102 protein-coding genes and 1 riboswitch (2 of these 103 only partly in view) are annotated in these 113,518 nt (G+C 70.0%); of the genes, 37 read left to right on the top strand and 65 right to left on the bottom strand.

What is annotated here, in order from left to right; translation table 11 throughout:
- Positions 1–1,127: the 5' portion of a M20/M25/M40 family metallo-hydrolase gene (locus AC1DWR_RS02930; RefSeq protein ID WP_477623625.1), read on the bottom strand. The gene continues 238 nt to the left of window position 1, outside the view; only the first 1,127 of its 1,365 coding nucleotides appear in the window; its start codon is at positions 1,125–1,127; the stop codon falls past the left edge of the window.
- Positions 1,128–1,224: 97 nt separating this feature from the next.
- Here AC1DWR_RS02930 and AC1DWR_RS02925 point away from each other — a divergent pair, with 97 nt between their 5' ends.
- A complete protein-coding gene (locus AC1DWR_RS02925) occupies positions 1,225–1,806 on the top strand; it encodes a DUF3043 domain-containing protein (RefSeq protein ID WP_477613250.1) in 582 nt (193 codons plus the stop codon).
- Between the two features lie 37 nt (positions 1,807–1,843).
- Here the strand turns inward: AC1DWR_RS02925 and AC1DWR_RS02920 are convergent, their stop codons facing one another.
- Positions 1,844–2,059, bottom strand: a complete 216-nt coding sequence (locus AC1DWR_RS02920; protein ID WP_477613251.1) for a hypothetical protein — start codon at positions 2,057–2,059, stop codon at positions 1,844–1,846.
- Positions 2,060–2,082: 23 nt separating this feature from the next.
- Between AC1DWR_RS02920 and AC1DWR_RS02915 the strand changes: the two genes are divergently transcribed.
- Complete coding sequence (locus AC1DWR_RS02915) at positions 2,083–3,681, top strand: ABC transporter ATP-binding protein (RefSeq protein WP_477623624.1); 1,599 nt, start codon at positions 2,083–2,085, stop codon at positions 3,679–3,681.
- On the opposite strand, the gene AC1DWR_RS02910 is transcribed toward AC1DWR_RS02915, so the two are convergent.
- From AC1DWR_RS02910 to gcvT, 3 genes are read right to left on the bottom strand one after another with little or no spacing between them, the layout of a single operon-like run.
- Positions 3,678–4,556 (bottom strand): LLM class flavin-dependent oxidoreductase, encoded by an 879-nt coding sequence (locus AC1DWR_RS02910; protein ID WP_477623623.1) that lies wholly within the window; start codon positions 4,554–4,556, stop codon positions 3,678–3,680. The two genes, AC1DWR_RS02915 and AC1DWR_RS02910, sit on opposite strands and share 4 nt — an antisense overlap.
- A 9-nt stretch (positions 4,557–4,565) precedes the next feature.
- Complete coding sequence (locus tag AC1DWR_RS02905) at positions 4,566–5,081, bottom strand: OsmC family protein (RefSeq protein ID WP_477623622.1); 516 nt, start codon at positions 5,079–5,081, stop codon at positions 4,566–4,568.
- A gap of 35 nt (positions 5,082–5,116) precedes the next feature.
- Positions 5,117–6,223: a glycine cleavage system aminomethyltransferase GcvT gene (gene gcvT / locus AC1DWR_RS02900; RefSeq protein ID WP_477623621.1), complete on the bottom strand. Its 1,107-nt coding sequence runs from the start codon at positions 6,221–6,223 to the stop codon at positions 5,117–5,119.
- A 95-nt stretch (positions 6,224–6,318) separates the two neighbouring features.
- Between gcvT and AC1DWR_RS02895 the strand changes: the two genes are divergently transcribed.
- Complete coding sequence (locus tag AC1DWR_RS02895; RefSeq protein ID WP_477623620.1) at positions 6,319–7,821, top strand: leucyl aminopeptidase; 1,503 nt, start codon at positions 6,319–6,321, stop codon at positions 7,819–7,821.
- A 91-nt stretch (positions 7,822–7,912) separates the two neighbouring features.
- Here the strand turns inward: AC1DWR_RS02895 and AC1DWR_RS02890 are convergent, their stop codons facing one another.
- Together AC1DWR_RS02890 and AC1DWR_RS02885 are read right to left on the bottom strand one after the other, a co-directional pair.
- Positions 7,913–8,134 carry a DUF5302 domain-containing protein gene (locus AC1DWR_RS02890; RefSeq protein ID WP_477613257.1) on the bottom strand — a complete coding sequence of 74 codons (222 nt, stop codon included), beginning with the start codon at positions 8,132–8,134 and terminating at the stop codon, positions 7,913–7,915.
- 83 nt (positions 8,135–8,217) lie between these two features.
- Positions 8,218–8,553, bottom strand: a complete 336-nt coding sequence (locus AC1DWR_RS02885; RefSeq protein WP_477613258.1) for a hypothetical protein — start codon at positions 8,551–8,553, stop codon at positions 8,218–8,220.
- A 215-nt stretch (positions 8,554–8,768) separates the two neighbouring features.
- On the opposite strand from AC1DWR_RS02885, the gene lpdA reads away from it, so the two are divergent.
- The 3 genes from lpdA to AC1DWR_RS02870 are packed head-to-tail and all read left to right on the top strand — an operon-like array spanning position 8,769 to position 13,033.
- The gene (gene lpdA, locus AC1DWR_RS02880) at positions 8,769–10,160 is read left to right on the top strand and encodes a dihydrolipoyl dehydrogenase (protein WP_477623619.1); all 1,392 of its coding nucleotides are present in this window, start codon (positions 8,769–8,771) and stop codon (positions 10,158–10,160) included.
- Between the two features lie 15 nt (positions 10,161–10,175).
- The gene (gene sucB / locus AC1DWR_RS02875) at positions 10,176–12,095 is read left to right on the top strand and encodes a 2-oxoglutarate dehydrogenase, E2 component, dihydrolipoamide succinyltransferase (RefSeq protein ID WP_477623618.1); all 1,920 of its coding nucleotides are present in this window, start codon (positions 10,176–10,178) and stop codon (positions 12,093–12,095) included.
- A gap of 26 nt (positions 12,096–12,121) precedes the next feature.
- Entirely contained in the window at positions 12,122–13,033 is a 912-nt protein-coding gene (locus AC1DWR_RS02870; RefSeq protein ID WP_477623617.1) for a TIGR01777 family oxidoreductase, read from the top strand.
- Here the strand turns inward: AC1DWR_RS02870 and AC1DWR_RS02865 are convergent.
- A complete protein-coding gene (locus AC1DWR_RS02865; protein WP_477623616.1) occupies positions 13,030–14,559 on the bottom strand; it encodes a protein kinase domain-containing protein in 1,530 nt (509 codons plus the stop codon). The two genes, AC1DWR_RS02870 and AC1DWR_RS02865, sit on opposite strands and share 4 nt — an antisense overlap.
- Positions 14,560–14,628: 69 nt before the next feature.
- Between AC1DWR_RS02865 and AC1DWR_RS02860 the strand changes: the two genes are divergently transcribed.
- The 5 genes from AC1DWR_RS02860 (at position 14,629) to AC1DWR_RS02840 (ending at position 18,639) form a co-directional block, all read left to right on the top strand.
- Positions 14,629–15,369, top strand: coding sequence for a Type 1 glutamine amidotransferase-like domain-containing protein (locus AC1DWR_RS02860; protein ID WP_477623615.1), 741 nt, complete (start codon positions 14,629–14,631; stop codon positions 15,367–15,369).
- A 10-nt stretch (positions 15,370–15,379) separates the two neighbouring features.
- Positions 15,380–16,027 carry a lipoyl(octanoyl) transferase LipB gene (lipB, locus tag AC1DWR_RS02855; RefSeq protein ID WP_477623614.1) on the top strand — a complete coding sequence of 216 codons (648 nt, stop codon included), beginning with the start codon at positions 15,380–15,382 and terminating at the stop codon, positions 16,025–16,027.
- On the top strand, positions 16,024–16,677 hold the full coding sequence (locus tag AC1DWR_RS02850; protein WP_477613264.1) for a DUF6198 family protein: 654 nt from the start codon (positions 16,024–16,026) through the stop codon (positions 16,675–16,677). Before lipB ends, AC1DWR_RS02850 begins: the two co-directional genes overlap by 4 nt.
- Positions 16,678–16,847: 170 nt before the next feature.
- Positions 16,848–17,885 carry a lipoyl synthase gene (gene lipA / locus AC1DWR_RS02845; RefSeq protein ID WP_477623613.1) on the top strand — a complete coding sequence of 346 codons (1,038 nt, stop codon included), beginning with the start codon at positions 16,848–16,850 and terminating at the stop codon, positions 17,883–17,885.
- Between the two features lie 19 nt (positions 17,886–17,904).
- Positions 17,905–18,639: a DUF4191 domain-containing protein gene (locus AC1DWR_RS02840; RefSeq protein WP_477613266.1), complete on the top strand. Its 735-nt coding sequence runs from the start codon at positions 17,905–17,907 to the stop codon at positions 18,637–18,639.
- A gap of 10 nt (positions 18,640–18,649) precedes the next feature.
- Here AC1DWR_RS02840 and AC1DWR_RS02835 read toward each other — a convergent pair whose 3' ends face one another.
- Entirely contained in the window at positions 18,650–19,504 is an 855-nt protein-coding gene (locus AC1DWR_RS02835) for an ATP-grasp domain-containing protein (RefSeq protein ID WP_477623612.1), read from the bottom strand.
- Between the two features lie 138 nt (positions 19,505–19,642).
- On the opposite strand from AC1DWR_RS02835, the gene AC1DWR_RS02830 reads away from it, so the two are divergent.
- Together AC1DWR_RS02830 and AC1DWR_RS02825 are read left to right on the top strand one after the other, a co-directional pair.
- A complete protein-coding gene (locus tag AC1DWR_RS02830; protein WP_477623611.1) occupies positions 19,643–20,482 on the top strand; it encodes a DUF4097 family beta strand repeat-containing protein in 840 nt (279 codons plus the stop codon).
- Positions 20,479–21,084 (top strand): PadR family transcriptional regulator, encoded by a 606-nt coding sequence (locus tag AC1DWR_RS02825; protein WP_477623610.1) that lies wholly within the window; start codon positions 20,479–20,481, stop codon positions 21,082–21,084. Before AC1DWR_RS02830 ends, AC1DWR_RS02825 begins: the two co-directional genes overlap by 4 nt.
- A gap of 29 nt (positions 21,085–21,113) precedes the next feature.
- On the opposite strand, the gene AC1DWR_RS02820 is transcribed toward AC1DWR_RS02825, so the two are convergent.
- Positions 21,114–21,590 carry an RDD family protein gene (locus AC1DWR_RS02820; protein ID WP_477613275.1) on the bottom strand — a complete coding sequence of 159 codons (477 nt, stop codon included), beginning with the start codon at positions 21,588–21,590 and terminating at the stop codon, positions 21,114–21,116.
- Between the two features lie 132 nt (positions 21,591–21,722).
- On the opposite strand from AC1DWR_RS02820, the gene glnA reads away from it, so the two are divergent.
- On the top strand, positions 21,723–23,147 hold the full coding sequence (gene glnA, locus AC1DWR_RS02815) for a type I glutamate--ammonia ligase (protein ID WP_477613276.1): 1,425 nt from the start codon (positions 21,723–21,725) through the stop codon (positions 23,145–23,147).
- A gap of 102 nt (positions 23,148–23,249) precedes the next feature.
- On the opposite strand, the gene AC1DWR_RS02810 is transcribed toward glnA, so the two are convergent.
- Genes AC1DWR_RS02810 through AC1DWR_RS02800 form a run of 3 tightly spaced genes read right to left on the bottom strand, consistent with a single transcriptional unit; the run spans position 23,250 to position 27,338 of the window.
- A complete protein-coding gene (locus AC1DWR_RS02810; protein WP_477613277.1) occupies positions 23,250–23,924 on the bottom strand; it encodes a response regulator in 675 nt (224 codons plus the stop codon).
- Complete coding sequence (locus AC1DWR_RS02805; RefSeq protein ID WP_477623609.1) at positions 23,921–25,366, bottom strand: sensor histidine kinase; 1,446 nt, start codon at positions 25,364–25,366, stop codon at positions 23,921–23,923. Before AC1DWR_RS02805 ends, AC1DWR_RS02810 begins: the two co-directional genes overlap by 4 nt.
- Before the next feature lie 4 nt (positions 25,367–25,370).
- Positions 25,371–27,338 (bottom strand): APC family permease, encoded by a 1,968-nt coding sequence (locus tag AC1DWR_RS02800; protein WP_477623608.1) that lies wholly within the window; start codon positions 27,336–27,338, stop codon positions 25,371–25,373.
- 177 nt (positions 27,339–27,515) lie between these two features.
- On the opposite strand from AC1DWR_RS02800, the gene AC1DWR_RS02795 reads away from it, so the two are divergent.
- Positions 27,516–28,772, top strand: coding sequence for a YibE/F family protein (locus tag AC1DWR_RS02795; protein WP_477623607.1), 1,257 nt, complete (start codon positions 27,516–27,518; stop codon positions 28,770–28,772).
- A gap of 35 nt (positions 28,773–28,807) precedes the next feature.
- A complete protein-coding gene (locus tag AC1DWR_RS02790) occupies positions 28,808–29,722 on the top strand; it encodes a L,D-transpeptidase family protein (protein ID WP_477623606.1) in 915 nt (304 codons plus the stop codon).
- 48 nt (positions 29,723–29,770) lie between these two features.
- Here the strand turns inward: AC1DWR_RS02790 and AC1DWR_RS02785 are convergent, their stop codons facing one another.
- From AC1DWR_RS02785 to AC1DWR_RS02765, 5 genes are all read right to left on the bottom strand, one after another.
- Positions 29,771–32,755, bottom strand: coding sequence for a glycosyl hydrolase (locus tag AC1DWR_RS02785; protein ID WP_477623605.1), 2,985 nt, complete (start codon positions 32,753–32,755; stop codon positions 29,771–29,773).
- A gap of 62 nt (positions 32,756–32,817) precedes the next feature.
- Positions 32,818–35,070, bottom strand: a complete 2,253-nt coding sequence (locus tag AC1DWR_RS02780) for an alpha-L-rhamnosidase (RefSeq protein WP_477623604.1) — start codon at positions 35,068–35,070, stop codon at positions 32,818–32,820.
- 90 nt (positions 35,071–35,160) lie between these two features.
- The gene (locus tag AC1DWR_RS02775; protein ID WP_477623603.1) at positions 35,161–35,994 is read right to left on the bottom strand and encodes a carbohydrate ABC transporter permease; all 834 of its coding nucleotides are present in this window, start codon (positions 35,992–35,994) and stop codon (positions 35,161–35,163) included.
- Complete coding sequence (locus AC1DWR_RS02770) at positions 35,991–36,956, bottom strand: carbohydrate ABC transporter permease (protein ID WP_477623602.1); 966 nt, start codon at positions 36,954–36,956, stop codon at positions 35,991–35,993. The genes AC1DWR_RS02775 and AC1DWR_RS02770 overlap by 4 nt, the downstream gene beginning before the upstream one ends.
- Positions 36,950–38,242 carry an ABC transporter substrate-binding protein gene (locus AC1DWR_RS02765; RefSeq protein WP_477623601.1) on the bottom strand — a complete coding sequence of 431 codons (1,293 nt, stop codon included), beginning with the start codon at positions 38,240–38,242 and terminating at the stop codon, positions 36,950–36,952. Before AC1DWR_RS02765 ends, AC1DWR_RS02770 begins: the two co-directional genes overlap by 7 nt.
- A gap of 283 nt (positions 38,243–38,525) precedes the next feature.
- Between AC1DWR_RS02765 and rhaI the strand changes: the two genes are divergently transcribed.
- From rhaI to AC1DWR_RS02730, 7 genes are all read left to right on the top strand, one after another.
- On the top strand, positions 38,526–39,692 hold the full coding sequence (gene rhaI / locus AC1DWR_RS02760; RefSeq protein ID WP_477623815.1) for an L-rhamnose isomerase: 1,167 nt from the start codon (positions 38,526–38,528) through the stop codon (positions 39,690–39,692).
- 74 nt (positions 39,693–39,766) lie between these two features.
- Entirely contained in the window at positions 39,767–41,803 is a 2,037-nt protein-coding gene (locus tag AC1DWR_RS02755; protein ID WP_477623600.1) for a bifunctional aldolase/short-chain dehydrogenase, read from the top strand.
- Positions 41,804–41,806: 3 nt separating this feature from the next.
- Positions 41,807–43,231: a rhamnulokinase gene (locus AC1DWR_RS02750; protein WP_477623599.1), complete on the top strand. Its 1,425-nt coding sequence runs from the start codon at positions 41,807–41,809 to the stop codon at positions 43,229–43,231.
- Positions 43,232–43,303: 72 nt separating this feature from the next.
- Positions 43,304–44,335, top strand: a complete 1,032-nt coding sequence (locus tag AC1DWR_RS02745; protein ID WP_477623598.1) for a LacI family DNA-binding transcriptional regulator — start codon at positions 43,304–43,306, stop codon at positions 44,333–44,335.
- A complete protein-coding gene (locus AC1DWR_RS02740) occupies positions 44,335–45,078 on the top strand; it encodes a (Fe-S)-binding protein (RefSeq protein ID WP_477623597.1) in 744 nt (247 codons plus the stop codon). Before AC1DWR_RS02745 ends, AC1DWR_RS02740 begins: the two co-directional genes overlap by 1 nt.
- The gene (locus tag AC1DWR_RS02735) at positions 45,075–46,580 is read left to right on the top strand and encodes a lactate utilization protein B (RefSeq protein WP_477623596.1); all 1,506 of its coding nucleotides are present in this window, start codon (positions 45,075–45,077) and stop codon (positions 46,578–46,580) included. Before AC1DWR_RS02740 ends, AC1DWR_RS02735 begins: the two co-directional genes overlap by 4 nt.
- The gene (locus tag AC1DWR_RS02730) at positions 46,577–47,209 is read left to right on the top strand and encodes a LutC/YkgG family protein (RefSeq protein ID WP_477623595.1); all 633 of its coding nucleotides are present in this window, start codon (positions 46,577–46,579) and stop codon (positions 47,207–47,209) included. Before AC1DWR_RS02735 ends, AC1DWR_RS02730 begins: the two co-directional genes overlap by 4 nt.
- Positions 47,210–47,703: 494 nt before the next feature.
- Here AC1DWR_RS02730 and AC1DWR_RS02725 read toward each other — a convergent pair whose 3' ends face one another.
- The 23 genes from AC1DWR_RS02725 to AC1DWR_RS02615 form a co-directional block, all read right to left on the bottom strand.
- The gene (locus AC1DWR_RS02725) at positions 47,704–48,474 is read right to left on the bottom strand and encodes an alpha/beta hydrolase family protein (RefSeq protein ID WP_477623594.1); all 771 of its coding nucleotides are present in this window, start codon (positions 48,472–48,474) and stop codon (positions 47,704–47,706) included.
- Positions 48,475–48,608: 134 nt separating this feature from the next.
- The gene (locus tag AC1DWR_RS02720; RefSeq protein ID WP_477623593.1) at positions 48,609–48,833 is read right to left on the bottom strand and encodes a hypothetical protein; all 225 of its coding nucleotides are present in this window, start codon (positions 48,831–48,833) and stop codon (positions 48,609–48,611) included.
- 216 nt (positions 48,834–49,049) lie between these two features.
- Positions 49,050–51,248: an ATP-binding SpoIIE family protein phosphatase gene (locus AC1DWR_RS02715; protein ID WP_477613296.1), complete on the bottom strand. Its 2,199-nt coding sequence runs from the start codon at positions 51,246–51,248 to the stop codon at positions 49,050–49,052.
- Between the two features lie 71 nt (positions 51,249–51,319).
- The gene (locus tag AC1DWR_RS02710) at positions 51,320–53,485 is read right to left on the bottom strand and encodes a S9 family peptidase (protein WP_477623814.1); all 2,166 of its coding nucleotides are present in this window, start codon (positions 53,483–53,485) and stop codon (positions 51,320–51,322) included.
- A gap of 61 nt (positions 53,486–53,546) precedes the next feature.
- Positions 53,547–57,158 carry a DNA polymerase III subunit alpha gene (dnaE, locus tag AC1DWR_RS02705; protein WP_477623592.1) on the bottom strand — a complete coding sequence of 1,204 codons (3,612 nt, stop codon included), beginning with the start codon at positions 57,156–57,158 and terminating at the stop codon, positions 53,547–53,549.
- A 144-nt stretch (positions 57,159–57,302) separates the two neighbouring features.
- Positions 57,303–58,226 carry an RluA family pseudouridine synthase gene (locus AC1DWR_RS02700; RefSeq protein WP_477623591.1) on the bottom strand — a complete coding sequence of 308 codons (924 nt, stop codon included), beginning with the start codon at positions 58,224–58,226 and terminating at the stop codon, positions 57,303–57,305.
- The gene (gene lspA, locus AC1DWR_RS02695) at positions 58,219–58,800 is read right to left on the bottom strand and encodes a signal peptidase II (protein WP_477623590.1); all 582 of its coding nucleotides are present in this window, start codon (positions 58,798–58,800) and stop codon (positions 58,219–58,221) included. Before lspA ends, AC1DWR_RS02700 begins: the two co-directional genes overlap by 8 nt.
- The gene (locus tag AC1DWR_RS02690; protein WP_477623589.1) at positions 58,773–59,678 is read right to left on the bottom strand and encodes a TraR/DksA family transcriptional regulator; all 906 of its coding nucleotides are present in this window, start codon (positions 59,676–59,678) and stop codon (positions 58,773–58,775) included. The genes lspA and AC1DWR_RS02690 overlap by 28 nt, the downstream gene beginning before the upstream one ends.
- 211 nt (positions 59,679–59,889) lie before the next feature.
- Positions 59,890–61,182, bottom strand: a complete 1,293-nt coding sequence (locus AC1DWR_RS02685; protein ID WP_477623588.1) for a DivIVA domain-containing protein — start codon at positions 61,180–61,182, stop codon at positions 59,890–59,892.
- A 118-nt stretch (positions 61,183–61,300) separates the two neighbouring features.
- Positions 61,301–61,588, bottom strand: a complete 288-nt coding sequence (locus AC1DWR_RS02680; RefSeq protein WP_477613302.1) for a YggT family protein — start codon at positions 61,586–61,588, stop codon at positions 61,301–61,303.
- 42 nt (positions 61,589–61,630) lie between these two features.
- A complete protein-coding gene (locus AC1DWR_RS02675) occupies positions 61,631–62,110 on the bottom strand; it encodes a cell division protein SepF (RefSeq protein WP_477623587.1) in 480 nt (159 codons plus the stop codon).
- Between the two features lie 83 nt (positions 62,111–62,193).
- Positions 62,194–62,901: a YggS family pyridoxal phosphate-dependent enzyme gene (locus tag AC1DWR_RS02670; RefSeq protein ID WP_477623586.1), complete on the bottom strand. Its 708-nt coding sequence runs from the start codon at positions 62,899–62,901 to the stop codon at positions 62,194–62,196.
- Entirely contained in the window at positions 62,898–63,623 is a 726-nt protein-coding gene (gene pgeF, locus AC1DWR_RS02665; protein ID WP_477623585.1) for a peptidoglycan editing factor PgeF, read from the bottom strand. Before pgeF ends, AC1DWR_RS02670 begins: the two co-directional genes overlap by 4 nt.
- 67 nt (positions 63,624–63,690) lie before the next feature.
- Complete coding sequence (ftsZ, locus tag AC1DWR_RS02660; RefSeq protein WP_477623584.1) at positions 63,691–64,923, bottom strand: cell division protein FtsZ; 1,233 nt, start codon at positions 64,921–64,923, stop codon at positions 63,691–63,693.
- 315 nt (positions 64,924–65,238) lie between these two features.
- Entirely contained in the window at positions 65,239–66,000 is a 762-nt protein-coding gene (locus AC1DWR_RS02655; protein WP_477623583.1) for a cell division protein FtsQ/DivIB, read from the bottom strand.
- Positions 65,997–67,433 (bottom strand): UDP-N-acetylmuramate--L-alanine ligase, encoded by a 1,437-nt coding sequence (gene murC / locus AC1DWR_RS02650; RefSeq protein ID WP_477623582.1) that lies wholly within the window; start codon positions 67,431–67,433, stop codon positions 65,997–65,999. Before murC ends, AC1DWR_RS02655 begins: the two co-directional genes overlap by 4 nt.
- A complete protein-coding gene (murG, locus tag AC1DWR_RS02645) occupies positions 67,430–68,545 on the bottom strand; it encodes an undecaprenyldiphospho-muramoylpentapeptide beta-N-acetylglucosaminyltransferase (RefSeq protein WP_477623581.1) in 1,116 nt (371 codons plus the stop codon). The genes murC and murG overlap by 4 nt, the downstream gene beginning before the upstream one ends.
- Positions 68,545–69,840, bottom strand: coding sequence for a putative lipid II flippase FtsW (ftsW, locus tag AC1DWR_RS02640; protein WP_477613310.1), 1,296 nt, complete (start codon positions 69,838–69,840; stop codon positions 68,545–68,547). Before ftsW ends, murG begins: the two co-directional genes overlap by 1 nt.
- A 2-nt stretch (positions 69,841–69,842) precedes the next feature.
- The gene (gene murD, locus AC1DWR_RS02635) at positions 69,843–71,360 is read right to left on the bottom strand and encodes a UDP-N-acetylmuramoyl-L-alanine--D-glutamate ligase (RefSeq protein ID WP_477623813.1); all 1,518 of its coding nucleotides are present in this window, start codon (positions 71,358–71,360) and stop codon (positions 69,843–69,845) included.
- An 11-nt stretch (positions 71,361–71,371) separates the two neighbouring features.
- Complete coding sequence (mraY, locus tag AC1DWR_RS02630) at positions 71,372–72,454, bottom strand: phospho-N-acetylmuramoyl-pentapeptide-transferase (RefSeq protein WP_477613311.1); 1,083 nt, start codon at positions 72,452–72,454, stop codon at positions 71,372–71,374.
- The gene (locus tag AC1DWR_RS02625; protein ID WP_477623580.1) at positions 72,451–73,899 is read right to left on the bottom strand and encodes a UDP-N-acetylmuramoyl-tripeptide--D-alanyl-D-alanine ligase; all 1,449 of its coding nucleotides are present in this window, start codon (positions 73,897–73,899) and stop codon (positions 72,451–72,453) included. Before AC1DWR_RS02625 ends, mraY begins: the two co-directional genes overlap by 4 nt.
- Positions 73,896–75,464 (bottom strand): UDP-N-acetylmuramoyl-L-alanyl-D-glutamate--2,6-diaminopimelate ligase, encoded by a 1,569-nt coding sequence (locus tag AC1DWR_RS02620; protein WP_477623579.1) that lies wholly within the window; start codon positions 75,462–75,464, stop codon positions 73,896–73,898. Before AC1DWR_RS02620 ends, AC1DWR_RS02625 begins: the two co-directional genes overlap by 4 nt.
- 17 nt (positions 75,465–75,481) lie before the next feature.
- Positions 75,482–77,266, bottom strand: coding sequence for a peptidoglycan D,D-transpeptidase FtsI family protein (locus AC1DWR_RS02615; RefSeq protein ID WP_477623578.1), 1,785 nt, complete (start codon positions 77,264–77,266; stop codon positions 75,482–75,484).
- On the opposite strand from AC1DWR_RS02615, the gene AC1DWR_RS02610 reads away from it, so the two are divergent.
- Positions 77,244–77,432, top strand: a complete 189-nt coding sequence (locus AC1DWR_RS02610) for a hypothetical protein (RefSeq protein ID WP_477623577.1) — start codon at positions 77,244–77,246, stop codon at positions 77,430–77,432. The two genes, AC1DWR_RS02615 and AC1DWR_RS02610, sit on opposite strands and share 23 nt — an antisense overlap.
- Before the next feature lie 198 nt (positions 77,433–77,630).
- Here the strand turns inward: AC1DWR_RS02610 and ftsL are convergent, their stop codons facing one another.
- The 3 genes from ftsL to mraZ form a co-directional block, all read right to left on the bottom strand.
- Positions 77,631–78,206 (bottom strand): cell division protein FtsL, encoded by a 576-nt coding sequence (ftsL, locus tag AC1DWR_RS02605; RefSeq protein WP_477623576.1) that lies wholly within the window; start codon positions 78,204–78,206, stop codon positions 77,631–77,633.
- Between the two features lie 74 nt (positions 78,207–78,280).
- Positions 78,281–79,273 carry a 16S rRNA (cytosine(1402)-N(4))-methyltransferase RsmH gene (gene rsmH / locus AC1DWR_RS02600; protein ID WP_477623575.1) on the bottom strand — a complete coding sequence of 331 codons (993 nt, stop codon included), beginning with the start codon at positions 79,271–79,273 and terminating at the stop codon, positions 78,281–78,283.
- A gap of 241 nt (positions 79,274–79,514) precedes the next feature.
- Positions 79,515–79,946, bottom strand: a complete 432-nt coding sequence (gene mraZ, locus AC1DWR_RS02595) for a division/cell wall cluster transcriptional repressor MraZ (RefSeq protein WP_477613318.1) — start codon at positions 79,944–79,946, stop codon at positions 79,515–79,517.
- A gap of 386 nt (positions 79,947–80,332) precedes the next feature.
- Between mraZ and AC1DWR_RS02590 the strand changes: the two genes are divergently transcribed.
- The 3 genes from AC1DWR_RS02590 to AC1DWR_RS02580 are packed head-to-tail and all read left to right on the top strand — an operon-like array spanning position 80,333 to position 85,043.
- Positions 80,333–81,397: an AAA family ATPase gene (locus AC1DWR_RS02590; RefSeq protein WP_477613319.1), complete on the top strand. Its 1,065-nt coding sequence runs from the start codon at positions 80,333–80,335 to the stop codon at positions 81,395–81,397.
- Between the two features lie 8 nt (positions 81,398–81,405).
- A complete protein-coding gene (locus AC1DWR_RS02585) occupies positions 81,406–82,668 on the top strand; it encodes a DUF58 domain-containing protein (RefSeq protein WP_477623574.1) in 1,263 nt (420 codons plus the stop codon).
- Positions 82,665–85,043 (top strand): transglutaminase TgpA family protein, encoded by a 2,379-nt coding sequence (locus AC1DWR_RS02580; RefSeq protein WP_477623573.1) that lies wholly within the window; start codon positions 82,665–82,667, stop codon positions 85,041–85,043. Before AC1DWR_RS02585 ends, AC1DWR_RS02580 begins: the two co-directional genes overlap by 4 nt.
- Positions 85,044–85,107: 64 nt before the next feature.
- Here AC1DWR_RS02580 and AC1DWR_RS02575 read toward each other — a convergent pair whose 3' ends face one another.
- Genes AC1DWR_RS02575 through AC1DWR_RS02560 form a run of 4 tightly spaced genes read right to left on the bottom strand, consistent with a single transcriptional unit; the run spans position 85,108 to position 87,376 of the window.
- Positions 85,108–85,872, bottom strand: a complete 765-nt coding sequence (locus AC1DWR_RS02575) for an ABC transporter permease (RefSeq protein ID WP_477623572.1) — start codon at positions 85,870–85,872, stop codon at positions 85,108–85,110.
- Positions 85,873–85,881: 9 nt separating this feature from the next.
- Positions 85,882–86,640 (bottom strand): ABC transporter ATP-binding protein, encoded by a 759-nt coding sequence (locus tag AC1DWR_RS02570; protein ID WP_477623571.1) that lies wholly within the window; start codon positions 86,638–86,640, stop codon positions 85,882–85,884.
- A complete protein-coding gene (locus AC1DWR_RS02565) occupies positions 86,637–87,020 on the bottom strand; it encodes a DUF1048 domain-containing protein (RefSeq protein WP_477623570.1) in 384 nt (127 codons plus the stop codon). Before AC1DWR_RS02565 ends, AC1DWR_RS02570 begins: the two co-directional genes overlap by 4 nt.
- 2 nt (positions 87,021–87,022) lie before the next feature.
- On the bottom strand, positions 87,023–87,376 hold the full coding sequence (locus AC1DWR_RS02560) for a PadR family transcriptional regulator (protein ID WP_477613325.1): 354 nt from the start codon (positions 87,374–87,376) through the stop codon (positions 87,023–87,025).
- A 257-nt stretch (positions 87,377–87,633) separates the two neighbouring features.
- Here AC1DWR_RS02560 and AC1DWR_RS02555 point away from each other — a divergent pair, with 257 nt between their 5' ends.
- The 3 genes from AC1DWR_RS02555 (at position 87,634) to AC1DWR_RS02545 (ending at position 88,750) form a co-directional block, all read left to right on the top strand.
- Positions 87,634–88,041, top strand: coding sequence for a hypothetical protein (locus AC1DWR_RS02555; protein WP_477623569.1), 408 nt, complete (start codon positions 87,634–87,636; stop codon positions 88,039–88,041).
- Positions 88,042–88,166: 125 nt separating this feature from the next.
- Positions 88,167–88,505, top strand: a complete 339-nt coding sequence (locus AC1DWR_RS02550; protein ID WP_477623568.1) for a hypothetical protein — start codon at positions 88,167–88,169, stop codon at positions 88,503–88,505.
- Positions 88,502–88,750, top strand: coding sequence for a hypothetical protein (locus AC1DWR_RS02545; protein WP_477623567.1), 249 nt, complete (start codon positions 88,502–88,504; stop codon positions 88,748–88,750). The genes AC1DWR_RS02550 and AC1DWR_RS02545 overlap by 4 nt, the downstream gene beginning before the upstream one ends.
- 405 nt (positions 88,751–89,155) lie before the next feature.
- Here the strand turns inward: AC1DWR_RS02545 and AC1DWR_RS02540 are convergent, their stop codons facing one another.
- The 8 genes from AC1DWR_RS02540 to AC1DWR_RS02505 all read right to left on the bottom strand — a co-directional run bounded on the left by AC1DWR_RS02540 (position 89,156) and on the right by AC1DWR_RS02505 (position 94,105).
- On the bottom strand, positions 89,156–89,308 hold the full coding sequence (locus AC1DWR_RS02540) for a hypothetical protein (protein WP_477623566.1): 153 nt from the start codon (positions 89,306–89,308) through the stop codon (positions 89,156–89,158).
- 230 nt (positions 89,309–89,538) lie between these two features.
- The gene (locus AC1DWR_RS02535) at positions 89,539–90,843 is read right to left on the bottom strand and encodes a phage major capsid protein (protein ID WP_477623565.1); all 1,305 of its coding nucleotides are present in this window, start codon (positions 90,841–90,843) and stop codon (positions 89,539–89,541) included.
- Between the two features lie 138 nt (positions 90,844–90,981).
- A complete protein-coding gene (locus AC1DWR_RS02530) occupies positions 90,982–91,260 on the bottom strand; it encodes a hypothetical protein (RefSeq protein WP_477623564.1) in 279 nt (92 codons plus the stop codon).
- Between the two features lie 253 nt (positions 91,261–91,513).
- The gene (locus AC1DWR_RS02525) at positions 91,514–91,654 is read right to left on the bottom strand and encodes a hypothetical protein (RefSeq protein ID WP_477623563.1); all 141 of its coding nucleotides are present in this window, start codon (positions 91,652–91,654) and stop codon (positions 91,514–91,516) included.
- Positions 91,655–91,671: 17 nt separating this feature from the next.
- Positions 91,672–92,322 carry a hypothetical protein gene (locus AC1DWR_RS02520; RefSeq protein WP_477623562.1) on the bottom strand — a complete coding sequence of 217 codons (651 nt, stop codon included), beginning with the start codon at positions 92,320–92,322 and terminating at the stop codon, positions 91,672–91,674.
- Entirely contained in the window at positions 92,323–92,526 is a 204-nt protein-coding gene (locus tag AC1DWR_RS02515) for a hypothetical protein (protein ID WP_477623561.1), read from the bottom strand.
- Positions 92,523–93,863: a DUF3631 domain-containing protein gene (locus AC1DWR_RS02510; RefSeq protein ID WP_477623560.1), complete on the bottom strand. Its 1,341-nt coding sequence runs from the start codon at positions 93,861–93,863 to the stop codon at positions 92,523–92,525. The genes AC1DWR_RS02515 and AC1DWR_RS02510 overlap by 4 nt, the downstream gene beginning before the upstream one ends.
- The gene (locus AC1DWR_RS02505) at positions 93,860–94,105 is read right to left on the bottom strand and encodes a hypothetical protein (protein WP_477623559.1); all 246 of its coding nucleotides are present in this window, start codon (positions 94,103–94,105) and stop codon (positions 93,860–93,862) included. Before AC1DWR_RS02505 ends, AC1DWR_RS02510 begins: the two co-directional genes overlap by 4 nt.
- Positions 94,106–94,573: 468 nt before the next feature.
- Here AC1DWR_RS02505 and AC1DWR_RS02500 point away from each other — a divergent pair, with 468 nt between their 5' ends.
- Positions 94,574–94,825: a hypothetical protein gene (locus tag AC1DWR_RS02500; protein ID WP_477623558.1), complete on the top strand. Its 252-nt coding sequence runs from the start codon at positions 94,574–94,576 to the stop codon at positions 94,823–94,825.
- Here the strand turns inward: AC1DWR_RS02500 and AC1DWR_RS02495 are convergent.
- The 7 genes from AC1DWR_RS02495 to AC1DWR_RS02465 form a co-directional block, all read right to left on the bottom strand.
- Positions 94,822–95,745: a tyrosine-type recombinase/integrase gene (locus tag AC1DWR_RS02495; RefSeq protein ID WP_477623557.1), complete on the bottom strand. Its 924-nt coding sequence runs from the start codon at positions 95,743–95,745 to the stop codon at positions 94,822–94,824. The two genes, AC1DWR_RS02500 and AC1DWR_RS02495, sit on opposite strands and share 4 nt — an antisense overlap.
- A gap of 116 nt (positions 95,746–95,861) precedes the next feature.
- Entirely contained in the window at positions 95,862–97,526 is a 1,665-nt protein-coding gene (locus tag AC1DWR_RS02490) for an RNA polymerase sigma factor (RefSeq protein ID WP_477623556.1), read from the bottom strand.
- A gap of 248 nt (positions 97,527–97,774) precedes the next feature.
- Positions 97,775–98,176: a universal stress protein gene (locus AC1DWR_RS02485; protein ID WP_477613327.1), complete on the bottom strand. Its 402-nt coding sequence runs from the start codon at positions 98,174–98,176 to the stop codon at positions 97,775–97,777.
- A 109-nt stretch (positions 98,177–98,285) separates the two neighbouring features.
- Positions 98,286–99,422 carry a homoserine O-acetyltransferase MetX gene (gene metX / locus AC1DWR_RS02480; RefSeq protein WP_477623555.1) on the bottom strand — a complete coding sequence of 379 codons (1,137 nt, stop codon included), beginning with the start codon at positions 99,420–99,422 and terminating at the stop codon, positions 98,286–98,288.
- A gap of 17 nt (positions 99,423–99,439) precedes the next feature.
- Positions 99,440–99,550, bottom strand: a riboswitch (SAM riboswitch).
- Positions 99,551–99,643: 93 nt separating this feature from the next.
- Positions 99,644–100,726 (bottom strand): DUF4192 domain-containing protein, encoded by a 1,083-nt coding sequence (locus tag AC1DWR_RS02475; protein WP_477623554.1) that lies wholly within the window; start codon positions 100,724–100,726, stop codon positions 99,644–99,646.
- 177 nt (positions 100,727–100,903) lie between these two features.
- The gene (locus tag AC1DWR_RS02470) at positions 100,904–101,275 is read right to left on the bottom strand and encodes a YkvA family protein (RefSeq protein ID WP_477613330.1); all 372 of its coding nucleotides are present in this window, start codon (positions 101,273–101,275) and stop codon (positions 100,904–100,906) included.
- Positions 101,276–101,407: 132 nt separating this feature from the next.
- Positions 101,408–102,124 (bottom strand): EcsC family protein, encoded by a 717-nt coding sequence (locus AC1DWR_RS02465; RefSeq protein WP_477613331.1) that lies wholly within the window; start codon positions 102,122–102,124, stop codon positions 101,408–101,410.
- A gap of 84 nt (positions 102,125–102,208) precedes the next feature.
- Here AC1DWR_RS02465 and AC1DWR_RS02460 point away from each other — a divergent pair, with 84 nt between their 5' ends.
- From AC1DWR_RS02460 to AC1DWR_RS02445, 4 genes are all read left to right on the top strand, one after another.
- Positions 102,209–103,123 carry a sulfurtransferase gene (locus tag AC1DWR_RS02460; RefSeq protein WP_477613332.1) on the top strand — a complete coding sequence of 305 codons (915 nt, stop codon included), beginning with the start codon at positions 102,209–102,211 and terminating at the stop codon, positions 103,121–103,123.
- A 53-nt stretch (positions 103,124–103,176) separates the two neighbouring features.
- Positions 103,177–103,611: a SufE family protein gene (locus tag AC1DWR_RS02455; RefSeq protein ID WP_477613439.1), complete on the top strand. Its 435-nt coding sequence runs from the start codon at positions 103,177–103,179 to the stop codon at positions 103,609–103,611.
- Between the two features lie 172 nt (positions 103,612–103,783).
- Positions 103,784–105,511, top strand: coding sequence for a DNA polymerase (locus tag AC1DWR_RS02450; protein ID WP_477623553.1), 1,728 nt, complete (start codon positions 103,784–103,786; stop codon positions 105,509–105,511).
- A 58-nt stretch (positions 105,512–105,569) separates the two neighbouring features.
- Positions 105,570–106,373 carry a DUF1206 domain-containing protein gene (locus AC1DWR_RS02445; protein ID WP_477623552.1) on the top strand — a complete coding sequence of 268 codons (804 nt, stop codon included), beginning with the start codon at positions 105,570–105,572 and terminating at the stop codon, positions 106,371–106,373.
- Between the two features lie 28 nt (positions 106,374–106,401).
- On the opposite strand, the gene AC1DWR_RS02440 is transcribed toward AC1DWR_RS02445, so the two are convergent.
- The gene (locus AC1DWR_RS02440; RefSeq protein WP_477623551.1) at positions 106,402–107,337 is read right to left on the bottom strand and encodes a PAC2 family protein; all 936 of its coding nucleotides are present in this window, start codon (positions 107,335–107,337) and stop codon (positions 106,402–106,404) included.
- Positions 107,338–107,603: 266 nt separating this feature from the next.
- Here AC1DWR_RS02440 and AC1DWR_RS02435 point away from each other — a divergent pair, with 266 nt between their 5' ends.
- Positions 107,604–108,251 carry a TetR-like C-terminal domain-containing protein gene (locus AC1DWR_RS02435; RefSeq protein WP_477623550.1) on the top strand — a complete coding sequence of 216 codons (648 nt, stop codon included), beginning with the start codon at positions 107,604–107,606 and terminating at the stop codon, positions 108,249–108,251.
- 57 nt (positions 108,252–108,308) lie between these two features.
- Entirely contained in the window at positions 108,309–109,862 is a 1,554-nt protein-coding gene (locus tag AC1DWR_RS02430) for a DHA2 family efflux MFS transporter permease subunit (RefSeq protein WP_477613337.1), read from the top strand.
- Positions 109,863–109,940: 78 nt separating this feature from the next.
- On the opposite strand, the gene hrpA is transcribed toward AC1DWR_RS02430, so the two are convergent.
- Positions 109,941–113,518, bottom strand: partial view of an ATP-dependent RNA helicase HrpA gene (hrpA, locus tag AC1DWR_RS02425; protein ID WP_477623549.1) — the 3' portion only. The gene runs 349 nt beyond the window's last position; only the last 3,578 of its 3,927 coding nucleotides appear in the window; its start codon lies beyond the right edge, outside the window — the gene reads right to left on this strand; the stop codon is at positions 109,941–109,943.

Below are 113,518 nucleotides of genomic sequence, written 5' to 3'. Positions count from 1 at the left end.
CGTGCCTGGTCATAGACGGGACCGTTGGCGTCGGCGTCGAAGCCGGCGCCCTGGTCGTCGAGGTGGACCTCGACCTTCGCGCCCCACGGGGTGTTCTCGGCGATGTGACGCTGCACCGCGGCATACGCCTCCATGGGCACCTCGTCGGGGGCCAGCCGGATCGACACCTTGGCGCTCGCAGTGGGCACCAGGGTGTTGGAGGACTTGGCGACCGAGGGTGCGTCGATGCCGATGACGGTGGCAGTGGGCTTCGTCCAGATGCGGTCGAGCAGGGTGCCGGTGCCGATGACCTCGACCCCGTCGAGCAGGCCGGACTCCTCACGCAGCCGTGTCTCGTCGAACTCCAGGTCGCTGGCCTTGCCGGACTTGAGCCCGGCGATCGCGACGTCGCCGGCATCGTCGTGCAACGTCGCCAGGATGCGGATGAGCGGGGTGATCGCGTCGGGGACGGCCCCACCGAACATGCCCGAGTGGATGCCGTGGTCCAGGGTCGTCACCGTGACGACCACGCGGATCAGGCCGCGCAGGGTGGTGGTGAGGGCCGGCTCGCCGATGGCCCAGTTGGTGGAGTCGGCGAGGACGATGGCGTCGGCGCGCAGCTTCTCGCCGTGCTTCTCCAGCAACGTCGGCAGCGAGTCGGAGCCGATCTCCTCCTCCCCCTCGACGAAGACGGTGACTCCGACGGGCAGGTTGCCGGCGTGGGCGCGCAGGGCGGCCAGGTGGGCCATGATGCCGGCCTTGTCGTCCGCTGCGCCGCGCCCGTAGAGACGGCCGTCACGCTCCGTGGGCTCGAACGGCGGGCTGTCCCAGTCCTTCTCGTCACCGGGCGGCTGCACGTCGTGGTGGGCGTAGAGCATGACCGTGGGCGCACCCTCGGGCCCGTCGATGTGCCCGATGACCGCTGGGCGACCTCCCTCGCGCACGATCTCGACGTCGAGCCCCTCGGCCCGCRGCAGCGCGGCGGTCGCCTGGGCACTGGCCTCGACGTAGGCCTGGTCGAACGCGTCGAGGCTCACGCTGGGGATGCGGGTGAGGTCCTCGAGGTCCTTGCGCAGGCTCGGCATGAGGCCCGCGACAGTGGTCTTGAGGGCGGAGATCTGGTCGGTCGTCGGCACGTCGTCGGTCACGACGGGGAGCCTAACGCGTGGCTGCGGGGCCACCTCGGGGGTCACCCCCGGGGCTCGCGATTCCGGGGAAGGTGACCACACGGCATACAGTGAACTCGTGTTTGGACGTAACAAGACCCTGAACGAGCAGCAGACCGCATCGGTCACTCATGCCCCCCGCGAGGGAGCCAAGAACCGGCCCACGCCCAAGCGCAAGGACCAGGAGGCAGCCAACCGGCGCCCACTGGTGGTCACCGACCGCAAGGCCGCACGCGACACCGACAAGGTCAAGCGCCGCGAGGCCCAGCTCAAGCAGCGGGCCGCGATGGCCACGGGCGACGAGGCCCACCTGCCCGCTCGCGACAAGGGACCGGTGCGTCGCTACATAAGGGACTACATCGACGCCCGCTGGAACCTCGGCGAGTTCATGCTCCCGGTCATGATCGTGGTGCTCGCGCTGTCGTTCATCCGCATCCCGGCCGTGTTCGCCGCCGTCTCGATCGGCGTCTACGGCCTCCTGCTGGCCGCCGCCATCGACGGCTTTCTCATGTGGCGAAGGCTCAAGAAGCTGCTCGTCGCCAAGTTCGGTGAGGACAAGGTCGGTCGCGGCCTGGCGATGTACGCCGTGATGCGCGGCTTCCAGCTCCGGCGCTCGCGCATGCCGAAGGCCCTGGTCAAGCGCGGCGACTTCCCCGTCTGAGCGGCTGTGGGGCTGCCCCTGGGCAGCTGGTCTGCACCTACTCCGCGGCGCGCAGGCTCATCGGCCCGTAGACGAGGGCGCCTTCGTGGAAGAGCTTGACCGCGTCGACACCGAGGTCGGTGAGCTCGTGCCACGACTCGCCGAACCAGTTCTCGGCGTCCGACTGCGACGGGAACGCGGTCGTCACCAGCTCGTCGCCGGTCATGGCGTTGCCCTCGCCGTCGAGGTAGGTCCAGGTCCACGCATCGCTCATGGTTCCACTCTAGGGTTCGGCCCGTGATCGTGTTCGAGGCAGTGACCATCGCGTATGCCGGGGAGCCGGCGCTGCGCGACGCCTCCTTCACGATTCCCGAGGGTGAGCTGGTCCTCGTGGTCGGCCCGACCGGATCAGGCAAGACCTCCCTGCTTCGGTGCCTGGGCGACGCGACGACTCCTGAGGGCTTCGACGCCCGCGGCGGCTCCGAAGCCATCCGGACCGGCCGGGTGCTCGTGGACGGGATGGACCCGCTCGGCGCGGGCGCCGACCAAGGCGGCGCCGTCGTGGGGCTGGTTCGACAGGACCCCGCCTCCGGGCTGGTCGAAGGCACGGTGGAAAGCGTCATCGCCGCAGGCGTGCGGCCGCGCGCGGACGACCCGCACGGCGGCCAGCGACAGGTCGAGGAGACGCTCGACCTGCTCGGCCTCGCGGACCTCCGAGGCCGTCGCGTGGTCGACCTGTCCGGTGGGCAACAACAGCGAGTGGCCATCGGGGTGGCTCTAGCTGCCGGGCCCCGGGTCCTGGTCCTCGACGAACCGACGTCCGCGCTCGATCCCGTGGCAGCCGAGGAGGTCCTCGCGATCCTGCACCGCCTGGTCCACGACGTCGGCATCACCGTGGTCGTCGCCGAGCACCGCCTCGAGCGGGTGGTGCACCACGCCGACTCCGTGCTGCTCGTCGAGGCGGGTCGTGTGACCGGCCCGCTCGATCCCGAGACGGCGATGGCCCGGTCGTCCATCCGCCCTCCCGTGGTCGAGCTCGGCCTCCGGCTGGGCTGGACTCCGGTCCCCCTCTCCGTGCGGTCAGCCCGCCGGCAGGCTCGTGGCCTGCGGGCTTCCCTCGAGGACGCTGCCGCGATGACCGAAGAGCAGGCCGGCGAGGTGCAGGTCGAGGGGCGCGTCGACGGGCGCGTCGAGGGGCGCGTCGAGGTGCGCCGGCTCAGCCTGGTCCGCGGGCAGGTCGTCGCCCTCCGCTCGGTGACCCTGCAGGTCGGTGCGGGTGAGGTGGTCGTCCTGATGGGCCGCAACGGTGCTGGCAAGTCGAGTCTGCTCGGCGCGCTCGACGGCACCCTGCAGCCGACGTCCGGACGGGCCACGCTCTCGGGTCACGCGGCCCTCGCGCCGCAGAACCCCGGCGCTCTCCTGACGGACTCCCCCGTCGACGACCAGCTCACCGCCAACGACGCGGTGTTCACCCTGCCACCGGGGTCGAGTGCCGCCGTCCTCGAGCGTCTCGTCCCGGGGCTGTGCCACGACCGCCACCCCGCCCAGCTCTCCGAGGGCCAGCAGATGTGCGTGGCGCTGAGCTTGGTGCTGGCTCGTCGCAGCCAGGTGGTGCTGCTCGACGAGCCCACCCGCGGACTGGACTACCAGGCGAAAGCTCGGCTGACCTCCCTGCTGACGCAGCTCGCCGCTGCCGGCCGCACCATCATCGTGGCCACCCACGACGTGGAGCTGGCTGCCGAGGTCGCCACCCGGGTGGTCATCCTCGCCGAAGGAGAGGTCGTCGCCGACGGTCCCGCGAGTCGCATCCTGAGCGACTCGCCGGCGTTCGCGCCGCAGGTCGCCAAGGTGATGCATCCGCTGCCCCTGCTGCGGGTCTCCGACGTCGTCGGCTAGTTCGTCGCCGGCTGGTTCGGCGGACCGGCCTCCACGCGGTGGCGGATCTCGGCCAGCCCGGCCGGACCGGGGGCGACGCTCCACCAGCTCTCGATCCACCACGTCGCCCCGATCGCGGCCCATTCGTGCGGGGTCCCCGCCGACCTGACGAACTCGCCCGTGCTGTCGCCCTCGATGACCACGTCGTAGCCCTCCCACGGCAGCCCTTGGGCCTCTCGCAGCCGGCGCACGACACCGAGCACCTCGGCCACCGACTCCAGGGTGAGGTGTGGGCTGCCCGGCTGGGCGCCGGGCACCGCGACGGTCGGGAGCACCCCCTGCCAGCGCGCGGCACGCTCCAGCGACGGCTGCCCGTGTCGGCCCGGCAGGTGGGCCCCCACCACCCACACCGGTGGATGCGGTCGCTGGACCGGTGGCGGCGGCAGCGGCGGAGCGCCCGGACGTACGGGCCGAACCGGATAGTGGACCCCGTCGTAGGTGAACGGCTCGCCCGACAGGAGCCCGCGGTAGACGGCGAGCGACTCGTCGAGCTTCTGCGCCCGCACCGCCCGGCCCTCGTCGGGCTCGAACCGGGTCCAGCCGGGGTGCAGCGCACCGAGGCCGACCGACATGACGACACGGCCACCGCTGAGGCGGTCGACGGAGCTGACCATCGACGCGAGATCCCACGGCCGGTGTCGACTGGCCGGCGTGAGCAAGGTGCCCAGCCGGATCGTCGACGTCTGCATCGCCGCGGCGGCCAGGGTCACCCAGGCGTGCTCGCCGTAGAGGCTCTCCCACGTGAAGACGGCGTCCCAGCCGTACTGCTCACCGAGCGCCGCCACCTCGGCGAACTCGCGGGCGTCGGCGAACGGGACGACGAACCCGTATCTCATCCTGCGAAGCTACGCCTGACCCCCGACAGTCCGAGGCGCGCGAGCAGTGCCTCCGGCCATGACGATCTCGGGCTCGACGACGACCTCGGTGGTCAGCGAGTTGGAGATGTAGCACTGGTCGTGCGCCTCGTGGGTCATCCGCAGCACCAGCGCCGGATCGGTCCCGGCCGCAACTGTCACGACCGGCCGCAGCACGATCCGCGTGATCCGCTGAGGCACCAGGTCGGGCGGCATCTCCCCCAACGCGTCGTCCGCGTAGCCGATGACGTCCACGCCGCCACGGGCAGCGACGGCGAGGAACGACAGCAGCTGGCACGACGAGGCTGCGAGGACGAGCAGCTGCTCGGGGTTCGGCAGGTCGGGGTCACCACGAAAGTGCGGGTCGGCACTCAGGTCGAACCCCTCGGTCGCCGGCGGCGTCCACGCCGTGTGGGCCCGTGGATAGGCGCGGTAGCCCCCTGCGGTGGACCCGCTCCACTCGACCCGCGCGGAGTACACGTGTCCGCGAAAGTCCTTGTCCGGCATACCCGATCCCCTGTGAGTCCCGTGCGTGCGCAGGCCTAGTCCTCGCGGACGTCGACCTGCACGAACGGCGGCTTCACGACCGTGGCCGTCACCTCGCGGCCACGGACGTCGATGACGACCTCGTCGCCTGCGGCGACGGTCGGCGCCAGCAGCGCCAGGGCGATGCCGTTCTTCAGCGTCGGGCTGAACGTCCCCGAGGTCACCTCGCCGACGACCTCACCGTTGACCTTCACCTCGCAGTGCGCCCGAGGTATGCCGCGGCCGGTCGCGAGCAGGCCCCAGGCCACCCGCGCGGGGCCGGCAGCCTTCTCGGCGACGAGTGCCTCACGACCCCAGAACGCCTCCTTCTTCCAGCCGACCGCCCAGCCGACGCGTGCCTGGACCGGCGTGATCGACGGGGACAGCTCGTTGCCGTGCAAGGCATACCCCATCTCGGTGCGCAAGGTGTCCCGCGCCCCCAGGCCGCAGGGCAGCCCATCGTACGGCGCCGCCGCCTCGATGAGGGCGTCCCACAGCTGGGCGGAGACCTCCCACGCCGGCACCAGCTCGTAGCCGCGCTCACCGGTGTAGCCGGTGCGGCAGACGATGACCGGATGGCCGTTCCAGTCGGTCTCGACGAAGGACATGTACTCGTGCCCCGTGGGGAGGCCGAGCGCCGCGAGCACCTCGTCGCTCTTGGTGCCCTGGACGGCGATGACGCCGTAGCCCTCGTGCAGGTTCTCCACCGTCAGACCCTCGGGGGCGGCCGCCGCCAGCAGCTCGACCACTGCGCCGGTGTTGGCCGCGTTCGGGATGAGGAAGACGTCGTCGTCACTGCGCAGGTAGGCGATCAGGTCGTCAACGACCCCGCCGGAGTCGTTGCAGCACAAGGTGTACTGCGCCTTGCCCTCGTGGATGCGGTCGAGGTCGTTGGCCAGGCAGGAGTTCACGAACTCCTTGGCCCCGGGCCCGGAGACGCGAGCCTTGCCGAGGTGGGAGACGTCGAAGATGCCGACCGAGGTGCGCACCGCCGAGTGCTCGCGGACGACCCCGCCACCGGGGTACTCGATGGGCATCTCCCAGCCGCCGAAGTCGGCCATCTTGGCCCCGAGGGCCACGTGCCGGTCGTGCAGGGGTGAGGTCTTCAGGGCTCCGTCGCTCATGCTCCGAACGCTACCGCCCTCCACCTGCACCTCACACGGCACGGCTATCCTGCGCAGCAGCAGGTGCCACCAGCCCCGATACGAAGGATGAGTACGTGACGACCGTCAACGTCTCCGACCGCCCCGCCCACGACCTCAAGGCCGACGCCCTCGTCCTTGCCACGGTCGACTCCGACGGCAAGGCCGCCCTGGCCGCAGGCCACGGTCTGCCGCGCGTCGCCGCCACCCATGTCGCGGCGCAGCTCGCGGCGTTGCACGCCACGGGTGCCGCCGACGAGGTGCTCACGATCGCCGCGGTGCCGGGCGTCGCCGCACCGCGCGTGGTCCTCACCGGCTTGGGCAAGGGCACCGCCCGCACGGCCTCGTTCGACCACGAGGTGCTGCGGCGCGCTGCCGGGGCCGCATCGAGGTCGCTCAAGAACGCGGCCAAGGTCGTCGTCGCGCTGCCGACCACCGGCGCGGAGTCCGTCGCCGCCGTGGCCGAGGGCGCTGCGCTCGGCGCCTACCGGTATGCCGGCGTGCGGGGCCCCGCTGCCAAGCCCACCAAGGGCATCACCACGGTCACCGTCGCCACGTCCGACGCGCGCGTCAAGGCGGTCAAGGCCGCTGCCACCCGAGCGGGCATCCTGGCCGATGCCAAGGCCTACGCCCGAGACCTGGTCAACACTCCCCCGAACCAGCTCTTCCCCCAGTCGTTCGCAGACTCCGTCAAGGCACGCAACGCCGCGGCGACCGCCAAGGTCACCATCAAGGTGCTCGACGAGAAGGCGCTCGAGAAGGGCGGCTTCGGCGGCATCGTCGGCGTCGGCCAGGGCTCGGTCAACCCGCCGAGGATGGTCACCCTGACGTGGAACCCCCCGAAGGCCACAGCCTCGGTGGCGCTCGTCGGCAAGGGCATCACGTTCGACTCCGGCGGCCTCAACCTCAAGCCCGCCACGGGGATGCTCACGATGAAGTCCGACATGGCCGGAGCCGCGGCCGTCGCGGCAACCGTCCTGGCCGCGGCCGAGCTCGGCCTGCCGGTCAAGGTCACCGGCTACCTCTGCCTCGCGGAGAACATGCCGAGCGGCACCGCTCAGCGCCCCAGCGACGTCGTGACGATGCGCAACGGCACCACTGTCGAGATCCTCGACACCGACGCCGAGGGACGGATGGTCCTGGGTGACGGCATCTGCCTGGCCGGCGAGGCCAAGCCGGACGCCATCGTCGACATCGCGACCCTCACCGGCGCCCAGATGGTCGCCCTCGGTGGCCGGGTCGCCGGAATCATGGCCAACGACGATTCCTTCCGCGACCGGGTCGGCGGGGCAGCTGCGGCCGCTGGCGAGGCGGCCTGGGCGATGCCCCTGCCCGCCGACCTGCGCAGCCAGCTCGACTCGGGCGTGGCGGACCTCGCCCACAAGGGCGAACGGTGGGGCGGGATGCTCACTGCCGGTCTCTTCCTCCAGGAGTTCGTCACCAAGGGCACGCCCTGGGCGCACGTCGACATCGCCGGACCGTCGTACAACGAGGGCTCGCCGTGGGGCTACACCCCGAAGGGCGCCACCGGCTACGGCGTCGGCACCCTCCTGCGGCTGGTCGAGGACTACGCCGGCTGACAGCAAATGCTGGAACGCCGGAGGGGCCCGTCCACATCGGACGGGCCCCTCCGGCGTTCACTGCGCTGCTGGCGTCGGGAGCCTGGCGCGGTCAACCGCCGCTCTTGCGGCGGAACATCTGCTGCGTAGCCGTCGTCGCCGCCGCCTGCGCGTGGTCGACCTTGCCGTGCTCGGTGTCGTCCGACACGTCGCGACCTGCGTGCGACTGCTTCTTGTCGAGGGCCTCGCGGAACTTGCGCTTCATCTCCTCGCTCGGTCCCTGCCCCCCGGGCTTCTGTTCCCCAGACTTCCTTGCGTCACCGGACTTGGCCATGGTGCCTCCTGCTTCTCGGTGCTGAACGGGCCGGTTCCCGGCCCGCAGGTCTGTGCCCACTCTGCCAGCCACGCGGCATACGGTCACTGCTTCTTGCGCTGGCGCGAGTTCCACTCGCGCATCCTGTTGGGGTAGCCGGTCTGCAGCACGTCGTAGACGGGCACCTCGAGGCTGCGGGCGAGGGCGAAAGCCGCGTCGCGGGACCCCGCTGCCCGACGGGTCCACTCGCCGTCGTAGGCGATCAGGATCACCGTGGTGGCAGTGACGTTGGTCGGCGGCTCGACATAGGCCTCGACACCCCGGCGGCTCGTGGCGAACTCGGTCAGGTGCTTGCGCACGGCCTGCTGGTCCACGGCCATGTTGGGCCCGTCGGAGGGTCCCCGGTCCGAGCGCTTGCCGCTCCGCTTCCACCACGCCATGGTGCCAACGATACGGGGAGCGGTCCTTCGATCCGACGCCATTCGGGGCACTGGACCGCCGCAGCCCCCTGACCTGCGGACCATCGGTCGACCTGCTTGCGCCTCGGTGTGCAATCAGTGACAAGATGCTCTGTGTCGATCCCGGACCGGCCACGACCTGACCGCGACCCGTGAGCGACGCGACAATCCGACGCACACGACGCAAGGGAGCGAACATGCCGGCTGACGCCGAGGCCATCGACGAGACCACGTACGACGTGGTGATCCTCGGAGGCGGAAGTGGCGGCTACGCCTGCGCGTTCCGGGCGGCCGAGCTCGGGCTGCGGGTCGCTCTCGTGGAGAAGGGCAAGCTGGGCGGCACCTGCCTGCACGTCGGCTGCATCCCGACCAAGGCGCTGCTGCACGCCGCCGAGGTCGCCGACACCGCCCGCGAGGGCGAGCACTTCGGGGTGAAGTCGACCTTCGAGTCGGTCGACATGTCGGGCGTCAACGCCTACAAGGACGGTGTCATCGCCCGTCTCTACAAGGGCCTGCAGGGCCTGGCCAAGGCACACAAGATCGAGCTGGTCGAGGGCGTCGGTCGCCTGGTCGACCGCTCCACCGTCGAGGTCGACGGCCGCCAGGTCCGCGGTCGCAACGTCGTGCTCGCCACCGGCTCCTACGCCAAGTCCCTGCCGGGGCTGGAGATCGGCGGCCGCATCATGACCAGCGAGCAGGCGCTGACCCTCGACTTCGTCCCCCCGCGGGTCGTGGTCCTCGGCGGCGGCGTCATCGGCGTCGAGTTCGCGTCCGTGTTCAAGTCGTTCGGCTCCGAGGTGACCATCGTCGAGGCCCTGCCCCGACTCGTCGCCGCTGAGGACGAAGCCATCTCCAAGACGCTCGAGCGGTCGTTCCGCAAGCGCAAGATCGCGTTCCGGACCGGAGTGAAGTTCGCCGGGGCGACCCAGTCCGGTGACACCGTGTCGGTGTCGCTCGAGGACGGCAGCGCCATCGAGGCCGACCTCCTGCTGGTGGCCGTCGGCCGCGGACCAGTCACCGAGGGGCTCGGTTACGCCGAGGCCGGCGTGACCCTGGACCGCGGCTTCGTGACCACCGACGAGCGGCTGCGCACCGGAGTCGAGGGTGTGTATGCCGTGGGTGACATCGTGCCCGGCCTCCAGCTGGCGCACCGCGGGTTCGCCCAGGGCATCTTCGTCGCCGAGGAGATCGCCGGGCTGTCACCGGCAGTGATCGACGAGCTCGGGATCCCGCGGGTCACCTACTGCGACCCCGAGATCGCCTCGGTCGGGCTCACCGAGGCACAGGCCGGCGAGAAGTACGCCGACATCGAGACCTACGAGTACAACCTCGGTGGCAACGGCAAGTCCCAGATCCTCCAGACCCAGGGCTTCGTCAAGCTGGTCCGTGAGAAGGACGGCCCGGTGGTCGGCGTGCACATGATCGGCGCCCGCATGGGTGAGCAGATCGGCGAGGCGCAGCTGATCTACAACTGGGAAGCCCTGCCCTCCGACGTCGCCTCCCTGATCCACGCCCACCCCACCCAGAACGAGGCGCTCGGCGAGGCCCACCTGGCTCTGGCCGGCAAGCCGCTCCACGCGCACAACTAATAGGAGAACGAGCAGATGTCTGAACGCGTGACCATGCCAGCCCTGGGTGAGTCCGTCACCGAAGGCACCGTGACGCGCTGGCTGAAGAATGTCGGCGACACGGTGGCGGTTGACGAGCCACTGCTCGAGGTKTCGACCGACAAGGTCGACACCGAGATCCCGTCGCCCGTGGCTGGCGTCCTGCAGGAGATCCTCGCCCAGGAGGACGACACCGTCCCGGTGGGTGCCGACCTCGCCGTCATCGGCGACGGCTCAGAGGGTTCCGGTGGCGGCGACCAGGACCAGCAGCAGGACCAGCAGCAGGACCAGCAGCAGGACCAGCAGCAGGACTCCGGGGAGCAGCAACAGGACGCTGGGGAACAGCCCTCGCAGGAGCAGGCCTCCGCCGGGTCGGACGAGCCGCCGGCCGAGGCTCCGTCGACCGAGCAGGCCCCGCAGGCCTCGACCTCGGAGCCCGAGCAGTCCGGTGAAGGCAGCCAGGGCGACAGCAGCCAGGGCGGGGCCTCCGGTGGCGAGACCGTGAAGATGCCGGCGCTCGGTGAGTCCGTCACCGAGGGAACTGTCACCAGGTGGCTCAAGGCCGAGGGCGACAGTGTCGACGTCGACGAGCCGCTGCTCGAGGTCTCGACCGACAAGGTCGACACGGAGATCCCCTCGCCGGTCGCAGGCACGCTGACCAAGATCCTCGTCCAGGAGGACGACACCGTCCCCGTGGGTGGCGACCTGGCCATCATCGGCGGCTCTGGTGGCAGCTCGGCTCCTGCCCAGGAAGCCCCCGCCCAGGAGGCGCCCGCCGCCCAGGAAGCCCCCGCCCAGGAGGCCCCGGAGCAGGAGGCCCCGGAGCAGGAAGCCCCCGCCCAGGAGGCCCCCGCCGCCCAGGAAGCCCCGGCTCCCGCCGCGGCCCCGGCCGCCCCCGCCCCCGCCGCCGCACCGGCGCCGGCGCCGGCACCTGCTGCCTCGGGATCCGACGACACTGATGCCTCGGCCTACGTCACTCCGTTGGTGCGCAAGCTCGCATCGGAGAACAACGTCGACCTCGGCTCTCTCAAGGGCACCGGCGTCGGCGGACGGATCCGCAAGCAGGACGTCCTCGACGCGGCCAAGGCCGCCGAAGAGGCCGCTGCCGCGCCCGCCCCTGCTGCAGCCTCCACCCCGGCGCCGGCCGCAGCAGCCACGTCCGCACCGGCTGCATCCAGTGGGGCCGCCTCGGTCTCGCCCAAGCGGGGCACGACCGAGAAGATGTCGCGGCTGCGGCAGACCATCGCCAAGCGGATGGTCGAGTCGCTGCAGGTGTCGGCCCAGCTGACCACCGTGGTCGAGGTCGACGTCACCAAGATCGCCCGACTCCGGACCAAGGCCAAGACCGAGTTCGAGCAGCGTGAGGGCACCAAGCTCAGCTTCCTGCCGTTCTTCGCGCTCGCGGCCGTCGAGGCCCTCAAGGCCCACCCGGCGGTCAACTCCAGCGTCGAGGGCACCGAGGTCACCTACCACGGCACCGAGAACCTGGGCGTCGCGGTCGACACCGAGCGCGGCCTGCTCGTGCCGGTCATCAAGGACGCCGGTGACCTCAACATCGCCGGGCTGGCCCGCAAGATCGCCGACCTCGCGGAGCGCACCCGCACCAACAAGATCGGCCCGGACGAGCTCGGCGGCGGCACCTTCACGCTGACCAACACCGGCAGTCGCGGAGCGCTCTTCGACACCCCGATCATCAACCAGCCCAACGTCGCCATCCTCGGCACGGGTGCGGTCGTCAAGCGCCCGGTCGTCGTGTCCGACGGTGACGGCGGCGAGACGATCTCGATCCGCTCGATGGTCTACCTCGCGCTGTCGTACGACCACCGCGTCGTCGATGGTGCCGATGCCGCCCGCTTCCTCACGACGATGAAGTCGCGTCTCGAGGACGGCAACTTCGAGTCCGACCTCGGTCTGTAGCGGAGTCGGTCGAGCAGGTTCAGCAGATGCCGCAGCGTGTTGCCATCACCGGTGCCTCCGGACTGATCGGCAGCGCGCTGTCGGCGTTCCTGCGGGGGCGCGGCGACGAGGTCGTCCACCTGGTGCGGCGGGCTCCCTCCGCGCCGGACGAGGTCCAGTGGGACCCGGCCAACCGTCGCCTCGACCCGTCTGCCCTGCGCGGCGTGACGGCCGTGGTCCACCTCGCGGGCGCGGGTGTCGGGGACAGGCGGTGGACCCCCGCCTACCAGCAGGAGATCCTGGCCTCCCGCGTGGATGGCACCACCACCATCGCCACCACCCTCGCGACCCTGGCCGCGCAGGGTCAGCGAGTCCGCCTGGTCAGCGGCGCGGCCGTGGGCTTCTACGGCGACCGCGGGGACGAGGTCCTGACCGAGGAGTCCGCTCCCGGCGAAGGCTTTCTCAGCGAGGTGGTCCGGGCGTGGGAGGCGGCAGCGGAGCCGGCCCGTGCGGCCGGTCTGTCGGTGGCCACGACCCGCACCGGCCTGGTGTTCGCGCCAGATGGCGGTGCACTCTCGCGCATGCTGCCGCTGGCCAGGCTCGGCATCAACGGCCCCCTGGGCAACGGGCGTCAGTGGTGGCCGTGGATCTCGTTGCGCGACACCGTGGGCGGCCTGGCCCACCTCGTCGACCGCTCCGAGATCGAGGGGCCGGTCAACCTCGTCGGACCACACCCTGACCACCAGCTCGACATCGCGAGGGAGCTGGGCCGCCAGATCCACCGGCCCGCCCTGCTGCCGGCCCCGGCCTTCGGGATCAAGCTGGTGCTCGGCGGCTTCTCCGACGAGGTGCTCACCAGCAAGCGCGCCGTTCCCGCGAGGCTCACCGAGTCCGGCTTCGTCCACCAGGACCCGACGGTCGAGTCCGCCTTACGTTGGGTGTTGTCCCAACGGCCCTAGAGGGTGTCGCCCGTGATGCTGTCCACCAGCCACCGTCCGGACGTCCACCTCAGCTGGTAGCGCAGCTCCTCGCCCGCGACCGCCGGGCGTGTCTGGGCCCGACCCGCGGTGTCGACGACCCGGTATGCCGCCGTCCCCACCACCGCGTCGACCGCAGCCGTGGTCGCGGTGTGCCTCACGGTGCGGGCCGACGTCACTGTCAGCGCCACGCCCTCCCAGGACTGGCCCGAGGTGTCGAGGTCCCGCAGCAGCGCGGTGTCCTGGGCCATGGCGGCGGAGCCGGGGACGTCCAGGCGGGCGAGTGCCGCGGCCGACCTCGACATCGTCACCTCGGCCCGCAACCCGGCCAGTGCGGACATCAGTCCGCGTGGATCGGTCTGCGGGGCGGTCGGGTCCGCCGCGAGGTCCCGCCGAGCGCGGGAGACGCCGCCCCCTCCCGCCTGCGTCGGCGCACCCGTCGGGCCAGGAGCGGAGACGGGCAGCAGCCCGTCGCGCGAGGCGCTCGAGGGGGCGGCCGCGTCCCGCGACCGGTGGACCCAGTCGGGCGTGGCGAGGCGGCCGCCGGCCATCAGTCCGCCGCAGCCGAGTCCGACAGCCAGCACCAGCAGGGTGCAGAGCGCAGGAGCCCGACTCGGCTCACGAGAGCGCCGCTCCGCGCCATCGACCGGAGTTGCCGCCCCGGACTGCCGCAGGCGCTGGGTCAGCAGTGACGTCTCGTCGCTGCCCACCACGAGTCGGAGCGGCTCGCACGGGGCCGAGTCGTAGTAGGTCAGGGCCAGCTCAGCAGCGGTGGGGCGGGCGTGTGGGTCGCTGTGCAGTGCACGCAACGTGATCTCGGACCACGCGGGCGGCAGACCGGGCGCAAGCTCCTCGAGGGGTCGACGCAGGGCCACCGGTGCCGGCGGCGAGCCGGTGACACACCACCAGGCGAGCGCACCCACGGCATACACGTCGGAGGCGGCGGTGACCACGCCGCGATCGAGGACCTCGGGCGCGACGAAGCCCTCGGTGCCCCAGAGCTCCCCGGGCAGCTCGCCCACCAACGAGGCGACCCCGAGGTCGGCCAGCAGCGGTCGCCCCGTGCGTTCGACCAGGACGTTGGCCGGGGTGACGTCGCCGTGGACGACGCCCAGCCCGTGCAGGCCCGCCAGGGCCCGGGCGACCGGAGCGAGCATCGTCACCGACTCCCCCACGCTCAGGTGGCCGCGCGCCCGGACGAGGCCCTCCAGGGAACCACCGCGCACCCGGTCGAGCACCAACGCGACCGCGGCAGGCTCACCCGGCAACCCGACCGCCTCGTGGAACGCGACCAGCCCTTCGACGTCGACCCTGGCCAGCACGGCCAGCTCGCGGGCCAGCGAGTCGGCCTGGTCGGACTGGCCGACCGGCACCACCTTGACGGCCACAGCCGCCCCGTCACTGTCCCGCGTCGCGGCCCACACGGTGCCGGATCCCCCGCGCCCCAAGAGCTCGCCCAGTAGGTAGCCGGGCACGTCTGGCCGCGTCGCAGCGCTCTCGGTACTCATCGCGCCACTATGCCCAGTCCAGCGACACCAGCCTGCGAGTTGTCCACAGGCCCCTCCTAGAGTCGGGGCATGCCTGCAGACCAGCCGACCATCCTCGCCACCTCGGGTGGCTACCGCATGGCCCAGCGCAGCCGTTTCGAGTTCGACGCCCTGGTGCACCACGCGGTCGCGCTCTCCGGCGCCGAGGGCACCCCCGAGGTCACCGTGCTCGGCACGGCTAGCGGGGACCAGCGGAGCTTCGCCGCCGAGGTCGACGAGGCGGGACGGGCGGCCGGGTTCGCCGTCACGAACCTGCACCTGTTCCCCATGCCGAACCTCGACGACGTGGAGGGCCACCTCCTGTCCCAGGACGTCGTCTGGGTCAACGGCGGGTCGGTCGCCAACCTCCTCGCGGTCTGGCGGGTGCACGAGCTGGACGCTGTCTTCCGACGGGTCTGGGAGGCGGGAGTGGTCCTCGCCGGCGTCTCCGCCGGCTCGATCTGCTGGTATGCCGGGGGCACGACCGACTCGTTCGGCCCCGAGCTCCGCGCGGTGACCGACGGCCTGGGCTTCCTGCCGTACGGCAACGGCGTGCACTACGACTCCGAGGAACGCCGGCGCCCCCTCGTGCACCGCCTCGTGGCTGACGGCACGCTGCCGACGACGCACTGCACGGACGACGGGGTCGGGCTGGTCTACCACCGCACCGAGCTCGTCGAGGCCGTCACCGAGCGGGACGGAAAGGCTGCGTTCATCGTCAGTCGCGACGCTGGTAGCGCCGCGGGTGCCGTCGAGGAGCGTCTGGAAACCCGCCGTCTCCCTCGGGCGTAGGCTGACCCGCATGCGTTTCGAGCACGTGGGCTTCGCCCCCGACTTCGTCGACTACGAGGCTGCCTGGGCCCACCAGCGTGAGGTGCACGCCGCGGTCGTCGAGGGTGCGGAGGACACGGTGCTACTGCTTGAGCACGCCGCGGTCTACACCGCGGGCAAGCGCACCGAGGCACACCAACGGCCCTTCGACGGCACCCCTGTCATCGACGTCGACCGGGGCGGGCTGATCACCTGGCACGGGCCCGGTCAGCTGGTCGGCTATCCGATCGTCCGGTTGCACGGTGTCCCGATCGACGTCGTGGCCCACGTGCGCCGCCTCGAGGAGGTCATGATCCGCACCTGCCGCGACTTCGGCGTGGACGTGACGCGGGTGGAGGGTCGCAGTGGCGTCTGGGCCCTGGCCGACGACGCCCCTGGTGGTCGTCCGGACCGCAAGCTCGGCGCGATCGGCGTGCGGGTGAGCCGACAGGTCACCATGCACGGCTTCGCCCTCAACTGCGACGCGGACCTTGCCTGGGCCGACAACATCGTCGCCTGCGGGATCGACGACGCCGGGGTGAGCTCGATCAGCCGCGAAGCCGGGCGCGTGGTCACCGTCCAGGACGTCCTCCCGTATGCCGAGAAGCACCTCTTCGACGTCCTCGCCTCGGGCGCGTGAGGGCCGCCGACCGGCACCCGACCACCGCGGACACGTCGGTCGCCCCCGAGGGCTCCACGCCCGCCGCCCTGTCACGACGCCTGGTGCAGCTGGTGCTCTCGTGCGTGGTCCTGGGCGCGGGAGTGGCCTGTCTCCTCGACGCGGCCCTCGGCTCGGACGGCTACTCGACCCTGATCTCGGGCCTCACGAAGGCCTCCGGGCTGCCATTCGTCGTCGTCAACGTCGGGGCGGGGATCCTGCTCATCGGGGTGGCCTGGAGCCGGGGCACCCGACCGGGAGTGGGCACGGTCGTGCAGATGGTCGTCGTCGGGGCCACCGTCAACGTGCTGCTCCCTGTCCTACCGACCCCGACGACGCTGGGACCCCGGTTCGTGGAGCTGGCGGCGGCGTTCGCCCTGCTGTCGCTGGGGGTGGCCGGCTACCTCGCGTCGCACACCGGTGCCGGCCCGGCGGAGGCGGCTGCGATCTCGTTCGACCCGCCACTGCCCTTCAAGTGGAGCTACACCGTGCTGCAGGCGGTCAGCGCGGTGGGCGGCTGGTCCCTGGGAGCGGCCGTCGGGCCGGGCACCCTGCTGGTCTCGATCCTGGTCGGGCCGACCGTGGACCTGCTCACCCGGGCGCTGTTCCACAGTCGCAAGGTCTCGGCCTGACCCGCCACCCCTCCCGGAGGTGAGGCGCGGGAATAGTCCTCCGAGGGCAGGCGTACCCTTGAGGGACGCCCGGTGACCTCCGGGCGCACCCGTGCCCCACGGCATACCGGACGACCCGACCGGGTCGCTGCACAGGGCACGTGCACCACCGAGAGGGCAAGGGAGTCTTCGTGACCATCGCACCCGAGGGCCGCCGACTGCTGCGCGTCGAGGCGCGCAACGCCGAGACGCCGATCGAGCGCAAGCCCGAGTGGATCCGCACGACCGCGAAGATGGGCCCGGAGTACACCAAGCTCCACTCGATGGTGAAGACCGAGGGTCTGCACACGGTCTGCCAGGAAGCCGGGTGCCCCAACATCTTCGAGTGCTGGGAGGACCGCGAGGCGACCTTCCTCATCGGCGGTGACGTCTGCACCCGCCGCTGCGACTTCTGCGACATCGCCACCGGCCGGCCCGAGTCACTCGACCGCGACGAGCCCCGGCGGGTCGCGGAGTCGGTGGCCCAGATGGGACTGCGCTACTCGACCGTGACCGGCGTCGCGCGCGACGACCAGCCCGACGGCGCCGCCTGGCTCTACGCCGAGACGATCCGCCAGATCCACGCCAAGAACCCCAACACCGGTGTGGAGATCCTGCCCCCCGACTTCGGCGCCAAGCCCGAGCTCGTGGGCCAGCTGTTCGACGCGCGTCCCGAGGTCTTCGCCCACAACCTCGAGACCGTGCCGCGCATCTTCAAGCAGATCCGGCCCGCCTTCACGTACGAGAAGTCGCTCAAGGTGCTGTCCATGGCCCGCGACGCCGAGCTCGTCACCAAGTCCAACCTCATCCTCGGCATGGGTGAGCAGGACCACGAGGTGGAGCAGGCGATCGCCGACCTGCACGACGCGGGCTGCGACATCCTCACCATCACGCAGTACCTGCGCCCCTCCAAGCTGCACCACCCGATCGACCGGTGGGTCAAGCCCGAGGAGTTCGTGCACTGGAGCGACGTCGCCCAGGAGATGGGCTTCAAGGGCGTCATGGCCGGCCCCCTGGTGCGCTCCTCCTACCGCGCCGGACGCCTCTGGGCGACGGCCATGAAGAAGTGGGGTCGCGAGATCCCCGAGCACCTCCAGCACCTCGCCGAGGCCGCCGGTGACCCCGCCCGCCAGGAGGCCTCTTCCCTCCTCGCCGCACGCCAGCCGGGCGTGTTGGGCGCCCCCGCCTGACACCCGTATCCTGACCCTCATGGCCCGCAAGGAAAAGCAGCAGTCGGACACGCCCAAGAAGCCGGGCCGGTTCGCCCAGGTCCGCCAGGTCTTCACGGCATCGCGCAAGGCCGACCCCACGATCCCGTGGTGGATGCTGCTCGCGTTCCTGGCCGTCCTCGCCGTCGGCGCGGGCATCGGCGTGCTCGTCGGCCACTGGAAGTACGCCCTCGTCCTCTCCTTCCCGCTGGCTCTGCTCGCGGCCACCCTCGTGTTGTCCCGGATGGCCGAGCGCGCGGCCTACCGCTCCCTCGAGGGCCAGCCCGGAGCCGCTGGGGCCGCTCTGGGCTCGCTGCGGCGCGGCTGGTACTTCGACCAGCAGCCGGTCGCCGTCGACGGTGCACGTGGCACTCGACCCGAGGACGTCGCGGGTGCGGCGTTCGTCTACCGGGCTCTGGGTCGCCCCGGCATCGTGCTCATCGGCGAGGGCCCCGATGCCCGTCGCACCAAGCTGCTCACGCAGGAGCGCAAGAAGGTCGAGCGCGTCGCACCCGGCGTTCCCGTGACCGCGATCGTCGTCGGTGACGGCGCCGACGAGGTGTCGATCCGCAAGCTCACCGGCAAGCTCACCCGGATGAAGCCCGTCCTCACCAAGGAGGAGGTGTCGGCCGTCAACAAGCGCCTCAAGTCCCTCGGTGGCCTGCGCCCGCCGATCCCCGCCGGCATGGACCCGATGCGCGCCCGCGTCGACCGCAAGGCCATGCGCGGCCGCTGAGTATCTGCTCTCAGTCGAGCTGGGCGGCCACCGCGGCGGCGAAGCGGGCGACCGAGCCGGGCGCGAGGCGCAGGAACAGGTCGGGTTCGATCAGCTCGAGCTCCATCAGCGTCGGCTGACCGTCCACGTCGATGAGGTCGACGCGCGCGTAGACCAGCTCGTCCGGGGCCAGGGCCATCGCCCGGGCCGCGACGTCGAGCTCCGCCGGGGTCGGCTCGTGCACCTCCTCGGAGCCACCGTGCAGCGCCTGCACGCGGTAGTCGCCCGCCTTGGGCACCTTGCGCACGGCATGGGAGAACTCGCCGCCGAAGAAGAACAGTGACGTCTCCCCCAGCTCGACGCTCGGGGCGAACGGCTGGACGATCGTGTCGCCGGCGGCGACCAGCGCCCCCAGGTGTGCGCCCGCCTCGGCCGAGCCGGCCGGCGCCTTGAGGGCGCCCCTTGCGCCGCCGTCGACCGCCGGCTTGATCACGACGTCGGCCCAGCCGGTGGCGAGCATCCGGTCGACCGGGTGGGCGGCCCCCTTCGCGAGGGGGAGGCTGGGCAGCACGGGTATGCCGGCCTCGCCCAGCTCCGAGAGGTAGCCCTTGTGCGAGTTCCAGCGAATGATGTTGGGGCTGTTGATGATTCGCGAGACCGAGTCAACCCGGTCGGCCCACTCGAGGAACGCGTCGAGGCGGTCGAAGTAGTCCCACGTCGAACGGATCACCACGAGGTCGAAGGATGCCCAGTCAGCCTCGTCGTGCCACACGACCACCTCGGCGGCAACACCCAGGGCGTGCAACGCCTCAGCGATCTGCGGTGGCTCCGGGTCGACGTAGGACGGGTCGGACCAGGTGCACAGGGCGATGCGGTGGCTCGTCACGGAAGGGATTGTCTCAGGCGTGATGAGGGCCCGAAGGATCACCCTGCACTGGGACTTGCCCTCGCGGCATACGCGATATAACGTGAGTCTCAACAACGCGATATAGCGCGAGATGACCCCTCAACGAAAGGACATCCCATGAGCGAGGAATGGTCGATCGACACCGCCAGGGTGCTCGACATCGGCGGCGACGGCGAGCGGGTCCGTCGGCTCAGCGTCGCGATCGTCGGCGGCAGGGTCGACGTCGTGACCCACGCCGACTCCCCCACGGCGCGGGTCGAGATCGCCAAGGTCGAGGGCATGCCGGTGAAGGTCACCTGGGACGGCACGAAGCTCAAGATCACCCACGGCGTGGACTCCACCCGGATCCTGGAGCGGGTGCGTCAGGCCTTCGACGGCCTCGAGCGCAACCGGGTCGCGATCAGCATCTCGATCCCCGAGGACGCCGAGACCTCCGTGAGCACGGTCAGCGCCAGCGGGCTGCTCGCCGGCATGCGGGCGGGCGCCAGGGCCAACACCGTCTCCGGCTCGATCACGATCGACGACATCGTCGGCCCCGTCGACGTCAACACCGTGAGCGGCGAGGTCGAGTGCGGCAACGTGCGCGGCCCGCTCAAGGTGCACTCCGTGTCCGGTGCAGTGACCGCCCAGCACAGCGACGTGCCCGAGGTCAGCATCAGCACGGTCAGCGGCGACGTGGCCCTCGACCTGGTCAACGGCGCTGCCACGATCAAGTCCAACTCGGTCTCCGGGGACGTGACCGTCCGTGCGCCGCACGGTGGCTACGACGTCACGGCCAACACCGCATCGGGCCAGGTCGTCATCGACGGCCACACCATCCACAAGCACTCACGCCAACCCGGCAACCGGCTCACCGACGGCGACGGCAGCCTGCGCCTCAGGGCCAACGCCGTCTCCGGCAACGTCGTGGTCCTCAAGGCGAGCCCGGCAGCGCCCTCGGACGAGGCGTCCGCATGAGCCCCGTCTTCGCGCACGGCCAGCTCCGCCTGTACCTGCTGGCCCTGCTCAACGAGGGTCCCCGGCACGGGTACGAGGTGATCCAGGACCTCGAGCACCGTTTCAACGGGCTGTACTCCCCCAGTGCCGGCACCGTCTACCCGCGGCTGGCCAAGCTCGAGGAGGAGGGCCTTGTGCAGCGGTCCGACGAGGGGCGCAAGGCGATCTACCGGATCACCGAGGCCGGCCGTGAGGAGGTCCGGGCACGCCAGGACGACCTGTCCAGCCTCGAGTCCGATCTCGACCTGTCGGTGCGCGAGCTCGCCGAGCAGGTGCGCTCGCGCGTCCGTGGCCAGACCAAGGACCTGCGCGCCGAGCTCAGGGCCGCGGCGCAGGAGGCCCGCCGCACGGCGACACCGGTCGGTGGCCCGGAGCCGTGGCAAGGCTGGAAGGGCAGCGACCCCAAGGCGATCCGCGATCTCGAGGAGGCCGTTGCCGAGCTGCGGTCCGAGGCGCGAGGCGCGTGGAAACGGCACGGGCTCACGAGCGACCAGAGCCGCGAGATCATCGACATCCTCGCCGAGGCGACGGGGCGGATCCGCGACGTCATCAGCCGGCGCTGACCGACCGCCCGGCTGAGCCTGCCAGTCGGTCAGCTGCGCACGAGGAGGGTGCCAGCCGCCTTGTCGTGCAGGCCGCGACCGTCCTTGTCCCAGAACATCGCGGGCAGGAACATGCACAGCAGCACAGTGCGCACCAGCACCTGGGTGGGCCTGGGCGTGCGACCGTCGAGGGACATCACGCGCAGGCCGACGATGCGGTGGCCGAGGGTGTAGCCGGTCGTGCTGAGCAGGAGGAGGTTCTCCAGGGCGAAGATCGCCAGCAGGATGAGGGTGTCGGTCCCCGAGGCCACTCCCCTGAACGGCAGCGGCACGTGGAACAGCGCCGCCGCGATCAGCTGGCAGGCGGTCCAGTCGATGACGACGCCCACCAGGCGGCGCCCGAACCGGCCCATCGAACCGGCGCCTTCGCGCGGCATACCCAGACGCTCACCGGGGTATGCCGCGGGCGCGCCTGAGCGCGAACCCGGCCCCTGGAGCCACGAACCGATGTCCTTGCGGTCGACCACGCGGAAAGCCTATGTCCGCGTAACACCGGCGAAACATTCGGGTCATGGGCGAGAAATCCCCACCCGTTAGGGTCGACGCCGACACCAGTTGAGCCATGGGCGGATTCGCCCGCCCCACCACAGGAGGTTGGTTTGTTCAGCAATGCTGACGAGGTCCTGAAGTTCATCAAGGACGAGGACGTCATTTTCGTCGACGTGCGGTTCTGTGACCTGCCCGGCGTGATGCAGCACTTCAACGTGCCCGCCAAGAGCCTCGACGCGGAGTTCTTCAAGGAAGGGCAGATGTTCGACGGATCCTCGATCCGCGGCTTCCAGGCCATCCACGAGTCCGACATGAAGCTCATCCCGGACCCCACGAGCGCGTACCTCGACCCGTTCCGCAAGGAAAAGACGCTCATCCTCAACTTCTCCATCGTCGACCCGTTCACCGGCGAGGAGTACTCCCGCGACCCGCGCAACATCGCGGCCAAGGCCGAGGCCTACCTCAAGTCGACAGGGATCGCCGACACCGCGTACTTCGGCGCCGAGGCCGAGTTCTACGTCTTCGACGACGTGCGCTTCGAGACCAAGCAGAACGCCAGCTACTACTACATCAACTCCGTCGAGGCCGCCTGGAACACCGGGCGCGAGGAGGAGGGCGGCAACAAGGGCTACAAGACCCGCTACAAGGGTGGCTACTTCCCCGTCCCGCCGACCGACCACTTCGCCGACATGCGCGACGAGATGACCCTGGCCCTCGAAGCCGCCGGCCTCTCGGTCGAGCGCGCCCACCACGAGGTCGGCACCGCCGGTCAGCAGGAGATCAACTACCGCTTCAACACGCTGAAGCAGGCCGCGGACGACGTGCTGAAGTTCAAGTACATCGTCAAGAACGTCGCGTGGGACGGCGGCAAGACGGTCACCTTCATGCCGAAGCCGATCTTCGGCGACAACGGCTCGGGCATGCACTCGCACCAGTCGCTCTGGAAGGACGGCGAGCCGCTCTTCTACGACGAGCGCGGCTACGGCGGCCTGTCCGACCTGGCCCGCTGGTACATCGGTGGACTCCTCAAGCACGCTCCGGCGCTGCTGGCGTTCACCAACCCGACGGTGAACTCCTACCACCGCCTGGTGCCCGGCTACGAGGCGCCCGTGAACCTGGTCTACTCGGCCCGTAACCGCTCAGCCTGCATCCGCATCCCGATCACCGGCGACAACCCGAAGGCCAAGCGCGTCGAGTTCCGCGTGCCGGACCCGTCGGCCAACCCCTACCTCGCGTTCTCCGCGATGTTGATGGCCGGCCTGGACGGCATCAAGAACCGCATCGAGCCCCCGGAGCCGGTGGACAAGGACCTCTACGAGCTGCCGCCCGAGGAGCACGACGCCATCGCGCAGGTGCCCGGTTCGCTCCCCGAGGTGCTCGCCGCCCTCGAGGCCGACCACGAGTTCCTGCTCGAGGGTGACGTCTTCACCAAGGACCTCATCGAGACCTGGATCGAGTGGAAGCGCAAGAACGAGGTCGACCCGATCCGCTTCCGCCCGCACCCGCACGAGTTCGAGATGTACTTCGATATCTGAGCGAGCGAGAAACGGCGGCTGATCTGCACCAGCAGATCAGCCGCCGTTCTGCTTCGTCCGAGGAGATCGTTGAGCCAGTCGTCTCACTGGCGCAGGGACCAGTTACGGCTCGAAGCGGTAGCCCAGTCCGGGTTCGGTGATCAGGTGGCGCGGCGCGGAAGGGTTCTCCTCGAGCTTGCGCCGCAGCGTTGCCATGTAGACGCGCAGGTAGTTGGTCTCGTCGCCGTAGGAGGGCCCCCACACCTCCTGCAACAGCTGACGGCCGGGGATGAGCTTGCCCGGGTCGCGCACCAGGGCTTCGAGCAGGTGCCACTCGGTCGGCGTGAGGCGCACGTCCTGTCCTGATCGCGTCACGCGTTTGGCCCGTCGGTCGATGACCAGGGCGCCAGCCAGAAGGGTGGGCGCGTCCTCGGCCGGAGCCGCTCGTCGCAGACTCGCGCGCAACCGGGCCAGGAGCTCGTCCATGCCGAACGGCTTGGTGACGTAGTCGTCCGCGCCCGCGTCCAGTGCGTCGACCTTGTCCCCTTGGCCGTCCCGCGCGGAGAGCACGATGATCGGCACGTCGGTCCAGCCACGCAGGCCGCTGACCACGTCGACCCCGTCGATGTCAGGCAGCCCGAGATCGAGGATGACGATGTCGGGCACCTCGGCTGCGGCGGCGTTCAGGGCCGAGGTTCCGTCGGCCACGGCGCGCACGTCGTAGTGGCGGGCGCGCAGGTTGATCGCCAACGCCCGGCGAAGCTGGGGGTCGTCCTCGACGATGAGCACGGTGGTCACGGCGTGGCCGCCGCCGGCAGCAGGAGGGTCATGGTGAGGCCGCCGCCGGGAGTCGCAGATGGCCTGACGGTTCCGCTCATCGCCTCGGTGAAGCCGCGGACAATCGCCAGACCGAGCCCGACCCCGCCAGGAGTGTTGTCGCCGAGGCGCTGGAAGGGAACGAACATCTCGTCCCAGCTCGTCGGGTCGGCGCCGGGTCCCTGGTCGCTCACGCGGATCTCGACGACTGCGGGGTCGGGGGCCGGCAGGGCGGCGACGGTCACCTGGCCCCCTTCGGGGGTGTACCGGAGGGCGTTGTCGACGAGGTTCGCCAGGACGCGCTCGAGCAGGCCACCGTCGGCCATGACGGGTGGCAGTCCCTCCGCGATGTCGAGGACGACGCAGTGGGTGTCGTGGCCGATCAGTGCTCGGGAGGCAACCTCCTCGACGTCCACGGGATGAGCGTGCACGGACAACGCGCCAGCCTGGAGGCGGCTCATCGCCAGCAGGTTGTCGACGAGGGCGGCGAGCCTGTCTGCGCCGTCCTCGATGGTGGCCAGCAGCTCGTCCTGCTCGCCCGGCTCCCAGGCCACATCGGGCTGCCGCAGCCCGGACGCAGCGGTCTTGATGCCCGCCAGCGGCGTGCGCAGGTCATGCCCCACGGCTGTCAGCAGCGCGGATCGGACCCGGTCGGTCTGCGCGAGCTGTTCGGCTCGACTGGCCTCCTCGGCCAGGCGCGCGGTCTCCCACGCGCGGCCGGCAGTCCCGGCCAGGGCTTGCAGCAGGACTCGGTCCTCGGCGAACACGGGGCGGCCGTACCCGAGCAGGCTCAACGAGTCGGACGCCGGGATCGACAGCACCGGCGACCCGTGGGGGGTGGGACCAACCGATGCCACCGGCCGCTGGACGTCGGTGTGCGGGGCGAGGACCACAGTGCTCATGCTGTACAGCTGGCGCACCTGGTCGAGCACCCGCTCCACGCTGACGCCCTGCATCTCGGCGGAGCTCAGGTTCGCGACCATGTGGGTCTGGAGCCGGTTTCGCTCCGCCTTCGCGCGGTTCCGTGCACCGACCTCGACGGTGACGCTGACGATCGCGGCGGCCAGGACGAACACCACGAGGTCGGCCAGGGCTGCGGGTTCGCCGACCGTGAACGTGTGGAATGGCGGGGTGAGGAACCAGTTCGCGAGGAGGAAGCCGCCGACCGCGGCGAGCAGTCCCGGCAGCATCCCGCCGACGACGGCGATCACCACGACCGCCAACAGGTAGATCAGCAGCACGCTCTCACCGGTCCCGGAGCCGCGCAGCCCCACCATGACCCATGTGAGCAGTGGCAGCCCGACGAGGCACAGGCCGAGGCCGATGAGCAGCCGCCGTCGTGACAGGCCGATGACCCTCGACGGTGGCACGGTTGCAGGAAGGAGGGGGACGATGAGCTCTGCGTCCCGCGCGGCCCGCTGCATGTCCTCAGCGTGACACACGTGCGTCGCGGGACAGGGACAGGTCCTCCACTTCGACCGGGGGGTCGGCGGAGAGCTGCCAGGGCACTGAGGTGACCATGACCCCGGGCTCGAACAGGAGGCGAGCCTTCAACCGCAGTGCGCTCTGGTTGTGCAGCAGCTGTTCCCACCACCGACCGACCACGTACTCCGGGATGAACACCGACACGACGTCGCGGGGATGGTCGCGCAAGAGCTCGCGGACGTGCTCGACCACGGGGCGGGTCATGTCGCGGAACGGCGAGTCCAGGACGGTCAGCTCGACCGGGATGTCGCGCTCGATCCACTGCGCAGTCAGTCGTTCCGTGTCGGCAGCGCTGGTGCGCACCGTGACTGCCCGCAGGCTCGCCGGCCTGGTCGCGCGGGCGAACGCCAGCGCGCGCAGCGTGGGTGCGTGCAGCCTCGACACGAGCACCAGGGTGTGGATGTGGGCAGGGAGGACCACCCCGCCGGCAGCCGGGCGAAGCGCTCGGGCCACCGTCCGGTAGTGCCTGCGGATGAGCGTCATGAGCGCGATGAGCAAGGGCATGGCGACCACGACCAGCCAGGCACCGTGGGTGAACTTGGTGACCAGGACGATGACCAGCACCAACCCGGTCACCGCAGCGCCCACAGCATTGATCGCCAGCTTGCGCCTGGTACGTGCCCGGTCCCGTGGCGCTGCTGGTCCGACCAACAGCTGCTGCCAGTGCCGAACCATCCCGGCCTGGCTGAGGGTGAAGGAGACGAACACCCCGATGATGTAAAGCTGGATCAGGCGAGTGGTGTTCGCATCGAAGGCCCACAACAGACCGACCGCCAAAAGCGCCAGGATGACGATTCCGTTGGAGAACACGAGCCGGTCCCCGCGACGAGCGAACTGTCGCGGCAGGTAGCCGTCCTCCCCCAACAGCGAGGCGAGGATCGGGAAACCGTTGAACGCGGTGTTGGCAGCCAGGACGAGGATGGCTGCCGTGAACGCCTGGACCGCGTAGAAGCCGATGCTGCCCCCACCGAAGACGGCACCAGCGATCTGGGCGATCACCGTCTTCTGGATGTACCCGTCAGGAGCACCGGTGAGCATGGTGGGGTCATGAGCGACGTGGACCTTCGCGATCAGCGCCATCGCGGTCAGGCCGACGAACATCACGATGGTCAGGACCCCCATGATCGCCAGGGTGTCGGCGGCGTTGCGGCTCTTGGGTCGTTTGAAGTTGGGCACCCCGTTGCTCACGGCCTCGACGCCGGTCAACGCGGTACAGCCCGAGGCAAAGGCTCGGAGCGCGAGGGCAAGCACGAGCAACCCTGAGACGTGGCTTTCGGCGTGTATGCCGAGTGGTGCGGACTCAGCGACCGGTGGCGCCCCGATCGCGGTCCGGTACATCCCGAGGGCGAGCATGACGAGGACGCAGGCGACGAACCCGTAGGTGGGGACGGCGAACGCGGCTCCGGACTCCTTGATCCCGCGCAGGTTGACCAGGGCGAGCAGGGCCACCAGCACCACGGACAGCGTGAGGGCGTGGGGCGCGAGCGCCGGGACCGCGGAGACGATGTTGGCCACTCCTGCCGCCACCGACACCGCGACGGTGAGCACGTAGTCGACGAGCAGGGCGCTGGCCGCCACGAGGGCCGCGCTTCGCCCCAGGTTGGCCCGGCTGACGGCATACGCCCCGCCACCGTTCGGGTAGGCGTGACACGTCTGCCGGTAGGAAAGGACGACCACGACGAGCAGCAGCACGACTCCGGCGGCCACGAGCGGGGTGAGGTGAAGCAGGGTCAGCCCACCCATGCTCAGAACCAGGAGGATCTCCTCGGTGGCGTACGCGTTGGACGACAGCGGGTCGCTGCAGAACACGGGCAGAGCCAGCTTCTTCGGCAGCAGGGTCTCCCCCATCTGGGAGCTCAGCAGTGGTCGGCCCACCAGGAGGCGCTTGGGCATGCGCAGCAGTTCGGTCACGACCCGACTGAAACACCGGTGCGACCGCGCGGCCCCGGCTCTTGACGCATCCTTAGCGCGCGCGACGGCAATCTTGACGGCCTCTTGGCCCAGCACCCCGTGCCCTCAGGGAGGGCACGCGGCGAGGGCCAGCCTCAGCGCATAAGGTGCGCAGTGCGATCCACGAGAGAGGTACCCATGGCAGGCTCCCACCGGCATACCAACACGAGCGCTCACCCGCCGACACCGGTGTGGATGCGGGTCGCGCTGGGCGCCGCCGTCCTGGTCATCGCCGTCGTGACGGCAGCCGGCATGTGGGTCCTGCGTCCCACTGGCGAGGGCCGTCCGGCCTTGCGCGACAGCGCCGTCGCCGGCGTCGAGTACCTCCACGGCACCGTCACCTCGATCGCCCCCCTGGACTGTGACCAGTTCGGGGCACCCGACACCGCGATCACCAAGGATCCAGCGACCGCGAAGTGTGGACGGGCCAAGGTCGAGATCCGCACCGGCCCGGAGAAGGGATCCGAGGTCACCGTCGACCTGCCCCCCGATGCGAGACGTGCGGGGACTGGCATCGGCCTCGTGGTGCTCAAGGTCCCCGGCGAAGGAGAGGGGTCTCCCTACACCTTCTATGACATCGAGCGCGGCGCTCCCCTGACGTGGCTGGCGGTCGCTTTCGGCCTCACCGTCATCGCCGTCGCCCGGTGGCGCGGCCTGCGGTCGTTGGTCGGCCTCGCCGTCGCCGGCGCGGTGGTCGTCAAGTACCTCATGCCTGCGCTGCTCGATGGGCGCAGCCCTGTGGCGGTCGGCCTCTTCTCCTCCGCAGCGATCATGATCGTGGTGCTGTACCTGGCTCACGGCGTCTCGGCCCGCACGACGACCGCACTCCTGGGGACCTTCGCCGGCCTGGGGATCACCGCTGGCGTCGGCACGCTGGCAGTGGCGCAGGCGCACCTGAACGGCGTGAGCAGTGAGGACAACGCCGCCCTGCAACAGGTGGCCCAGCAGATCGACCTGCGCAACCTGCTGACCTGCGGCATCATCCTCGCCGGTCTGGGCATCCTCAACGACGTGACGATCACGCAGAGCTCCGCCGTCTGGGAGCTGTACGACGCTGCCCCGACCATGCCGCCGCTGCGGCTGTACCAACAGGCCATGCGCATCGGGCGCGACCACATCGCCTCCACCGTGTACACGGTCGTGTTCGCCTACGCCGGCGCCGCTCTGCCGGTCCTGCTGCTCATCAGCCTGGTCAACCAGCCCGTCGCGCGGATCCTGACCAGCTCCGACATCAGCGAGGAGATCGTGCGCACGATGGCCGGCGGCATCGGCCTGGTCCTTGCTGTCCCGGTCACCACCGCACTCGCCACCCTCGTCGTGCGCTCCCTCCAAGCCGGCGCGACTGCGGCCACCACCCCGCACGCGGACGTGGTTCCGGGGCGATCCGCAGGCTGACGAAGTTCACGAGGAGGCGGCCGTAGACTCGCGGCATGTCGGGTGGCAGCCGCTCCAGCGCAGGCCGACAGGCCCGCGCTGCCAGCCATGCCGGCTCACACCGCACACCACGCAGGTACCCACCCCGTATCGAGCGGTTGGCCGCGACCGTGACGATGCTGGCGCTGGGGACGGCTCTCGGCCTTGCTGGCCTCGCGACCATGGGGATCGGCCCGTTCAGCGGGCCGGCAGGCCAGCATGAGCAACCGGCAGCCGCCAACGGGCCCCAGGACACCCCCTCGCCCGGAACGTCGGCGAGTGGAGCAGTCTCCGCGGTCCCTGACCCGGCCGCCTCCCCCACCCCCTCCACCACCACAGCCGCCCCGCGGACCCTCCCTGTCGGCGCACGGACGCGCAGCACCATTGCAGGACACACCAGACAGGTGGTGGTGGTTCGTGGAGCGACCGCGACGTCGAGTGCGGCCACTGTCGAGTTCTACGAGCGCACGGCAGCGGACTGGATGCTCGTGGCCGCTTGGCGGGGACACGTCGGCAAACGGGGCTGGGCCACCAGCCACGTCGAAGGCGACCTCAAGACTCCGGTCGGCACCTTCACCCTCAGCGCGGCAGGCGGGCGCAAGGCCAATCCCGGATCCCAGCTGCCCTACCACCGGTCGGCAGCGTTCGAGCCTCCTCCCAAGCAGCCGGGCTTCGGGGACTCGACGGCGGACGCGTTCGACTACGTCATCGCCGTCGACTACAACCGCGTTCCCGGCCGGTCGCCCCTCGACCAGTCACGACCTCTTGGCGACCGACGCGGCGGTGGCATCTGGCTACATGTGGACCACGACGGTCCCACGCACGGTTGCGTCTCCCTCCCCGCTGAGGGTGTGCGCTACCTCCTGCTGCACCTCGCTCCCGAGTCACATCCCGTCGTGGTCATGGGGCATGCGGCCCAGCTCAAGCTCTGAGGTTCAGGGGCGCCTCGTTGGTGCCTCGCGCGCCATATCGGGTCGGGGTCACTGCCCCGTCGCCTCCCGGATGAGACGGACGGGACCGAGGAGGCCGTGATCGTGCACGTCGGTTGTCTGCATCTGTGGTTCCCCACCTGAGATCTGCCAGATGATGTCGGGCACCTTCTCGTAGTAACCCCGGGCGAGCAGCCGGTTGTTCAGTGAACTCGACACCCGGACGGTCAGCGTGTTGGCACCCGCGCGCAGGTCGTCGGTGACGTCGACGACGGGACAGGACGTGTCGAAGCCTTTTGCCTCGGCATCGTTGATCCGCACGGAGCCGAGGGCGCCGGCGGTGGAGCCGAGGTGGAGGAGGTGGCGGCGCCCCTCCAGCGGCTCATGGTCGAGCTGCAGCGTGGTGGTGTACTCACCCACGCCGGACACCTCGGGTCCGACCTCGGGCAGGTCCTTCCAGGGCCGCAGTGCTCCTGTCCCGGCTTCGAGGCGCGAGACTGCCGTCAGAGGCCGGACCTCGCGGGTCTGGTAGCCGAGCCCGCGGTCCTCGGTGATGACCTTGAGCTCCCCCGCGTCCCAGCTCTCGACAGCGATCGTCCACTCGGCCGGCTCGACAACCGTCTCGAACGAGGTCGCATCGACGTCGACGTCGGTGGTGTCGGGGGCGGTGGTGTCAGGGGCGGTGGTGTCCCCGCGGTCCAGAGTGAGCAGCACGGTCTCACCCGGTGCGAGCGCCACCCGCAGGATGGTTCGATCGCCCTCCCCCACGCTCGGGTACGGCCGGATCGCCCCCGTCCACCCGTCGATCCGGTGCGCACGTCCCTGACCCGGAAGTGCTACCTCGACCTCGACGGGCGCTCCCGTCTCGTAGAGGAAGTGGTACAGGTACAAGTGCAGCAGCTCACCGTCCTCGCGCAGGTGGGACAGCACGCTGCGGTTCTCGTTGGTGAACTCGGCGCGTCCCGCGACGCCAAGGTCTCGCAGTGCCTCGACGGTCTCTGCGGGATCGTCGATCGCCACGACGGTGGGTTGGGCGAGGAGCTCGGCCATGGTGCGGGCCAGCTCATCGTCGCGTCCGTCGAGTCCGGGTGTCTGTGCGGCGGCACGCTCATGGGTCCTGTGAAGGTCCTTGATGAGCAGCTTCAGCTCGCGCGCGCCGTTCACGACGAGCACCTTCAGCCCCTGGCGAGCCCACTCGAGGAGCTTGGCGGCGACGTCCGGGTCGAACTCGCTCTGGTACACGATCAGCGCTTGGTAGCCGGGACCATTCGGCTGGACGAGCCCGTCGGCAAGGGTGACGTCATCGCGCAGCAGGAGGGAGCCGTCGAAGAACTCGTAGGTCCAGCCGGCGTCCTGCATGCCGAGGTCCTGCCACCAGTGGTTCTGTCGGTTGCGCATCCAGAGGCGGCCATAGGCCTCCTCGTCGTGGGTGCGGGTGCCGTCCGCGCCGAGGAACCCGATGCCGGACATGTTGTCGGTGAAGTGGTCGGTGCGCAGGATGCCGACATCGACGCGGGGGTTTCCCTGCCGCAGGACGCACTGGTAGCGGCCCAGCGCGTCATTCCACAGCGGGTAGAACTCCGACCCCGGCTGCCTGGTGTCGAACCGCTCGGAGAACATGGACCACATGCCCTCGTGTCCGGGCCACTCGGTCACACCTTCGGCGCCGGCGGTGCTGGCCCAGCCGTGCAGGACGGTCTTGGTGATGCCGGCGGCCAGCTGGGTGGCGATGATCTGGTCGTAGAACCGGTGGTCGAGGATGTGGTTGCGGGTGGTGGCGCCGGTCTCCGACGAGTACTGCTTGCCGAACAGGTGAGCCGGACCGGCCATCAGCCGGTAGGCATCGATCTGGGAAGCGAACTCCAGTGACTCCGTCTCGATGCCGTCGACCTCCGGGCCCGGTCGGGTGAGCTCGAACGGCAGGCCATAGCTGATCTCCGCGCGGAGCGTCATGCCGTTGTCGTGGAGGAACGCCGCGAACGGGCGGAGCATGTTCTCGATGTAGAGGTCGGTGAGGGTGCGGACGTAGTCGAAGCGGACCTTCTCGACCGTGACTTGGTGCTCCTCGGTGGCCTCGTTGTGGTAGGTCGTCGCCGCCGCCATCATGAACACCGTCCGGGTGAGGAAAGGCAGCCAGGGCTGGATGTCGTAGCCGCGGCGTGTCCGAAACTCGTCGGCCACCGTGCGGCCCCAGAACACGCCACCGGCTCCGGTCGTGAACAGCTCGAGGGAGTCCATGTACATCTGGGCGCGCGGGTTGCGGGCGATCTGCTCTCGGAGCTCGGGAGTGAGCACCACGGCGTCCCAGTAGCGGATCACCTCCTGCGCGCCATCAGGGTCGAGGTAGTTGACGGTGTAGTTGACCAAGGCCGCAGGAGACGCTGTCTGCCCGGTCCCGTGCGTCCAGTAGGTGAAGATCCGCCAGGAGCCGAGGTCCGGGGCAGTCCACGCCAGCGCCTCGTCCTGGACGAGACCCGTCAGGTCCACCACGGAGTCGACGTCCAGGACAGCGCCAATCTCCGTCTCCTCCACCACGCGGGCGGCCAGGACCGAGACGAAATGCTGCTTGCGGATCTCACCGCGGTGCCCGGGGAGCACCTGCTGTACCACTTCAGCATCGAGGTCGATGCGGGGCAGGGCGCCCCGTCGCGAAGCCCCGCCCTGGAGCTCCTCGATGACGACGTCCAGCTCCTTGGCCGCTGCGGGGTGGTCGGCGTCGATGGTCGGGAGGTTCGCGTTCGACCAGTTCGTCCCCGACGTGAAGCTGACCGACATACCCCGCTTGGTGGTCTCCTCGACGACGATCTGCGAGTCGTGCACCCACTCCTCGGCCCCCCACCCGTAGCGGGTGTGGTCGATGTCGCCCTCGTCCATGGCGAGGAACTCCATCCCGCCGAAACCCAGTCGATGGGCGGTGTCGATCTCGTGTCGCAGGGTCTCGTCGGTGTGCAGTCCCTCGGCGAGCCACCAGCGCAGCTCGGGCCGGTACTCGATCGCAGGGTCCTTGATGAGCCGGCTGAGGTCGTCCAGGGTCATGCTGCAGTCCTTTGCTCGCGGTGGAAGTCCCGGGATCGGTGGGCTCGGTGCAGGGGCCGGCTCTAGCCGGTGAACTCGTGGTCCCCAGCACTCACGGTCTGCTCCGTGCCGTCGGGCAGGCGCACCGTCGCCTCGACGCCCTCGGGGACCGTCACCCGGACGGACAGCCGTCGGTCGTCATCCAAGGCCCAGTCAGTGGCGATGGTGCCGTGCCTCGTGTCGAGAGCACCCCTGGCCCAGGTCAGCCCTCCGCCTGGCTGTGGGGCGATGAGGACGCGGTCGTACCCGGGCGAGAGGGGCGCGATGCCGGCGATGGTCCGGTGCATCCAGTCGGCCACGGCACCCAGGGCGTAGTGGTTGAAGCTCGTCATCTCGCCGGGGTTGATGGTGCCGTCCGGGAGCATGGAGTCCCACCGTTCCCAGACCGTCGTGGCACCCATGGTGACCGGGTACAGCCAGGACGGGCACTCTCGCTCGAGGAGCAGGTTGTAGGCGTCGTCGAGGTGCCCCGTGTTGGTCAGTGCGTCCGTTACGAAGGGCGTCCCGGCAAACCCGGTCGAGATGCGGAAACCATTCTGCCGCACCAGTTCTGCGAGTCTGTCGCCCGCACCCTGGCGGTCGGCCCCGTCGAGCAGACCGAACTCGATGGCCAGGGCATAGACCGTGGCACAGTCGCTCACGATGCGGCCGCCCTCGGTGACGTAGTGCTTCAGGAAGGCGCTGCGCACTCGGTCCGCAAGGTCCGAGAAGTATCCGGCGTCGTCGCTCTCACCCACGAGCTCGGCTGTCGCGGACACCTGGCGCAGGGTGCGGTAGTAGCAAGCGGTCGCGACGACGCCGTTGTCGGCCTTGGCCTTGAACGGCTCGTCCGGGGGTGCCTGCGGGTCCAGCCAGTCGCCGAACTGGAACCCGGTGTCCCACAGGCCGGTGTCAGACAGCATGCCCTCCACCCGGCGGGCGTGCGCCGTCATGGCCGGGTACTGGCGGCCGAGCGCCTCCCGGTCTCCGTACGCCTGGTAGAGCGCCCAAGGCACCCAGACGGCCGCGTCGCTCCAGACAGCGGTGCTGTTCGGAGTGGGGAACTCGGCCGGGATCTCCATGTACTTCAGGACATCTGGCACCACGAACGGCACCATGCCATCGGCGTGGCTCTGCTCGAGGTCGACGTCGACCAGCCAGCTGGAGAGGAAACCAGACACGTCATAGAGGTATGCCGCCGTGGGGGCGAAGGCGGCGATGTCACCGGTCCAGCCCAGGCGCTCGTCGCGTTGCGGGCAGTCGGTGGGGACGTCGAGGAAGTTGCCCTTCAGGCCCCAGACCACGTTGCGGTGCAGCTGGTTGAGCATCTCGTCGGAGCTCTCGAACGTCCCCGTTCGCGCGAGGTCGGAGTGGACCACGACGGCCTCGAGCGAGCCCTCAGTGAGCTCACCCGGCCAACCGGTCACCTCGGCATACCGGAAGCCGTGGAAGGTCTTGGTGGGCTCGAAGGTGTCCACTCCCCCGCTGAGGACGAACCGGTCCGTGGCCAACGCGCTGCGCAGCGGCCGGGTGCCCAGCTCGTCGTGCTCGAGGACCTCGGCATGACGGATGGTGACCTCGGTGCCGGCCTCGCCCTGCACGGAGAAGCGGAGCCAGCCGACCAGGTTCTGCCCGAAGTCGACCAACGTCGCGCCCGCCGGTGAGGTCCACACCTTCACCGGTGCCACGACTTCCTGACGACGGACGGGAGGCCCGAGGTAGGGCTCGAGTCGCGCGGTGTCATGGCTGACCGCGTGCACTCCGGACCAACCGTCGAGGGCCGCCTCGGGCAGCGTCCAGTCGGACGACTCCAGCCGGGCGTCGATGGTCTGGCCGTCGTAGAGGTCGTTGGCGAGCGTGGCGGAGGGACCTGCCTGCCAGGTGGCGTCCGTGCCCACGACCTGGTGGTGTCCGTCCTCGAAGTCGAGGTGCAGCTCCGCCAGGGCCGCCAGCTCCGAGCCGTACAACGCCCGGCGACCGTCCCACCCGAGACGGCCGCGGAACCAGCCGTTGCCGAGCGCGAGCCCCAACACCGAGGTGTCCGAGACCAGCGACGTGACCTCGTAGCTGCGGTAGCGCAGCCGCCACTCGTAGCTGGTCCATCCCGGCGTGAGCACCTCGTCGGACACTGGCGCGCCGTTGAGGGTCGGTTCAACGATCCCGTGCGCCGTGACGAAGAGTGTCGCGCGGACCACGGCGCCATGGCCCTGGTCGAGCGCAAACTCCTTGCGCAGCACGGGGGCGCCGGCGAAGTCCTCGTCGGGGGCGATCAGGGCTGCGGACCAGTCGTGGGTCATGTCTGCCTTTCAGGAGAACGGTGAGAGCGTCACGGGATCGGGGAAGGAAGGGTCGGGTTGGCGGGCCCTGCGCCCACCTGGCGAAGGGCGTCAGCCCTTGACGGCGCCGGACGTCATGCCGGCGACGATCTTGCGGTTGAAGAAGATGAAGAGGACCAGCGGCGGCAGCGTCACGAGCACGATGTCCATGAAGAGCAGGTTGTACTGCGTGCTGAACTGGCTGAGGAAGTTGTACAGCGTGAGCTGCACCGTGGCGTTCTCGTCACCAGGCAGGAAGTACAGCGGGTTGACGAAGTCGCTGTAGATGAAGACCGAGCTCGTGAGGATCACCGTGATCGTGACTGGCCGCAGGAGCGGGAAGATCACCCGGAAGAAGAGGGACAGCCCGGTGCACCCGTCGATCATGGCCGCCTCGTCCAGCTCTCGCGGGATGGCGGCGACGAACGCGCGGAAGAGCAGGACGCAGAACGCCATCTGGAAGGCGACCTCGACGAGGATCAGTCCGGGCAGAGTCTTGAAGAGGTGCAGCTGCTGGAGCACCCAGATCGTCGGCACGACGGCCGGGGGGATGATCAGCCCGGAGATCACCAGCACGTTGGCGAGGTTTGCCACCCGCCCGGGCCGGCGCTGGATGACATAGCCGACCATCGAGCAGAGCACCACCAGGATGGCCACCGAGACGACGGTGAGGATGGTGCTGTTCTTGAAGGCCGTGAGCAGCATCCCGTCCCTGGCGGCGAATGCCTCCTTGATGTTGTCGACGACAGCCCAGTCGGTGGGCAGCGAGAACTTCAGGTCGGCGGACTCGAACTCGTCCTTGGACGCGGTGAGGAACATGAAGACGAACGGGACGACGAAGACGACCAGGGCGACCACCACGGCCAGTACCTCGAGTGAGACACGCCTCAGGGCTCGTGTCCTCATGACTCCACCTCCTTCGAGTTGAAGTACCGGAACAGCGGAAAGATGATCAGGGACACCAGGACGAACAGGACGACGTTGCCCGCCGTCGCCAGGCCGTAGAAGCCGGCCTGGTACTGCTTGTAGATCACCGAGGCGATCACGTCACTGCTGAACCCGGGCCCGCCCCCGGTCATCGTCCAGATGAGGTCGAACGACCTGAGACCCCCGATGAGGGAGAGCAGGATCACGGTGAACGTGGCCGGGCGGGCGAGCGGGAGGGTGATGTTCCTGAACTTGGTCCAGGCACTGCCGCCGTCGACGTCGACGGCCTCGTAGTAGTCCTTGGGAATGGCGAGGATGCCCGCGATGTAGATCAGCGTCGCGAGTCCGACGCCCTTCCACACGTCGACGAGAGCCACCGAGATCAGGGCGAGGCTGGGGTCACCGAGCCAGTCGGGAGAGGTGATGCCGACCTTGCTCAGGACGGTGGCAACGAGGCCGAAGTCCGGCTGCAGCAGCACGCTGAAGGTGATGCCGACGGCCACCGTGCTCACGAGGACGGGGAAGAACACCACCGACCGAAGGAGGCCACGAGAGCGGATCGGCCCGGTCAGCAGGACTGCGAAGAGCATCCCGAGCACCACCTTGAGGCCACTGGTGAGGACCGCATAGATCAGCGTGTTCTTCATGCCGCTGACCAGCGACTGCTCTGAGAAGAACTGCTTGAAGTTGTCGAGACCGATGAACTCTGAGTCGAACAGGGTCCAGCGAGTGAGGGAGTAGTAGAAGGCGATCACGGTCGGCACCAGGAAGATCAGGCCGTAGATGACCGCTGCGGGCGCGTAGAACCAGTACGAGTAGGTCCGAGCGCGGAGGTTGCGGGCGCCACCGGACCGGGCCTGCTTCCGGGTGGGCCGACCGGCCCCCGCGTCACCGCGGGGACCGGTCGTCCGAGTCTGGCTCGGGGTGGCGCTGGTTACCATCCCGGCAGTCCCAGCTGCTTCGCCTGCTTGGTCACGTCGGCGTCGTACTGCGCGGCACCGTCCTTGCCCGAGGTCTGACCAGTCTCCACGGCGACGGTGATCTGCTCGAGCGACGGGCCCTTGACCGGCGACAGGAACTCGAGGGCCGGGGTCGTCGCCTTGGCGTCGATGTAGGCCTGGAGGTCCTGGGCGACCGGCGGGGCATCGGCGGGCACCTTCGAACCGGTCACCATGTAGGGGCCAGTCGGCGGGGCCGCGGAGGAGTACACCTCGGAGCCGGCGGGCGAGGCCACGAAGGCGATGAACTTCTTGGCCGCGTCGATGTTCTTGCTGTTCTTGGGGATGTACTGACCGTTACCGGGCCAGATGGTGGCGCCGTTCTTGCTGGCGTCGTCACCCGGGATCCCGAAGAAGCCGATCTTGGCGGCGTCCTCCTTCGACAGCGTGCCGACTGGGAACGTGAGCAGCGGGTACTGGCCGGCCTTGCCACTGGCCAGCAGCTTCATGCCCTGGTCGAAGGTGGTGGAGCCGGCACTCTTGTTGAGCCAGCCCCTGGCCTTCGCCTCTGCGGTCTTCTCGAAGCCCTTCACCGCCGTCGGATCCGTCGCGTACTTGACCTTGTTCGCGGTGTAGTCGGCAGCGAAGCTGGGGTTGGCCGAAGCGACGTTGTGGAAGTCGCCGAGAACGAACAGCTGGGACGTCCAGGTGTCCTTGAAGCTGCCCACCACCGCGGTGATCCCCGCTGCCTTGATCTTGTCGCTGTTCGACTCGAACTCCGACCACGTCTTGGGGACCGACAGCCCGAGCTTGGAGTAGACGTCCTTGTTGTAGAGGATGCCGCCGCCCATCACGGTGCCCACGGGAGCGCCGTAGACCTTGCCGTTCTGCGTGACCGTGGGCAGGAACGCGGGGTCGGTGTCCTTGAGCGCCGCGTCGCCGGTCAGGTCGACCAGGTTCTTCTCCGGGCTCAGCGCCTGCAGGAGCGACCCGGAGTTGTACCAGAACACGTCTGCCATGTCGCCGGTCGACAGCTTCGTCTTGACCAGGTTGTCGCCGTCGGCGCCACCCGGCCGGGACTCCAGCTTGACAGTGATGGTCGGGTTCGCCTTCTCGAAAGCCGCCGCGAGCGCCTTCGCAGGCTTCACCGTCGTCTCGGCGTTGTCGGTCAGCAGCGTGATCGTCGTCTTGCCGGACGAGCTGGCATCACCACCACCACAGGCAGCAAGCGACACGACGGCAGTTGCAGCAACGACGGTTGCCGCGAACTTTGAACGGGAAATCTTCATGGGTACCTCCACAGCATTGGGGCGCGTATCCGCGTTGGTCTCACGTCCTGTTTTGAATCGCTTCATTTCCTGACGTGGCTCCAAGGTAAGGGTGCCACTTGAACCTGTCAACCATTCATTCGCGATTTATTCCGGCCTCACAGGCCCTTGACATCAAGCCATGCGGCCCTAGGCGCCCTCTCCTGCGAGCAGTCCACAGTTCGGCGTTGACGTGCGCCGGTCCATGCTGTTTACTCCACTCAACTGAAGCGCTTCATTTACACTCATGAACGGACGGTCACGGATGAACACCTTCGCCGACATCGCAGACCGGCTCGCCGAGCAGGCGATCGAGCTGCCCTCCTGGGCGTTCGGCAACTCGGGCACGCGCTTCAAGGTCTTCACCACCCCGGGCACGCCGCGCACGGTCGAGGAGAAGCTCGCGGACGCGGCCCAGGTGCACCGGCTGACGGGGCTCGCGCCGTCGGTGGCCCTCCACATCCCGTGGGACAAGGTGGACGACTACGACAAGCTCGGCCGCTTCGCCGAGGACCTGGGTTTGCGCCTGGGCACGATCAACTCCAACTCGTTCCAGGACGACGACTACAAGTTCGGCAGCCTCACCAACGTGGACGAGCGCATCCGCGCCAAGGCCATCGCCCACCACGTCGAGTGCATCGACATCATGGACGTCACCGGGAGCCGGGACCTGAAGATCTGGCTCGCCGACGGCACCAACTACCCCGGTCAGGGCGACCTGCGCGACCGTCAGGACCGCCTGGCCGACAGCCTCCAGCAGGTCTACGCCCGCCTCGGCGAGCACCAGCGGCTGGTCCTCGAGTACAAGTTCTTCGAGCCCGCCTTCTACGCCACCGACGTCCCCGACTGGGGCACCTCGCTGGTCCACTGCCTGGCCCTGGGCGACAAGGCGAGCGTGTGCCTCGACACCGGCCACCACGCCCCCGGCACCAACATCGAGTTCATCGTCGCCCAGCTGCTGCGGCTGGGTCGGCTGGGCTCCTTCGACTTCAACTCGCGCTTCTACGCCGACGACGACCTCATCGTCGGGGCGGCCGACCCGTTCCAGCTGTTCCGCATCCTCTACGAGGTGATCCGCGGCGGCGGCTACGGCGACGACAGCGACGTGGCCTTCATGCTCGACCAGTGCCACAACGTCGAGGACAAGATCCCCGGCCAGATCCGGTCGGTGCTCAACGTCCAGGAGATGACGGCCCGGGCCCTGCTCGTCGACCGTGAGGCGCTGCGCGCAGCCGAGCGCGCCGGTGACGTGCTGGGCGCCAACGGGGTCCTCATGGACGCCTTCTACACCGACGTGCGCGCCGACCTCGCGGACTGGCGCGCCAGCCGCGGGCTGCCCGCCGACCCCCTGAAGGCGTACGCCGCCAGCGGCTACCAGGACCGTATCGCCGCCGACCGTGTCGGCGGCACGCAGGCCGGCTGGGGCGCCTGAGCCTCCATCGCCTGACCGTCACCGATCCCCCCGAGCTCATCCCGACCGACCCCCGAACGAGAAAGAACTCCCCGATGACCAACCCCGCCGTCTCCGACCTGATCGCCCGCTCCAACCGCCTGGGCGCCGACCCGAGGAACACCAACTACGCGGGCGGCAACACCTCCGCCAAGGGCGCCGAGACCGACCCGGTGACCGGCGAGCAGGTCGAGCTCCTCTGGGTCAAAGGCTCCGGTGGCGACCTCGGCACGCTCAAGGAGTCCGGCCTGGCCGTCCTGCGCCTCGACCGGATGCGCTCCCTCGTGAACGTCTACCCCGGTGTCGACCGCGAGGACGAGATGGTCGCCGCCTTCGACTACTGCCTGCACGGCAAGGGCGGCGCGGCGCCGTCGATCGACACGGCGATGCACGGTCTGGTCGATGCGGCTCACGTGGACCACCTCCACCCCGACAGCGGCATCGCCATCGCGACCGCCAAGGACGGCGAGCAGCTCACCAAGGAGATCTACGGCGACAAGGTCCTCTGGGTGCCCTGGCGTCGCCCCGGCTTCCAGCTCGGCCTCGACATCGCCGCCATCAAGACGGCGAACCCGCACGCCGTCGGCACCATCCTCGGCGGCCACGGCGTGACCGCCTGGGGCGACACGAGCGAGGAGGCCGAAGCCAACTCGCTGTGGATCATCCAGACCGCGCAGGCCTACCTCGACGAGCACGGCAAGACCGACCCCTTCGGCCCCCAGGTGCCCGGGTATGCCGCCCTGCCGGAGACCGAGCGACGCGCCAAGGCCGCCGCCCTCGCGCCCCATGTCCGTGCGGTTGCCTCTCGGGACAAGGCGATGGTCGGCCACTTCACCGACACCGACGTCGTCCTCGAGTTCCTGGCCAGTGAGAAGCTCGCCCCCCTGGCCGAGCTCGGCACCTCCTGCCCCGACCACTTCCTGCGCACCAAGGTCAAGCCCCTCGTCGTCGACCTCCCCGCCGACGCCACCGTCGAGGAGACGGTGGCACGCCTCGGCGAGCTGCACACGGCATACCGCGAGGACTACCAGTCCTACTACGACCGGAACGCCACCCCCGACTCCCCCGCGATCCGCGGCGCCGACCCGGCCATCGTCCTCGTCCCCGGGGTGGGGATGTTCTCCTACGGCAAGGACAAGCAGACCGCGCGCGTCGCCGGCGATTTCTACACCAACGCCATCAACGTGATGCGGGGAGCCGAGTCGGTCTCGACCTACGCCCCCATCGACGAGTCGGAGAAGTTCCGCATCGAGTACTGGGCCCTGGAGGAGGCCAAGCTCGCCCGCATGCCCAAGCCCCGCTCGCACGCAGGGCGGATCGCCCTCGTCACGGGGGCCGCCTCGGGCATCGGCAAGGCCATCGCCACCCGCCTCGCCGCCGAGGGCGCCTGCGTCGTCATCGCTGACCTCGACCTGGCCAAGGCGCAGGACGCCGCCGCGGAGCTCGGTGGCACGGATGTCGCTGTCGGCGTCCAGGCTGACGTCACCGACGCAGCTGCCGTCCAGGCGGCCGTCGACGCCACCCTGCTCGCTTTCGGCGGGATCGACCTGCTCGTCAACAACGCCGGACTGTCCATCTCCAAGCCACTGCTCGAGACCACCGAGGCCGACTGGGACCTGCAGCACGACGTCATGGCCAAGGGCAGCTTCCTGGCCTCCAAGTCCGCAGCCAAGGCGATGATCGACCAGAAGCTCGGCGGAGACATCCTCTACATCTCCTCCAAGAACTCGGTCTTCGCCGGCCCCAACAACATCGCCTACTCCGCCGTCAAGGCCGACCAGGCCCACCAGGTCCGGCTGCTCGCCGCCGAGCTCGGCGAGCACGGCATCAAGGTCAACGGCATCAACCCCGACGGCGTGGTCCGCGGCAGCGGCATCTTCGCCGGCGGCTGGGGCGCCAAGCGCGCCGAGGTCTACGGCGTCGCCGAGGAGGAGCTCGGCGCCTACTACGCCAAGCGCACCCTACTCGGCCGCGAGGTCCTTCCGGAGCACGTCGCCAATGCCGCCGCCGTGCTGACCTCCGACGAGCTCAGCCACACCACCGGCCTGCACATCCCCGTCGACTCCGGCGTCGCCAACGCCTTCCTGCGCTAGACCATGGCAGGCAGGGTGTTCGGCGCCGTCGACATCGGAGCCTCCGGCGGCCGGGTCATGGCCGGCGTCGTCGACCCGGCCAGCGGCCGGACCCAACTGCACACCCTGCATCGCTTTGCCAACGGAGCGGCGATGCAGGGTGGTCACCTGCGGTGGAACCTCACCGGGCTCTTCGACGAGGTCCTCACCGGGCTGACCGAGCTGGCTGCCCAGTTCCCCGACGTCGAGTCCATCGGCATCGACACGTGGGCCGTCGACTACGGACTGCTCGACTCCGACGGTCGGCTGCTCGCCGAGCCGATCTCCTACCGCGACGGCCGGACCGATGCCGTGATCGCGCGCGTCCACGACCGGATCAGCCAGGACCACCTGTATGCCGTGAACGGGCTCCAGTTCCTCCCGTTCAACACTGTCTACCAGCTGGAGGCGGAGAGGCAATCCCCGTTGTGGGACAGGGCCGCCCACGTGGTCCTCCTGCCGGACCTGCTGGCCCACTGGCTCACCGGACAGCTCCGCACCGAAGCCACCAACGCCTCCACCACCGGGCTGCTCGACGTCTCCACCGGGGATTGGTCGACCGAAGTGCTGAGCCTGCTGGACCTCCCCGAACACCTCCTTCCCGACCTCGACCAGCCGGGCGACATCCGCGGTCGACTGCTCCCGACGGTGACCCGGGCGACCGGTCTGGGCCCGGGTGTCGTGGTCACCACTGTCGGGTCGCACGACACAGCCTCGGCCGTCGTCGCGGTGCCAGCCACCGACCGTCGGTTCGGTTACGTCTCCAGCGGCACCTGGTCCCTCGCCGGACTCGAGCTCGACAAGCCGGTCCTCACCCGGGAGAGCCAGCAGGCGAACTTCACGAACGAGGGTGGGGTCGACGGGCGAGTGAGGTACCTGCGCAACGTCGGCGGACTGTGGCTTCTCCAGGAGTCCCTGCGGACCTGGGCCGACGAGGGCACCACCCACGCCCTCGACTCGCTCCTCACCGAAGCAGAGACGTTGCCCGGCGGTGGCCCGACCATCGACGTCGACGACCCCGAGTTCATCCCCCCGGGGCGCATGCCGCAGCGGATCGCTGCCGCCGTGTCCCGCGAGGGCCGCACGCTCCCTGCCGGGCCGGCTGCCACGGTGCGGTGCATCCTCGACTCGCTCGCCACGGCATACGCCCGCACTCTCGGCCAGGCCACCGAGCTGGCCCACGACATCGACGTAATCCACATCGTCGGCGGTGGTTCCCAGAACGCGCTCCTGTGCCAGCTCACCGCCGATCTGTCCGGCAAGCCTGTCACGAGCGGACCAGTCGAGGCCACGGCCTTGGGCAACATACTGGTCCAGGCCAGAGCCCACGGTGCCGCGCCGGCCAGCCTCGAGGAGATCAGGGCGAACCTGCACGCGACCCAGGAGGTTCGCGACTTCGTGCCCTCCTGACCCGTCGCGCGAGCCCAACCGCAACAATGAGCAGTCATCCCGTCGTCGGCACCAATGGATAGGACCAGGCACATGGCTTCGGTGAGCATCAAGGACGTCGCCGCCGTGGCGGGGGTCTCGGTCGGCACCGTGTCCAACGTGCTCAACCGTCCCGACGCCGTCCGTCCGACCACGCGGGCCAAGGTCGAAGCAGCGATCGCCCAGCTCGGCTTCGTGCCCAATGCCTCGGCTCGACAGCTCGCCGCGGGGCGAAGTCGCACGCTCGCCTACCTCGTCCTCGACGCGTCCAACCCGTTCTTCACCGACGTCACCCGGGGAATCGAGGAGGTCGCGAAGACGGAGCACCTGTCGCTGTTCATGTGCAACAGCGACCTCGACGCGGACCGCGAGGACCAGTACCTCGAGCAGCTCACCGAGCTGCGGGTGCGCGGCGTGCTGATCACGGCGATCGACTACGCCAACCCTCGGTTGGCCCGGCTGCGGGAGCAGGGGGTCCCGGTCGTCCTGGTCGACCGGGCGCCGCAGGGCCCCCACGACTGGTGCACGGTGGGGGTCGACGACGTGAGCGGTGGCGAGCTCGCCCTCAACCACCTCATCGAGGCGGGGCACCACAGCTTCGCCTTCATCGGGGGGCCCCTCGAGATCCCCCAGGTCAAGGACCGTCAGATCGGGGCCCGCAGGGCCATGGAGACCGCCGGCCTGCGCCCCGACGACCTCGTCTGGATCCAGACCGACGCGCTCACGATCGCCGAGGGCCGGCGGGCCGGAGAGCGGCTGCTCGGCCTGCCGCGGCGCAGTCGCCCGACGGGGGTGTTCTGCGCCAACGACCTGCTTGCCCTGGGCCTCCTGCAGCACCTGGTGCAGCTCGGTGTGCGGGTGCCCGACGACGTGGCCATCGTGGGGTACGACGACATCGAGTACGCGGCTGCGGCCGCCGTGCCGCTCACCACCGTGGCCCAACCGCGACAGCTCCTCGGTCGCACGGCCGCCCGGCTGCTCGTGGACGAGGCCGAGCAGGGCGACGAGCACGAGCACCAGCACGTGGTCTTCCAGCCCGAGCTCGTGGCCCGCGCCTCCACTGCTGCCGCCCGCAGGAGCGCCTGATGAAGATCGCGCTGTTCGTCACGTGCCTCGGAGACGTTCTCTTCCCGGACGTGGGTCGCGCCACGGTCACGGTGCTCGAGAGGCTCGGTCACGAGGTCGTCTTCCCCCAGGCCCAGACCTGCTGCGGCCAGATGCACACCAACACCGGCTACCAGCGTGACGCGGTGGGGCTGGTCCGCCACCACGTCGATGTCTTCGAGCAGGCCGTCGCGGACGGCTGCGAAGCTGTCGTGGCGCCTTCCGGGTCGTGCGCCGGCTCGGTGCGCCACCAGCACGCCGCGATCGCGCGCCGCGCCGGTGACGAGCCGTTGGCCGTGCGAGCGGAGGCGGTCGCGGCGAAGACCTTCGAGCTGTCCCAGCTGCTCGTCGACGTGCTCGGCGTGACCGATGTGGGGGCCTCCTACCCGCACCGCGTGACCTACCACCCCACCTGCCACTCCCTGCGCCTGCTGGGAGTCGGCGAAGCCCCGTTGCACCTGCTGCGCGCGGTGCGCGGCATCGACCTGGTCGAGCTGCCCGCAGCCGACGTGTGCTGTGGCTTCGGGGGCACCTTCTCGGTCAAGAACGCCGAGACCTCCACCGCCATGCTCGCCGACAAGATGTCCTCCGTCCTCACGACCAAGGCCGAGGTCGTCACCGCCGGTGACTCCTCCTGCCTCATGCACATCGGTGGCGGCCTCTCCCGCCTGAAGACAGGGGTGCGACCCGTGCACCTCGCCGAGATCCTGGCGAGCACCGCATGAGCACCTTCCTCGGCATGCCGGGTGGCCGGGTGCGCGGCCCCGCCGCCGACACCGCCGTGGGCCACCTGACCGGCGACCGGTCGTTTCCCGCCGAGGCCCGAGACGCGCTGGCCAACACTCAGCTGAGGCGCAACCTCGCCCACGCCACCTCCACCATCCGGGCCAAGCGGGCCAGCGTGGTGGCCGAGGTGCCGGACTGGGAGGCCCTGCGCGACGCCGGCTCCGCGATCAAGGCCGACACGATGGCCCGGTTGCCCGAGCTGCTCGAACAGCTCGAGGCCAACGTCATCGCAAGGGGCGGCACCGTCCACTGGGCGCGCGACGCCGCCGAGGCCAACCGCATCGTGACCGACCTCGTCCGTGCCACGGGAGCCCACGAGGTCGTCAAGGTCAAGTCGATGGCCACCCAGGAGATCGGGCTCAACGAGGCCCTCGAGGCCGCAGGCATCACCGCCCACGAGACCGACCTGGCCGAGCTGATCGTCCAGCTCGGCCACGACAAGCCGTCGCACATCCTCGTCCCGGCGATCCACCGCGGGCGGGCCGAGATCCGCGAGATCTTCGCCCGCGAGATGCCCGGCGTGGACCCGGGCCTGACCGACGAGCCGGCGGTGCTCGCGGCCGCGGCCCGGACCCACCTGCGTGAGGTGTTCCTGCGAGCCAGGGTCGCGGTCTCCGGTGCGAACTTCGGGGTCGCCGAGACGGGCACGCTCACTGTGGTCGAGTCCGAGGGCAACGGACGAATGTGCCTGACGCTGCCCGAAACCCTGATCAGCGTGATGGGCATCGAGAAGGTCGTCCCGACGTGGCGCGACCTCGAGGTCTTCCTCCAGCTCCTGCCCCGCTCCTCCACGGGCGAGCGGATGAACCCCTACACGTCGACCTGGACCGGGGTCACCCCCGGCGACGGACCCCAGGAGTTCCACCTGGTCCTGCTCGACAACGGCCGCACCCGCGCGCTCGCCGACGAGCTCGGCCGCACCGCCCTGCACTGCATCCGTTGCTCGGCCTGCCTCAACGTGTGCCCGGTCTACGAACGCACCGGCGGCCACGCCTACGGCTCGGTCTACCCCGGCCCGATCGGCGCCATCCTGACGCCGCTGCTGACCGGCCTGACCGGCGGAGACGACCCCAACGACTCGCTGCCGTACGCCTCCTCGCTCTGTGGGGCGTGCTACGACGTGTGCCCGGTGAAGATCAACATCCCCGACATGCTCGTCCAGCTGCGCGCCGAGCACACCGAGGCCCATGCCGACAACCACCGACTCCCCAGCCCTGAGGCCGCCGTCATGAAGGCCGCCGCCTGGGCGATGGCCGACGAACGGCGTTTCGCGAAGGCGGGACGCGCCGCGGCGCTGGCACGACACGGCATACGAAAAGGAAAGACCCTCATCCCCCTCCCTCCGCCGCTGAGCGGGTGGACCGCCTCGCGCGACGCCCCCAGCCCGCAGGCCGAGTCCTTCCGCGACTGGTGGACCCGCACCCGTGGGAGCTCGTCGTGACCGCCCGCGAGGAGGTGCTGGCCCGCATCCGCGGCGCCCTCGGCGAGGACCCGTCAGCGCCGCCGGCGACTCGCACCTACCGCACGCAGGGCGCGTATGCCGCGGGCGCACCTGAGCTCGTCCTCCAGCTCGTCGACCGGCTCGAGGACTACAAGGCCACCGTCGTCCGCGTCGGCGCGGACGACGACGACTCCATCGGACAGGCGGTTGCGAACGCGTTGGCCTCCCTCGAGATCGGACAGGCCGTCACTCCTGCCGGCACACCGCGCGAGTGGACCTCGTGGCTGGCCGACGTCGTCGTGGACGACGGCTCACTGGACGCCAGAGCGCTCGACCGCATCCCCGCGGTCGTCACCGGGTCCGTGGTCGCGATCTCCGAGACCGGCACCATCGTCCTCGACGCCGGGCTCCTCTGCGGGCGCCGCGCCATCACCCTGGTCCCCGATACCCACGTCTGCGTCGTCCGGACGGCCGACATCGTGCAGACGGTTCCCGAGGGACTGGGCCGGGTGGACCCGAGGGCCCCACTCACCTTCATCAGTGGACCCTCGGCGACGAGCGACATCGAGCTGGACCGCGTCGAAGGTGTCCACGGGCCGCGCACCCTGGTCGTCGTCCTGGCCGGCTGATCCCGCCACCGGGCCCACACCGGGCCTACACCGGGGGGCTCACACGCCGGTGACCCTCAGGGTGGGGACCATCGCCGAAAGGGCCGAATCAACCATGATGCCTCCTCCCGATGGGTGGGCAAATGGCTCAAACTGACTATGGTCTGGAGGGCTCACCGCGAGGAATCTTGGTGCGGGGAAGAGAGGTGCCTACGCAACAGGGGGCCAGGGGGCGTAGGCACCTCTCACCACGTCTCGGGATCGCGCCTCAGGGTCGTGTGGCCCGAGATTTCCTGCGCCTCGAGCAGCGCGTGGGGTTCGAGCGGAAGCGCTCGGCACCTGACGCGGCCCACGCCGTCAAGTCGGTCGAGGCCCGAGGGCTCGTCCTCCCGGAGGGGCACAAACCGCTCGATCAGTCGCTGCCACATGTCCGGTCCGCCCTTTCGTCGATGGCCGAGCTGGCTCGGTGACAGGAACAACGAGGACGAGGGTGCCGAGGTCACGGTGCGTCGTCGTCACCGCTCGACCAGGTAGGGGTCGGCCCACGCGCTGATGATCCGGGCCGCCCGCTTGGCCTGGTTCCTGCCGGTGAGCAGGTGGTCGGCGCCTTCGAGTGACACGAAGCTGCGTGGGTGCCGAGCGGCCCGGAAGATCTCGCTCGCGTTCGCGATGCCCACGGTGTTGTCGGTCGGGGAGTGCATCACCAGGAGTGCCCGGCGCAGGGTCCTGATCTGCTCGCGCAGGTCCACCGCCCGGACGTCCTCGATGAAGTGCCGGCGCAGGACGAGCGCCTTGCCACCGATAAGGAAAGGAGCCTCCCCGTCGGCCAGGATCCGCTCCACGAGGGCGTCGTAGTTGTGCTCCACGTGCCCTGGTTCGTACGGCGCTCCGATGCTCGCCACCGCCCGCACGGACTCGAGGTGGTGGGCCGCCGCGATCACCGCCGCGCCCCCGAAGGAGTGCCCCACCAGGAGCCGCACCTGGCGACCGGACTCGTTCATGAACCGCACCGCCTGGGCGGTGTCCGCGACCTTGTGCGAGAACGACCCGTCCCCCCAGTCACCCTCGGAGTCACCGAGCCCGAGGTTGTCGAACCGCAGCATCCCGATGCCCTCGAGGGCCAGCTGCTTGCAGATCCGGCTGGCCGCGGGGCTGTTCTTGCCCAAGGTGAAGCCGTGGGAAAAGACGCCCCAACCCCGGACCGGCCCATCGGGCTGGTCGATGACGCCGGCAAGGCGCGGTCCGCTGGTACTGGAGAACGACACCGACTCGGGCACGGTGCCCATGCTCTCAAACTCCCGAGGGACCGCGCCGCGCTGCTCGGGGCGTGAGAACATCGACGGGCCCAGCAACGAGAGGGTCAGAGTCCCGGCACCAACCGGTTCGGCGAGCCGCCGGCCACGGTGCACTGACCGGGGCCTCAGGAGGTCAGGGGGCTGATCCGTCCCTCGTACGCCGTGCGGATGTGGCTGACGGGCGCCGCGGCAGCACCGACGCGACGGGGCAGCGCAGGAGCCGAGTCGTTCGAGGTGCCCACACCGTCACGTCGGTCCAGCGACGAGACGTCCTCGTCCATGAGGGGGACGAACCGTTCGAGCAGCCGTTGCCACATATCCATCGACCCTTCACCGTTCAGGACGAGCACTCGTCCGGGCGATCCTTCTGACGCGCAGCATGAACGATGCCGCAGACAAGGCGTTGGCGGCGCGCCGGTGCGGGCGGTCTCGTTCGTTGGTCACCGAGCGATGTCCGAACGGACGATCGGCCACTCCCGACCAAATCGGGACGAGTCCGGCTGGTCCGGGCCACGGAGTCGTACGAACCTCACCCGCGGCCCGGAGCCGGCCCGCGCGTGGGCGGATCAGCCGGCCCAACCCTGGGCGGTGGACTGCGCCCCCACCAGCTCGACGGCCACCTCGAACCAGACGGTAGATCCGGCCGAGGTCCGGTGGGCTCCGAAGGCGTCGGCGATGGCGCGCACGAGCGACAGGCCCCGGCCGCGGACTGCCATGGGTTCCGCGCCGGTCAACAGTGGCTCGCCCCTGTTGCCACTGTCGGCGACGGTCACGGCCAGGATCCCGGTGTCGAGGTCCATGGTGAGGTGTGACTCGGTCCCGGCATGCAGGACGGCGTTGGTGATGAGCTCGGAGATCCCGGTGACGACGGTGTGCTGGTCCCCGTCGCCGACGTTCCAGTCGGTCAGCTGCTCGCGCGCCCAGTCCCGAGCGGCACGCACGGACTCCGGCATGGGTGGGACGACGATCGCGGCCCGCCGGTGCCCCGCCGGTGAGCGCCCGACGGCAAGCACTGCGCAGTCATCCTCCTGGCCGGAGGTCTGCAGCATCGAGTCCATGACGTGCTGCGCCACGCTGCGCGGGCTGCCGGGCGGCATGTCGGACAACACCTCCAGCAGCCGGGCCTCGCCCTCGTCGAAGGCCTCACCGCGCCGCTCGAGAAGGCCGTCCGTGAAGCAGACCAGCATGTCGCCGACCCCGAGGGTGAGGTGGTGTGCCGGCCGGACCCCTTCAATCCCCAGCGGCGGACCGACGGGCACCGTCAACAGCATCGCCCGCGACTGACCCTCCTCGCGGGAGGCATGGCCGAAGAGCAGTGCCGGGAGCGGGTGGCCCGCGCTGGCCAGCACGACGTCGCCCGTCTCGGGGTCGACCGTGCCGTAGAGCATCGTCACGAACAGCTCGCCACCGAAGGCCATCCCCGGTCTGGCCCGGGGCGAGCCGAGCGGCATCGACGCCGGCCACAGGGCGTCCAGGTCCCAGACGACACGGTCGAGGGCGTTCATGACCGAGGCCGGCTCGCTGTTGGTCAGGGCCGCGCCCCGCACGGCGGCGCGCACCTGGCCCATGACCGTGGCTGCCATGACGCCCCGCCCGACGACGTCTCCGATGACCACGGCCAGCCGGCCATCCGGGAGGAAGAACGAGTCGTAGAAGTCTCCGCCGGCCACCGTCCCCTCCGACACCGGCTCGTAGCGAGCGGCGATGCTGATCGCGTCGGACTGCGGCAGGTTGGGGGGCAGCAGCGTGCGTTGGAGGAGCTCTGCCGTGGTGCGCTCGGCGTCATAGACGACGGCCCGACCCAGGGCATCCCCCACGAGCTCACGGAAAGGCGCGAGCACCGCCATGACGTCGTGCGGCACGGGAGCGGCCTCGCGCTGGATGACGAGCGCCGAGTCCCTTCCGCCCGCCTTGGTCGGCACGGCCACGATCTCGCCGTTGTCGGACAGGTAGGGCTCGCCGCGCGCGATCGCCTGGGCGATGGTCGCCGACATGTCCTCCCCGAGCTCGGACCAGATCAGCGGCAAGCGCTCCTCGTCGGGCGAGAGCTGCTCGATCCGGTGGCGTCGCGCCATCCGCCACGAGGCCGGCCCCGGCGACGGCAGGCAGATCGAGACGGACAGCCCGTCGAAGGCCACCATCGCCTGGCGCAGGACCACCTTGCACACGTCGTCCACGGTGACTGCGACAGCGAGCTGGGCGGCGAGCTTCGCGACGGCGCGCGCCCGCCCGATGGCACTGGTGGTCTCGACGATGACGTGCAGGACCGCCAGCACGCTCCCGTCCTCGGCCAGGACCGGCGACCCGCTCCGCAGGAAGTAGCCGACGTCGGTCCCGTCGTCCGGCCCCTCCTGGGACCCGTCTCGGGACCCACCCTGGGACCCGGTGCCGTGGCCGGCAACCGACCCTCGCCCGCGGTCCAGCCGCAGCTCGCTGCCCTCGTCGAGGAACGACTCGCCCTCGGCAAAGGTGCGCTCTAGCAGCGGACCCACCCTGGGGTCGTCCCAGATCTCCGCGACCACCGTGCGCGCAGACTGTCCGAACGCCGACGGGTGCTTGCTGCCCAAGAGGTCGCGGAAGGCGTCGTTGTAGAGCATGGTGAGGTCGGCTCCACACAGCAGCGCCACCGGCAGCGGACACTCCAGGGCGATCTCCCAGGCGGCCTCGAGCTGTGGTGGCCACAGCGACCGAGCCCCGAGAGGCGTGGCGGCCCAGTCGCTGTGGGCAGCAAGACGACGCGCCTCCCGCGTTCGGCCCTCACCCACGCATTCCGCCTCTGTCCGACCTGGATCGCTCTATCCGAAAGGGTAGGGCCCCCACCGGTGCTGAGACACGGTCATTTCAGACTGAATCGGGAGTTCCTCGTCACGGCGTCCACCTGGTCGATGAGGAAAGCCCACTCCCAGGCCACCTGCCGCCACGCGTCATAGCGCCCACTCTTGCCCCCGTGGCCCGCGACCATCTCGGTGCGCAGCAGCACGGGGCGCTGGGCTGGGTCACTCGTCGTGGCTTCCCTCAGGCGGGCAACCCACTTCGCCGGTTCTGTGAAGAACACCCGCGTGTCGTTGAGCGACGTGGTGGCGAGGACCGCCGGGTATGCCGCGTGCTGCACGTTCTCGTACGGCGAGTAGGACTTCATGTAGCCGTAGACCTCGGGGTCGGCCAGCGGGTTGCCCCACTCCTCCCACTCCACCACCGTCAGCGGCAGCGAGGGGTCGAGGATCGTGGTGAGGGCGTCGACGAAAGGGACGGCGGCGTGCACGGCACGGAAGCGAGCGGGCGCAAGGTTCACCGCTGCACCGATGAGCAGGCCACCAGCCGAACCGCCTTCTGCCACCAGTCGATCCGGTGCCACCCAGCCGCTCTCGACGAGGTGCTCAGCACAGCTGACGAAGTCGGTGAAGGTGTTCTTCTTGGTCGCGAGCTTTCCTTCGTCGTACCACGCCCGTCCGAGCTCGCCACCCCCGCGAACGTGCGCGATGGCATAGACGAAGCCGCGTTCGAGCAGCGACAGCCGGGCCACCGAGAAGTAGGGGTCGGACGAGATCTCGTACGAGCCGTAGGCCGTGAGCAGCCCCGGGTGGGCTCCGTCGGGTCGGGTGCCGGCGGGGTAGACCAGCGACAGCGGCACCTTGGTGCCGTCCGCCGCGGTCGCCCACTCGCGCCGCTGCTCGTACTGCGTCGGGTCGTAGTCGCCGAGCACTGGCTGTCGCTTGAGCAGCTCGAACTCTCGGCTGACGACGTCGTAGTCGTAGACCGTCTTGGGCGTCACCATCGACTCGAAGACGACCTGCAGCCTCGTCGAGGCGCTCTCGGGGTTGTCGCCGAGCCCGACCGAGTAGACCGGCTCGTCGAACTGCAGGTCGTGGTGGCCGGCGAAGCCCGACGCCTGAGCCGGGTCGCGGTCGAGGACCCGCAGGGCGGTCAGCCCGTCCCTGCGCAGCGACAGCACTGCGACGTCGTCGAAGGCGTCGATGCCCTGGAACCGCTCCCCCCGCTCGGCCCGCATCAGGGTCTGCCACTGGTCGGCCGAGGTGGCATCGAGCGGGGCCCAGGCCAGGTCGGAGTCGATCGAGTCCGCGTTGTGCACGATCAGCAGGCGGTCTCCTGCGGGCTCCACGTCGTACTCGACACCCTCGCGCCGGGGCGCGACGACGCGGAACTCGCCCGTCGGGTCGGCTGCGTCGAGGATCCGGACCTCCGACGTCGTCTTCGAACCCAGGCCGATCATCAGCCAGCGGTCGTCCCGGGAGGACCCGACGCCCATCCAGAAGCGCTCGTCCTCCTCATGGTGGACGAGGACGTCAGCGGCCGTGGGAGTACCGACCTCGTGTCGCCAGACCTGGTGGGGGCGCCAGGTCTCGTCGACCCGCGTGTAGAAGAGGTGCTGGCCGTCGAGCGAGAACACGCACCCGTAACCCACCTCGTCGACCGCAGTGTCGATGACGTCGCCGGTGCGAAGGTCCTTGACCCGCAACGCGAACCGCTCGTCGCCCTCGGTGTCCACGGCATACGCGAGGCGCTGGTGGTCCGGGCTCACCGTGAGCGCCCCGAGTGCGAAGAAGTCGTGCCCCGCCGCCTCGGCGTTCGCGTCGAGCAGGATCTGTTCGCCCTCGACCTCGGAGCCGGGCTCGGGCATCGGTCGCGGCGCGCCCTCGACCCGCGGGGCGCGGCACTCGACGGTGTACTGCGAGCCCTCGAAGCTGCGGGAGTAGTACCACCAGGGGCCGCTCGCGACCGGGACCGAGAGGTCGGTCTCCTGGGTGCGGGAGCGGATCTCCTCGAAGATCGCGTCGCGCAGTGGCTGCAGGTCGGCGGTCACCGCCTCGGCGTAGGCGTTCTCCGCCTCGAGGTGCGCGCGCACCGCCGGGTCCTCCTTGTCACGCAGCCACTCGTAGGGGTCGACGATGACGTCACCGTGGTGTTCCCGCGTGCTCTCGCGCTGCTCCGCCCGAGGGGGGGCCGGGGCGGGTCCCGTCGGCACAGGCGGCGCACTCACCATGGGCGCGGTGGTTGGTGGGGTTGCCTCAGGCGTGGTCACGCTCGCACCCTACGTGGTGGCCTCAGCCGGCCAGGCAGCGCGGGCCGAGGATCACCTTGAGGTCGCCGAAGAGCGCTTCCGTCGCGTTGACCCGGTAGGAGTCCTCGAGCTTCATCAGGACCGAGCGACCGGGTTGGCTCAGTCGGACGTGGACCTCGGTGGAGCCGGGGTGCGACGACAGCACCGACTTCAGCTCCTCGACCTTGGTCTGGGTTGCCCGGTTGGTGTCGATGGTGACCACGACGGGGCCCCGCGGCCCCTCTGAGATGTCGGGCAGCGTCAGGTCGGAGGCGAAGATGGTCGGGGTGTCGTCGCGCCGGTTCACCCGGCCCTTGACGACGACGACGGCGTCGTGGGTGAGCGCATGCTGAACCGTGAGGTAGGCGCTCGGGAAGAAGAGGCACTCGATCGCGCCCTCGAGGTCCTCCACCGTGACGATCGCCCAGAGGTCGCCCTTCTTGGTGCGCTTGACCTGCAGGCCGGTGATCAGCCCGGCGATCGTGACGTTGGCTCCCTCGGGCTTGCCGTCCTCCCCCATCAGGCTCGCGATCGAGGTGTCGGCGTGTGAGCTGAGCACGTGCTCGATCCCGAACAGCGGGTGGTCGGACACATAGAGCCCCAGCATCTCGCGCTCGAACTGCAGGAGGGTCTTCTTGTCCCATTCGACGCTGGGAATGGTGGGTAGCACGGAGAAGTCGACGGACTCCCCTGCCGCATCGTCGCCGAAGGACCCGAACAGCGAGTCCTGGCCGATCGCCTCCTGGCGCTTGATGTCGACGAAGTTGTCCACGAAGTCCTCGTGCACGCGGTAGAGCCCTTGTCGCGACTCCTGCAGCCCGTCGAAGGCGCCGGCCTTGATCAGCGACTCGATGGTGCGCTTGTTGCAGACCACGGCTGGGCACTTGGACAGGAAGTCCTTGAACGAGGTGAAGGCGCCCTTCTCCTCGCGCGCGGCCACGATCGCCTCGACGACGTTGTGCCCGACGTTGCGGATCGCCTGCATGCCGAAGCGGATGTCGGTGCCCACCGCGGCGAACCGCGCCACCGAGTCGTTGACGTCGGGGGGCAGCACCTTGATGCCCATCCGCCGACACTCGCCCAGGTAGAGCGCCGACTTGTCCTTGTCGTCGCCGACACTCGTGAGCAGCGCTGCCATGTACTCAGCCGGGTAGTTGGCCTTGAGGTACCCGGTCCAGTAGGACACCAGCCCGTAGGCGGCGGTGTGCGCCTTGTTGAACGCGTAGTCCGAGAAGGGCACGAGGACGCCCCACAGTGCCGCGATCGAGGCCTCGTTGAACCCCTTGGCCTTCATGCCCTGGGAGAACGGGACGTACTCCGCGTCGAGGACTTCCTTCTTCTTCTTGCCCATCGCGCGACGCAGCAGGTCGGCGTTGCCGAGGGTGTAGCCGGCCAGCTTCTGGGCGATCTCCATGACCTGCTCCTGGTAGATCACCAGGCCGTAGGTGGTGCCGAGGATCGGCAGGAGGGCGTCGACCATCTCCTGCTGGAGCTTGCCCGCCAGCTGCGGGTCGAGCGGCGTGAGCTCCTGCTTGCCGTTCTTGCGCAGGGCGAAGTTGGTGTGGGCGTTGACCCCCATCGGGCCGGGTCGGTAGAGCGCGAGGGCCGCGGAGATGTCCTCGAAGTTGTCGGGCTGCATCAGCTTGAGCAGCGTGCGCATGCCGCCGCCGTCGAGCTGGAAGACCCCGAGGGTGTCGCCGCGTGCCAGCAGGTCGAACGTGGCCTTGTCGGTCATGTCCTTGGACAGCGCGTCGAGGTCGATCTCCTCGCCACGGTTGGCCACCACGTTGTCGATGGCGTCGTCGAGGATGGTGAGGTTGCGCAGGCCGAGGAAGTCCATCTTGACCAGCCCGAGCGCCTCACAGCTCGGGTAGTCGAACTGGGTGATGACCTGGCCGTCCTGCAGCCGCCGCATGATCGGGATGACGTCGATGAGCGGCTCGCTCGACATGATCACGCCGGCGGCGTGCACCCCCCACTGACGCTTGAGCCCCTCGAGGCCGAGCGCGGTGTCGACGATCTCCTTGAAGTGCGGCTCGGTCTCGACGAGCGTGCGGAAGTCGCCGCCCTCGTTGTAGCGCTTGTGCTCCTTGTTGTAGATCTCGGCGAGTGGCACGCCCTTGCCCATGACGTCGGGCGGCATCGCCTTGGTGAGCTGCTCCCCCACGACGAACGGGTGGCCCATCACCCGGGCGGCGTCCTTGACGGCCTGCTTGGCCTTGATGGTGCCGTAGGTGACGATCTGGGCGACGCGGTCGGCGCCGTACTTGTCCGTCACGTACTTGATGACCTCACCGCGTCGGCGCTCGTCGAAGTCGACGTCGAAGTCAGGCAGCGAGGGTCGTTCGGGGTTGAGGAACCGCTCGAAGATCAGGCCGTGCGGGATCGGGTCGAGGTCGGTGATCTTCATGGCGTACGCGCACATCGACCCCGCACCCGAGCCACGACCGGGACCGACCCGGATGCCGTTCTCCTTGGCCCAGTTGATGAAGTCGGCGACGACGAGGAAGTAGCCGGCATAGCCCTTGGAGACGATGACGTCGGTCTCGAAAGCGGCCTGCTTGGTGGCGTAGTCGGGGACCCCGCCCGGGAACCGCTCGACCAGCCCTCGCTGGACCTCCTTGATGAACCACGACTCCTCGTTCTCCCCTGGGGGGCAAGGGAAACGGGGCATGTAGCGGCCCTCGTCCTCGGTGAACGAGATGTCGCACATCTCTGCGATGAGCAGGGTGTTGTCGCACGCCTCGGGCAGCTCGCGCCAGGTGTGGCGCATCTCGGCCGGGCTCTTGAGGTAGAAGTCGTCGGCGTCGAACTTGAACCGGTTGGGGTCCATCAGGGTCGAGCCGGACTGGACACAGAGCAGGGCGGAGTGCGCCTTGGCGTCCTCGCGCGTCGTGTAGTGCAGGTCGTTGGTCGCGACCAGGGGCAGACCGAGCTCGCGGGCCAGGCGCAACAGGTCCTTCTGCACCCGCCGCTCGATGTCGAGGCCGTGGTCCATCAGCTCGGCGAAGTAGTAGTCCTTGCCGAAGATGTCGCGGAAGTCCGACGCCGCCTGCAGCGCCTCGCGGTACTGGCCGAGGCGAAGGCGGGTCTGTACCTCGCCCGACGGACACCCGGTCGTCGCGATGAGCCCCTGGCCGTACTGGCCGAGCAGCTCGCGGTCGATGCGCGGCCACTTGGCGTAGACCTGGTCGAGGCTGGCCTGGGAGTCGAGCCGGAAGAGGTTGTGCAGGCCGTTGTTGTTGCGGGCCAGCAGCGTCATGTGGGTGTAGGCACCCGACCCGGAGACGTCGTCGCCACCCTGGTGGTCCTCGCCCCACTTGACCCTCGTCTTGTCGGTGCGGTGGGTGCCCGGCGTGATGTAGGCCTCCACCCCGATGATCGGCTTGACGCCCGTCCCCTGGGCCTTCTTCCAGAACTCGTAGGCCCCGAAGACGTACCCGTGGTCCGTCGTGGCCAGGGCCGGCATCCCCATCTCCGCGGCCTTGGTGAACAGGTCACCGATCCGCGCCGCGCCATCGAGCATGGAGTACTCGGTGTGCACGTGGAGGTGGACGAACGAGTCGTTGCCGCTCGAGGTGGTGGAAGAGGCGCGGGAGCCGGGCTGGGAGGACATCGAGACGATCCTAAGCCTCCCCACCGACTGCCCCTCGGCGTGTCGGGACCCCGTGTCGCGGCGGGTTCCCGACGCCTCCCCCACCACGCTCAGGTATGCCGCGGAGCCGGCCCCGCGGCATACGTCAGTGCCCGCCCGGACGGCTCAGAGACGCTCGAGCGCCTGGGCCAGGTCAGGCGGGTAGGGGCTCTCGTAGGTGACGTACTTGCCGGTTCCGGGGTGGTCGAAGCCGAGCCCCACGGCGTRCAGCCACTGCCGCTCGAGACCGAGTCGGGACGCCAGGGTGGGATCGGCGCCGTAGGTGAGGTCGCCCGCGCAGGGGTGGTGCAGCGCGGAGAAGTGCACCCTGATCTGGTGGGTGCGGCCGGTCTCGAGGTGGATGTCGAGGAGCGAGGCGGCCCGGAATGCCTCGATCACCTCGTAGTGGGTGACGCTGGGCTTGCCCTTCTCCATCACCGCGAACTTGTAGTCGTGGTTCGGGTGTCGGCCGATCGGTGCGTCGATCGTGCCGACGACCGGGTCGGGCAGGCCCTGGACGAGGGCGTGGTACTTCTTGTCGACGCTGCGGCTGCGGAAGGCCTGCTTGAGGACGCTGTAGGCGTACTCGGACTTGGCCACCACCATCAGGCCGCTCGTGCCGACATCGAGGCGCGAGACGATCCCCTGCCGCTCGCTCGCCCCGCTGGTGGCGATCCGGTAGCCGGCCGCCGCCAGGCCGCCGACGACCGTCGGGCCGGTCCAGCCCACGCTCGGGTGGGCCGCCACCCCCACGGGCTTGTCGACCACGACCAGGTCGTCGTCATCGTGGATGATGCTCATCCCGGGTACCGGCTCGGCGATCACCTTGAGCGTCGGGCTCTGCTCGCTGGCCGGCAGGGTCACCTCGAGCAGGTCGCCCGCGCTGACGCGGTCGGACTTCCCGGCCTGCTTGTGGTTGACCTGGACGTCACCCGCGGAGGCGAGGTCGGCGGCCTTGGTGCGCGAGACCCCGAACAGCCGGGCCAGGGCAGCGTCGACACGCTCCCCCTCGAGCCCGTCCGGGACGAAAAGGGTTCTGGCGTCAGTCATCTGCGGCCTCATGTCGTCCGTGGTGGGGGCGTTTGCCGTCGACACCGATACCGCGCAGGGCCAGCAGCCCGATGGCTGCGGCGGCGCCGACGATGGCGATGTCGGCGATGTTGCCGATGAACAGGCCGAAGTAGTCGATGAAGTCCACGACGTGTCCGCGTCCGGGACCGGGCTCGCGAACCATCCGGTCAGTGAGGTTGCCGAGGGACCCGCCCAGCAGCAGCCCCAGTGCCCAGGCCCAGCCGCGGCTCCCGATCCGGCGGGCCGTGCGGATGATGACGACCAGCACGGCGAACGCGATCAGGGTGAGCACCCAGGTGGCGCCGTTCCCGATGGAGAACGCGGCGCCGGCGTTGCGGATCAGGTTGAGCCGGATGAACTCCCCGACAACGTTGACGGGTGCGCCCGGGTCGAGGTGGTCCAGGGCCCAGGCCTTCGTCGCCTGGTCGGCGAGGTAGGCCGTGAGGGCCGCTACGGCCATCAGGCCGAAGAGGCGTCGGCGCTCTGGTGCGGGTCTGGTGGTGGTGGGGGACTCGTCGGCCGCGATCAGCGGCGCTCCTGCTTCGTCTTGCATGTCACGCATAGGGTCGCACGAGGAGCGGCCTGAAGGCGAAGTTTGCCGATCGGGTTGCCGCAGGACTCGCAGATTCCGTAGCTGCCGTTGTCGAGCCGCTCGATGGCGTGGAGGTTCTGGTCGAGCATCTCGCGGGCGTTGTTGGCCAGCGAGATCTCCTGCTCGCGCTCGAACGTCTTGGCTCCTGCATCCGCCTGGTCGTCCCCGGCGCCGTCGCCGGCGTCCCGCATCAGCCCGACCAGATCGGCCTCGGCGACGGTGATCTCCTGGCGCAGGTGCGCGACGTCGGCCTCGATCGCGGTGCGGATCTCGCGCAGCTCCTTCGCCGTCCACGGAGACTCGTCGTCACGGACCCGCAGGGACCGGGGGGCGGTCCTGGTGGCGGCGCTGGTCTTCTTGACCGGTGCCGCGCTCGTCTTCTTAGCGGGTGCGGCCTTCTTGGCGGGTGCGGCCTTCTTGGCGGGTGCGGCCTTCTTGGCGGGTGCGGCCTTCTTGGCGGGTGCGGCCTTCTTGGCGGGTGCGGCCTTCTTCGCCGGCGCGGCCTTCTTCGCCGGCGCGGCCTTCTTGGCCGGCGCGGCCTTCTTCGCGGGCGCGGCCTTCTTCGCGGGCGCGGCCTTCTTCGCGGGCGCGGCCTTCTTCACGGGCGCGGCCTTCTTCACGGGCGCGGCCTTCTTCACGGGCGCGGCCTTCTTCACGGGCGCGGCCTTCTTCACGGGCGCGGCCTTCTTCACGGGCGCGGCCTTCTTCACGGGCGCGGCCTTCTTCACGGGCGCGGCCTTCTTGGCCGGCGCGGCCTTCTTCGCGGGGGCGGTCTTGGTCGCGCTCGAAGCCTTGCTCGCTGATGCGGACTTCGTTGCAGCTCTCGCCTTTTGAACCATGGTGTGCCAGGCCCCTCGGTCGCATGGCGCTCCCAGTCGAGCGCGCACAGGTGCGGTGAGGATAAGCGCTTGGCGCTGCGTACTCAACGGCAAAACGCGGTCGGAGCCAAAACCGTTGGACCGCGGGGCTCCCAGAACGCGAGAGAGCGCCCACCGCGATGCGGTGGGCGCTCTCGTCGTGCACTGCTGCCTGTAGCCGGAGGTAGGCCTCCTACCGGTTGTCGGAGCCGCCCTCGTCCTGCGTCTGGCCCTCGTCGTCGCCGGCCTCGGCAGGCTCCACACCGATCTGCTCGAGGTCGGCGAGCTGCTCCTCGATGTAGTTCTTGAGCCGTGCGCGGTAGTCGCGCTCGAAGGTCCGCAGCTCGTCGATCTTCTTCTCGAGCATGCTGCGCTCGCGATTGAGCTCCTCGAGGATCTGCGCCTTCTTCTGCTGCGCCTCGTGGACCATGCCGGTCGAGCGCTCACGGGCCTCCGTGATCATCTGCTCGTGCTTGGTCGTCGCCTCGCCGACGAGCTCGTCGTGCCGGGACTGCGCCGTGGCCAGGAGCTCGTCGTGGCGGGACTGACCCACGGACAGCAGCTCGTCGTGCTTGTTCTGGCCGACCGTGATCAGCTCGTCGTGCTTGCTCTGGCCGTCGCCCACGAGCTCGTCATGCCGTGCCTGTGCCTCCGAGATCAAGCGGTCCCTGGTGGACTCGCCCTGGCCGACGTGCTCGTCGTGCAGTCGCTGAGCCATCTCGAGCAGGGCGGCAGCGCTGGCGCCACCACCGACCCCGGCACCCACGGCCGCGGCGTGGCCCTGTTCCGCAGCAACGATGGGCGCCGCTTGGGCTGCCTGCGTCGCCTGCGCCGCCTCGACCCGGGCGGCCTCGAGGGCCTTGGTCTGCTCGTCGTTGGCGCGCTGGAGCTCCTCAGCCTGGCGCTGGGCCTCCTCGGCCTGGCGCTGGGCCTCCTCGACCTGCTGCTGGGCCTCGGCAGCCCGCTGCTCAGCCTCGGCGGCCCGCTGCTCCGCTTCCTTGGCGCGGGCCTCGACGGCCTGCGCGCGCTCCTGGGCACCCTTCTCGGTGTCCGAGATGCGACCCTGGGCGGCCTGCTCGGCCTCCTCCGCGCGTGCCTGCGCCGTCTTCTCGGCCTCCTCGGCGCGGGCCATGGCTGCAGCCACCCGCTCCTGGGCTGCCTTCTCTGCCTCGTCGGCCTTGGCCGTGATGGCCGCCAGGCGCTCCTCGGCCTCGCGGGTGGCCTTCGCCTCCGCCTCCTGGGCGGCCTTGGCATCCGCTGCCTTGGCAGCCGCGGCGTTGGGGTCGGCCTTGGCGACGACCGGCATACCCTTGGTCTGCCGGCACTCGTTCAGCTGGTCACGGAGGTCATCCCCCTCCTTGACGATGCGACGCATCTCGGCGACCACCTCGTCGAGGAAGTCGTCCACCTCGCGTTCGTCGTAGCCACGCCGAAACTGCGTCGGCGTGAAGTTCTTGTTGAGGACGTCCTCAGGCGTGAGCGTCATGTAGTCACCTCGGTTGGCTGGCATGAGCAGTGCAGGTAAAGCATCCCAGAGAATGGGTCACGCGCCAGCCTAGAGGATGCGGCGCGGACCAGGATGTGGCTCGTCGGAAAGTGGGCGACTACAACAGGCTCAACGCCAGGCTGGTCAGCAGCATCAGGACCAGGAACGCCAGGTCGAGGCGCAGGGTGCCCAGCGTCAGCGGGGGGATGATCTTGCGCAGCGCCTTCAGGGGCGGGTCGGTGATCGTGTACACGAGCTCCGCCACGACGAGGATCGCGCCGCGGGGACGCCAGTCGCGTGCGAAGGCCTGCACCCAGTCCAGGACCAGCCGTCCCAGCAGGATGATGAAGAAGAGGAAGACGACGAAGCGAAGGGTGCTCGCGACGATGTTCTGACCCAGCAGCATGGGCTCACCCTGCCATGGGAGGTTTGGTGTTGGCTGTGTGGGTCAGCTCTGGTTGAACAGGCCGCGGGCCGCCGTGGGGGCCGCGGGGCCCTCCTCCGCCGAGACCTCGATGTGTGACGGCGACAGCAGGAACACCTTGGAGGTGACCCGCTCGATCTGCCCGTGGAGTCCGAAGACCAGTCCGGCCGCGAAGTCGACCAGGCGCTTGGCGTCGGAGTCGTCCATGTCGGACAGGTTCATGATGACCGGCGTGCCGTCGCGGAAGCTCTCGCCGATGTTCTTGGCCTCGTTGTAGGTGCGCGGGTGGATCGTGGTGATGCGGTTCAGCGCACCCACCTCGACGTCGCGGACGACCCGGGCGACGGGGGTGCGCTGCGGCAGCGGGGTGACGGCGGCCGAACGCTCCGCCGGGGCCTCTTGGTGGCCGGGCTCGTCGTAGTCGTACTCGTCGTAACCGTCGTAGCGCTCGTCATCCTCGGCGAGCCCGAGGTACACCATCGTCTTGCGCAGTGCCCCAGCCATGTGCGAGCTCCCTTTGGGTTCAGTGCCTACTGTCCGTTCACGACCACGCCTTGACCGCGAGATCGCCGTCTTCGCAACAGAAGTTACCGGTGTGACTGCCGAGAACCGAGGATTGCGCTCCCGACACGCAGGTGTGTCGCTCCGTGCGCCACCGCAGCCTCGAGGTCTCCACTCATCCCAGCGGAGATCCAGGTCGCCCGCGGATGCGCCTGTTGTATGCCGTGTGCCACCGCGCGCAGGCGGGCGAACGCGTGCGCGGGGTCGGCCCCGAGCGGCGCGACCGCCATCACGCCACGCAGGTCGAGGTGGTCGCAGCCGGCCACCTCGTCGGCCAGCGCCTCGGCAGCCTGCGGCTCGACCCCTCCCCTGTCGGGTGGGTCGTCGAGGGAGACCTGGACCAGGACGGCGGGACGGACACCAAGGGCGGCTGCCGCGCGATCGAGGGCGGCGACGAGCTTGGGGCGGTCGACCGACTGCACCACGTCGGCATAGGACACGACCGACCCTGCCTTGTTGGTCTGCAGCTGACCGATGAAGTGGACCTCCACGTCGTGCCGCCGGGCCAGCTGGGACACCTTGGCCGAGGCCTCCTGGTCGCGGTTCTCCCCGATCGCCGTGACGCCCAGCTCCACCAGGAGCTCGATGTCGCTGGCGGGGAAGAACTTGGTCACGGCGACCAGCGCGACGTCCGACGGGTCCCGTCCGGTCCGGGCGCAGGCCGCATCGATGCGCTCGCGTACCCGGGCGAGGTTGTCGGCGAGCTCGGCGCGACGCGCCTCGCCGGTGCTCACGCCACCCCGGCCACGACGACCCCCGCGAAGCGACCGGTGCGCCCGTCGCGGCGGTAGGAGAACAGCCGTGCGTCCTCACGGGCACACCCCGGGACCCACTGCACCCCGACGTCATTGGCCACCAGCTGGGCGACCACCCCTGCGGCGACATCGATGGCGGGGGTGCCTGACCACGACCGTGCGGACGACTCGGGTGCGACCTCCGCGGCCGCGGCGCGCATCCCCGCGGGGACCTCGTAACACCGGCCGCAGACCGACGGCCCGACCACGGCGCTGATGTCACGGGCACCGAGGTCGCGCATCTGCAGCACCGCGGACTCGACGATGCGGGACATCATCCCCGGCCGACCGGCATGCACGGCGCCCACGACGCCGGCGACCGGGTCGGCCAGCAGCACCGGGGTGCAGTCGGCCACGAGCACCGCGATGGCCAACCCCGGGGTGGCGGTGACGACGCCGTCCGCCGGAGGCGGTCCCTCCGAGCCCCACTCCCGGTCGACGACGATGACGTCGTTCCCGTGGCACTGTTGCATGAACAACAGACGATCACGTTGCACCCCAACGGATTTCGCGACCCGAGCACGGTTCTCCTCGACAGCACCGACCTCGTCCCCAACGTGCCCGCCCAGATTGAGCGATTCGAAGTCGCCGCCGCTGACGCCACCCTCGCGGTCGGTGAAGGCCCATTGCACGGGACCGGAGTGCGCGCGCCAGTAGAACACCGCCCCAACCTACGACAGAGGCGCCGGAGTCGTCCGGCGCCCCTGTCGGCGTGGTCTCAGCGTGTCGTCACTTCAGGAAGTCGGGCACGTCCAGGTCGTCGCCCTCGTCGAAGGTGACGGTCCGCRGCGGGCGGCCAGCGGGCTCGCGCTGCGCCGCGGGCTCGACCGGCGTTGCCTGCGACGTCTGCACGGGGGCGTCGCGCGACACGGGGGCTGCGACGGGCTCGAACCTGGGCGTCTCGGCGACCGGGGCAGCGGCCTGCGGGACGGGCGCAGGGGTCGCCGGCTGCTGGGCCGGGCGCGACGAACCCTGGATCTGTCCGATCGCGCGGTCGTTCTCGCGCTTGAGGGGGGCGCCGCCGTCAAAGCCTGCGGCGATCACGGTGACCCGCACCTCGTCGCCGAGGGCGTCGTCGATGACCGCGCCGAAGATGATGTTGGCCTCGGGGTGGGCCGCTTCCTGCACCAGTCGCGCCGCCTCGTTGATCTCGAAGAGACCGAGGTCGCTGCCACCCTGGATGGACAGGAGCACACCGTGGGCGCCGTCGATGCTGGCCTCGAGCAGCGGGCTGGAGATGGCGAGCTCAGCGGCCTGGACGGCCCGGTCGTCGCCGCGCGAGGAGCCGATGCCCATGAGGGCCGAACCGGCACCCTGCATGACGGACTTGACGTCGGCGAAGTCGAGGTTGATCAGTCCGGGTGTCGTGATGAGGTCGGTGATGCCCTGGACGCCGGACAGCAGGACCTGGTCGGCCGAGCGGAACGCGTCGAGCATGCTGACCGTGCGGTCACTGATCGACAGCAGCCGGTCGTTGGGGATGACGATGAGGGTGTCGACCTCTTCGCGCAGGTTGGCGATGCCGGTCTCCGCCTGGTTGGCGCGACGACGTCCCTCGAACGTGAACGGACGCGTCACCACACCGATGGTCAGGGCTCCGAGCCCCCTGGCGATCTTGGCGACCACCGGTGCACCACCGGTGCCGGTGCCACCACCCTCACCTGCGGTGACGAAGACCATGTCGGCGCCCTTGAGCACCTCCTCGATCTCCTCCGCGTGGTCCTCGGCGGCCTTCTTGCCGACCTCGGGGTCGGCGCCGGCACCGAGGCCCCGGGTGAGCTCACGGCCGATGTCGAGCTTGACGTCCGCGTCGCTCATCAGCAGCGCCTGCGCATCAGTGTTGACGGCAATGAATTCGACGCCCTTGAGGCCGACCTCGATCATGCGGTTGATGGCGTTGACGCCACCTCCGCCGATGCCGACGACCTTGATGACGGCCAGGTAGTTCTGTGGTGCTGCCACGGCGGTGGGCCTTCCTGAATGCGGTGCTTGGTGATGGTCGTCGCTGGGTGCTGACGAGTCCGTGGTGGTGCCCGTCGACCGATCGCCTGTCCCTCGACGTCAAGTTGAGGGTTACCCTCATCCGCGTCCAGATGCCTACGTTTCGGTGTCGCCGACGCTATGCGTCACATGGGTCGCAGGGCAACCTGATCGACCGCGTGTCGCAGCACAGATTCACCCGATTCAGCAGTTTTCCGCGGGGTCGTCGGACGGTCTGTCACACCCGTCACTTCAGCCCCACAGGCCACAGTCTGTCACGAGCTGCGGGTGTCGCCCTCAGCGGGTGACAGGCGTGCTGGGAGCGCTGACATCGATCAGGGCCGGCCGCGACCTGAGCAGAGCGGTCATGATCGCCACCTTGCGCTCCGGCTCGTCGACTCCGCCCCAGACCACGGAGGTCCGGCCGATCATCAGCGTGACGAGGTTCGCGCTGCTGACGGTGATGTTGGTGACCCGCTTCTGCGTCGCCGCGGGGAGCGCCTTCAGGACGCTGACCGCAGCGGCGAGGGCATCCCGGGACAGGGCGGCTGTCGTCGCGGCGTTGACGGTCGGGACGCCCCGCGGAGGGGTGCTGACCTGGGCATAAGCCATCCCTGTCTCATCTACAACCTGTAGTTGACCTTGAGGGTTTTTGACCACGAGGAACGGTTGCCGGGGGCTCGCGTGGATGACCAGCGTGCTGGGCCAGGACCGCTCGATCGAGACGTCCGCCACGGTGGCCCGCTCGGCCACCCGGGCGGCCACGGCGGCACTGTCGACCCGCGCCAAGGGCTCCCCCAGCGGCACCCTGGCCATGGCCCTGATGGCTGCGACCTCCGCGTCGGGGACCCCGACCACCTCGACGGTGCGGACGGCGAGGACCGGGCTGAACCCGACCACCCACCCGAGGAGCACCACGACCGCGAGGCCGGCGGCGGCATACCCGAGCAGCCGGAGGGGGCGCTGGCGCACCTCGTGGGCCCGGCGCTGGAACCGCGCACGTGACGACGCGAGGCCCGTGCGACCCACGCGACCGCTGGACCCGGGATGGCGGCTCATGCCTGGCCGAGGGCGCGCAGGATCTCGGGCCCGATCATCGTCACGTCCCCGGCACCCACCGTGATGACGAGGTCCCCCTCGCGGGCCAGACCGGCCACGTGCTCGGCCACGGCCGACCAGGACGGGATGACGATGACGTCCGCGTCCGGACGCAGCTCACGCAACGCGTCGGCGACGAGCTGGGACGAGACGCCCGGCATGGGGTCCTCCCGCGCGGCATAGATCTCCATGAGGACGACCACGTCAGCGGGCCGCAGCGCCGCCGCGAACTCGCGGGCGAAGTCACGCGTACGCGAGTAGAGGTGGGGCTGGAAGACGACGACGAGCCGCCCCTCGCCGGCCAGGTCCGCGCCCGTCCCCACGACGGCCGCGACCTTGCCGGGGTTGTGGGCGTAGTCGTCCACCACCGAGACACCGGCCGCCGACCCCTTGGGCTCGAACCGGCGCCGGGTGCCGGTGAAGCCGAACAGCCCGTCCAGCACGCGGGTGGGGTCCTGGCCGAGGCCGTCGACGGCCACGGTGTAGGCGGCAGCGGCGTTGAGCAGGTTGTGGCGACCGGGGATGTTGATCCGCAGGTTCCGCGCGACGCCGTCGGGTCCGGTGACGGTGACCCGACCCATCAGCCCCCGGAACACCTCGTCGCGCAGGACGACGTCGGCCTCGCTCGACCATCCGTAGGTGAGCACCCGCCTGCCTGCCGCTCGCGCTGCCAGCGCCAGCTCGCGGGACCCCTGGTCGTCCTGGCAGGCGACGAGCAGTCCACCCTCGAGGATCGACGCCGCGAACGCGGTGTAGGCCTCCTGCACGCGCTCGAAGGTTCCGTAGAAGTCGAGGTGGTCCGGCTGCACGTTGGTGACGACCGCCACCTCGGGTCGATAGACGAGGAACGAACCGTCGCTCTCGTCGGCCTCCGCGACGAACACCTCGCCGGTGCCCCAGTGCGCGTTGGTGCCGTGCTTGGCGAGCTCACCGCCGGCCGCGAAGGACGGGTCGACGCCACAGTGCTGGAGCGCGACCGTCAGCATCGAGGTCGTCGTGGTCTTGCCGTTGGCCCCCGCGACGGCCACGCGCCGCGAGTCGGCCATGGTGCTCGCCAGGGCCTGTGAGCGGTGCAGCACGCGCAGGCCCGCCGCGCGGGCGGCCGCCAGCTCGATGTTGGACTCGCGGATCGCCGAGGAGATGACCACGGTGTCCTTGCCCTCGACGTATGCCGCGTCGTGGCCGACGTGCACCTCGGCGCCTTCCGCGGCGAGGGCGGCGAGCACCGGGGACTGCTTGGCGTCGGAGCCGCTGACCGCGCACCCCCGGGCCAGCATCACGCGTGCCACGCCGGACATGCCGGCGCCACCGATGGCGATGAAGTGGATCGAGCCGAGGTCCCCCAGAGGAGGCACGGGCTCAGTGAAGTCGAAGCGTTCGTTGGAGCCGTTCATCGTTGCCGCGCAAGGGAATCCGTGAAGGCAGCCACCACCAGGTCAGCCAGGAGCTCGTCGGCGCCGCGCTCCCCCGTTGCTGCCGAGGCGGCAGCCATGGCGTCGATCCGGTCGCGGTCCGACACCAGGGGCACCAGGGTGCCGTCGACCCAGGCGGGTGTGAAGGCAGCGTCCTCGACCAGTAGGCCACCACCGGCGGCGACCACGTCGGCGGCGTTGAACCGCTGTTCGCCGTTGCCGATGGGCAGCGGGACGTAGACGGCCGGCAGCCCCACGGCGGTCAGCTCACAGACGGTGTTGGCGCCCGCGCGGGCGACCACCAGGTCGGCCGCTGCATAGGCGAGGTCCATCCGGTCGGCATAGGGGGCGACGACGTAGGGCGCGCCCGTTCCGCTGTTGTCGGCGACGAACTCCTTGCCGGCACCGGTGAGGTGCAGCACCTGCACGCCCGCCGCGCGCAGGGTCGCCGACCGCGCCTCGAACGTCGTGTTCAGCCGCTGCGCCCCGAGCGAGCCACCGGTGACGAGCACCGTCGGCCAGTGTGGTTCCAACCCGAAGTGGGCCAGAGCCTCCGGGCGCACCGCGGCGCGATCGAGCTGGGCGATCTCGCGACGCAGGGGCATGCCGATCGCGGTCGCGTGGGCGAGCTTCGTGCTGGCGAAGGTCGTGGCCACGAAAGGGGTCATCCGGGCGCCGACGCGGTTGGCCAGACCGGCACGGGCGTTCTGCTCGTGCACGACGATCGGGACGTGTCGGCGACGGGCTGCGAGGTAGGCGGGGGTCGAGACGTAGCCACCGAAGCCGACGACCACCTGGGCACCGGACTGCTCGATGGCCCGTTCGGCGGCCGCGACCGCCGCGCGCAGGTTGCCGGGGAGGCGGAGCAGGTCAGCGGAAGGCCTGCGGGGCAGCGGCACCTTGGGGACGGTCATCAACGGGTACCCGCGGTCGGGTACCAGCCGCGCCTCGAGGCCCGTCTCCGTGCCCAGAGCGGTGATGACGACCTCGGGGTCACGACGGCGCAGGCAGTCGGCGAGGGCCAGGAGGGGCGAGACGTGACCAGCCGTCCCGCCACCGGCCAGCAGGACCGACCTGGGTGACTCAGGGGACATCAGCGCCGACCCCGACGCCCGGGCAGGACCGCGAGCGAGCGGCGGACCACGGACGGTTTGGCCGACAGTGCCTCGGAACAGCCGGGTTCCTTGCGGGCAAAGGACAGCAGCATCCCGAGGGCGAACATCGTGGTCATCAGTGACGACCCGCCGTAGGAGACGAGCGGGAGCGGCACCCCGATCACGGGGAGCAGCCCGATCACTGCACCGATGTTGATGATGGCCTGGACCACGATCCATGCCATCACGCCAGCGGTCGCGACGCGCACGAAGGTGTCGTCGGTGCGCAGGACGATCCGGTAGCAGACCAGGGCCAGGGCGCAGAACAGCCCGAGCAGCACCAGGGTGCCCGGCAGCCCGAGCTCCTCACCGAGGATGGCGAAGATGAAGTCGTTGTGGGCCTCGGGCAGCCACTGCCACTTCTCGCGACTGGCGCCGAGGCCGACCCCCCACCAGCCACCGTCGGCGAGGGCGTAGCGGCCGTGCAGTGGCTGGCGGTAGGCACCGTACTCGTTGGTGTCCTTGCCGAGCCAGACGTCGAACCGGGCCAACCGGTTCGGGCTCGTGACGACCATCGTCACGGCGAGGGCCGCGAAGAGGGAGCAGCCGTAGACGAACATCCGGCGCGGCACCCCCGCGGCGAACAACAGTCCCGCGACGATGCCGCCCATCACCATGACCGTGCCGAGGTCGTGACCGAGCAGGACCAGGCCGATCGTCCCCGCCGCGACCGGGACGAGGAACGGGATGAGGACGTGCCGCATCTGGCCGAGCAGCCTGCGCTTGGCGGTGAGGACGGTGGCCCCCACGAGGATCAGCCCGATCTTGGCGAACTCCGACGGCTGCAGGGTGACCGGACCCAGGGCCAGCCAGTTGCGGTTGCCGTTGACGGACACCCCCAGCGGTGTGAAGACGAGGAGCTGGAGCAGCAGCGAGCCGACCAGGATCGGCACCGCCAACGCCTTCCACGCCCGTGGTGGGATCCGCACGGCGACGATCATGGCGATCGCACCCATGGCCGCGAACTGCAGCTGTTTGCGGAAGAAGACGTAGGGGGTGGCGTTGTCGGTCTGGACCAGCGACTTCACCGAGGAGGCGGACAGGACCATGATCAGGCCGATGACCACCAGCACCACGGTCACGCTGAGCAGGACGTAGTAGCTCGTGACCGGCGAGTCGAGTCGCTGCAGCCAGCCTCCGACCCGGCCCGGCTCCCCCTGGGTCGAGGACGCGCGGTTCGAGGAGGCGTGCGACGCGGTCCGCGCCCCGGGGGGCGAGGTCGTGGCACTGCTCACGGCTAGTCTCCTGCGGACCCGGCGTGGCGTGCGACCGCCGCAGCGAAGGCATCGCCTCGGGCACCGTAGTTGGGGAACATGTCCATCGAGGCCGCTGCCGGGGCGAGCAGCACGACGTCGCCGGGCTGGGCGAGCTCGGCCGCGCGCGCGACGACGGTCTCCATGACTCCAGTGTCCGTGCTCGACACGTCGACGACGGGGACATCCGGCGCGTGTCGGGCCAACGCCTCGGCCAGCCGGGCGCGGTCCGCGCCGATGAGGACGACGCCGCGCAGCCGCTCGGCCGCCTCGCGGACGAGGTCGTCGACGTCGGCGCCCTTGAGCAGGCCGCCGGCGATCCAGACGACGTGCTCGAAGGCGTGCAACGACGCAGACGCCGCGTGGGGGTTCGTCGCCTTGGAGTCGTCGACGTAACGGACCCCGTCGACCTCGCCGCAGTCGGCGATGCGGTGCGGGTCGGGGGTGAAGGCCCTCAGCCCGTCGCGGACGGCCAGCGGGGCCACGCCATAGGCCCGGGCCAGTGCCGCCGCCGCCAGGGCGTTGGCCAGGTTGTGCGGTGCCAGGGTCGCCGCGCTGCCGCGGACGTCGTCGAGGGTGGCCAGCTCGGCGGCCGAGGTCTTGCGCTGCTCGACGAAGGCCCGGTCGGCGAGGATGTCGTCGACGACGCCGACCATCGACAGCCCAGGCGTGCCGAGGGTGAAGCCGATCGCGCGACAGCCCTCCTGCACCTCGGCGTCCTCGACGAGCCGCTCGGTGACGGGGTCCTGCACGTTGTAGACGCAGGCGACCTTGGTCCGCGCGTAGACCTTGCCCTTGGCGCGCTGGTACTCCTCCATCGATCCGTGCCAGTCGACGTGGTCCGGGGCGACGTTGAGGCACACCGAGGCGTAGGGGGCGATCGAGTCCGACCAGTGCAGCTGGAAGCTGGACAGCTCCACCGCGATCACGTCGTAGGGCTCGGGGTGCAGCACCGCCTCGAGGATCGGCGTGCCGACGTTGCCGGCAGCCGTGGCGCGGAGCCCGGCCGCCCTCAGCATCGACGCGAGCATGGTGACCGTGGTCGTCTTGCCGTTGGTGCCGGTGATGGTCAGCCAGGGTGCCGGGCCGACCTCCGCACGCATCCGCCAGGCGAGCTCCACCTCGCCCCAGACAGGTATGCCGGCCTGCGCAGCTGCCAGGAGCAGCGGCTGGTCCGGGCGCCACCCGGGTGAGGTGACGACGAGGTCGGGAAGCGGGCCGTCCGGCAGGTCCGCGACGTGGTCCGGACCGAGGCGCACGTCCACCCCGAGGATGTCGAGGATGCGCGCGCGCTCCCCCAACGCCGTGGTGGCGGCGGGGTCGCCACCGTCCACGGCCACCACCCGCGCGCCGCGCTCGTGCAGCGCGTCGGCAGCGGCGAAGCCGCTGACACCGAGACCGGCGACGAGCACGGACAACCCGCCCCAGTCGGCCGAGGCACTCGTCAGGCCGTCGAGCCGGCCGCCGACGGCGCCGTTGCTGCCACTGCCGGGACCCGAGATCGGTCCAGTGCTCACGCCGCGCCCACGACCCACTCTGCGTAGAACAGTCCGAGGCCGAGAGCGACGAACAGCCCGGCGATGATCCAGAACCTGATGACGATGGTGACCTCGTTCCACCCGAGCAGCTCGAAGTGGTGCTGCAGTGGCGCCATGCGGAAGACGCGTTTGCCGGTCAGCTTGAACGAGCCGACCTGGATGATGACCGAGAGCGTGATCGCGACGAACAGGCCGCCGAGGATGACGACGAGCAACTCGGTGCGGGTCGTGATCGCCAGTCCGGCGAGCAGTCCGCCGAGCGCGAGGGATCCGGTGTCGCCCATGAAGATCTTGGCCGGCGACGCGTTCCACCACAGGAACCCGAAACACGCCCCCATGGCCGCGGCGGCCACGACCGCAAGGTCTCGTGAGTCGCGCACCTCGTAGCACTTGAGGCCGGGGGTGTTCTGGCAGTTCTGGTTGCCCTGCCAGATGCCGATGAGCACGTAGGCCGCGAACACCATCACCGAGGCTCCGGTCGCGAGGCCGTCGAGCCCGTCGGTGAGGTTCACGCCGTTGGACGTGCCCGCGATCATGATGTTGGCCCAGATGATGAACAGGATCAGCCCGAGCAGCGTGCCGGCGAACGCGAGGTCGAACCCGGTGTCACGCACGAACGAGATGTGCGTCGAGCCCGGGGTGCGGTTCTTGCTGTTGGGAAACTGAAGCACCAGCACGGCGAACACGACGGCGACCAGGGTCTGGCCGATGAGCTTCTCGCGCGACCGGAGCCCGAGGCTGCGCTGCTTGGAGATCTTGATGTAGTCGTCGAGGAACCCGACGAGCCCCAGTCCTGCCATGAGGAACAGGACGAGCACTCCGCTCCAGGTCAGCGGGGTGCCCGTGAGCAGGTGCGCGAGGCCGTATGCCGCGAGGCTGGACCCGATGATGACCGCGCCACCCATGGTGGGCGTCCCGCGCTTGGTGTGGTGCGAGGTCGGGCCGTCGTCGCGGATGAACTGGCCGTAGCCGCGGCGGACGAGGAACTTGATGAACATCGGGGTGCCGAAGAGCGCGCCCACGAGGGAGATGACGGCCGCGAGCAGCACCGCCTTCACGTCGTGCCCTCCTCGCTGTTGGCTGCGCCGCTGCCGGCCAGTCTGTCTCCGAGCCACCGTAGTCCGGCATCACGGCTGGACTTGAACAACACGACGTCACCAGGCCGAAGTTCTTCGGCCAGCAGATCGTAGGCGGCGTCGGCATCCGGCACCCACACGGCCTCGTCGCCCCAGGACCCCTCGTGCTGCGCCCCGGTCGCCATCGGGCGGGCGGTGTCACCCACCACGACGAGCCGGGAGATGTTGAGCCGCACCGCGAGTCGCCCGATGGCGTCGTGCTCCGTGGTCGAGTCCTCGCCGAGCTCGAGCATCGACCCGAGAACCGCCCACGTGCGGCGTGCCGGCGTGGTGTCGTCGTGGCCGCGGCCGCCACCCATCGCCACCAGTGCCTTGAGGGCCGCTCGCATCGAGTCGGGGTTGGCGTTGTAGGCGTCGTTGACCACGGTCACGCCGTCGGGACGCTCGGTGACCTCCATCCGCCAGCGTGACGCCGGCACCGCTGTGGCCAGGGCGGCCACGATGTCGGCGAGGGCCATCCCGCACTCGAGCGCTGTCGCGACGACGGCCAGGGCGTTGCCGACGTGGTGCTCGCCGTGCAGCGGGAGGGTGACCCGGGCGCTGCCCTCCGGCGCGGCCACGGCGAAGGACGGTCGACCCCGCTCGTCGAGGGTGATCTCGGTCGCGCGGACGTCGGCCTCGGGTCCCGTGCCGACGAGCTGCACGCGGGCGGTGGTCTTCGATGCCATGGCGCGGACGACGGGGTCGTCCGCGTTCAGCACGGCGAGCCCACCGGGGGGCAGGGCCTGGACGAGCTCGGCCTTGGCGACGGCGATCGCCTCGCGAGAGCCGAACTCCCCCACGTGGGCGGTGCCTACGTTGAGCTCGATCCCGATGCTGGGCGGGGCGATTCGCGTGAGGTAGTCGATGTGACCAACCCCGCGGGCACCCATCTCGACCACGAGGAACCGGGTCTGCGGCGTCACCCGGAAGACCGTGAGGGGCACGCCGACCTCGGAGTTCAGGGAACCCACGGGCGCCACGGTCGGCGCCACGCCCGACAGGACGCTGGCGAGCAGGTCCTTGGTCGAGGTCTTGCCGGAGGAGCCCGTGATGCCGATGACCGTCAGGTCGGGATGCCTGTCGACGACCGCACGGGCCAGCGAGGCCAAGCCGGCCTGGATGTCCTCGACGACGACGCACGGGAGGTCGTCGACCGGCCTGGTCGTCATCGCCGCGACGGCCCCGAGTCCCGCGGCCGAGGAGACGAACTGGTGGCCGTCCATCTGCTCACCGATGCGGGCGACGTAGAGGCCGCCCGCTCCGGCCTCGCGAGAGTCGGTGACGACCGGTCCGTCGATGACCAGCGCGGCTGCCGCGATGTCGTCCAGACCCTCAAGCCGGCCGCCCGTGATCTCGGCAATCTCCTTGAGCGACAACGGGATCATCGGCTGCCACCACCCTGTGTCCGACGGGCCGCGGTCAGCGCATCCAGGGCCTGACGTGCCTCGTCGCGGTCGTCGAACGGGTACACGGTGCCGGCGATCTCCTGTCCCGTCTCGTGACCCTTGCCGACGACGGCGACCACACTCCCCGGTCCGGCGTCGTGGGCAGCACGGACGGCCTCGGCGATGGCCGCCGCCCGCCCGTCGACGTCGAGGAGCCGGGCGTTCGTCCCCGCCTCTCGCGCGCCTTCGAGCACGGCGGCGCGGATGGCCTCGGGAGGTTCGGACCGGGGGTTGTCGTCGGTGACGACGACGACGTCGGCTCCCAGCGCTGCCGCGCGTCCCATGGCGGCGCGCTTGCCCCGGTCTCGGTCCCCACCGGCGCCCAGCACGACCACGAGGGCACCGGTCGTCGCGGGCCGCAGCGCCTTGAGCGCTGCGGCGACCGCGTCGGGGGTGTGTGCGTAGTCGACCACCACGAGCGGCAGGCCCAGGTCGGCGGGGGTGGCGAGGTCGACGTCCACCCGCTCCATCCGGCCGGGGACGTGCGGGTCGACCAGGAGCGCCCGCTCGGCCTCCTGCGGTTCGATCCCCCCAGCCACCAGGGCGAGTGCCGCCATCGCCGTGTTGACGCGGTTGAAGTCGCCGGGCAGGGCAGATCGCAGGTGAAGGGTCGTCACCCCATCGGATAGCGTGAACGAGGAGGGGTCTTGCTCGTCCGACACGACCCGCCAATCAGCGTCGACCTCGGCCAGAGAGGTCAGCGTCGTCACAGGCACCGTGGCCAGGGTGCTCAGCTCGCGACCCCACTCGTCGTCGACGCACACGATCCCGCGCCGTGAGCGTTGCGGGGTGAAGAGCCCTGCCTTGGCCAGGAAGTAGTCACGCATCGTGGCGTGGAAGTCGAGGTGGTCCTGCGAGAGGTTGGTGAACAGCGCGACGTCGTAGACCACCCCGTCCACCCGGTGCTGGCTCAGGGCGTGGCTCGACACCTCCATCACGCAGGAGTCGATGGCCCGCTCGGACATCACCGCCAGCAGTGCGTGCAGCACGGTGGCCTCCGGCGTCGTGCGGACGCTCTTGACCCGCTCGTCGCCGATGCGCGTCTCGACGGTGCCGATCAGGCCGGTGGTGTGGCCGAGCGCCGTGAGGGCCGAGTTGACGAGGTAGGCCGTGGTGGTCTTGCCGTTGGTCCCCGTCACGCCGTACATCTGCAGCGGGAGGTTGCCGGTGCCGTAGACGAGGGAGGCCGCGAGTCCGACGATGCTGCGTGGCTGCTCGACGACGACGCGGGGCAGGTCCGCCACGCCCTGGGCGTCGAGGACGTCGAGCCCTGCCTCGTCCGTGAGGACGGCGACCGCACCCGCCTCCCGCGCCCCCGCGGCATACCTCGCACCGTGGGCGTTGGCACCTGGAAGGGCGGCGTAGAGGTCTCCGGGCACGACGTCCTGGGAGGACAGGCTCACCCCTGTGACCTCGCGGTCCTCACCGACCAGCGTGCCCCCGACGAGGGAGGCCACGGCGGAGAGCGGGGTCGCGTGCGGGGACGACGGACGGGGGGATGGCACGGACAGCGAGCCTACCCTCAGCGGGAGGAGCTGGATGCGCCCGACCTGCGGTCGCGGATGACGCTCAGGTCGCTGGCGGCCGGGACCTTGCTGGGGCGGATCTTGGCCACCGGCGACGCCGTCCCCGTGGGCGGGATCTGCAGCTCCTGCAGCGCATAGGTCATGACGTCGTGGAACACCGGGCCGGCGACCACACCACCGAAGTAGCCCTTGATCGGCCGTTGCAGGGTCACCGCGACGACGATCTCCGGGTCGTCTGCCGGTGCGAAGCCGATGAAGCTCGCCGTCTTGCCCGAGTAGTGGCCGACGCGGGCGTCGTACCGGTCGGCGGTGCCGGTCTTGCCGGCCACCCGGTAGCCGGCGATCTTGGCCTCCGGCGCCGTGCCCTCCTTGGTGACGACGCCTTCGAGCATGTCGCGCACCTGCTTGGCGGTGCCGGGTGAGACGACCTTGACCGGTGCCGACTTGGCGGCCGGGGTGAACCCGCCCTTGCCGTCGCCGGTGGCGGCCACGATCCGCGGCGGGATGCGCACGCCGTCGTTGGCGATGGTCTGGAAGACGCCGGCGGCCTGGAGCGCGTTCACCGACAGGCCCTGGCCGAACAGCACGGTGTAGCGCTGCGACCCGCTCCAGTCCTTGACGTTGGTCAGCAGGCCGGGACCCTCACCGGGGAAGCCCATCCCCGATGTCTGGCCGAGGCCGAACTTCCTGAAGTAGTCGTACATCGTCGGCGCCTTGACCTTCTCACCGGCCAGGATGGTGCCGATGTTGCTGGACTGCGCGAGAACCCCGGCAAAGGTGAGGTACTCGGTCGGGTGGTCGTGGCTGTCCTTGAACTCCGTGCCCGCGCGGTGGATCCGGTTGGGGACCTCGACGACGTCCGAGGGGGTCACGACACTCTCCTCGAGAGCGGCTGCAGCGGTGATCACCTTGCCGGTGGACCCGGGCTCGTAGACGTCGTTGAACGCCTTGTTGGTCCAGTTCTCACTCGACTGGCCGGGCTGGTTGGGGTCGAAGGTCGGATAGGACGCGACGGCCAGCAGCTCCCCCGTCTTGACGTTCTCCACGACGACCGTGCCCGACAGCGCCTGGGTCTCGATGACCTTCTGGGCGACGGCGTTCTGGGCGAACCACTGCAGGTCGGAGTCGATGGTGAGCTGGACCCCTCGGCCCGGCACGGGGTTGATCGTCTCCTGCCGCGCGTTGGGGATCGGCCGACCGTCCTGGGACTGCTCGAAGATGGTCTTGCCCGACTTGCCCCTGAGGGTCTTGTCCATGAGGACCTCGAGGCCGGCACCGGCCGTGCCGTCGGACTGGACGAAGCCGACCAGGGCCGAGGAGGCCGTGGCGGTGGGATAGACACGGTCGGAGGTGGCCTCGGAGTAGATGCCGTTGATCCCCAGCTCGGAGATCTTGCGCCAGTTGAGCGGGGTGACGTTCTTCTGCAGCACCCGGTACTTGGCGTTGCCCGTGAGCTCTCGCGTCAGGGTCTCGACGGAGATGCCCAGCAGCGGCGAGAGGTCCTGGGCGGCCCCGGCCACGCCCACCTTGCTCCGCACGCCGTCAACCGTCTTGACGTACTGCGGCACCGCGGTCTGGTCGACGGTCACCGTGCGGCGCTCGATGCTCGAGGCGAGGATCGTGCCGTTGCGGTCGGTGATCGACCCGCGCATGGCCGGCAGCGCAATGGTCGCCGTGCGCGAGGACTGCGCGTTCTTGGACACCGCCGAGGCGTCAAAGCCCTGCAACCGCAACAGCTGCGCGCCGAAGATGCTGAAGATGAAGAGCACCGCGATCGTCATGGTGCGCATCCGCCGGCGCGGGCTGGAGGCGCCGAGGCTGACCCGGCGACGGGCTGGCGGGCGCGGCGGTGCCGGAGGGCGCGGCGCCGGGCGAGAGCTCGACTTCGCCGCCCTGGCGGGGCGCGCGGGCGATGCCGGATTGGCGGCCTTGCGAGGTCCTGGCTGACTTCGCGCGGTCTCTGTGCGCGGCTGACCTGCCTTGGGGTTCGGCGCGCCGGTGCGGGGGCCGCGAGGACGCGAGGACGCAGTGGGGCGCGGGGCTCCGGGGCGGCTGCCTCGGGTCTGCGTCACTGGGTACCTCTCGTCCTGTCCTGTAGTCGTCTGGTGGTGCTGGTCGAGTCGTGGTGCTGGTCGAGTCGTGGTGTCAGCGGCCGGGGGTGGGTGTGGTGGCCGGCTTCTTCGCCGGGGCCTTGGTCGTCGTGGTGCTCGTCGTGGTGGTGGTCCTGGCGTTGACGCTGGTCACGGTGGTCACGACCGAGCCGTCGGGCTTGGTGACCACCACGGTCGTCGTCGTCACATCCCCCTTCTTCGTGACGGTCGTCGCCGGACTGCTGCTCCTGGCCGGACCGGACTTCGCCGACGGCGCCTGTGGAGCTGTCACCACGGTAAAGCCGCCGTCCTTCGCCGCCGGCTTCGCCACGCCGAGGACCTTGCCGTCCGAGAGGCGGAGGAACGCGGCGGAGTCGGCCGGGACCATGCCGAGCCGCGTGGCCCGGGCTGCGAGGTTGGCCGGGCTCCGCTGGGCGTCGATGGCCTGCGTCAGGGCGTCCTGGGTGTCGGCGAGCTCACCCGAGGTCGACTGGAGGTTGTGCAGGGTGAACGACCCCTCGGCCATGGCGGTGTTGAGCATGAGCAGGCCGAACAGCCCCGCGCAGAGCAGGGTCATGCACAGCGCGGCAAAGAAGCCGTTGCCCGGGTGCCCGACGGCCGCAGGAACCACCCTCAGGGGCTGCGGGGGCGCGACCCTCCTGGCGGGTGCCCGAGATGCGACCCTCGCGGTCGCAGTCTGCTGGCTCATCGGTTGTTTCCCTTCGTGGTGGCGACAGTGGGTCGGGTGCGCTCGGCCGCGCGCAGGCGCACCGAGGCGGATCGGGGGTTGGCGGCCTGCTCAGCGGGGCTGGCCTCCTCGGCGCCGCGGGTGAGCAGGCGCAGGTATGCCGCGTGCTCCGGCAGTTCCACCGGCAGGCCTTGGGGGCTGCTCCCCTTGGCACCGGCCGAGAGCTCGCGCTTGGTGATGCGGTCCTCGAGCGAGTGGTAGGACAGGACTGCGATGCGGCCACCGACGGCCAGGGCGTCGATCGCCCGCGGGAGGGCGTCGGCCCACACCGAGAGCTCGGCGTTGACCTCGATGCGCAGGGCCTGGAAGGTGCGCTTGCCCGGGTGGCCGCCGCTCTTCTGGGAGGCCGCCGGGACGACCTTCTTGAGCAGCTCGACAAGACGACCCGATGTGGTGAACGGCGCCTGCTCACGTTCGCGGACGATGGCGCCGACGATCTTGCGGGCGAACCGCTCCTCACCGAACTCGCGCAGCACCGTCTCGAGCGCCGCCGGGTCGTAGGTGTTGAGCACCTCGGCGGCGGTCAGGCCTGTGGACTGGTCCATGCGCATGTCCAGCGGGGCGTCCTGGCTGTAGGAGAAGCCGCGGTCGGTCTCGTCGAGCTGGAGCGAGGAGACGCCCAGGTCGTAGAGCGAGGCGTCCACGTGGTCGACCCCGGCCTCGGCGAGGGCCCGCGGCACCTCGTCGTAGACGGCGTGGACGAAGGTGACCTGCGCGGCATACGGAGCAAGGCGTTCGGCGGCCAGCGCGAGCGCCTCCTGGTCGCGGTCGATGCCCACGACGTGCGCGTTCGGACAGCGCTCGAGGATCGCCTGTGCGTGCCCGCCCATCCCGAGGGTGCCGTCGAGGTACACCGCTCCGGGCTCCGTGAGGGCCGGGGCGAGCAGTTCGACGATGCGGTCGCGGAGCACAGGAATGTGCCGGTCTGCGGCCATTCCTCGTGCGTTCATCGACATCTCCTGCGGGACGGTGCTGGTGGTGCGGTGGGATCGTGCTGGGTGCTGCCGTGCTGGGTGCTGCCGTGCTGGTGCTGGTGCTGGTGCTGGTGGTGGTTGCCGTGGTGGTGCGGGGGCCCTGCGGTCAGGTCCCCATCCGCTTCAAGGGATGCGGCCCGGGGCGGGGGAAGTCGTCCCGGGATGCGAAGCGGCTGGAGACCTGGCTGCAGGGGCCGACGGTCAGCGAGCTCGGGGATCAGAGGAGTCCGGGGATGACCTCCTCGGACTGGTCGGAGAAGCCCTGTTCGGTGCTCTCGAGGTAGGTGTTCCAGCTGTCGGTGTCCCAGACCTCGACCCGGGAACCCGCACCGATGACGGTGCACTCGCGGGTCAGGCCGGCGTAGGCCCGCAGGTTGGCGGGGATCGTGACCCGACCCTGCTTGTCGGGCACCTCGTCCGAGGCGCCGGACAGGAAGACGCGGGTGAAGTCACGGACGGCCTTGCTCGTGGTCGGCGCGGCCTGCATCTGCTGGGTGACCTTGAGGAACTCGTCCATCGGGAAGACGTAGAGGCACCGCTCCTGGCCCCGGGTCACCACCAGGCCGTCGGACATCCGCTCGCGGAACTTCGCGGGGAGGAAGAGGCGGCCCTTGTCGTCGAGTCGGGGGCTGTGCGTACCGAGAAACATCGCGCCCACCTCCCCTGCCGACCCGTCCGAGGACCCCACGGCCCTCTGGTTTCCCCCACTTTACTCCACAATCGGCCACCACTACCTCACTTTCCCCACAATTTGCGAGGGAATCACGATATTTCTGCAGGTCAGATCGGTGGTGGAAAGTGGTGCGGATCTAACAACACTTCGGCGAATTGGCCCTCCCGGGCACCCCCGTGCACCCCCCGACCACCCGGACCACGGGGCAGCGTGAGCTCGGGGACACCGATCCGGCGGCTGCGCGGCGCCGAACGACCCCCTGCAGCCGCCACGAGAGGTCACGAGACGGCATACCCCCTTCTTTGGTGGTGCGATGTGGGGGAAGATCGATCGACCACCCGGAGGGGCGCAACGTGGCGGCCATGGGGACGACGGAAGGACAGCCGGTGCAAGGCAGGCACGAGGACCAGGCAAGGCCAACACCCGTGGGCACGACCAAGCCCGACACGTTGCTCTCACTCCCGGCGGGGTCCCCCGCGTCACTGGGGCAGGTCACCGAGGTCGCCGGACGGCTCGCCCGCGCCATCAACACGGTGATCGAGGGCAAGCCGGACGTCGTGCACACCGCCATCACCGTCCTGCTCGCCGAGGGACACCTGCTCCTCGAGGACGTCCCCGGCGTCGGCAAGACGATGCTCGCCAAGACGCTCGCGCGGTCGATCGACTGCTCGGTCCGACGGGTGCAGTTCACCCCCGACCTGCTGCCGAGCGACATCACCGGCGTGAGTGTGTTCAACCAGGACGTGCGCGACTTCGAGTTCCGTCCGGGCGCGATCTTCGCGAACGTCGTCGTGGGCGACGAGATCAACCGTGCCTCGCCCAAGACGCAGTCGGCCCTGCTGGAGTCGATGGAAGAGGGACAGGTCACGGTCGACGGCCAGACCTACGACCTCCCCAAGCCGTTCATCGTGATGGCCACCCAGAACCCCATCGAGATGGAGGGGACCTATCCGCTGCCCGAGGCCCAGCGCGACCGCTTCATGGCGCGCATCTCCCTCGGCTACCCCTCGGCGCGCGCCGAGGTGGCGATGCTCGACAGCCACGGACAGGTGTCTCCGCTGGAGACGCTCAGCCCGGTCACCGACGCCGCCACCGTCTCGGCCATGGTCCGGGCGGTCCGCTCGGTCTTCACGAGCGACGCCATCAAGCAGTACGTCGTCGACCTGTCAGCGGCCACCCGGTCCAGCTCGGCGCTGCGGCTGGGCGCCTCCCCGCGGGCCAGCCTGCACATGCTGCGCGCCGCCCGCGCCCACGCGGCACTGGAGGGCCGCGACCACGTGCTGCCCGACGACGTGCAGGCCATCGTGCTCCCGGTCCTCGCCCACCGCATCATCCCCACCGGCGAGACGCAGCTGGCCCGGCGCAGCACCGGTGAGGTGTTGCAGGACCTCATGCGCCGAGTGCCCGTCCCCGCTGCCGGTCGCTGAGGCGCGCCGTGCGTCGGGTTCGCGACCTGCTCACCACCCGCGGGCGAGCGTTCGTCGCCGCGGGAGTCACGTTGGTGCTGTGCGGAACTGGGCTCGGTTTCACCGACCTCACCCGCATCGGCGTGCTGCTCGTGGCGTTGCCCCTCCTGAGTGGGCTGCTCATGCGTCGCCACGACCTGCGGTTCGCCCTGGAGCGCACCGCCGTGCCGGGTCGGATCCAGGTCGACGAGCAGTCCCTGGTCACGCTCGGCATCGAGAACGCCGGGGGCGCCGCCAGTCCCCTGCTGATGGCCGAGGAGCAGCTGGACTACGCCCTCGGTGACCGGCCGCGGTTCGTCGTGCCGAGGCTGCGCCGTGGCGACCGCCAGGAGGTGCACTACTCGGTGCGATCGCACGTCCGGGGCCGCCACCGCCTCGGACCCCTCGGCGTCCGCCTGCGCGATCCCTTCGGCCTGAGCACCCGGGTTGCCGCGATCTCCGGATCCAGCGACATCCTCGTCCTGCCCAAGCTCGTCCCGCTCGGAGGCGGCCAGCCCCCGGGTAGCGGAGTGGGCGCCGAGGGCGCGATCCCGCACATGGTCGCCCTCCACGGCGAGGACGACGTCTCCATCCGTTCCTACCGAGATGGCGACGACCTGCGCCGCATCCACTGGCCGGCGACGGCCAAGACGGGCGAGCTGATGGTCCGTCAGGAGGACCGCCCCGCGCGCCGGCGTGCAGCGATCGTGCTCGACTCCCGCGCCCGTGGCCACCACGGCTCGGGCACCTCGGGCTCGTTCGAGTGGGCCGTGACCGCGTGCGCCTCCGTGGCCGCCCACCTCCTCGACCAGGGGTATGCCGTGCACCTCATCAGCGACGAGACCGCCGAGGACAGCCGAGCCGCCACCGCGATGGAGGTCGACCCGCTCCTGGACGTGCTGGCCATGGCCGAGGCCGGGTCGGACGACCAGTTCGCCGACGTGTTGCAGGCCGCCCACCCGGTGACGGCGCCCGGCGGACTCATCCTCGCCGTGGTGACCGACCTCGACGAGGAGCTGGCCCGCCGTGTTGCCTCACTGCGGCAGCCCGGCGGTACGGCCCTGGCCATCGTGCTGGACCCGGACGGGTTCACCACGACGCGGCGCAGCCGGGCAGGGACCGCCGACGAGCTCACCTGTGTACCAGTGCTGCGCGGCGCGGGGTGGGCCGTGGCTGTCGTGGGCGCCGGCGACGACCTCCCCTCCGTGTGGGGCGTCCTGTCCGGCACGACGAGCCGGGTGGGTGTGGCATGAGCCGCGGTCGCACCGCGGACTCCGTGATCGCCGGAGCCGCCTCCGCCGTGGTCGCCTGGCCGCTCACCACCTTGTTCACGCCCAACACGTGGATCCGCCCGATGCTGGCCATGGTCTTCGCGGTGGTCGTCATCGGGATCGTCTTCCGGATGGTCACCAGCTCCTGGGTCGCCATCGCCGCCGCCCAGCTCGCCGGGGTCGTCCTCGCCGCGGCCTGGGTCTTCGGCCGCGGCCACCTCTGGCACGGGCTGCCCACCCCTGACATGGTGCTGGCCTTCAACAACCTCCTCGTCGATGCGCGCGAGACGATCCAGAACTATGCCGCACCCGCCCCGACCAACCGCGGAATCACCTTGGCCATCGGCCTCGCGATCGGCGTCGTGGCCATGGTCGTCGACCACCTGGCCGTGATGCGTCGCTCCCCCGCACTGGCCGGTCTTCCGCTGCTCACCGCCTACCTGATCTCCGCCTCCAACTCCGGCGACTCCCTGCACCCGATGTTCTTCGTCGCGGCCGGTGGGCTGTGGCTGCTCATGCTCGGACGCCAGGGCATCGCCTCGCTGCGACGGTGGAGCACCACCGTGCCGATGAGCACCACGGGCACGGGCAACTCCGACGACCGCGACGGCGCCTACGGGTATGCCGCGGTGGGCCGGACCCTGGCCGTCGCGGGGCTGGCGGCAGCCATCGTCGTTCCCGTGGTCATCCCCCACTTCCCGACGCGTTACCTCATCGACGGCCTGGGCCGGTCCAGCGGGGCCACCGGTTTCAGCGACGGTCAGATCGGCCTCAAGTCGACCCTCGACCTCACCAAGAGCCTCAGCAGCCCGTCCAAGGCACCGGTCCTGAGCTACACCACCAACGCCGCGATCCTGACGCCGCTGCGCGTCGGGGTGCTCGACACCTACATCGCCGACAACTGGCGACCTGACCCCGACGACATCGACTACGGCCGTCGCACCACCCTCGATCCGCCACCCGACCTGGCCCCCGAGGTCCCGCGGGAGACCTACCGCGTGTCCGTCGAGAACTCCCGGATCGAGGCGCCCCAGATCGCCGCGCCGACGCCGCTGGTGTCCGCCGACCTCGGCCGCGCGACCTGGGGCCTGGACCGCAACACCTCGGTCGCCACGGTCACCCGAGCCGTGCGGTCCTACAGCTTCTCCTACCTCGCACTGAACCCGACACAGGAGTCGCTGGCCCAGAGCCGGCAAGGGGCCAGCGGCAGCTTCCTGCGGGACGACCTGCAGGTCGACCCGGCCTCGCAGGAGATCGTCAGCCAGCTGGTCAGCGACATCGTCCCGCAGAACGCCTCCCGCATCGAGGCCGCGCGCGCGATCCAGAAGTACCTCCGTGCGGACGGGGGCTTCAGCTACTCCCTCAAGCTGCCGACCACGGTCACGAACGCGTCCGGCCAGGAGGTGCGGCCCGATGCCATCACCCTCTTCCTGCGGTCGAAGGTCGGCTACTGCGTTCAGTTCGCCACGGCCATGGTCATGATGGCCCGCGAAGCCGGGATCCCGGCCCGCATGGCGATCGGGTTCCTGCCGGGCACCGCCGACCGCGGCACCTACACGGTGCGCTCGTCCGACGCGCACGCCTGGCCCGAGCTCTTCTTCGACCGCATCGGCTGGCTGCGGTTCGAACCGACCCCCTCGGGCACGCAGAACACCGTCGCCCCGTCCTACTCGCTCGCCCCCACCACCCCCGGCAGCGGCAACCCCGCCACCAACACCGCCACGGGTGGCGCCACGGGGAGCCCCACCCGCCCCGGCGACCGCAACGACCCGGGTGCCACGGACCCGGCCAACACCAACGGCAGCGGCTCCGACTTCGGCGGCTGGTTCGGATCGCGCACCCGGACCACCGCGCTGTGGATCGTGCTCGGACTGCTCGGCGGGGTCCTCGGGTCGCTCGCCGTGCCACTCGCCGCCCGTGGTCGGCTGCGCCGCCGGCTGCGGCACGCGCCCGACGAGTCGACCCGCGTCGAGATCGAGTGGCAGGCCATGATCGAACGGATCGGCGACCTCGGCGTGATCCCTCCACGGGGCAGCACCCCGCGTCAGGCCGGTCGCTTCTACCAGCGCGAGGCCTACCTCGAGGGGGAGCAGACGGAGGCACTCAACCGGGTGGTCACCGGCGTGGAACGCTCGCGCTACGCCCCTCCCGGGGCGACCATCTCCGACATCCGTGCCGACACCCACACCGTGGTCAAGGCAGTCTCCGGTGTGCGCAGACGCAAGGACCGGCTCCGCGCTGCCTGGTGGCCCACCGACGGCCTGATCGAGTGGCGCGAGCGCCGTGCCGCCGTAGGACGCCTCCTACGCCGACCCGTGGATCGCATCCAGGACTGGCGCGCCGAACGTCGGGGCTAGGCGAACGTCCGGGCTGGGCGAACGTCCCGGCCAGGGCGAACGAGAGGACTGACGACGTCAGGACTCACCCGGCGATCTTGCGGCGGTAGGTGAGCATGGCGAACGTGTAGGCGACCACGAGGATGGCGACGCACCAGGCGAGGGCGACCCACAGGTCGGTGCCCACCTGCTGCTGGGCGAACAGGTCCCGGATGGCGTTGACGATGGAGGTCACCGGCTGGTGCTCGGCGAAGGCGCGCACCGGGCCGGGCATGGTGTCGGTGGGCACGAACGCCGAGCTGATGAACGGCAGGAAGATGAGCGGGTAGGAGAACGCACTCGCCCCGTCCGCGGAGGTCGCGGAGAGGCCGGGGATGACGGCGATCCAGGTCAGCGCCAGGGTGAAGAGCACCAGGATCCCGGCGACCCCGAGCCACGCCAGCACGCTCGCCCCCGAGCGGAAGCCCATCAGGAGCGCGACGAGCACGACCACCACCACCGAGACCAGGTTGGCGACCAGCGAGGTCAGCACGTGCGCCCACAGCACGGACGACCGCGCGATCGGCATGGACTGGAACCGTTCGAAGATGCCGCCGGACATGTCGAGGAAGAGCCGGAACGCGGTGTAGGCGATCCCCGAGGCGATGGTGATGAGCAGGATGCCAGGCAGCAGGTAGTTCACGTAGGAGTCAGACCCTGACGCGATCGCGCCACCGAACACGTAGACGAACAGCAGCATGAAGGCGATCGGCATGACCGTGGTGGTGATGATGGTGTCCAGGCTGCGCGTGATGTGGCGCAGGGACCGGCCCAGCAGGACGGTCGTGTCGCCGAAGAAGTGCGTGGTCATCGGTGCTCCTCAGGAGTTCGTGCCGACGAGGGCGAAGAAGACGTCCTCGAGGGTGGGTTGCTTCTCGACGTACTCGACCGTGGCCGGCGGCAGCAGCTGCTTGAGCTCGGCGAGGGTGCCGTTCACGATGATCCGGCCCTCGTGGAGGATCGCGATCCGGTCGGCGAGCTGTTCGGCCTCGTCGAGGTACTGCGTCGTGAGCAGCACCGTCGTGCCGTGCGCGGCGAGCTCCTTGACGGCCTGCCAGACCTCGATGCGCGCCTGGGGGTCGAGCCCGGTCGTCGGCTCGTCCAGGAAGACGACCGGCGGACTCCCGATGAGGCTCATGGCGAGGTCGAGGCGGCGGCGCATGCCGCCCGAGTACGTCGACACCCTCCGACTCGCCGCGTCGGTCAGTGCGAACCGTTCGAGCAGCCTGGCTGCGACCACGCCGGGGTCCTCGAGGTGCCGCAGCCGTGCTACGAGGACGAGGTTCTCCCGTCCGGTGAGGATCTCGTCGACGGCGGCGAACTGTCCGGTCAGGCTGATGGACTCACGCACCCGGGCCGGGTGGGTGCCCACGTCTTGGCCGTCGATGACAGCCGTCCCCGCGTCGGCCTTGAGCAGCGTGGCGAGGATGCGCACGACCGTGGTCTTGCCCGCCCCGTTCGCCCCGAGCAGGGCGAAGATGGTTCCCGCCTCCACCTCGAAGTCGACACCTCGGAGCACCTCCAGGTCCTGGTACGACTTCTCGAGGCCCCGCACCTGGATGGCAGCATCGGTCGTCATCGGTCCTCACCTTCCTGGGCGTCGCTTTCCTGGGCGTCGTCGATCGCCTTGGTGAGGCGGGCGCGCTCCTTGTCGATCCACCGGGTGCCGGTGTAGGCCTGCGCGAACGCCTCGGCGAAGTCGACGGGGTCCTCGCCCACGATGGCCCGCACAGGGGTTCCGTCGGCAGCCGCCCGGTCCCAGAGGTCCGCGAGGTCTCCCAGCATCGTGACGGCGATGGTGCCGTCCGTGATGCCCCCGTAGTACATGAGGTACCGCTGCACGGCCTTTGCTGCAGCGCCGTACGGTTCCGGCAACGCGTCGATGCGGGCCTTGTACGCCCGGTACTGCTTCTTCTGCTCCCACGAGCCGGTGACGGTCTCGATCCACTTGGCGGCCATGCCTACTTATCTCCTTCGTCCGGGCTCTGGGCGTTCTCACTGCGGAGCTGGTTGAGACGTTCGGTGAGGAAGCTCCAGGTCCTCCAGAACTCTTCGAGGTGCTCGCGCCCCTGCGCGTTGAGCGAGTACACCTTGCGCGGCGGGCCCTTCTCGGATGGGACCTTCTCCACGTCGACCAGGCCGCGCTGCTCGATCCTGACCAGCAGCGCGTAGACGGTGCCCTCGGCGATGTCGGAGAAGCCCTGGTCGCGCAGCCAGGCGGTGATCTCGTAGCCGTACGCCCGCCGAGCGAGCAGGATGGCCAGGACGATCCCCTCCAGCGTCCCCTTGAGCATCTCGGTCTCCTGCTTGCCCATGGAACCTCCCGTCGCTACTCAGTGTTAATGACTACCGGTAGATAGTAACACTGAGTAGCGGGGCCAGCGCAAGCCCCGACGACAGGCGGGAACGACGAACGCCCCCCGAGTCTCGGGGGGCGTTCGTGTGGAGAGGTATGCCGGTCAGTCCAGGTAGTCGCGCACTAGAGACGCTTGAACGCTGTGCGACTGAGCGTTGCAAACGTGCAGGTCACAAGCGCTGTGGGGCGAAATATCTTGGACTGAGAGTAGACCCGATGAGCATCCCCAGAACATTCACAGTAGGCGCCCTCTCGCTGGTCGCGGCCGGCGTCATCGGAGGCGGCTTTGCTGTCGCACTGAGCCAGGGCACGCCACAGCACCAGCCGGTGCAACTGCGGCAGGTCGTCGCCACGGAGACCGTCACGCCCAGCGCGACCACGACGACGGCCACGCCGAGCACCACGACGACGGCCAAGCCACCAGCACCGAAACCGGCCACCACGACGGCGCGACGGGCGCCAGCGGTCCAGAACGTCGCACCCGACCCGGCACCCGCGGAGACGACGCCGGAGCCGGTCACCACGACACCAGCGCGGACCATCCCGCGGCCACCTCCGGGCGACCCGGGCAACGCCCCGCGGTACTGCGGTGGGACCACCGTCTGCCCCTCGCCTGCAGGCTGAGACAAAGGGTAAAGATCACCCCAAAACGCCCACGGCCCTCAGTGCCGCGGGTTAGAACGGCCCCAGCCGGTGAAGCAACACCAACCGGGGCCTAGACCGATCACCAACCGAAGTGGAGAACGATCATGAGCACAGCATCACAGAGGATCGCCGCGCACCGCGTGAGCGAAACCGCCTACGACATCTGGGGAGCAACGCGCTGGAATGTGGGCAAAGCCATCGACAAGGCCGTCACCATCCCGCTCTACCGACTGACGGGATGGATCTCCGAGGGAAGCGCTACGACGATCGAGGAGGACTGCGACGCCGCCTACCAGATGGGGTTCGCCATGGGCGAGCAGCCGTTTGTCCGCCCCACGCGGGCGCAGGTGGTCGAGGCGCTCCAGCACCAGGGGCTCGAGGCGACCGACGAGCAGATGGCAGCGCTGGGGTTCGCCAACTACCCCACCGCGGTGCAGCGATGACCGACGCAATGCACGCCGTGCGCGTCGGCGACGTCATCAGTATCGGCAAGGGCCGGACCCTGTGGACCGTCGTGGGCCATCAGGAGTGCGACTACCCCGAGGTCGTGGTGCACCTGTTCGACCTCAGATCCCAGTCGGGCCGGAAGACGCGCCTCGACCTACGGTCCGACAACCAGCGGGTCACCCTGGTCTGGACGCTCGAGGAGATCGTGCTCGGCGCGGACGTGCTCGAGGCCGCCTCCTGACAGTCTCTCGACATCAAGACAGCCCCCCGTCGCCCTCGGAACGGGGGGCTGTCTCTACGGTCGACGTCGCCAGACTTCCCCTGTGGCGTTGGACGTCGCCCGGATGACCTTCGTCCCCAAGCGGCACTGCTGGACCCGGACGTTCGCCATCGAGAGTGGCGGTGCGGGTCCGGGCAGGCGCCAAGACGGAATGCTACCTGCGGCAGGCGCGGATGGACACGAAACGCGTCAGAATGGCACCGCCCCGCCTTACAGGGGGGTAGGCGTGGGTGCCGCGCCCGCCCCGTCACCTTGCACTAGGACCGCTGTCGGACGCCTGCACGGCCTTGCCGTGGGTAGCATCGGCCATATCGCGGCCCGCCCCGCCCCCTCACCGGTGCGCCGCGACAGCCGCCCCGCCTACGCCTAGATCAGCTCCGGGTGAAATGGGGTGTCTGGGCCACCCACGTCGAAGAGGTCGTCGGCGTCAGGGTGTTTGGCTGACCACTGCTCCCGCGCCTCCCAGTAGGCGCGGGTCATCCGGGGTAGGGCCATGGAGATCTTGACCGCCCTCCCCATGCGGACCCGCGAGTCGATCTCCGAGAGGGAGCCGCTTTTTTTCGCGTGGGATGGGGCGACGGACGGGCGCAGCGAGCGCGAGAGCGGAAAGGTCCCTCGTGTTGGGCCTCGCTTCGTTCCGACTGCCCACGCAGCAAGCAGGGCGGCGACGTTGACGCCCGTCCGTCGAGCGGAGAGGGGTGCGGCTCGGTGGGGAACCTCCAGGACCCTGCCGAGCCGCACCCGGTCTACTAGGGCCGGACGCCGGTCGCGACGTCGAAGGCCTTGGCCCGTGCGATGCCGATGTCACCGCGGAACCAGCACAGGAGACCGATCTGGCCGGAGTCGGCGTAGCGCTCGTTGAGCTGGATCGTCAGCGGCCCGGTGCGCACCCCAAGGATGAGCTTGGTCCAGTCGGCGGTGAACAGGTCGGCCGTGTCGTTGCTGGTGCCCACCGTGAGGTTGATCGGCACCTGGTTGGTAGCCAGCCGTGGGATTCCGTTGAGGTAGGTCGGCGGCACGACGTACTGCAGGGTCGTGTCCTTGATCGCCGCCAGGGACCGCAGGGTGCGGTCGTTGGTGATCTGGGCGGTCGGCTCCTCGTTCTGGTCACGCAGGCGGCCCACCGCGGCGACCAGGTTGTCCCACGTCGGGGTGGCGCCGTTGGTGGCCAGCGGGGTCTTGGTGACGGCCGAGGTGTTCTTGACGCCGGTGGGCTCGTTGGTGCCGGCACCGTAGAGCGCCGCGTAGTCCCACTTGACTGCGATCGCGGCGGCCACCGAGTTGCGGACGACGTCCTCGACGTCAGTGTCCTCGACGAGCTCGCGGCTGATGCGCACGATGCAGGCCAGGGTCTTGGCCGAGAGGGTCACACCGTCCATGGCGGCGTCGACCTCGGCCACGGCCGCGTTCTCAGCGCGCCATGCCGGGGTGGGGTCGCCGGTCAGGCGCGGGACCACGACGGTCCGCGCGTCCATCGGGACGATCTGGGCGCCGGCCTCGAGCACGCGGGTCTTGGCCCGCGCCAGGTCGATGATCTGGGCGCTGGTGGTCGTCGGCAGGAGGATCCCACCGGCGCCGGCACCGCTCATGGCGTTCTTGATGGCCGCCGACTCGCGGTCGGCGCCGCGCCAGTCGCCGGTGACCATGGCCTTGATGACCTTGCCCACCGAGAGGTTGTCGTCCTCGCCCTCGGGGATGGCGCCCTGGGCGCGGGTGGCGCCGAGGAAGGTCTGGCTGCTGGTGAGCGGACGGTTGGCGACGTAGGAGTCACCGCGGCCCCCATTGCTGGGGGCGACGACCCCGGCACGGTCCACGTATCCGGCTGCGATCTCACCGAGCTGGTCGAGCTGGGCATCGAGCAAGTTGTACTCGCGCAGTTCACTGGCGTGAAGGTCGCGCTTCTCACGCTCAGCGCTCTTCACGAGGGTCTGCATCCGGGCCCAGGCGCCGTTCTTCGCGGCCTTGGCGGCGAGTGCCCGCTCGTTGCGGTCGCCTGTCCACTGGTCGTCGTCGAGGACGTTCTTGATGGTGTCGATGATGTCGTTCTTGTCCATGGTCATGCTCCTTGAAGGCATGCGGAGGGAAAGGGGTATCTGCTTCCCTGCCGCGGTGCGGAGCACTCACACGGAGGTGTCAGGCGTCCGGGGTGCGGAGCACTCACCCGGCTAACTGCACGCTGTGACGAGGCCATTCTAGCGCACCCCACCGTCAAGGGTGTCAAGGGTGCGGGCGAGTCCGGTAGCAATGTCCGGGACGATGGCCCCGATCGCGTCGTCGTCGTCGAGGAAGCTCTGCTCGAGGTGCGCCAGGGCTGAGCGTCGCTCCCGCACGGCTCGGATCGCGGCGTTGCTGAACTCCGTCCAGAACGTCGAGAGCGGGCCACCGATCGCGGCCACGTCAGCGCCGATGATGGCCAACCGCCTCACGTCGTCGTCACACAACTTGGCGATGTCGGTCGGGTCAATCCTCATGATGGGCTCCTCTGAGGTAGGGCGGGTGCGAAGTTGGGACGAATGAGCGGGTGGACCCGCGAGTCGAACTCGTCTCTCTCCGTGGAAAAAAAATGCAATAGAGAGATGGGGTGGACTCGCGGGTCGCACGGCGTGCCCCCCCCGACTTCTTGGGGGCATAGGGGGTCATCCGCGTGCGCCGACGTGTCTGCCGTGTCGTCGCTTGCGTGCGCGGTAGCGGTGTCGTGGCCACTGCTCGCCCGTGCGTTGGTGGTTAGCCGGCGGGGGCGGGATCGGGGGCATCGGGCACCTCCTCGGGGGTGGGCTCCTCGGGGAAGAGCCAGGGCGACCCCTGCACGATGGGCGCGTCGCCCTCGAGTCCTGCGGGCGGTCGGGGGATCGGGTTGTCGGGCATGGTGCTCTCCTCGTTGGTCATCGGAACCACAGAACGCTGCCGCTGAGCGACACGCGGTTGAGGGCGTCGGTGCCCCAGTTGGCGAACGCGCTGTGCGCGCTCACGGAGTAGGCGATGGATGCTCCGAGCGAGGTCAGCACGACGGACAGCGGGGACACGCTGGTGCCCGAGCCGCCGTTGTAGGTGCAGGCCAGTGGCACCTCACTGGACGAGACACCGCCCAGGGTGACCCTCGAATAGAGGTAGTCGGTTGGGTTCACGGTGTCGTTGTCGAGCGCGAACGTCCGGGCGATCACACTGATCGCAGCCGAGCTGAACCCGGCCGGCACGCTGATCGAGCCGCTGAGCTTGGTGGCGCTGCTCGTGGTGATGCCAAAGCCAGTGGTCTCATTGCTGACGACGCCAGGAGCGACGGGGTTGGTCAACGAGTCGTTGCCGATGATGCCGCCTCTGATCAGGACGTCGTTGATCTCGAGGAAGCCGTCACCGCCTCGGAGGCTGAAGCCGGACGCGCCAGCGACGTAGTTGTCGCTGTCGAGGCCCTGCTGTCCGTTGGCGTGGACACCCGTGCCGAAGAACGGGGAGCGATTGTAGAGGGCGCGGACCTTCTCCTCGATCGCGTATATGCGGCTGGACAGTGACTTCCAAGGTTCCGGTTGTGCTGCCATTCAGACGGCCCTCCTGTCCAGATAGTCGATGAGGCGCAGCGCTCGACGCAGACGCCGTTCCAGTAGTCGCGCGTCGCCTCGCACGTCCACGCCTGCATCGGCGCGGGATTCGGCTTCGGCGATGTCGCCCGCGAGGCGGGTCGCCATGCTGCGCACAAGTCGCTCTGAGAGTGTCATTGGGTCTGGCCTTTCGGTGGTGGTCATGACGCGGCCCTCTCGGCCGCGTAGCAGTCGAGGCAGGGCAGTCCGGCCTCGTGTCGGATCTCGCTATTGGGATGGCCGCAGAGGACGCAGGGGTTGGTGGCCGTGACCGGTGTTTCCGATGTTTCCGACGCAGGAGGCAAGAGGCGCGGGCGCTGTTCCTCTACTGCTGTGGGGATGTCTAAGTTTTCCGTCGAGGGGTGTTCGGAAACATCGGGTGCCAGGTAGCGGCTCCAGGCGTCGGCCATGTCGGCCGCGTCGTAGCCCTTGCCGGTCCAGTCCCCCACGCGGATCTGCTTGCGGCTGATCTCGTACTTGCCGAGCCGGTAGGAGAGTCCTCGTGCGTCGAGGGCCTTGCCGCGCAGGTCCGACCAGGGCGACTCCTCGAGGTCGTGGAGTGCGGTGAGGATGGCATCGGTGCTGAGCTTGTCGGCCCCTGCCGCCGTGAAGACTGCCCGGAGGTCAGCGAGCAGCTGCACCCCGAGACCCCCCGCGTTAGCCCGTGCGTCGGAAACATGGGAAACAGCGGAAACACGGGCGCGCTCCGGCCAGTGACCACCCGCTGCGTCGGCGACTGCGAGCAGCGGCTCCCACACATCGGCTGCCCGGTCCTCGATGCCCTCGGGCAGGTCCGGCCAGGCGCCCTCAAGCCGTGCCCACACCGCGGATGCCCACGCGGCGATGCGGTCGCGGAGCTCGTGGCCCTCGGTCTGGTGGAGTCGACGCCGGTAGGACTGGACACGCTCTGTGGGTGCCCTGCGGCGCATCCTGACGACGATCGAGCGGGTCATGATCGTGTCGGGCAGGTCATCGAGGCCAGCGAGCGCACAGGCGGCGAACGCGGGCAGCTCCTCGACTTCCACGGTCTTGCCCTTGATCACGCAGCGCCCAGCGGTCGCACCACGGCGGTAACCCGCGTTGAGCATCCCGCGGATGTCCTCGTTGTCCTTGGCCCGCGGCCCGAACACGGTGTCGATCTCGTCATAGAGCAGCGTGGGCGGACCGGCCTCGTCGGCCACCTTGCGGAACAGGTAGGCCGGCGTCACGTTGACGGTCAACAGGGGGCGCAGGACCAGCAGCTCAAGGATCTCCAGGGCGCGTGTCTTGCCACTCCCCGGCTCGGGGGACAGTAGGGCGAGCCGGGGAGTGGTCTCAAACGCGGTGAGCGCGTGGGTGTGGGCGATCCACAGCGCCACCGCGTGCCTGTCGGCCTCCGAGGGGAAGGCGACGAACCGGGAGAGCATGGCGTCGACTTCATCGAGCAAGTCGGCGCCGTCGATGGTCTCGCCGTAGGGGTCGACGTCGGGAACGTCTGGGTAGTCGGTGCCGTACATACTCATGGCCCGTCACCGCCCTCGGCCTGCTCGCGGATCGCCTGCCCCCATGCGGTGCCGTGGCGGGCCGTGGCCGTTCGTACGGCGGCCTCCGTGGACTTGCGGGCCATGTCGTGAAGCCATGAACGCGCGATGTCCTCGCAGGCGGCCTGCCTGCCCTGGGCGTACCCGGCATCCCAACCAGCCAGCCAAGCGGTGTGTGTCTCGTCGAGGTCGACGCAGCCGCCTCGGCGCGCCAACCTCGCCATGTCTGCAGGGTCGGGCACAATAGGGCTAGTCGAGTTGACGGGGCCGCTTTCCTGCCGGGGGCGGCCTCTCTCGCGTCCGGGGCTCACGCGGCCTCACCGCTTGGCTGGCTGGTCGCGCCCTTGGCCCTACGGCGCGACTGGGCGCTCTTGAGGGCCAAGCGGGCGAAGTGTGCCTTGCGCAGATGGGCCGCCCGAACGGGGTCACCATCGGCCTGCTGTAGGAACTTGGCGTCGAGAGCCGCTCTGGCCGGCGCGGTGCGCGCGGCTCTGTCAGGAGTTGCGGCCCAACTCTCGTGGGCGGCGATCTGCGCGTGGAGCGAACGCTCCGACGACGAGGGCGATGACGGCACGGCAGCCTCCATGGCTTTCCGTGCCCATCCGGCGACCTCTGCGCTACTCGGAGCGCGAACCAAGACGACGGGCGTGTATGTCCCACCATAGCGGGCACACCGCTCCTAGACTGTCACCATGCCGCGTGTCTCCCAGCAAAATCCCGAGCGTGAGGTGGCCCGACTCCGGGCACTTGTCGCTGCGGGTGGGTCCACGATGCTCACGGGAAACCCTCGGCAGTTGCGCCGGATCGAGGCAGCGCTACGCGAGGATGCGTCCGTCGACGTCTTCCTGGGCAAGAATGACGATGACGAGCCCGTCCTCCACGTCGGGGGCTATGGGCCTGCCGGTGCGCTCTTCGTCGACCGCATCGCCGAGCTGCGCGGCTAGATCTCTCCGAGGTTCAGCCCGCGGGCCTCCTCTGCGGCGCGCGCGGACGCCTGTGCCTTCGTGTAGCGCATGAGCATGTCGGGGCGGGTCCATCCGGCGACCGCCATCAACCCGCCCTCGGACCCTCCGGCTGCGAGCCAGCGGTGGGCGGCGGTGTGGCGCATCTTGTGGGGGTGGAACCCGACAATGCCGGCCGCGGCGGCACGCTCCCCCAGCGCCTTGTGCAGCGCGTCGTAGCTGAATCCCTTGCCGCGGTCCCCGAGCCACAGCGCCGGGCTGTCCGCGAGCCGATGGTGCGTGCGCAGCCGCAGGTAGCGGTCGAGCGCTAGCGCGGTGTGCGGCCCGAACGGGACCACCCGGCCCTTGCCGCCCTTGCCCTTGCGGATGATGGCCGTCCCAGCCGTGGCGTCGATGTCGTCGCGCTCGATGGCGACCACCTCACCAGCCCTGGCGCCCGTCTCGAGCATGAGCCGCAGGATCGCCTCATCGCGCCGGAAGCGCAGCGCCTCGGCCGGCGTCGCGCCGTTGGGTGGCACGCACGCCTTGAGCAGCGCCCTGAGCTCGTCATCGGTGAGCGGCTCGATGACCTTGGTGTCGAGCTTGGGCGCCTTGATCCCGACGAACGGGTCGGCCGGGATCTCGCCTTCCTCGGTCAGCCACGAGGTGAACCGGCGCACGGCCAGCTGACGGGCGCGTGCTGTCGACGGCTGGTTGCCTCCGTCGAGCAGTCCTGCGATCCACCCGCGGATGCTGGCCCGCTCGAGCGGCGGTGCGTCGTTGTCCTGGCACCATGTGAGGTAGAACCGCACGCCCTCGGAGTACGTCTTGACGGTCTGCTCGCTCTTGCGGTCGGCCCGCAGCGACAGCAGCCACGAGGGCAGCAGCATTCGCAGGTCCGGCTGAGCAGGTTTCTTCGCCACGACACACAGCATAGCCCGATATCTGGACTAAGAGCGCTGTGCTCGTGTAGCGTGTCGCCTGTCAGAGCCTCTACAGGGTGATGACCTGCGGAAACGCCGACTTGACCGTCTGAGCCTCAGTCGAGATAGTCGCGCAGCACCTGGGACCGGCTCGGGTGGCGCAGCTTGCTCATCGTCTTGGACTCGATCTGACGGATCCGCTCACGGGTCACGCCGTAGACCTTGCCGATCTCGTCGAGCGTCTTCGGCTGGCCGTCGGTGAGCCCGAAGCGCATCGAGACCACACCGGCCTCCCGCTCGGACAGGGTGTCGAGCACCGAGTGGAGCTGCTCCTGCAGCAGCGTGAAGCTGACCGCGTCGGCCGGGACGACGGCCTCGGAGTCCTCGATGAGGTCACCGAACTCGCTGTCACCGTCCTCACCGAGAGGGGTGTGCAGGGAGATGGGCTCGCGACCGTACTTCTGGACCTCGACGACCTTCTCCGGGGTCATGTCGAGCTCCTTGGCGAGCTCCTCCGGGGTGGGCTCGCGCCCGAGGTCCTGGAGCATCTGGCGCTGCACGCGGGCCAGCTTGTTGATGACCTCGACCATGTGGACCGGGATGCGGATGGTGCGGGCCTGGTCAGCCATGGCGCGGGTGATCGCCTGGCGGATCCACCACGTCGCGTAGGTCGAGAACTTGTAGCCCTTGGTGTAGTCGAACTTCTCCACCGCACGGATCAGGCCGAGGTTGCCTTCCTGGATCAGGTCCAGGAAGAGCATGCCGCGACCGGTGTAGCGCTTGGCGAGCGACACCACGAGGCGCAGGTTGGCCTCGAGCAGGTGGTTCTTGGCCTTCTTGCCGTCCTGGGCGATCCACCACAGCTCACGCTTGAGCTTCATCTCGATCTTGTCGCCCGAGTTGAGCCGCTCCTCGGCGAACAGCCCGGCCTCGATGCGCTTGGCGAGCTCGACCTCCTGCTCGGCGTTGAGCAGGGCGACCTTGCCGATCTGCTTGAGGTAGTCCTTCACCGGGTCGGCGGTGGCACCGGCGGTGACGACCTGCTGGACAGGAGCGTCGTCCTCGTCGTCATCGCGCAGGACGAAGCCGGAACCCTCGTCCTCGTCGTCCTTCTTCTCGTCCTCGGTGTCGTCCTCGACGACGACGTCCTCGAGCTCGGACTCGACCACGTCGGTGGGCTCTGCCGGCACCGCCTCGTCGTCGCCGTTGCCGGCCGCGTCAGCCGCCGTGGCAGTGGCGTCCGTGGCCTCGGTCTTGGCTGCCGACTTCGTGGTCGCGGCCTTCTTCGTGGCCGGAGCTGCCTCGCCCGCGGCTGCGGCGGCGGCCTTCTTCGTCGTGGTCGCCTTCGCCGGCGCCGTCTTGCTGGTCGCAGTCTTGGCGGTCGCAGTCTTGACGGGGGTGGCCTTCGCCGACTCGGCCTTCGGCGACGCAGCCTTGGCCGTCGACTTGGCGGCAGGTGCGGCAGTCTTGACTGCCGTCTTGGCGGCCGCCTTCTTGGCCGGCGCGGTCGTCGTCTTCTTGCGGGTGCTCGTCGCAGCCACCGCGCGTGAGGCGGTGGCCGAGTCGAGGGTCACGTGGATGCCCTGCTCGTCCAGGGAACGCAGCACAGCCTTCATCCGCTTGGGTGCGATCTCGGCCCCCTCCAGGGCATCACGCAACTGACCACTGTCGACCGAGCCGTTGGTGCGGCCCTGCTTGAGCAGCTTCTGCAGTGCGGGGTGGGAGAACTCGGGGGGAAGAGACGGTGCGGGGCTCGCAGCCTTCTTGGACACAGGCGACACGGACTACCTTTCGTCGCGGACTCGCGGCACGGCGCACGTCATCACAGCCATGCTTGAGGATGTCTGTGACAACAACAGCGGGAGTGGAAGTATTGCCGAGATCGGCTGGGCTGGACCCTGACGAGATCTCGTTGACGACATTGTAAAACGAGTTGCCCGCAGATCACGCATCGGCACACTGCCGACACCGCGCGATGTCTCGCTGGACAGCCATGGAGAGCCGTGCCGGACCGGTGCAGACAGTCGCCTCAGGCGTCGGCCTTGACGGCCAGGACGGGGCACGACGCGTCGAGCAGGATGCGCTGGGCGTTCGAGCCCAGGATGAGCTTGCCGACGGGGGTGCGACGACGCAGGCCGATGACGATGAACTCCGCGTGCTCCTCCTCGGCCACCGCGATCAGGTCCTCGGCCGGCTCGTTGCCCCGGACGAGCTGACGCACCTCGTGCTCCAGCCCCTCCTCGTCGAGCTCGCCCTGGATGCGGGAGAGGTCGGCATCGAAACGGTTCGCCTCCTCACTGTCGAAGTCTCGGCCACCGCGCTGGGAGTTGATGACGATCAGCTTGGACTTGCGTAGCAGCGCCTCGTCCGCGGCCCGGCGCAGAGCCGCCCGCCCTTCCTTCGTCGGCACATATCCCACAACGATGGCCACAGGGACCTCCTACGTTCAGTTGACCGAGTAGCGGTGCGACCGGGTGGTGGACCCGGGGCACACCAGGCGACGGCAGCCGCTGGGCCCGACCGTACCGGAAATCCCCCCGTCAGGCAGGGCCTGCGAGAACCCGGGCCACGATCTGCCCGACCTGCTCGATCTCGATGAGGAACCCGTCGTGGCCGTAGTCGGAGTGCACGGTGTGCAGCTGGGCCGCCGGGACGGCGTCGGCGATCTCTCGGGACAGCCGCGGCGGGTAGAGCCGGTCCGAGTCGACGGCGACCACCGCCACCTGAGCGGAGATCCTGGCGAGCGCCGCGGCGACCCCCCCACGGCCTCGTCCGACGTCGTGGGAGTTCATCGCCTCGGTGAGGACGACGTAGGAGTTGGCATCGAATCGTCCGGCCAGCTTGCCGGCGTGGTGGTCGAGGTAGGACTCGACGGCATAGCGGCCGTGACCGCCCAACGGGTCCTCCGCCTCCTGCGGCTCGCGACCGAAGCGCTCGTGCAGCTCGAGCTCGCTGCGATAGGTGACGTGCGCGATCCGCCGCGCGATCCCGAGCCCGGTCTCGGGACCGGGGCCGCGCTCGTAGTAGTCGCCGCCGTGGAAGTCGCCGTCCGCGCGGATCGCCAACAGCTGCGCCTGACACCAGCCGATCTGCTCCGCCGTGGCGTATGCCGTGCTGGCCAGCACGATGGCCGTCGCGACCCGTTCGGGGTGGGTCACCGCCCACTCGAGGACCCGCATCCCGCCCATCGAGCCACCCAGGATGGCGTGCCAGCGGTCGATGCCGAGGACGTCGGCGAGCAGGGCCTCGGTCTGCACCTGGTCACGCACGGTGACGAAGGGGAAGCGGCTCCCCCACGGGGCACCGTCGATGGCCGGCGAGGACGGGCCGGTGCTCCCCTGGCAGCCGCCCAGGACGTTGGCGGCAACGACGAAGTAGCGGTCGGTGTCGAGCGGCCGACCGGGGCCGATCAGCCCGTCCCACCAGCCCGGCGTCGGGTGACCAGGGCCGGTCGGGCCCTCGACGTGGCTGTCACCGGTGAGGGCGTGCTCGACGAGAATGGCGTTGTCACCGGCGGCGCTGAGCTCACCCCAGGTCTCGTAGGCCACCCGCACCCCGGGAAGGACGCCACCGCGCTCGAGCTCGATCGCGCCGAGGTCGACGAACTGGCGTCGACCGACCGGGTCACCGTCGCGCCAGGCACCTGACGTCGCTCGTGGTGGGGAGGTCGTGGTCATCGAAACTGCTCCTGTGGCGCTCGCGCTTGCCGCCCAGGTCAGGGTCGGCCGGGTCTTCACCCGGGGCACCCCACCGCGAGGAGGGTTGCCGCCCAGCAAGCCGGGGCTTGGTGCTGGGACTCATGACCTGGCGACCATCATACGAGGAGGCCGTCGGCGTGTCCGCGGCGTCCGCACGATGGACGCGTCGCCGCCGACCGTGACGCGCGCGAGGACTTGGGTCAGCCCGACCGCAGCTCGGCTGCGCGCTGCGCGCCGTGGCTGCCGGGACGCACGCCGAGGTCGAGCATGCGCTCGAGCAGCTGCGCCAGCCGGTAGTCGGGGCGCGCCCGGAGCGCCCGGTCCACGCAGGTCCGGGCCAACGCGCCGTCGCCCTGCCACCAGGCACAGTTGGCGAGCACGGTGAGCGCCGGAGCCGCGTGGTCGTCGGGGACCGACCTGACCAGGGACTGCAACCTCGCCAGAAGACGGCGACCGGCCCCGGCCGACGGCCCTGCCCCCGGGCTGCGGTGCCAGGTGGGAGCCGGCAGCGTGCAGCGCAAGGCGTCGACGAGGTCCGGCGACAGGGAGTCCAGGGGCAGGGCACCAGGGCACAGCCAGGCCACGAGTCCGTCGCGCAGCGCGAGGTCCTCCAGGCTGCGCACGAGCAGGCAGACCTCGGCGGGCCCGAGCTCTGCGACCTCGGGCGCGTCACCGGTCACGTCGCAGACCACCGACCAGCGCGACAGCGCCTCGAGCCGACGGGCAGCATCGAGGCGTTCCGACTCGGGCTCCGAGCCGCTACCCAGCTCTGCTGCCACCGCCTCGGCGAGGACCGGGTCCGCGGCGACGAGGTCGGCGATCGCGGACCTACCCGGGAGGGGCGCGATCTCGAGCCCGACGTACTCGGCCACGGCGGGGGTGTCGGCCGCCTCCGGGACCGGCGCGCCCTCGGCCGGACAGCATCCGTCGGCGCAGTCGATGGCGAACCAGCGCCCGTCGCGGACGACAAGTCGGTCCAGGACCTCGAGGTCGGCCTCGGTCGCCAGGCGACGCACGGCGTCAAGACCGGGCCTGCTCGAGCCCGCCGCCGTCTCGTAGCCGACGAGCATGACCGCCTCGGGCCGGTCCTGCAGCAGCGGAGCCACGAGGACGCGGCCGACCTGCTCCGCGTCCTGGGGTGGTGGCAGGTCGATCCGCTCGATCAACCCGACGCTGCGACCGTGGAGGGCGACCAGCACGATCGAGTCCTGGGGGTGGTAGCCGAGCTGGTAGGGCAGCACGGCGACGACATCGGCCGGGCCGCGCAGTCTGATCTGGCTCATGGGCCAACGCTGGCGTCCCGGGGGCCATCGCGTCAGGGGCCGGAGCCAGCCCTGTGGACAGGCGCACCAACGCCGACGGGGTGGGGCTGCTCCGCGCCGCCACGGCGCGACAACGGCGTCCTCACACCCCGCCATGCCCTCGACAAAACCCGACCGAGCGAGTGAGACGTGCTGGAGTCAGCGGACGACGTCGCCCTCCACGGTCTCGTGCGCCCTCGCCGGCGTGGTGCGCTCCCAGGCCAGGAACGACTCGGTCTCGTTGACGACGGTCGCAGCGATCCACGACACCACCACCGCGTCGTCGGCGAGGCCGAAGACGGACAGAGCCAGCTCGGGGATCAGGTCGATGGGCGACACGACGTAGGCCACCGCGCCGAGAACCATCAGGAGCCGACCGCGGGTGGTCCCGGCATACTCGCCGCGAAAGGTGGCCCGAAACAGCCGGGGCAGGCTCATCAGGCGTTCACCCAGCGCGGGCGATCCCGGACGGGTCGCGGTGCGGACTGCGGTGGCGATGGTGCGCAGGGCACCGAAGCGGGTCATGGCCATGGTCAGACTCCCGTTGTTCGAGGGCGCAGGCTCCGGGTACCACGATGGCCCGGACACGGTTCAAACGACCTGGGTGCCCCGGTGATTCCCGGCGCCTCCCCCAGCCTGCGTCCAACCGGCGCAGCACGCCACTCAGAAGCCAGTGGCCCTGGGCGGGAACTCGTGACGCGCGTGGTCGGCGATCTTCTTGAGCAGGTAGCTGTCGAGGCCCGCGCCGACGACACCGCCGATGACGGGCACGCCCTTGCCGAACCGGCTCAGCGTCTTCTTCCCAGCGGTCGACAGCAGCCGGAAGCCGACCGCCTTGTTGACCACCATCAACGCAGGCCCGGGCAGCCGCTGGGCCGCGAGGTTGGCGAGTCGGCCGGTCGAGGCCACGCCTGCCTTCTTGAGCAGGTCGTCCGCGTCGGCTCCCACGAGGGTGAGCAGTACCGCCGACCGGATCTCGGGTCGCTTGATGTCGTAGCCGCGCAGGGACGCGATCGCGGCCACCATCCGGGTCGCCACGACGTAGAACTCGACGACGTTGGCGGGAAGCGCCACGGGCAGCGTGACGAACCCACCGAGTCCGGTGACGAAACCACCGGCGGCCGCGAGCCTGAGGTGACCTCGGACCACGGCGTCGACGGCCTCCTCGGCTCCGGGCTTCTCGGCCCGCCGGACGTCGGCGACCTTCTGCGCCGAGTCGAACGGACCCTTGCCGTCGATGCCGACGTCGAGCAGGCTCTCGATCAGGCCGGTCACGGCTCCGGAGAACATCCCCGAGTCCTCGCGGGGGGCCCTCGCCTGTTCGAGCGCCGAGGTCGGCTTCGCCTGCGCCTCGTCCTTGCCCATTCCGAGAAAGCCCACGTCAGCACCCCTCCGGGTTTGGTTTCGGTCGGTCGCCGCCATCCTGCCATGTGGCCCCGTGACCAGCGGGATTAGCCTTGGGACATGGTCGACACCGCTGACTCCCCCTCCGCCACCTTCACCCAGTACGCCCACCCCGAAAGGCTCGTCAGCACGCAGTGGCTGGCCGACCAGATCGAGGCCGGCGCCGTCGGCGGGCCCGACGGCATCGTCGTCCTGGAGTCCGACGAGGACGTGCTGCTCTACGACACGGGCCACATCCCGGGCTCGCTCAAGCTGGACTGGCACCAGGACCTCAACGACCCGGTGGTGCGCGACTACGTCGATGCCGAGCAGTTCGCTGCGGTCATGTCGGCCCGCGGTGTCGGCCGAGACACCACGGTCGTGATCTACGGCGACAAGAACAACTGGTGGGCCGCCTACGCGCTGTGGGTGATGAGCCTGTTCGGACACGAGGACGTGCGGCTGCTCGACGGCGGCCGCGCCAAGTGGGTGGCCGAGGGTCGCGAGCTGACCCGCGAGGTCCCGGCCGTGGGCAGCCTCGCCGGCGACGCGGCATACCCAGTGGTGGAGCGCGACGACGCGCCGATCCGCGCGTTCAAGGAGGACGTGCTCGCCCACCTCGGTGGGCCGCTGGTCGACGTGCGCTCCCCCGGCGAGTTCAGCGGCGAGCTGCTGCACATGCCGGACTACCCCCAGGAGGGCGCCATGCGCGGAGGACACATCCCCGGCGCCAAGTCGGTGCCGTGGGCGCGAGCGGCCAACGAGGACGGCACCTTCAAGTCGCGCGAGGACCTCGAGGCGATCTACCTCCAGGAACAGGGACTGTCGCCCAGCGATGCCACGATCGCCTACTGCCGCATCGGCGAGCGGTCGTCGCACACGTGGTTCGTCCTCACCCACCTGCTGGGTTTCGACGCCGTCCGCAACTACGACGGCTCGTGGACCGAGTGGGGCAACTCCGTCCGAGTGCCGGTCGAACAGGGTGCGTCGCAGTGACCAGTGCCGTGAGTGGCACAGCGTCCACCCAGCCGGCGCCCTTGCCTGCCGCGATGCAGGAGATCGCCGACGACTTCGCGGAGCTGCTTGCGCCGCAACGCCTCGAGCTCCTGCTGGAGTTCAGTGAGGGCCTGCCCGACCTCCCCGAGAGGTATGCCGGTCGGCTGGGTGAGATGGAGCAGGTCCACGAGTGCCAGTCCCCGATCTTCCTGGCGGTCGAGGTCGCCGAAGAGCCGCTCGATCAGCCCGGCGAGCGCGCGGTGCACCTGTTCTTCTCGGCGCCGGCCGAGGCACCGACCACGCGCGGGTTCGCGGGGATCCTCAGCGAAGGGCTCGACGGCCTGACCGCTGCCGAGGTGCTGGCGGTGCCGGAGGACGCGCCCTACCGGTTCTCGCTCGGCGAGGCGGTCTCACCGCTGCGGCTGCGGGGCATGGTCGGGATGCTGAGCCGGATCAAGCGCCAGGTCGCCCTCAAGACCCACGCCTGACCCACCCCTGACCCCACCCCCTGACCCACACCCGCCCGGCCCCACCATTATCGGGTGACCCGATAAAGGTGGGCTTCACCCCGGAACGGTTTCGCGGGGAAGCGGACCTTTGTCGGGTGAAGCAGCCGGGACCGACGGGATCGTCGGTCCCGGGTGCGAGGATGTGCCCGCCATGCCTGCTGCCCACGTCGCCTTCGTCGCCACAGCGGACGGTCGCGCCGCGATCGTGGGTGACCACGTCCAGCTGGTGGGCCGGGCAGACCAGCTCGTCACCCGGGCCTGCGAGCTGGAGGCGGCTGAGGACGTGCGGTGGGTCTGGTGGTCAGCCGGCGGCGATGCCTCAGCCCTCGTCGCGGCCGGGGTGCCGGTGAACCGCTGCTGGGACGTGGCCGAGGCCCACCGCCTGCTCGCGGGCGGGTGGGAGGCGACGCCCCAGGTGGCGTGGGCCGCGGCATACCGACTCGATCGTGCGGGCCTGCCGGCAGCGGCGCGCGGTGACCTCTTCGACTTCCACAGCACTGGACCCTCGTCGTCCGCGCCGGCCGGCGCACCGGGCACGGACGTCGGCGCAAGCTTGTCGGTGGTGCGGCCGGACGGCTACCTCGACCCCGACGCGGGCGCGGCCACGTGGGCGCCCGACGACGACGTGGTGGTGGCCTGGGGGCGCGCTGCCCTCGCTTGCGCAGGTGCTCAGGCGGCGGCCCTGGCGGACGTGGGCCCACGATCGGTGGCGGCCGCCCACTCCGAGTCCGCGGCAGCGTTCCTGTGTGTCGAGCTCGCCCGTGACGGGCTGCCCGTCGACCGGGCGACCGCCGAGAGGATGATCGCGGAGGCCGCCGGCGCCCGCCCGGAGAGCGACGCGGACGCGCGACGGATCCGCGCCGAACGCGACCTGCAGGTGCTGTCGCACACGCCTGGTCGCGAGTACACGGATCTGCGAAACCCCTTGCAGGTCAAGGAGCTCCTCGCCTCCGTCGGGGTAGTCGTGCCCAACACGCGCAAGTGGGTCCTCGAGCCGTTCCGCGAGACCCACGCGGTCGTCGGAGCCCTCCTGGAGTGGCGCAAGGCCGAACGCATCGCGACCACCTACGGCTACCCCTGGCTCGACGCCCACGTGGGCCCGGACGACAGGCTCCGTGGCGGGTGGACCGCCTGCGACGGAGCCGCTGGGCGGATGACCGCACAGAACGGCCTCCACAACCTGCCGACCTCGCTGCGCCCAGCCGTGGCCGCCCATCCCGGTCACGTGTTCGTCCGCGCCGACCTCGGACAGATCGAACCGCGCGTCCTGGCCGCGGTCTCCGGCGACGAGGCCTTTGCGGCAGCGACCCGGGCCGACGACCTGTACGCGCCCGTGGCAGCCGCCCTCGGGGTCGAGCGTCCGGTGGCCAAGATCGCGGTGCTCGCCGCGATGTACGGCCAGCGCAGCGGCGCCGCCGGCGAGGCCCTCAAGGACCTCGAGCGCACCTACCCGATCGCCATGGGCTACCTCGATGCCGCGTATGCCGCGGGGTTGCGGCGCGAGCCGCTGCGCACCTTCGGCGGTCGGCTGATCCGGCTCGACGCGGTCCTGGCCGACGTGCCTGCCGAGGGCACCGCGGCCTACGACGCCGCGCGTGGACGGTTCGCCCGCAACGCCGTGATCCAGGGCAGCGCGGCCGAGCTGTTCAAGGCCTGGGCCGCCACCGTCAGGGTCACGACGCGCGACCTCGGCGCCCAGATCGTGCTGTGCCTGCACGACGAGCTGCTCGTCCACGTCCCCGAGGAGAGCGCCGCTGAGACCCGCGCCAGGCTCGAGCGCGCCCTGACCGACAGCGCCCGACGCTGGACGGGGTCGACGCAGGTGCGGTTCGTCGCCGACGTGTCGGTCATCCGGCGCTGGTCCGAGGCCAAGGATTGAGCCAGGGAGTACCGGCCCTTACTCCCTGACCTGCGGTGATGCGTGGTTAGGTGGTGCCATGGACCACCAGGACGTCAAGCAGGCCGCCTCCAGGGCCTCCGACCACCCCGCCCTCGAGGCCGCCGCACGCGTGGGTTACGCCACGAGTGGGCTGCTGCACCTGCTGATCGGCTGGATCACCCTCCAGGTGGCCTTCGGCGGCAACGGCGGCAAGAACGCAGACCAGAGCGGAGCGCTCGCGTCCCTCGCCGGCAACGGCGCAGGGAAGGCGGCGCTGTGGGTGGGCGTGGTCGGCTTCCTCGGCCTGGCCGTCTGGCAGCTCGCCGATGCCGTCGTGGGGCATCCCGGCGGCGACAAGGACGCGTGGGGTGGACGCGCCAAGGCCGCGGGCAAGGCGGTCGTCTACCTCGCTCTCGCCTGGTCGGCCTTCCAGTTCGCCCGGGGCAGGACCAGCGACAGCCGGAGCCAGAGCGTGGACTTCACCGCCAAGCTGCTCGACAAGCCCGGTGGACGCGCGCTCGTGGTCGCGATCGGGCTCGCGATCATCGCCGTCGGCATCTACCACGTCCACAAGGGGTGGACGAAGAAGTTCCTCCAGGACCTCCAGGACCACCCCGGCACGTGGGCTACGCGTGCCGGGCGGATCGGCTACATCGCCAAGGGCGTTGCCCTCGTCATCGTCGGGTTCCTCTTCGCCGCTGCGGGCGTGCACGAGCAGGCGAAGGAAGCCACCGGCCTCGACGGCGCGCTCAAGTCGCTGCGCGACGAACCCTTCGGTCCTGCCCTGCTCGTCGTGATGGCGGTCGGGTTCGCGGCGTTCGGGCTCTACAGCTTCTCGCGCGCCAAGCACGCGAAGGTCTGAGCGCGGCGACCGGTCAGGCGGCGACCGGTCAGCTCGGGTTGCCCTCGCCGGAGGCCTCGTCATCGGCGACGTCCCGCAGGAACTGCTCGAACTCGGCGCCGATCTCGTCCGCTGACGGCAGCTCGCTCACGTCCGTGGCCAGCAGGCTCGGCTTCTGGCGACCCTCGCTGAAGGTGTCGTACTGGCGCTCCAGGGCGGCGATCACCTGCGACACCTCGTCGGACCCCTCGATCTCGCGGGCGATCTCGGCCCGGTTGAGGCCGGCCTGCGCGATGAGGTCGTCGATGGGCAGGTTGAGCCCGGTCGCGGCGGTGATCGCGTTGAGCGCGGTCACCGCTCCGTCGGCGAACTCTGCCTGGGCGAGGTAGTGCGGGACGTGCACCGCGAACCCGAGGGCGTCGTGGCCCGACTCCCCCAGCCTGAGCTCGAGCAGGGAGGACAGGCTCGCCGGCACCTCGACGCGACCGAACGGGTTGTCCTGCAAGGGAATCAGCCGCGGGTCGGTCGCGTGGGACGTGAGGCCGATCGGGCGGGTGTGCGGGACCGCCATCGGGATGCCGTGGGCACTGACGACGAGGTTGACGCCGAGCAGCACCACGAGCTGTCGGACCGCCTCGGTCATCCGCTCCCACTGGAAGTCCGGCTCGGGTCCGGTCAGCAGGAGGAAGGGCGTGCCGTCCCGGTCGACGAGGCGGTGCAGCGCCAGGCACGGGTCGTCGTAGCTCATCCAGCGGTTGGAGTCGAAGACCATGGCGGGCCGACGACTGCGGTAGTCGACCATCTGGTCGGTGTCGAAGGACACGACGACGGTGGACTCGCCGGAGCCGAGGAGGTGCTCGGTGAGGATCCGCTGCGTGTGGCCCGCGTCCATGAAGCCGCCGAGCGCGACGACCATGACCGACGCACGCAGCTCCTGCGGGTCGGTGTCGGTCTCGAAGTGGTAGAGCTCGGATGGGTTCAACACGGCTACTCCAGCGGTCGGTCCCAGGTGTCGCCTGGGCTCGTGGGGATGGTGGTTCTCGCCCGGGACGCTGGCGGGCGTCCCGGTCCACAGTGCCAACGCTCCAGCATGGCAGGGGATTCCGCGCCCCGCCTCCACCACCGGCGCGAGCTGCGTCACCGCCTCGATGTGACGCCCGTCACACTTGCCGGGTTTGTGGAATGGGTCGCCCGAGCCTAGAGTTTGATGAAACGAAACAGTTTCGTTCTATCCACGACGCAAGGAACCCCGTGACCCCCACCAGCACCGCCACCACGACCAGGGGAACTGCGGAGGCGCCCGAGCAGGCGCGCTCCCGCCCCCGGGTCGAGGGCGACCGCGAACGGGAGATCCTCGAGGCCGCGCTCGTGACCCTGGCCGACGTGGGGTACGACCGCCTCAACTTCGACGCGGTGGCCAGTGCGGCCAAGGCCTCGAAGGCCACTCTCTACCGCCGCTGGCCGTCGAAGGTCGACCTCGTGATCGACGCGCTCCAGCTGATGGTCGGCGTCGAGGCCGACCGCTACCCCGACACCGGCTCCCTGCGTGGCGACCTCATCGCCCAGGCCTGTGCCAAGGGCGGCCTCGGTGAGGACCTCCCTCTGCAGGTCTTCGCCGCACTGCTCGGGTCCCTGCACCGCGACCCCGAGCTGCGCGACGCCATCATGACCCGCCTGATGGCTCCCAAGATGGCGGTCACCCTCAAGACGTTCCGCGCCGCTCAGCAGCGCGGGGAGATCGGCAAGGACGCCGATCTGGAACTGCTGGCGCGACTGCTGCCGGCGATCACCATCCACGAGGCCATGCTGTCGGGCTCCCACCCGTCGCAGGAGCGCCTCATCGCCTTGGTGGACAGCGTCGTCCTCCCCGCCTGCGCCGCGACGTTGCAGCGCGACTGACCCACCACGCCTCACCACACCACCAGCCACGCACCACCCACACACCAAGGAACATCCATGTCTTCGACTGCTGTCGTCGAGTCCGTCTCGACTCCGGAACCCGACGCCGCGCCCAGCGGCAAGGGCCGGCACCTCGGCATCGCCCTGACCGTCATCACGGCCGCGCAGCTCATGGTCGTGCTCGACGGCACGATCGTGAACATCGCGATGCCGCACATCATGGCCGACCTCGGCTTCACCCAGGAGAACCTCTCGTGGGTCGTCACGGCCTACACGCTCGCCTTCGGTGGGCTGCTGCTCCTCGGGGGGCGCCTCGGTGACCTGTTCGGCCGCCGCAAGGTCTTCATGACCGGTGTGCTCGTCTTCGCCGGGGCCTCGCTCCTCGGCGGCCTCGCCCAGACCGAGGGCATGCTGCTCGGCGCCCGCGCGCTGCAGGGCATCGGTGCCGCGCTGGCCTCCCCCACCGCCCTCGCCCTGATCACCACGACGTTCCCGGCCGGGCCGGCCCGCAACCGCGCCATGGGCGTGTATGCCGCGATGTCCGGCGCCGGTGCGGCCGTGGGCCTCATCCTCGGTGGCGCGCTCACCGAGATCGACTGGCGCTGGACGATGTTCATCAACGTGCCGATCGGCCTCCTCGTGGCCTTCATGGCGCCGCGCTTCCTCTCCGAGTCGGAGCCCGGCAAGGGCCGGATCGACGTCCCCGGGGCGATCCTGGGCACCGGTGGGCTCGTGTCCCTGGTCTATGGCCTCACCAACGCCGCCAGCGACTCCTGGACCTCGGCGACCACCCTCACCACGCTCATCGCCGGTGTCGCGATGCTCGTCGCGTTCGTCGTCGTGGAGATGCGTTCCTCCCACGCGCTCATGCCGATCCGCATCCTGGCCGACCGCACCCGCGGCACGTCCTTCGCCGTGATGCTGATCGTCGGTGCCGCGATGTTCGCGATGTTCTACTTCCTCGGCCTCTACATCCAGCAGGTGCTGGGCTACTCGCCGCTGAAGTCCGGTTTCGCGTTCCTGCCGTTCTCGTTCGGCATCGTCGTGGCGGCGCAGATCGCCTCCACCCTGATGACCCGCGTGGACCCCCGATGGATCGCCGGGGTGGGCACCCTGCTCGCCGCGACGGGCATGTTCGGCTTCGCCCAGCTCGACGTCGACAGCTCCTACGCCACGGGCCTCCTGCCCTGGATCACCGTCCTCGCGGTCGGCATGGGCCTCACCTTCGTGCCGATGACGCTCACGGCCACCGCCGGCGTGGCGTCCGAGGACTCCGGTGTCGCCTCGGCGGTGCTGAACACCATGCAGCAGGTCGGTGGGGCCCTGGGCCTGGCGACCCTCAGCACGGTCTTCGCGAACGGCGCCAAGGACAAGGGCGCCGAGCTCGGTGCCGCGCTCCAGACCAAGGCCGCGTCTGGCGCTCTGTCCCCGGAGCAGCTCCAGGCCGCACAGCACCAGATCGCGCTGCAGGCGCAGACGTTCGGCTCCAGCCACGCCTACCTGGTAGCCGGCGTGATGATCATCATCGGCTCGCTGATCACCTTCGGCTTCCTGAACGTCAAGCACGAGTCGCTGTCGTCCGAGGGACACGAGAACGTGCACCTCGCCTGAGCTGCTCATCGCGCCGACGAGGGCCCCGACCACCTGTGGTCGGGGCCCTCGTCGGTTGTGCAGCAGGAGTGCCGCGAGTCACCCCAGGGCGGCGATGGCCGCGCGGATCCGCTTCTCCGACACCGGGTATGCCGTGCCGAGCCCGTTTGCGAACAGGCTCACCCTCAGCTCCTCGACCATCCACCCCACGTCCCGGACCGGGGCCGAACGGCGCTCGACGGGCGGCAGGGAGTCGAGCAGGTCGGCATACGCGATCTCGACCCGGTCCACGACCTCCTGATTGGCCGCGTCGCGCGCCAGCGCGGCCGGCGAGGACGGGGCCTTCTCCAGCCGTTGCAGCATCGCCCGCAGGTAGCGCCGCAGGTGGGGCAGGCGCGCGAGCCCGGTATCGGCGATGAAGCCGCCGTAGACGAGGCTGTCGAGCTGGGCTCGGACATCGGCGACGAGGGCCGACGCGGCTGGAGCGGTGAGGCCGTCGAGGCGCACCCGCACCTCCCTCGCCGCGGAGAGGACCGGCTCCACCTCCGCGACCACCGTCAGGACGCGCGTCGCGATGTGGGTGCGGACCGCTGCGAGCACCGCGCCGAACGTGGCGGCGTCGCGGACTCCATCGGCGCCCGCCCCGAGGCCATCTCGCTCGAGGACGATCGCGTCGACGGCGCAGGCCAGGGCGTCGTCGAGCAGGGCCGGCACGGAGCCGTGCGGGTTGTCGCCCAGAGCCAGCTTCTGCGCGTTGCTGAGGGTGGCCAGCACTCGCTTCCAGGGCGCCGTCGTGTTGAGCAGCAACAGCCGCCGCACGCCCAGCGCAGTGGCCGCGCCCGCCTCTCTCGCGCCGGGCATCACGACGATGTCGACGCGGTCGCCGCGGTCCACCAGCGCAGGGAAGCCGTGAACGGTCTGGCCACCGGACGTCGACTCGAAGGTCGCAGGCAGGTCACCGAAGTCCCACTGCCGCAGTCCTTTCCGCTCGATGGCTGCGGCCGCACTCGACATCCGCCGCTGCACCTGGCCGGCCAGCTGCTCCTGGAGGGCGCCCAGGTCCTTGCCGCTGCCCAGCACGCGTCCAGTGCCGTCCTCGACGGCGAACGTGATGCGCAGGTGGTCGGGGACTCGGTCTGCCGCGAACTGTTCGGGCGGCACCTGGATCCCGGTGCGTGCGCGGAGCACCCGAGCGAGCTCGTCAGCCAGCCGTCGGTCGCCGCCGGGCTGGGCCTGCGCGAGGGCAGCAGCCGCGTGGTCGGGCGCCGGGACGAAGTGCACCCGGGTGGCCTTCGGCAGTGACCGCAGCAGCGCCGTCGCCAGCTCCTCCCGCAGCCCGGGCACCTGCCAGTCGAAGCCCGCGTCGGACACCTGGTTGAGCACCTGGACAGGAATGTGCACCGTCACGCCGTCCGCCGCCGCACCCGGTTCGAACTGGTAGGTGACCGGCAGCTCGATGCCCCCTTGTGTCCACGTCCTCGGGTAGTCGAGGGCGGACACCCCCTCCGCGCTCTCGCGGGTGAGGAGCTCTTCGGTGAAGGTCAGCAGCTGCGGCGTCGTGCGGCGGGCGTCCTTCCACCAGCGGTCGAAATGGCGTTGGGAGACCACCTCGGCGGGTACCCGTGCGTCGTAGAACGCCACGAGGTCCTCCTCGTCGACGACGATGTCGCGACGCCTGGCTCGTTCCTCGAGCTCGGAGAGTCGTTGCAGCAGAGCCTGGTTCGCGGTGAAGAACGCGTGGTGCGTGTCCCAGTCCCCCTCGACCAGGGCATGCCGGATGAACAGGTCCCGCGACTCCTCGGGGTTGATCCGCGCATACTGCACGGTGCGGGCGGCCACGAGGGGGACGCCGTAGAGCGTGACCCTCTCGGTCGCCACCACGGCGCCCTGCTTGCGAGACCAACGCGGCTCGGAGTAGGTGCGCTTGACGAGGTGGTGGGCCAGCCGCTCGGCCCAGATCGGGTCGATCCTGGCGTTGCTGCGCGCCCACAGCCGGGTCGTCTCGACGAGCTCGGCCGACATCACCCAGGTCGGCTGGCGGCGGAAGAGCGTCGAGCCGGGCGAGATGCCGAACCGTGCACCGCGGGCCCCCAGGTAGTCACGCTTGGCCTCGTCGCGCAGCCCGATGTGGGACAGCAGTCCGGCCAGCAACGCCTGGTGGATGAGGTCGGCGTTGGGCGGCTCCCCCGGGGCTGCGGTCGCCGCCTTGGTGTCGATGCCGACGTCCTGGCACGCCTTGCGCAGCTGGCTGTGCAGGTCCTGCCATTCCCGCACCCGCAGGTAGTGCAGGTACTCCGTGCGGCACATGCGCCGAAAAGCACTGTGCGACAACGCCTTCTGCTGTTCCTTGAGATAGGCCCACAGGTTCAGCAACGACATGAAGTCAGAGTGCTCGTCGCGGAACCTCGCATGCGACTGGTCGGCCTGGGTCTGCTTGTCGGCAGGTCGCTCGCGCGGGTCCTGCATGGAGAGCGCGGCGACGATGACCAGCACCTCGCGGGTGCAGCCCAGCGCGCCCGCCTCGATCAGCATGCGTCCCAGCCGCGGGTCCACGGGCAGCCGGGCCAACGACGTCCCGTATGCCGTGAGCCGCCTTCCGCGGCCACGCCCCTTCCGGGGCGGGCCCGTGGAGGGCGACGCCGCGGCATACCCGTCTGGGCCGTCCTGCCCGATGTCGAAGGCCTGCAGCTCCTCCAGCAGTCGGATGCCGTCGGCCACCTGACGGGCGTCCGGGGCGTCCACGAAGGGGAAGGCCGCGATGTCGCCGAGGCCCAGCGAGGTCATCTGGAGGATGACGGACGCGAGGCTGGTGCGCTGGATCTCGGGCTCGGTGAACTCCGGTCGCGCCTCGTAGTCCTCCTCGGAGTACAGCCGGATGCAGATGCCGTCGGCGAGGCGCCCACAGCGGCCGGCGCGCTGGTTCGCACTCGCCTGCGAGATCCCCTCGATCGGCAGCCGCTGCACCTTGGTGCGCTGGGAGTACCGCGAGATGCGCGCGGTGCCGGCATCGACGACGTAGCGGATGCCGGGCACAGTGAGCGAGGTCTCGGCGACGTTGGTGGCCAACACGATCCGGCGTCCGGCGGCTCGTCCGAAGACCTTGTGCTGCTCGGCCGCGGACAGGCGCGCGTAGAGCGGGAGCACCTCGGTCTGCGGCAGCTTCATGCTCTCCAGCGCGTCCGCCGTGTCCCGGATCTCGCGCTCCCCGGACAGGAACACGAGGATGTCGTGACCGGTGCCGTCCGCGGCCCGCTCGGTCCACAGCTCCTCGACGGCCTCACACACGCCGGTGACCTGGTCGCGCTCTTCGGCGGTGGGTCGCTCAGGGTCGACGAGGGGGCGGTAGCGGACCTCCACCGGGTAGGTGCGGCCGGACACCTCGATGATCGGCGCCGGCTCACCACGGGCCGAGAGGAAGTGCTCCGCGAACCGCTGGGGGTCGATCGTCGCCGACGTGATGATGACCTTGAGGTCAGGGCGTCGCGGTAGCAGCTGCTTGAGGTAGCCGAGGATGAAGTCGATGTTGAGCGACCGCTCGTGCGCCTCGTCGATGATGATCGTGTCGTACTTGCGCAGCAACCGGTCTCGTTGCATCTCGTTGAGGAGGATGCCGTCGGTCATCACCTTGACGAGGGTGGAGTCGCTGCTCTGGTCGGTGAAACGCACCTGGTAGCCGA

This window comes from Pedococcus sp. P2_E2, assembly GCF_056403955.1.
This window is presented reverse-complemented; position numbering and strand designations above follow the sequence as displayed.

Excerpts from the sequence above, each read along its gene's own strand:
- AC1DWR_RS02920 (WP_477613251.1), bottom strand. The coding sequence starts at position 2,059 with ATGAGCGATGCGTGGACCTGGACCTACCTCGACGGCGAGGGCAACGCC.
- AC1DWR_RS02910 (WP_477623623.1), bottom strand. The coding sequence starts at position 4,556 with ATGAGATACGGGTTCGTCGTCCCGTTCGCCGACGCCCGCGAGTTCGCC.
- AC1DWR_RS02905 (WP_477623622.1), bottom strand. The coding sequence starts at position 5,081 with ATGCCGGACAAGGACTTTCGCGGACACGTGTACTCCGCGCGGGTCGAG.
- gcvT (WP_477623621.1), bottom strand. The coding sequence starts at position 6,223 with ATGAGCGACGGAGCCCTGAAGACCTCACCCCTGCACGACCGGCACGTG.
- AC1DWR_RS02890 (WP_477613257.1), bottom strand. The coding sequence starts at position 8,134 with ATGGCCAAGTCCGGTGACGCAAGGAAGTCTGGGGAACAGAAGCCCGGG.
- AC1DWR_RS02885 (WP_477613258.1), bottom strand. The coding sequence starts at position 8,553 with ATGGCGTGGTGGAAGCGGAGCGGCAAGCGCTCGGACCGGGGACCCTCC.
- lpdA (WP_477623619.1), top strand. The coding sequence starts at position 8,769 with ATGCCGGCTGACGCCGAGGCCATCGACGAGACCACGTACGACGTGGTG.
- AC1DWR_RS02870 (WP_477623617.1), top strand. The coding sequence starts at position 12,122 with ATGCCGCAGCGTGTTGCCATCACCGGTGCCTCCGGACTGATCGGCAGC.
- AC1DWR_RS02865 (WP_477623616.1), bottom strand. The coding sequence starts at position 14,559 with ATGAGTACCGAGAGCGCTGCGACGCGGCCAGACGTGCCCGGCTACCTA.
- AC1DWR_RS02860 (WP_477623615.1), top strand. The coding sequence starts at position 14,629 with ATGCCTGCAGACCAGCCGACCATCCTCGCCACCTCGGGTGGCTACCGC.
- lipB (WP_477623614.1), top strand. The coding sequence starts at position 15,380 with ATGCGTTTCGAGCACGTGGGCTTCGCCCCCGACTTCGTCGACTACGAG.
- AC1DWR_RS02840 (WP_477613266.1), top strand. The coding sequence starts at position 17,905 with ATGGCCCGCAAGGAAAAGCAGCAGTCGGACACGCCCAAGAAGCCGGGC.
- AC1DWR_RS02830 (WP_477623611.1), top strand. The coding sequence starts at position 19,643 with ATGAGCGAGGAATGGTCGATCGACACCGCCAGGGTGCTCGACATCGGC.
- AC1DWR_RS02825 (WP_477623610.1), top strand. The coding sequence starts at position 20,479 with ATGAGCCCCGTCTTCGCGCACGGCCAGCTCCGCCTGTACCTGCTGGCC.
- AC1DWR_RS02805 (WP_477623609.1), bottom strand. The coding sequence starts at position 25,366 with ATGCAGCGGGCCGCGCGGGACGCAGAGCTCATCGTCCCCCTCCTTCCT.
- AC1DWR_RS02795 (WP_477623607.1), top strand. The coding sequence starts at position 27,516 with ATGGCAGGCTCCCACCGGCATACCAACACGAGCGCTCACCCGCCGACA.
- AC1DWR_RS02790 (WP_477623606.1), top strand. The coding sequence starts at position 28,808 with ATGTCGGGTGGCAGCCGCTCCAGCGCAGGCCGACAGGCCCGCGCTGCC.
- AC1DWR_RS02785 (WP_477623605.1), bottom strand. The coding sequence starts at position 32,755 with ATGACCCTGGACGACCTCAGCCGGCTCATCAAGGACCCTGCGATCGAG.
- AC1DWR_RS02780 (WP_477623604.1), bottom strand. The coding sequence starts at position 35,070 with ATGACCCACGACTGGTCCGCAGCCCTGATCGCCCCCGACGAGGACTTC.
- AC1DWR_RS02775 (WP_477623603.1), bottom strand. The coding sequence starts at position 35,994 with ATGAGGACACGAGCCCTGAGGCGTGTCTCACTCGAGGTACTGGCCGTG.
- AC1DWR_RS02770 (WP_477623602.1), bottom strand. The coding sequence starts at position 36,956 with ATGGTAACCAGCGCCACCCCGAGCCAGACTCGGACGACCGGTCCCCGC.
- AC1DWR_RS02765 (WP_477623601.1), bottom strand. The coding sequence starts at position 38,242 with ATGAAGATTTCCCGTTCAAAGTTCGCGGCAACCGTCGTTGCTGCAACT.
- rhaI (WP_477623815.1), top strand. The coding sequence starts at position 38,526 with ATGAACACCTTCGCCGACATCGCAGACCGGCTCGCCGAGCAGGCGATC.
- AC1DWR_RS02755 (WP_477623600.1), top strand. The coding sequence starts at position 39,767 with ATGACCAACCCCGCCGTCTCCGACCTGATCGCCCGCTCCAACCGCCTG.
- AC1DWR_RS02750 (WP_477623599.1), top strand. The coding sequence starts at position 41,807 with ATGGCAGGCAGGGTGTTCGGCGCCGTCGACATCGGAGCCTCCGGCGGC.
- AC1DWR_RS02745 (WP_477623598.1), top strand. The coding sequence starts at position 43,304 with ATGGCTTCGGTGAGCATCAAGGACGTCGCCGCCGTGGCGGGGGTCTCG.
- AC1DWR_RS02740 (WP_477623597.1), top strand. The coding sequence starts at position 44,335 with ATGAAGATCGCGCTGTTCGTCACGTGCCTCGGAGACGTTCTCTTCCCG.
- AC1DWR_RS02735 (WP_477623596.1), top strand. The coding sequence starts at position 45,075 with ATGAGCACCTTCCTCGGCATGCCGGGTGGCCGGGTGCGCGGCCCCGCC.
- AC1DWR_RS02725 (WP_477623594.1), bottom strand. The coding sequence starts at position 48,474 with ATGGGCACCGTGCCCGAGTCGGTGTCGTTCTCCAGTACCAGCGGACCG.
- AC1DWR_RS02710 (WP_477623814.1), bottom strand. The coding sequence starts at position 53,485 with ATGGTGAGTGCGCCGCCTGTGCCGACGGGACCCGCCCCGGCCCCCCCT.
- dnaE (WP_477623592.1), bottom strand. The coding sequence starts at position 57,158 with ATGTCCTCCCAGCCCGGCTCCCGCGCCTCTTCCACCACCTCGAGCGGC.
- lspA (WP_477623590.1), bottom strand. The coding sequence starts at position 58,800 with ATGCAAGACGAAGCAGGAGCGCCGCTGATCGCGGCCGACGAGTCCCCC.
- AC1DWR_RS02690 (WP_477623589.1), bottom strand. The coding sequence starts at position 59,678 with ATGGTTCAAAAGGCGAGAGCTGCAACGAAGTCCGCATCAGCGAGCAAG.
- AC1DWR_RS02685 (WP_477623588.1), bottom strand. The coding sequence starts at position 61,182 with ATGACGCTCACGCCTGAGGACGTCCTCAACAAGAACTTCACGCCGACG.
- AC1DWR_RS02680 (WP_477613302.1), bottom strand. The coding sequence starts at position 61,588 with ATGCTGCTGGGTCAGAACATCGTCGCGAGCACCCTTCGCTTCGTCGTC.
- AC1DWR_RS02675 (WP_477623587.1), bottom strand. The coding sequence starts at position 62,110 with ATGGCTGGGGCACTGCGCAAGACGATGGTGTACCTCGGGCTCGCCGAG.
- AC1DWR_RS02655 (WP_477623583.1), bottom strand. The coding sequence starts at position 66,000 with ATGAGCCGCCATCCCGGGTCCAGCGGTCGCGTGGGTCGCACGGGCCTC.
- murC (WP_477623582.1), bottom strand. The coding sequence starts at position 67,433 with ATGAACGGCTCCAACGAACGCTTCGACTTCACTGAGCCCGTGCCTCCT.
- murG (WP_477623581.1), bottom strand. The coding sequence starts at position 68,545 with ATGTCCCCTGAGTCACCCAGGTCGGTCCTGCTGGCCGGTGGCGGGACG.
- AC1DWR_RS02625 (WP_477623580.1), bottom strand. The coding sequence starts at position 73,899 with ATGATCCCGTTGTCGCTCAAGGAGATTGCCGAGATCACGGGCGGCCGG.
- AC1DWR_RS02610 (WP_477623577.1), top strand. The coding sequence starts at position 77,244 with ATGAAGAGCACCGCGATCGTCATGGTGCGCATCCGCCGGCGCGGGCTG.
- AC1DWR_RS02615 (WP_477623578.1), bottom strand. The coding sequence starts at position 77,266 with ATGACGATCGCGGTGCTCTTCATCTTCAGCATCTTCGGCGCGCAGCTG.
- rsmH (WP_477623575.1), bottom strand. The coding sequence starts at position 79,273 with ATGAACGCACGAGGAATGGCCGCAGACCGGCACATTCCTGTGCTCCGC.
- mraZ (WP_477613318.1), bottom strand. The coding sequence starts at position 79,946 with ATGTTTCTCGGTACGCACAGCCCCCGACTCGACGACAAGGGCCGCCTC.
- AC1DWR_RS02590 (WP_477613319.1), top strand. The coding sequence starts at position 80,333 with ATGGGGACGACGGAAGGACAGCCGGTGCAAGGCAGGCACGAGGACCAG.
- AC1DWR_RS02580 (WP_477623573.1), top strand. The coding sequence starts at position 82,665 with ATGAGCCGCGGTCGCACCGCGGACTCCGTGATCGCCGGAGCCGCCTCC.
- AC1DWR_RS02575 (WP_477623572.1), bottom strand. The coding sequence starts at position 85,872 with ATGACCACGCACTTCTTCGGCGACACGACCGTCCTGCTGGGCCGGTCC.
- AC1DWR_RS02570 (WP_477623571.1), bottom strand. The coding sequence starts at position 86,640 with ATGACGACCGATGCTGCCATCCAGGTGCGGGGCCTCGAGAAGTCGTAC.
- AC1DWR_RS02565 (WP_477623570.1), bottom strand. The coding sequence starts at position 87,020 with ATGGCCGCCAAGTGGATCGAGACCGTCACCGGCTCGTGGGAGCAGAAG.
- AC1DWR_RS02560 (WP_477613325.1), bottom strand. The coding sequence starts at position 87,376 with ATGGGCAAGCAGGAGACCGAGATGCTCAAGGGGACGCTGGAGGGGATC.
- AC1DWR_RS02555 (WP_477623569.1), top strand. The coding sequence starts at position 87,634 with ATGAGCATCCCCAGAACATTCACAGTAGGCGCCCTCTCGCTGGTCGCG.
- AC1DWR_RS02550 (WP_477623568.1), top strand. The coding sequence starts at position 88,167 with ATGAGCACAGCATCACAGAGGATCGCCGCGCACCGCGTGAGCGAAACC.
- AC1DWR_RS02545 (WP_477623567.1), top strand. The coding sequence starts at position 88,502 with ATGACCGACGCAATGCACGCCGTGCGCGTCGGCGACGTCATCAGTATC.
- AC1DWR_RS02540 (WP_477623566.1), bottom strand. The coding sequence starts at position 89,308 with ATGGGGAGGGCGGTCAAGATCTCCATGGCCCTACCCCGGATGACCCGC.
- AC1DWR_RS02535 (WP_477623565.1), bottom strand. The coding sequence starts at position 90,843 with ATGGACAAGAACGACATCATCGACACCATCAAGAACGTCCTCGACGAC.
- AC1DWR_RS02530 (WP_477623564.1), bottom strand. The coding sequence starts at position 91,260 with ATGAGGATTGACCCGACCGACATCGCCAAGTTGTGTGACGACGACGTG.
- AC1DWR_RS02525 (WP_477623563.1), bottom strand. The coding sequence starts at position 91,654 with ATGCCCGACAACCCGATCCCCCGACCGCCCGCAGGACTCGAGGGCGAC.
- AC1DWR_RS02520 (WP_477623562.1), bottom strand. The coding sequence starts at position 92,322 with ATGGCAGCACAACCGGAACCTTGGAAGTCACTGTCCAGCCGCATATAC.
- AC1DWR_RS02515 (WP_477623561.1), bottom strand. The coding sequence starts at position 92,526 with ATGACCACCACCGAAAGGCCAGACCCAATGACACTCTCAGAGCGACTT.
- AC1DWR_RS02510 (WP_477623560.1), bottom strand. The coding sequence starts at position 93,863 with ATGAGTATGTACGGCACCGACTACCCAGACGTTCCCGACGTCGACCCC.
- AC1DWR_RS02505 (WP_477623559.1), bottom strand. The coding sequence starts at position 94,105 with ATGGCGAGGTTGGCGCGCCGAGGCGGCTGCGTCGACCTCGACGAGACA.
- AC1DWR_RS02500 (WP_477623558.1), top strand. The coding sequence starts at position 94,574 with ATGCCGCGTGTCTCCCAGCAAAATCCCGAGCGTGAGGTGGCCCGACTC.
- metX (WP_477623555.1), bottom strand. The coding sequence starts at position 99,422 with ATGACCACGACCTCCCCACCACGAGCGACGTCAGGTGCCTGGCGCGAC.
- AC1DWR_RS02475 (WP_477623554.1), bottom strand. The coding sequence starts at position 100,726 with ATGAGCCAGATCAGACTGCGCGGCCCGGCCGATGTCGTCGCCGTGCTG.
- AC1DWR_RS02470 (WP_477613330.1), bottom strand. The coding sequence starts at position 101,275 with ATGGCCATGACCCGCTTCGGTGCCCTGCGCACCATCGCCACCGCAGTC.
- AC1DWR_RS02460 (WP_477613332.1), top strand. The coding sequence starts at position 102,209 with ATGGTCGACACCGCTGACTCCCCCTCCGCCACCTTCACCCAGTACGCC.
- AC1DWR_RS02455 (WP_477613439.1), top strand. The coding sequence starts at position 103,177 with ATGCAGGAGATCGCCGACGACTTCGCGGAGCTGCTTGCGCCGCAACGC.
- AC1DWR_RS02450 (WP_477623553.1), top strand. The coding sequence starts at position 103,784 with ATGCCTGCTGCCCACGTCGCCTTCGTCGCCACAGCGGACGGTCGCGCC.
- AC1DWR_RS02445 (WP_477623552.1), top strand. The coding sequence starts at position 105,570 with ATGGACCACCAGGACGTCAAGCAGGCCGCCTCCAGGGCCTCCGACCAC.
- AC1DWR_RS02430 (WP_477613337.1), top strand. The coding sequence starts at position 108,309 with ATGTCTTCGACTGCTGTCGTCGAGTCCGTCTCGACTCCGGAACCCGAC.